Origin of the sequence: Actinomycetospora succinea, from assembly GCF_004363095.1 — a bacterium.
GTDB lineage: Bacteria > Actinomycetota > Actinomycetes > Mycobacteriales > Pseudonocardiaceae > Actinomycetospora > Actinomycetospora succinea.
This window is the reverse complement of sequence record NZ_SNYO01000012.1, coordinates 57,672-172,682: the sequence shown is the minus strand read 5'-3', so window position 1 is coordinate 172,682 and position 115,011 is coordinate 57,672. Positions and strand designations below refer to the sequence as shown.

The window sequence follows — 115,011 nt, the reverse complement described above, 5'->3', positions numbered from 1 at the left end:
GCAGGCCAACCTGCACCTGATCATCGGCAAGGCCAGCTTCGACACCGAGAAGCTCGTCGAGAACTACGGTGCCGCGCTGGACGAGATCCTCCGGGCGAAGCCGGCCGCCGCCAAGGGCCGCTACGTCAAGAAGATCACCGTCACCACGACGATGGGCCCGGGCATCCCGGTCGACCCGAACCGCACGCGGAACCTGCTCTCCACCGAGGCCTAGTCGCCGGAACCCCCTGGGTACGGCCCCGGGGGGCACCGCGTAGACTGGTCCCAGATCGAACCCCGATCCACCCGAGACCGCTGGTCGCCGTCCAGGCCCGCCTGGAGGGACGAAGGCTCCGACGAGGGGCGCCCGCGCAGGAGGACGAGGGTCGTGACGCCCCGCCGGGCCCTCGTGCCCCGCGCCGTCCGACGCCCCGTGCACCTGTGCACGGGGCGTTTCGTCGTTCCGGGCCCGTGACGGCCGGCGCGGTCTCCCGAGTACGAGAGAGGAGGCGCGCATGGCTGCAGATGAGACGAGAGCTCCGGCTGCCGACAAGGTGGCCGCGGTCGCCGAGATCGCCGCGGAGTTCCGCGACGCCTCGGCGATGGTCGTCACCGAGTACCGCGGCCTGTCGATGAAGCAGATCACGCAGCTGCGTCGATCGCTGGGCTCGGACGTGAACTACACGGTCGCCAAGAACACCCTGGTCAAGCGGGCTGCCGCGGACGCCGGGGTCGAGGGACTGGACGACCTGCTCGTCGGCCCGACGGCCATCGCCTTCGTCAGCGGGGAGCCCGTGGACGCCGCCAAGGCGCTCCGCGACTTCCAGCGCGACAACAAGGCCCTGGTCGTCAAGGGCGGCTACATGGAGGGCCGCGCGCTCTCCGCCCTCGAGGTCACGCAGCTCGCGGACCTCGAGTCCCGCGAGGTGCTGCTGGGCAAGCTGGCCGGCGCCATGAAGGGCAACCTGGCCAAGGCCGCCGGGCTGTTCAACGCCCCGGCCTCGCAGGTCGCCCGCCTCGTCGCGGCCCTGCAGGACAAGCGTGCGGCCGAGGGCAGCGCGAGCACCGAGGACGCCGTCGCCGCCGTCGAGTCCGCGGACGCCGAGGCGAGCACCGAGGCCGGCACCGAGGCCACCACCGAGGCCTGACCGGGCCCACCCACACCCCCATCACCGTTATCCGATAGGAGCGCCACCATGGCGAAGCTGTCCACCGACGAGCTGCTCGACGCCTTCAAGGACATGACCCTCATCGAGCTCTCGGAGTTCGTGAAGAAGTTCGAGGACACCTTCGAGGTCACCGCCGCCGCCCCGGTCGCCGCCGCGGCCGCCCCGGCCGCCGGCGGTGCCGCCGCCCCGGCCGAGGAGGAGAAGGACGAGTTCAACGTCGTCCTCGAGGGCGCCGGCGACAAGAAGATCCAGGTCATCAAGGTCGTCCGCGAGGTCGTCTCGGGCCTGGGCCTCAAGGAGGCCAAGGAGCTCGTCGAGAGCGCCCCGAAGCCGATCCTCGAGGGCGTCAACAAGGAGGCCGCCGACGCGGCCAAGGCGAAGCTCGAGGAGGCCGGCGCGAAGATCAGCCTGACCTGATCTCGCGCGCGAGCGCAGCTCTTCACGGACGGGGCGGGGACCTTCGGGTCCCCGCCCCGTCGTCGTCTCCGGGTCCCTGCGACATCGTGGAGTGACGGCGGCCACACCGCGCGCCCCGCAGAAGGGTGTCCCCCGGGGGAGCGGTGAGACGCCGATCCCGTGGACGAGTGGTCCCCGATGCTCCACCGAACGCGTGGCGACAGCCGCTCGGCGCCACCCGCTCGGCTCAGTGCGGCGCCGTGACCGGCGGAGAGGGACCCGGCGGCTGCGCTGGTTTCCGGGTCAGTAACCTCCGCTGGCAGTCGTCGTTGAGGATGTGACGCCCCCGACTGGGGGGTGCCGGCCTATGACGTCGGCAACAGGCGTCTGGTGACGCGTCGACACCACGGACCGGAGGAACTGGATGGCCGGCGTCGAGGTCGGGATCAAGAACCTGTCGAAGTCGTTCGGCAGTTCCAACATCTGGTCCGACGTCACGCTGACCCTCCCGGCCGGCGAGGTCAGCGTCCTCCTGGGCCCGTCGGGCACGGGGAAGTCCGTGCTCCTGAAGTCGATCATCGGCCTGCTCAAGCCCGAGAAGGGCTCGATCTTCATCCACGACACCGACCTCGTGCGGTGCTCGGAGTCGAAGCTCTACGAGATCCGCAAGCTGTTCGGCGTGCTGTTCCAGGACGGCGCGCTGTTCGGGTCGATGAACCTGTTCGACAACATCGCGTTCCCGCTGCGCGAGCACACCCGCAAGGGCGAGTCCGAGATCAAGGACATCGTCATGGAGAAGCTCGACCTGGTCGGGCTCGGCGGCGCGGAGGACAAGCTCCCCGGCGAGATCTCCGGAGGCATGAAGAAGCGCGCCGGGCTGGCCCGCGCGCTGGTGCTCGACCCCGAGATCATCCTGGTCGACGAGCCCGACTCGGGCCTGGACCCGGTGCGCACGGCGTACCTGAACCAGCTGATCGTCGACCTGAACGCCCAGCTCGACGCGACGATCCTCATCGTCACCCACCACCTCGGTACCGCGCGCTCGCTCCCGGACAACATCGGGATGCTGTTCCGCAAGAACCTGGTGATGTTCGGCCCGCGCGAGGTCCTGCTGACCTCCGAGGAGCCCGTCGTCCAGCAGTTCCTCCAGGGCCGGCGCATCGGCCCGATCGGCATGTCCGAGGAGAAGGACTCGGCCCAGATGGAGGCCGAGATGGAGGAGCTGAAGAAGAAGGGCGGCTCGGCGGAGTCCGAGGAGTCGTTCATCGACCCGCAGCTCGAGGTCAGCGAGGGCGTCCCCGAGCGCAAGGCGGTCCAGCGGCGCAAGGACCGCGTCATGCAGGTCCTGCACACCCTGCCGCCGAAGGCGCAGACGGCGATCCTCGAGCAGCTCACCGAGGCCGACCAGGAGCGCTACGGCATCTCCCGGGACCAGGACCGCACCGAGCTCATCGAGGTCACCCGCAACAACCCGCCCGAGGACGCCGACCCGTTCGGCTACCAGGCGATGGCCGAGGCAGAGGACAACTCGCTGGTCGAGGGCGGCTCCCGCGAGGGCGAGGGCGAGGGGGACCAGGCCGGCAGCGGCGACCCCGACGCCGACGCCGAGGCGCGCAAGGCCCCGCCCGCGCCGCCGGAGTCCGACGAGCCGCTCGTCGGTGTCCCGGCCGACGAGGACGCCGGCGGCACGGTGGTGCTCCCGCAGGCCGGCGAGCACACCAAGGAGGGCGACGAGGACTCCGACGAGGCGGGCTCGTCCGCGGACCAGCAGGGCCAGGACCAGCAGGACCAGGACGACCCGCCGACCGAGCAGTTCCAGGCGGTCGACGAGTCGGGCCAGCAGCAGGGCCAGGACCAGCAGGGCCAGCAGGGCCAGGACCAGACCACCCAGCAGGTCGCCACCGCGGGTGCCGCGGGCGCGGCCGGTGCCGCCGCCGGACGTCACCGGTGGCGCGAGGACCCGCCCCAGCAGCCGGAACAGACCGGCGAGCAGGGTGTCGCGGGGCTCGTGCCGATGGCCGCACGCCCCGCTCGGGACGATGAGCAGCCGACCAGCCAGCAGCCGACGGTTCAGCAGCAGGGTGCTCAGCAGCAGGCCGGCCAGCAGCAGGCGACCCAGGGGCAGGGCGGTCAGCAGGCCGCGCCGCCGAACCCCGGCCAGGACGCCGCACCGGACCCCGCCGGTGAGGCCGCCGCCGACCCGCCCGCCGAGGGTGGCCCGGGCTCCCGGGAGCAGGCGCCGCCGGCCGGTGACGGCACGGGTCGCGGCCCCTCCGACCAGCAGCAGGGTGTGCCCCGCGGGCGCGAGGACTCCGACGAGGGCGTCCTCGGCGGCCTGCGGCGCATGTTCCGGCGGGGCGACTCGTGAGCTCTCGCATCGCGGCCGGCAACTTCCCCGGATCGGGGGCGCTGACGGCGACGGGCAAGCTCTTCGCGCTCGGCCTCGACGTCATCGTCGGGATCTTCCAGCGGCCGTTCCAGACGCGCGAGTTCATCGACCAGTGCTGGTTCATCTCGCGGGTCTGCATCCTCCCCGCGGCGCTGGTGTCGATCTCGTTCGGCTCGGTCATCTCGCTGCAGCTCGGGTCGCTGATCCGCCAGTTCGGCGCGCAGTCGTTCTCCGGCGCGGCGAGCACGCTGGCCGTCATCCAGCAGGCGGCGCCCGTCATCTGCGCGCTCCTCGTGGCCGGGGCCGGCGGTTCGGCGATCTGCGCCGACCTCGGCGCCCGCACCATCCGCGAGGAGATCGACGCGATGGAGGTGCTCGGCATCAACCCGATCCAGCGCCTCGTGGTGCCCCGGGTGCTCGCGTCGATCCTCGTGTCGGCGCTGCTGTTCGGCCTCGTCTCGATCGTCGGCGTCGCCGGCGGCTACTACTTCAACGTCGTGCTGCAGGGCGTCACCCCGGGCGCCTACGTGCAGGGCTTCTCCGCCCTGTCCAAGCCGACCGACCTGCTCGTCGGCTTCATCAAGGCCGCACTGTTCGGGCTCGCCGCCGGGATCGTCGCCGCGTACCGCGGCCTCAACCCCGCCGGCGGCCCGAAGGGCGTGGGCGACGCGGTCAACCAGGCCGTCGTCATCACGTTCATCCTGCTGTTCGCGATCAACGTCATCGTGACGGCCGTCTATCTCAACCTCGTGCCCCCGACCAAGTTCTGAGCCCGTCCTGACGTTCTGACCGCCGCTCCCCAGGCCAGGATTCGATGACCATCACTTCACGCGCACGCCGTGCGGCCGAGGCACCCCTGGGTGTCCTCGACACGCTCGGCGACCAGGCGTCGTTCTACACGCGGACGCTGGGCTGGATCCCGAAGTCGGTGACGCGCTACCGGCGCGAGGTCCTCCGCCTGCTCACCGAGGTGGCGTTCGGCTCCGGCGCGCTCGCCCTGATCGGCGGCACGGTCGTCATCGTCGCGACGCTGACGTTCTTCACGGGCTCGGTCGTCGGTCTGCAGAGCTACTCGGCGCTGAACCAGATCGGCACCTCGGCGTTCTCCGGCTTCGTCACCGCGTACTTCAACACCCGCGAGGTCGCGCCGCTGGTGTCGGCGCTGGCGCTGTCCGCGACGGTCGGCGCCGGCTTCACCGCCCAGCTCGGCGCCCAGCGGGTCTCGGAGGAGATCGACGCCCTCGAGGTCATGGCGGTGCCGTCGCTGCCGTTCCTCGTCACGACGCGCGTGGTCGCCGGGTTCATCGCGGTCATCCCGCTCTACGTCATCGGCCTGGTGGCGTCGTACCTGGCCGCGCGGCTGCTGGTCACGAACTTCTACACGCAGTCGCCGGGCACCTACGACCACTACTTCAACCTGTTCCTGCCCCCGCAGGACGTCCTGTACTCGTTCGGCAAGGTGCTGATCTTCGCCCTGGCGATCATCCTCATCCACTGCTTCTACGGCTACAACGCCAGCGGCGGGCCGGCCGGCGTGGGCGTCGCCGTCGGCAACGCGGTGCGGAACTCGATCGTCATCTTCACCGTCCTGGACAACCTGCTGACGCTGGCGATCTGGGGCACGACGACCTCGATCAGGATCGCCGGATGAGCGCCCCGACGATGGAGCGCGAGGAGTACGCGCCGCCGACCAAGGACAAGCGCCCGCCGTTGAGCCCGCTGCGCCGCCGCCTCATGGGCGTCGCGATGCTGCTGGTGATCGCGCTGATCGTGGCGCTCTGCCTGGCCAACTTCAACAAGGCGTTCAAGTCGACCGAGACCGTCTACCTGCGCACGGCGACGGTGGGCAACCAGCTCTCCAAGCAGGGCGACGTGAAGGTCCGCGGCGTCATCGTCGGCGAGATCACCTCGGTCGACAGCGACGGATCCGGCGCCGTCATCGAGATGGCGATGGACCCCGACTTCCTGCCGACCATCCCCAGCAACACCACCGCGACGCTCATCCCGAAGACGCTCTTCGGCGAGCGCTACGTGGCGCTGGGCATCCCGCCGAACGCGAGCCCGCGGCCGCTGCAGGAGGGCGACACGATCGCCCAGGACCGCTCGGAGAACGCCACCGAGACCGAGCAGGTGCTCAACAACCTGCTCCCGGTGCTCACCGCGGTCCAGCCCGAGAAGCTCTCCGACACCCTCGGCGCGATCTCGCAGTCGCTGTCGGGCCGCGGCGAGCAGCTCGGCGACACGCTGGTGCTGCTCAACCGGTACGTCGAGGGCCTCCAGCCGGCGCTGCCCGACCTGCAGGCGAACCTGTGGGCGCTGGCGCCGACGGCCGACATCTACAACCAGGCGGCGCCGGACCTGATCCTCGCGCTCGACAACCTGGTGACCACGAGCCGCACGCTCGTCGAGCAGCGCGCGGCGTTCGAGTCGACGTTCCGGTCGGTCACCTCGGCGTCCAACGTGACGACCGACTTCCTGCGCGCGAACCGCGACAACATCATCGCGCTCGCGGCCTCGGCGCGGCCGACGCTGGAACTGCTCGCGCGGTACAGCTCGGAGTTCCCGTGCCTGTTCCGGCAGCTGACCGACGTGACGCCGCAGATCAACAACGTGCTCAAGCCCGACACCGGTGTGCAGATCGAAGCCGAGATCACGATCGACAACGGCAAGTACGTGCCGGGCGAGGAACCGCAGTACCTCGACGACCGCGGCCCGCGCTGCTACCAGATCGAGGGGCAGGCGCCGCAGTTCCCGCCGGGCGGCCCGATCCGTGACGGATCGATCCCGCCCGACCCGACCCTGGCCACCGAGGACGCCTACGCGGGCGGCCAGGCCGGCGAGATCGACGAGGACTCCCAGACTGGCAACGACTCCCCGGCCTCCGCGCGGCAGTCCTCGGGCGGCGGCCGGACCACCGGGCAGTCCGCGCCGGGCCGTGTCGACGGCGCCAACATCGGCCTGCCGAACATGCCGAACTCTCCCGAGGAGCGCCAGCTGGTGACCGAGGTGACGGCCATGCAGATGGGCGTCCGCCCGGTGCAGGTGCCTTCCTTCGCCCCGTACCTGAACGCGGCGACGCTGCGCGGCGCGCAGGCGGTGGTCCGATGAGGGGGCTCGCCGCGCCGCTGATCAAGCTCGCGATCTTCACCCTCGTGACGGTGCTGTCCGTCGCGCTGCTGCTGACCGCGATCCAGAACACCTACTTCGGCAGCACCCAGGACTACAAGGCACGCTTCACCGACGCGTCCGGCCTGATCGCCGGCAGCGACGTGCGCATCGCCGGCGTCCGGGTCGGTCAGGTCTCCGAGGTGCAGCTGGTCGACCGCAACGTCGCGGAGGTGACGTTCTCGGTCGACCAGAGCCGGAAGCTGCCCGTCGGCTCGATCTTCTCGATCAAGTACCAGAACCTCGTGGGCCAGCGGTACCTCGAGGTCGCCCGCGGCAACGGGCCGATGAACGCGATGCTGCAGCCGGGCGCGACGATCCCGGTCAACCAGACGCGTCCGCCGCTCAACCTGACGGTCGTGTTCAACGGCTTCAAGCCGCTGTTCCAGGCCCTGAGCCCGAACGACATCAACCAGCTGTCGTTCGAGATCATCCAGGTGCTGCAGGGCGAGGGCGGCACCGTGAACTCGCTGCTCGCCCGGACCGCGTCGCTGACGTCGACCATCGCCGACCGCGACGCCGTGATCGGGTCACTGATCAACAACCTGAACTCGGTGCTCGACACGGTCAACGCCCGTGACGAGCGCCTGTCGGGTCTCATCGTCTCGCTGCAGCAGCTCGTCAGCGGTCTCGCCGCCGACCGGGTGCGGATCGGCGAGACGCTCCAGCCCATCGCGGACCTGACGACGACCACGGCCGGGCTCCTCGAGGAGGCCCGCCCGCCGCTGCGGGACGACATCGTCCAGCTGGGCCGACTGTCGGACAACCTCAACGACAACCGGGACCTCGTCGAGAACTTCCTGCGCCTGACGCCGCAGAAGGCGAACAACTTCGGGCGCGCCGGCAGCTACGGCTCCTGGTTCAACTTCTACCTCTGCGCGGTCGGCGGGAACGTCAGCTTCGACCCGCTGCCCCTGCCGCCCATCGACCTGGGGTCCATCATCCAACTCCCCGATACGGCGCAGCGATGCCAAGGATGAAGCCGTTCCGTAAACGGAACCCCCTCCCCATCGGCGCCGCCAGCCTGGTGATCCTGCTGCTGCTCACCGCCGCGTCCCTGAACATCAGGGACCTGCCCCTCATCGGGCAGGGCGCGACGTACACGGCCCGGTTCAGCGAGTCGGCAGGCGTCCAGCCCGACGACGACGTCCGCATCGCGGGCATCCGGGTCGGGACGGTCACGGACCTCACGCTCGAGGGCAGTGACGTCGTCGTGTCGTTCAAGGCCCCGGACGCCTGGATCGGCGACCGGACCTCGGCCTCGATCGAGATCAAGACGGTGCTCGGGCAGAAGTACATCGCGCTCGAGCCGGCCGGCGACCGGGCACTGGACCCCGACCAGGGCATCCCGCGGTCGCGGACCCGGGCGCCGTTCGACGTCATCCAGGCGTTCTCGCAGCTCTCGACCACGGTCGAGGACCTGGACACGAACCAGCTCGCCCAGAGCCTCGGGGTCCTCTCCGACACGCTCGACGGCGCGGCCGGTCCGGTGCGCGGCGCGCTGACCGGGCTCAGCAGGCTCTCGCGGACGATCTCGTCGCGCGACCAGGAGCTCGCGCGGCTCCTGGCCAACACCCGGACGACGACGCAGGTGCTCGCCGACCGCGACGCCGAGGTCGAGCGGCTGATCAACGACGGCAACCTGCTGCTCTCGGAGCTGCGCGCCCGCAAGGCCGCGATCGACAACCTCCTCAACGGCACGATCGCCCTCGCCGAGCAGCTGCGGGGTCTCGTCGCCGACAACGAGGCGACGCTGCGGCCCACGCTCGAGTCGCTCGACGGCGTGCTCCGCACGCTGGAGGAGAACTCGGCCAACCTCGAGAACGGGCTGCGGCTGCTGGCGCCGTTCGTGCGGGTGTTCGCCAACGTGGTCGGCAACGGCCGCTGGTTCGACGCCTACATCTGCAACCTCGACCCGCCGCTCGACCAGAACTGCGACCCGGGCTCGAGCCTCGACCCGGGCAGCCTGGCCGGGCTGTTCAACCCGCAGCTGCTCCAGCAGATCCTCCAGAACGCGCTGGCCGTGCTCGGCTTGCCCGCGATCCCCACGCTGGAGGACCTGCCGCAGGTCATCGCAGGACTGAACCCGGCACAGATGACCCAGCTGCAGCAGCTGCTCGGCAGCCAGGACACCCCGGGCACCCTGACACCGCAGCAGCTCCAGATCCTCTTCCCGAACGGGGTGCCCAACGTGGCTGCGCTCACCGAGGCGCTGGCGCAGGGAGCGGGCGGCGGCCTCCTGCCCGGCGCGGGCGCGGCCCCGGCCGGCGGCGCGCCGGCCGGTCCTGCACCCGCCGGTCGCGGCGAAGGCGGTGGCAACTGATGTCGACCCGTCTCGTCACGTTCTTCGAGAGCGCGGCCCGGACGCTGTCCGTGGCGCTGGTCCTGGCGCTGCTCGCGACCGCCGGCCTCTGGTACGCGCTGCAGCGCGGGAGCCAGCGCACCGTCACCGCGTACTTCGACAACACGGTCGGCCTCTACGTCGACAACGAGGTCACGATCCAGGGCATCCCCGTCGGCTCGGTCGACGCGATCGTCCCGCAGGGCGACATCGTCCGGGTCGTGCTCAAGGTCGACAACGAAGCGCCCGTCCGGGCCGACGCCCAGGCCGTCATCGTGGCGCCGACCCTGGTCAGCGACCGCTACGTCCAGCTCGGCCCGACGTACCAGAGCGGGCCGCAGCTCGCCGACGGCGCCGTCATCCCCGTCGAGCGCACGAGCACGCCGGTCGAGCTCGACCGCGTCTACCAGAGCCTCGACCAGATCGCCCGCTCCCTCGGACCCAACGGGGCCAACCGGGCCGGCGCGCTCAACCAGCTGCTGCGCTCCTCCGCCGGCGCCCTGGGCGGCAACGGTGAGCTGCTCAAGAGCACGATCACCGAGCTCGGCGGCGCGGTCGGCACGCTGGCCGACAACCGCGACAACCTGTTCGCGACCGTCGACAACCTCGGCCAGTTCACGAACATGCTGGCCCGCAACGACGGCGCGGTCCGCGACCTCAACAACCAGCTGGCGGACATCTCCGGCTTCCTGGCGTCGGAGCGCGGCAACCTGTCGACGGTGCTGCGCACCCTCCCGCCGGCGCTCGACGACGTCGCCCGGTTCATCCGGGACAACCGCGACATCCTGCGGACCGACGTCGGGCGCCTGCGGAACATCACCGACATCCTCGTGCGCCAGCGGCGGGCGATCACCGAGTTCACGAACGTGGCGCCGCTCGCCCTGGGCAACCTGACGAACTCCTACAACGCCCGCTCCGGGACGCTCGACGTGCGCCCGGTGCTCGCACCCGAGCTGCTGGGCGCCGGTCTCGACCCGCGGGCCCTGCTCTGCAGCCTGCTGGCGAACCAGCCGGGTCTGCCGGACGTGCTGGCCGGGCCGATCGACCCGCTCCTCACCAACGTCGCCCGCGCGTCGGTGGTCTGCGGCGCGCTCCTCGGCGGGACGAACGCGCAGGGCCAGGTCGTCAACCAGTCCCCCCTGGGCCTCTCCCTCGCGCCGATCCAGGACCTCCTCGGACTGCTCAACCAGCAGCCGTCGCTCAACGCGCTCGTGCCGCTGACCGCCCTGGCGGGCGGTGCACCGGCGGGCGCCGGCGGGCAGGCGGCCGGGGCCGACGGAGCCGCGACCAACGGTGACGGCGGCGCCACCGGCGCGCCGGACGCGACCCCGACCGAGCCCGGCAGCGGCATCCTCGGCTTCGAGACGGTCGGAGGTGACCGATGACCGCCACCGCCACCGACCTGCGACCGCTGCGGCGCAGCACCCGGCTCGCGACCCTGCTCGCGGTCGCGACGTTCCTCCTGACGGGCTGCGGGCTCCAGGCGATCCAGGACGTCCCGCTGCCCGGCGGCGCGGCCCTCGGACCGAACCCGTACACCGTGACGGCACAGTTCACGAACGTCGTCGACCTCGTGCCCAACAACAGCGTGCGCGTCAACGACGTGCCGGTGGGTGTCGTCCGCGAGGTCTCGCTGGCCCCCGACGGCTGGACGGCGCAGGTCGTCGTCGACGTCAACGGCGCGGTCAACCTGCCGGCGAACGCCACGGCGCGCCTGCGCCAGACCAGCCTCCTCGGCGAGAAGTTCGTCGAGCTGCTGCCGTCCCCGATGGCGCCGCCGCAGGGTCGCCTCGCGAACGGGGCGACGATCCCCGTCGACCAGACCGACGTCGGCGCCCAGGTCGAAGAGGTCCTCGGAGCCCTGTCGCTGCTGCTCAACGGCGGTGGCGTCGAGAAGATCCAGACCATCGCCCGCGAGGTCAACGCCGCGACCTCGGGCAACGAGGAGCAGCTGCGCTCCCTGCTGCAGAACCTCGACACGCTGGTCGGGACGCTCGACCGGCAGAAGGCCGACATCGTGCGGGCGATCGACTCGCTCGAGCGCCTGACCCGCACGCTCGTCGACCAGCGCGCCCGGATCGCCAACGTCATCGACAACCTCGGGCCCGGCCTCGACGTGCTCAACCAGCAGCGCGGCCTGCTCGTCGAGACCCTGCAGTCGCTGAACCGGCTCTCCGACGTCGGCGTGGACGTGATCCGACGCAGCCAGGCCAACACGGTCGCCGACCTCCGGGCCCTCCAGCCGATCCTCGGGAACCTCGTCGAGGCCGGGGACGCGCTGCCGGGATCGCTGCAGATCCTGCTGACGATCCCGTTCGCGGACAACTCGCTCAACGTCATCAAGGGCGACTTCGCGAACATCGACGTGAGCGTGCAGATCAATCTCCAGAGCCTGCTGACCACGCTGCTGAACAGCAACCAGGTCCCGGGCGTAGATGCGATCTTCAAGCTGCTCCAGCAGCCCGGCACGACCCCGCAGGCGGGCGACGCGGCCGCCGGTGGCGCCGCCGGTCAGCGCGGCTCCCAGAACACCCCCGGGCTGGTCCCCCAGCTGCCTGGCCTCGGCGGAGGGAACGGCCGATGATCGGCACGAAGACGCTGCGTCTCGTGGCGCTGTTCGCGGTCATCTCGATCGTGGGCATCGTCTACGTCGGGCTGCGCTACGTCGGCGCCGACTCGCTGATCGGCCTCGGCCCGTACACCGTGAAGGTGCAGCTCGCCGACTCCGGCGGCATCTTCCCGGACGCGTCGGTGAGCTACCGCGGCGTCGAGATCGGCAAGGTCGGGGACATGCGGGTCACCCCGCAGGGACTCGAGGTCGAGCTCGAGATCGAGAAGGACTCGCCGTCGGTGCCGGCGTCGACCGAAGCCGTGATCGCCAACCGGTCCGCGGTGGGCGAGCAGTACGTCGACCTGCGGCCGCCGAACAACGACGGGCCCTACCTCGAGGACGGGTCGATCATCCCGGTCGAGCAGACGCGCACCCCGGTGCCGGTCGACCAGCTGCTCGCCGACGTCAACGCGCTCGCGACCTCGGTGCCGCTGCCCGAGCTCCGGACGACCGTCGACGAGCTCTACAACGCGTTCGACCGCGCCGGCCCGGACCTCCAGCGTCTGCTCGACGGCACGAACGCCCTGGTGCCCGCCGCCATCGCGAACCTGCCGACGTTCCGCCAGCTGCTGCGGGACGGCCGCATCGTGCTCAACACCCAGGCCTCGCTGGGCCCGCAGATCATCTCGTTCAGCCGCGACCTGCAGCTGTTCACGGCCCAGCTCAAGGCCGACGACCCGAACCTCCGGCGTCTCGTGCAGTCGGCGCCACCGGCGGCCCAGCAGCTCGAGGGACTGATCCGCGACGTCGGCCCCGACCTGAGCCGGGTCATCGCCAACCTGCTGACCGTGACCCGGATCCTCGAGCCGCGGCAGTCGGCGATCGAACAGGTCCTCGTCACCTACCCGGCGCTGTCGGCGGCGGCGCCGTCGGTGCTCAAGGACGCCGAGGACCCGGGCCCCGACGGTCGCGTGCACTTCGGCCTCGTCCTCAACGTCGCCGACCCGCCCTACTGCCGGGAGGGCTACCTCCAGCCCGACGCGGGGTGGCGGCCGGCGACGGCGAAGGACTTCCTCCCCATGGACACCAGCGTCCGGTGCAACGAGGCGTCGCCGGTGAACGTCCGCGGTGCCCAGAACCTGCCCGCGCCGTACGACTCGGAGAACTCCCGAGGACCCGCCGAAGCCGGTGGAACCGGCCTCTCGCAGAATGAGCAGCAGGACACAGCCGCGCTGGCCGCGCTGCCGGCCGACGGTGTCCTCGCGGGCAGCACGCGCGGCGCGCCCCCGGTGATCATTCCGGGGCTCGGCACCGACTGACCCGAGCACGACCCCGCCGGCGCTCCCCCTGTCCGGCGGACGACCTGAGGAGCTGAGCGCCACGTCCCCGACGACGGCCCAGAAGGCCCCCGAGAACGACGAGGCCACGACGAAGAAGGCGGCGACCCCCGAGCAGCGCCGCCGGCGTCTGGTGACCGTGCTCGCCGTCCTGACGGTCCTGGCCCTCGCGGCCGCCGTCGCGAGCGGCGTGTACTGGTGGATCGGGACGCAGAGCGACGACGCGAGCGCCGCGGCCATGCGTGACGAGGCGACCGACGCCGCCGAGCAGATCGTCGTCAACATCAACACGGTTCGGCCGTCGACGCTGGACGCGGACCTCGAGGCCGCCCAGTCGTCGCTGACGGAGCCGATGCTCGGTGAGTACCAGCGGGTCCGGCAGCAGTTCGCCGAGAACCTGCGCCAGTCGCAGGCCGAGGTCATCGCCACGCCGGTGTCCTCGTCGCTGACGGCCTTCGATCCCGCACACCAGCCGCCGACGGCCTCGGCGATCGTGGCGATCGACGTCAACGCCCGCAGCGCCACCGCGCAGCCCCAGTCCAAGCAGCAGCTGTTCCTCGTCGAGATGATCCGCACGCCGGACGGCTGGAAGGCCGCCAAGGCGACGCCCTCGACCGGACAGCAGTAGCCGCGGCCCACAAGAAAGGGGGAGTGACTGTGCCACCCCGCTCCCGCACCAAGCCCGGCGCCACGAACCGCCGCCCGAAGGTCGCCGGACTCCGCCAGCACGCTCACGCGGGCGCCGGCGCGCCGCCGGTCGACGACGTCGAGTCGCCCGAGGTCGAGGACCGCCTCGACGCCCCGGTCGAGACGCAGGCCGCAGCGCCCGTCGAGGCGCCCGTCGAGACGCCGACCGAGACGGCCCCCGTCGCCACGACGACGGAGGCCCCGGAGACGCGCGACGCCGAGCCCGACGCGACGCCGGAGACCACCGCGCTGTCGACCCCTGCCGCCACGGAGGCGGACACGCCTGCCGCGTCCCCGGACGTCGCCGCGGACCGCGGAGACGATGCCGAGGCCGACGACGACGCCACCGACGCGAAGCCCACCGTCGCCACGACCGTGACGGCCCCGCGGACCAACCGCGCCCGCCGCGGCACGCGGATGACACCGCGCGCCGTGCCCGCGGAGGACGTCGAGACCGCCGCGCCGACCCGCACGAGGAAGCCGGCGCGGACTGCCACCCAGGCTGCCCCGCAGCGCTTCGTGCGCCAGCGGGAGGCGCTGGGCCGGTTCGCCGGCTCGCGCGCCCTGCCGATCACGCTGGTCGTCGCGATCGTCGTCTGCCTCGTCCTCGGCGGTCTGGCGTTCTGGAAGGGCCGCGAGGCCTGGACGACCGGGCCGGTGAGCAACCAGGCCGTCATCGACGTCGGTGGCACCGCCGAGCTCGTCGGGCAGAGCCGCGAGGCGATCGAGAAGATCTTCTCGTACGACTTCTCCCGCCTCGACGACTCGGCCGACGCGGCGCGGACCATGTCGACCGGCCAGTTCGCCGACCGGTACATGTCCGTGTTCGACCAGACCATCCGGCAGCCGGCCCAGCAGCAGCAGCTGCGGCAGACGGCGACGGTCGTGAACATCGGCGTGACGTCGCTGACCGGCGACCGGGCGACGCTCATGGCGCTCACCCAGTTCTCCGCTCAGCGCACCACGACCGGCCAGTCGACGAATGCCCCGGGGCTGCTGCGCCTCGACATGGAGCGCGTCGACGGGCGCTGGAAGCTCGCCGAACTGACCCCCCTGACGGCCAACCGATAGATCCGTTCCACGACGCGCCGGGCGGGCCACGACCTGATCGTGGCCCGCCCGGCGCGTTCTCGTGTGCCCTGACCTGCACGGGGTCCGCTGTGCTGGCCGGGCGACACCCAGCGCGTCCCACTTGACTCCGGGGGCACGGGCGGTCACTCTGTTCGCAGCGCGGCGCCCCTGCGTCAGACCCCGGAGGTCGATCCCGCCTCGTGCGGACGCTCCTCCTCCGGCGCGTCACGAGGGGGGCCGTTCGACAGGTGCCGCCACGTGTGGCTAGACTGTCGGATCGCGCTGCCCTACGTCTGTTTCGCTCACCCGTGTGCCGACGCCCGGGCCGCGTCCACGCCGACCGGGGCGCTGCGCTGCCCTCCGGACGGTGAAGCTACTGACAGCGTTCAGACAGCGTTGTTCCGGAAGGACGCATCTTGGCAGTTACCCGCGCCACCAAGGTCTCGAACCACCACGCGTCGTTCCCCGGGGCACCCACCCGGGTCTCTTTCGCCAAGCTGGACCAGCCTCTCGAGGTTCCCGACCTGCTCTCCCTGCAGACCCAGTCCTTCGAGTGGCTGGTCGGCAGCGAGGAGTGGTTCGAGCGTCGCGTGGAGGCGGGTGAGGAGCTCCCCGCCGGTGGCCTGGAGGAGGTCCTCTCCGAGATCTCCCCGATCGAGGACTTCTCCGGCTCGATGAGCCTGTCCTTCTCCGACCCGCGCTTCGACGAGGTCAAGGCCTCCGTCGAGGAGTGCAAGGACAAGGACATGACGTACTCGGCCCCGCTGTTCGTCACGGCCGAGTTCACCAACAACACCACTGGTGAGATCAAGAGCCAGACGGTCTTCATGGGCGACTTTCCCGTGATGACCGACAAGGGCACGTTCATCATCAATGGCACCGAGCGCGTCGTGGTCTCGCAGCTCGTCCGTTCCCCCGGTGTCTACTTCGACCGTTCGGTCGACAAGACCACCGACAAGGACGTCTACAGCGTCAAGATCATCCCCAGTCGCGGCGCGTGGCTCGAGTTCGACGTCGACAAGCGCGACACCGTCGGTGTGCGCATCGACCGCAAGCGCCGGCAGCCGGTCACCGTGCTGCTGAAGGCCCTCGGCTGGACCACCGAGCAGATCCAGGAGAAGTTCCACTTCTCCGAGACGCTGCTGGCCACCCTGGAGAAGGACTCCACCGCCGGGCAGGACGAGGCCCTGCTCGACATCTACCGCAAGCTGCGTCCGGGCGAGCCGCCCACGCGCGAGAGCGCCCAGACGCTCCTGGAGAACCTCTTCTTCAAGGACAAGCGCTACGACCTGGCGAAGGTCGGCCGCTACAAGGTCAACAAGAAGCTCGGGTCGGACGTCGACCCGTCCACGGGCACGCTGACCGAGGACGACATCATCAACACGATCTCCTACCTCGTGCGCCTGCACGCGGGGGAGACCGAGGTCGCGGCGCCCGACGGCTCCGGCGAGATCCCCGTCGAGACCGACGACATCGACCACTTCGGCAACCGCCGCCTGCGCACCGTCGGCGAGCTCATCCAGAACCAGATCCGGGTGGGCCTCTCCCGCATGGAGCGCGTCGTGCGCGAGCGCATGACGACGCAGGACGTCGAGGCCATCACGCCGCAGACCCTGATCAACATCCGGCCCGTCGTGGCCGCGATCAAGGAGTTCTTCGGCACCTCGCAGCTCTCGCAGTTCATGGACCAGACCAACCCGCTCGCGGGCCTGACCCACAAGCGCCGGCTCTCGGCGCTGGGTCCGGGCGGTCTGTCGCGTGAGCGGGCCGGCATGGAGGTCCGCGACGTCCACCCGTCGCACTACGGCCGCATGTGCCCGATCGAGACGCCGGAGGGCCCGAACATCGGCCTGATCGGCTCGCTGTCGAGCTTCGCGCGGGTGAACCCGTTCGGCTTCATCGAGACGCCGTACCGCAAGGTCGTCGAGGGTGTCGTCACCGACCAGATCGACTACCTGACGGCCGACGAGGAGGACCGCTTCGTCGTCGCGCAGGCCAACGCGCCGCTCGACGAGGACGGCCACTACACCGAGGACCGCGTGCTGGTCCGGCGCAAGGGCGGCGACGTCGACCTCATCGCGCCGACCCGCGTCGACTACATGGACGTCTCGCCGCGCCAGATGGTGTCGGTCGCGACGGCCATGATCCCGTTCCTCGAGCACGACGACGCCAACCGCGCGCTCATGGGCGCCAACATGCAGCGCCAGTCGGTGCCGCTGCTGCGCTCCGAGTCGCCGCTGGTCGGCACGGGCATGGAGCTGCGGGCCGCCGTCGACGCCGGCGACGTCATCGCGACCGACCGCGGCGGAGTGGTCGAGGAGCTCTGCGCGGACTACATCACGATCATGGACGACGAGGGTCAGCGCACGACCCACCGTCTCCACAAGTTCACGCGGTCCAACCAGGGCACCTGCATCAACCAGAAGCCGATCGTCTCCGAGGGCGACCGCGTCGAGGCCCGCCAGGTCCTCGCCGACGGGCCGTGCACCGAGGACGGCGAGATGGCCCTCGGGAAGAACCTCCTGGTGGCGATCATGCCGTGGGAGGGCCACAACTACGAGGACGCGATCATCCTGTCGCAGCGCCTCGTGCAGGACGACGTCCTGACCTCGATCCACATCGAGGAGCACGAGATCGACGCCCGCGACACCAAGCTGGGCGCCGAGGAGATCACCCGGGACATCCCGAACGTCTCCGAGGAGGTCCTGGCCGACCTCGACGAGCGCGGCATCATCCGCATCGGTGCCGAGGTCGCGGACGGCGACATCCTCGTCGGCAAGGTGACGCCGAAGGGCGAGACCGAGCTGACGCCGGAGGAGCGCCTGCTGCGCGCGATCTTCGGTGAGAAGGCGCGCGAGGTGCGCGACACCTCGCTCAAGGTCCCGCACGGCGAGACCGGCAAGGTCATCGGCATCCGGGTGTTCTCCCGCGACGACGACGACGAGCTGCCGCCCGGGGTCAACGAGCTGGTCCGCGTCTACGTGGCCCAGAAGCGCAAGATCTCCGAGGGCGACAAGCTCGCCGGCCGCCACGGCAACAAGGGCGTCATCGGCAAGATCCTGCCGGTCGAGGACATGCCGTTCCTCGCCGACGGGACGCCGGTCGACATCGTCCTCAACACCCACGGTGTGCCGCGACGGATGAACATCGGCCAGGTGCTCGAGACCCACCTCGGGTGGATCGCGAAGAGCGGCTGGGAGGTCGACCCGGACAACACCGCCGAGTGGGCGGTGACCATGCCCGACGACATGCGGCGGGTGGAGCCCGACACGAACACGGCGACGCCGGTGTTCGACGGTGCCCGCCAGGCCGAGATCTCGGGCCTGCTCGGGTCGACGCTGCCCAACCGCGACGGCGTGCGACTGGTCGGCGAGGACGGCAAGGCGCAGATCTTCGACGGACGTACCGGCGAGCCCTACCCGCACCAGATCGCGGTGGGCTACATGTACATCCTCAAGCTGCTGCACCTGGTGGACGACAAGATCCACGCCCGGTCGACGGGCCCGTACTCGATGATCACCCAGCAGCCGCTGGGCGGGAAGGCGCAGTTCGGCGGTCAGCGCTTCGGCGAGATGGAGTGCTGGGCCATGCAGGCCTACGGCGCGGCCTACACGCTGCAGGAGCTGCTGACCATCAAGTCCGACGACGTGCTCGGCCGCGTGAAGGTCTACGAGGCCATCGTCAAGGGCGAGAACATCCCCGAGCCGGGCATCCCCGAGTCGTTCAAGGTGCTGCTCAAGGAGCTCCAGTCGCTGTGCCTCAACGTGGAGGTGCTGTCGTCCGACGGTGCCGCCATCGAGATGCGCGACGGCGACGACGAGGACCTCGAGCGTGCGGCCGCGAACCTCGGCATCAACCTGTCCCGCAACGAGTCGCCGTCGGTCGACGACGTCGTCAACTAGCACCTCGCAGCCCCGGGCCGGGAGCCACCGCTCCCGGCCCGGGGCCCGCGGACCCTCTCGATAAACAGCTCACCCATCCAGGGGAGAACCTTTGCTCGACGTCAACTTCTTCGACGAGCTGCGGATCGGTCTGGCCACCGCCGACGACATCCGCCAGTGGTCCTTCGGCGAGGTCAAGAAGCCCGAGACCATCAACTACCGCACGCTCAAGCCCGAGAAGGACGGCCTCTTCTGCGAGAAGATCTTCGGCCCCACTCGGGACTGGGAGTGCTACTGCGGCAAGTACAAGCGCGTCCGCTTCAAGGGCATCATCTGTGAGCGCTGCGGCGTCGAGGTGACCCGGGCCAAGGTGCGCCGCGAGCGCATGGGCCACATCGAGCTGGCCGCGCCGGTCACGCACATCTGGTACTTCAAGGGCGTCCCCTCGCGCCTGGGCTACCTGCTGGACCTGGCGCCCAAGGACCTCGAGAAGATCATCTACTTCGCTGCCTACGTGATCACCGAGGTGAACACCGAGCAGCGGCACAACGACCAGTCGACGCTGGAGAACGAGATCTCGGGGGAGCGCAAGCGCCTCGAGACCCAGCGCGACAACGACCTCGAGGCCCGCGCGCAGAAGCTCGAGAGCGACATCGCCGAGCTCGAGGCCGAGGGCGCGAAGTCCGACGTCCGCCGCAAGGTCAAGGAGGGCGGCGAGCGCGAGATGCGCCAGCTGCGCGACCGTGCGCAGCGCGAGATCGACCGCCTGGACGAGGTCTGGACCACGTTCACCAAGCTCGACCGTGGCCAGCTGATCTCGGACGAGACGCTCTACCGCGAGCTCTACGACCGCTACGCGGACTACTTCACCGGCGCCATGGGTGCCGAGGCGATCCAGAAGCTCCTGGAGACCTTCGACATCGACGCCGAGGCCGACAACCTCCGCGAGACCATCCGCAGCGGCAAGGGGCAGCGCAAGCTGCGCGCACTCAAGCGGCTCAAGGTCGTCGCGGCGTTCCAGGCCACGGGCAACCGTCCCACCGGCATGGTGCTCGACTGCGTCCCGGTCATCCCGCCGGACCTGCGCCCGATGGTGCAGCTCGACGGTGGCCGCTTCGCGACGTCGGACCTCAACGACCTGTACCGCCGGGTCATCAACCGCAACAACCGCCTCAAGCGACTGATCGACCTCGGCGCGCCCGAGATCATCGTCAACAACGAGAAGCGGATGCTGCAGGAGGCCGTCGACGCGCTGTTCGACAACGGCCGCCGCGGCCGGCCGGTCACCGGCCCGGGCAACCGCCCGCTGAAGTCGCTGTCCGACCTGCTCAAGGGCAAGCAGGGCCGGTTCCGCCAGAACCTGCTCGGCAAGCGCGTCGACTACTCCGGCCGTTCGGTCATCGTCGTCGGCCCGCAGCTCAAGCTGCACCAGTGCGGCCTGCCCAAGCAGATGGCGCTCGAGCTGTTCAAGCCGTTCGTCATGAAGCGGCTGGTCGACCTCAACCACGCCCAGAACATCAAGTCCGCGAAGCGGATGGTCGAGCGTCAGCGCGGCCAGGTCTGGGACGTGCTCGAGGAGGTCATCAACGAGCACCCGGTGATGCTGAACCGGGCGCCCACGCTGCACCGCCTCGGCATCCAGGCCTTCGAGCCGCAGCTGGTCGAGGGCAAGGCGATCCAGCTGCACCCGCTGGTCTGCGAGGCGTTCAACGCCGACTTCGACGGTGACCAGATGGCGGTCCACCTGCCGCTGTCCGCCGAGGCGCAGGCCGAGGCCCGCATCCTCATGCTCTCGGCGAACAACATCCTGTCGCCGGCGTCGGGCAAGCCGCTGGCCATGCCCCGCCTCGACATGGTGACGGGTCTGTACTACCTGACCCAGCGCCGCGAGGGCACCACGGGCGAGGGCCAGGCGTTCTCGTCGCCCGCCGAGGCGATCATGGCCTACGACCTGGGGTCGCTCGACCTGCAGGCGCCGTGCCGGATCCGCGTCGACGGCACGGTCGTGCCCGGCCCGGGGATGACCAACGGGGAGTACGAGCCCGGCAAGCCGTGGCTCGCCAACACCACCCTGGGTCGCGTGCTCTTCAACGAGCTGCTGCCGGAGGACTACCCCTTCGTCAACGACCAGCTCCCGAAGAAGCGCCAGGCCGCGATCATCAACGACCTGGCCGAGCGCTACTCGATGACCGAGGTCGCGATGACCCTGGACCGGCTCAAGGACGCCGGCTTCCACTGGGCCACGCGCTCCGGGGTCACGATCGCGATCGACGACGTCGTCGTGCCCCCGCGCAAGCAGGAGATCCTCGACGAGTACGAGGGCCGCGCGGAGCAGGTCAACAAGCGCTACCAGCGTGGTGCGCTCTCCTACCAGGAGCGCAACGACGAGATGGTGCGCATCTGGGGCCAGGCCACCGAGGAGGTGGCCAAGGCGATGGAGGACAACTTCCCCGCGGACAACTCGATCTCGCGGATCGTCGCCTCCGGCGCGGCCGGCAACATGACCCAGGTGCGCCAGCTCGCGGGCATGAAGGGCCTGGTCGCGAACCCCAAGGGTGAGTTCATCCCGCGGCCGATCAAGTCCAACTTCCGCGAGGGCTTCTCGGTGGTCGAGTACTTCATCTCGACCCACGGCACGCGCAAGGGTCTCGCCGACACCGCGCTGCGCACCGCCGACTCGGGCTACCTGACCCGGCGTCTCGTCGACGTGTCGCAGGACGTCATCGTCCGCGAGATCGACTGCGGCACCGAGCGCGGCATCCCGATGCCGATCGGCGAGGAGGGCCCGAACGGGACTCTGGTGCGCGACATCCACGTCGACACCAGCGTCTACACCCGGACGGCGGCCTCGGCGGTCACCGACGACGCCGGCACCGTCCTGCTCGACCGCGGCGCCGACATCGGCCAGCAGGCGATCGACGCCCTCCTGGGCGCCGGCGTCGGCAAGGTCCGTGTCCGCAGCGTCCTGACCTGCGACTCGGCGCAGGGCGTCTGCGCGATGTGCTACGGCCGTTCGCTGGCGACCGGCAAGCTCGTCGACGTCGGCGAGGCGGTCGGCATCGTCGCCGCGCAGTCGATCGGTGAGCCCGGCACGCAGCTCACGATGCGCACCTTCCACACCGGTGGCGTCGCGGGTGAGGACATCACCACGGGTCTGCCGCGTGTGCAGGAGCTCTTCGAGGCCCGCGTCCCGAAGGGCAAGGCGCCCATCGCGGACGTCGACGGCCGCATCCAGCTCGAGGACGGCGACAAGTTCTGGAAGATCACCCTCATCCCGGACGACGGGAGCGAGGAGGTCGTCTACGACAAGCTGTCCAAGCGCCAGCGGCTCGCGACCCTCACGGTCGACGGGTCCGAGCGCCCGCTGCAGGACGGCGACCACGTCGGCGTCGGGCAGCAGCTGCTCGAGGGCACGGCCGACCCGCACGAGGTCCTGCGCGTGATGGGCCCCCGCGAGGTGCAGCTGCACCTCGTCGACCAGGTGCAGAAGGTGTACCGGTCGCAGGGTGTGTCCATCCACGACAAGCACATCGAGGTCATCGTCCGGCAGATGCTCCGCCGGGTGACGATCATCGACTCGGGCGCCACCGAGTTCCTGCCCGGTGGTGTCGTCGACCGCGCCGAGTTCGAGGCGTCCAACCGCAAGGTGGTCTCCGAGGGCGGCGACCCGGCGGCGGCCCGCCCGGTGCTCATGGGCATCACGAAGGCCTCGCTGGCCACCGAGTCGTGGCTGTCCGCCGCCTCCTTCCAGGAGACGACGCGCATCCTGACCAACGCGGCGATCGAGGGGAAGTCCGACAGCCTCGTGGGGCTGAAGGAGAACGTGATCATCGGCAAGCTGATCCCGGCCGGCACCGGCATCAACCGGTACCGGAACATCCAGGTCCAGCCGACCGAGGAGGCCCGCGCGGCGGCCTACGCCCTGCCGAGCTACGACGACGGGTACTACGCCCCGGACGTCTTCGGCTCCGGCACGGGTGCGGCCGTGCCGCTCGACGACTACGACTTCGGGCAGTTCCGCTGACCTCGTAGTTCCACGCGACACCGGAGGGCGTCCCCGCGACCGCGGGGGCGCCCTCTGTCGTGTGTGCGGGGCCGGACGGCACCGGGAATGGCCGGCCACGGGGCGGCGTTGCACCGGTCACGGGGACACGGCGCGGGCGCGGGTTGCGGGTCGCGTGCGCGCAGGTATCCTCGCCTCCAGTCCGGTCGGCGCGGTGCAGTTCCCCGCGTCGGTATGGCCGAGCAGTCGGCGGTCGAGGACGTCCGAGGGGCCGCGGCGCAGGACACCGACGGCGTCGCCGGGCCGCTGAACGCGGCGTCCGGCACCCTGATCCGACCCGCTGCGACGTGCCCTCAGGCACACGCGTACTCTGGTGTCCAGTGCCCGACGTGGTCGGGTCGCTCCGCGTGCCCCGGATGTGTGGTGCGCCGGTCCGAGGACGACGAGGACCCTGGCGCCCCCGACGACGGGACGGCCCGCCGCAGGCGTGCCGTGTCGCGGGGCAGCGAGCCCGAACAGAGCGCAGCAGAGGAACGGATACAGCCGGTCGATGCCCACCATCCAGCAGTTGGTCCGCAGGGGCCGCGAGGACAAGGTCGAGAAGACCAAGACCGCGGCCCTCAAGGGGAGCCCGCAGCGCCGCGGCGTCTGCACGCGCGTCTACACCACCACGCCCAAGAAGCCGAACTCCGCGCTGCGGAAGGTCGCGCGCGTCCGGCTCTCGAACGGCATCGAGGTCACGGCCTACATCCCCGGTGAGGGCCACAACCTGCAGGAGCACTCGATCGTGCTCGTGCGCGGCGGTCGCGTGAAGGACCTGCCGGGCGTTCGCTACAAGATCATTCGCGGCGCGCTGGACACGCAGGCGGTCAAGAACCGCAAGCAGGCCCGCAGCCGCTACGGGACGAAGAAGGACAAGAGCTGACATGCCGCGCAAGGGACCCGCTCCGAAGCGTCCGCTCGTCGCCGACCCGGTCTACGGGTCGCCGCTCGTGACGCAGCTCGTGAACAAGGTGCTCGTCGACGGCAAGCGCTCCCTGGCCGAGCGCATCGTCTACGGGGCGATGGAGGGCTGCCGCGAGCGCAACGGCGCCGACCCCGTCGTCACGCTCAAGCGGGCGCTGGACAACGTCAAGCCGGCCCTCGAGGTCCGCAGCCGCCGCGTCGGTGGCGCGACCTACCAGGTGCCGATCGAGGTCCGCGCCGGCCGCTCGACCACGCTCGGCCTGCGCTGGCTCATCACGTACTCCCGCGCCCGCCGCGAGAAGACGATGATCGAGCGGCTGACGAACGAGCTCCTCGACGCCTCGAACGGCCTCGGTGCCGCCGTGAAGCGTCGCGAGGACACGCACAAGATGGCGGAGTCGAACAAGGCGTTCGCGCACTACCGCTGGTGATCCGGGGGAGCGCCCGGGTGCGAACCACCCGGGCCCTCCACGGGTCGAGACCCATCCGCCGCGGGACCCGCGGCGACGAACCGACGGGAAGAGGAATCTCGTGGCACGCGACGTGCTGACCGACCTGGGCAAGGTCCGCAACATCGGGATCATGGCCCACATCGACGCGGGCAAGACGACCACGACCGAACGCGTCCTGTTCTACACCGGCATCAACTACAAGATCGGTGAGGTCCACGACGGCGCGGCCACGATGGACTGGATGGAGGAGGAGCAGAAGCGCGGCATCACGATCACGTCCGCCGCGACGACCTGCTTCTGGAAAGACCACCAGATCAACATCATCGACACGCCGGGCCACGTCGACTTCACGGTCGAGGTGGAGCGCTCGCTGCGCGTCCTGGACGGCGCCGTCGCCGTCTTCGACGGCAAGGAGGGCGTCGAGCCGCAGTCCGAGACGGTGTGGCGGCAGGCCGACACGTACAACGTGCCGCGCATCTGCTTCGTCAACAAGATGGACAAGCTCGGTGCGGACTTCTACTTCACCGTGCAGACCATCAAGGACCGCCTCGGCGCGAAGCCGCTGGTCCTGCAGCTGCCGATGGGGTCCGAATCGGAGTTCTACGGCGTCATCGACCTGGTCCGCATGCGTGCGCTGACCTGGCGCGGCGAGGTCTCCAAGGGCGAGGACTACGCGGTCGAGGAGATCCCGGCCGACCGTCTCGAGGAGGTCGAGGAGTACCGCACGGCGCTCCTCGAGGCCATCGCCGAGAACGACGAGGCGCTCATGGAGCGCTACTTCGCCGGCGAGGAGCTCACGGTCGAGGAGATCGAGCACGGCATCCGCGCCGTGACGGTCACCGGCGACTACTACCCGGTCATCTGCGGCTCGGCGTTCAAGAACAAGGGCGTGCAGCCCATGCTCGACGCCGTCATCGCGTACCTGCCGGCCCCGACCGACGTCCCGGCCGTGAACGGCACGCTGCTCGACGGCGAGACCGAGGTGCAGCGCCACGCGAGCACCGACGAGCCGTTCTCCGCGCTCGCGTTCAAGATCGCCGCGCACCCGTTCTACGGGAAGCTGACCTACGTCCGCGTGTACTCGGGCAAGCTCGCCCAGGGCACGCAGATCATCAACTCGACCAAGGACCGGAAGGAGCGCATCGGCAAGTTGCTGCAGATGCACTCCAACAAGGAGAACCCGGTCGACGAGGCCCGCGCCGGCCACATCTACGCGGTGGTGGGCCTGAAGGACACGACCACGGGCGACACCCTCTGCGACCCGCAGAACCCGGTGATCCTCGAGTCGATGACCTTCCCGGAGCCGGTCATCTCCGTCGCGGTCGAGCCGAAGTCGAAGGCCGACCAGGAGAAGCTCTCGACGGCCATCCAGCGTCTCGCCGACGAGGACCCGACCTTCCGGGTCAACCTCGACGACGAGACCGGCCAGACGATCATCTCGGGCATGGGCGAGCTCCACCTCGAGGTGCTGGTCAACCGGATGAAGTCGGACTTCAAGGTCGAGGCCAACATCGGCAAGCCGCAGGTGGCCTACCGCGAGACCATCCGGCAGACGGTCGAGAAGTACGAGTACACGCACAAGAAGCAGACCGGCGGCTCGGGGCAGTTCGCCCGCGTCATCATCAAGCTCGAGCCGCTCGAGAAGACGGCCGACGGCCCGCTCTACGAGTTCTCCAACAAGGTGACCGGCGGCCGCGTGCCGCGGGAGTACATCCCGTCGGTCGACGAGGGCGCCCAGGACGCGATGCAGTACGGCATCGTGGCCGGCTACCCGATGGTCGGGCTCAAGCTGACGCTGCTCGACGGGCAGTACCACGAGGTCGACTCGTCGGAGATGGCGTTCAAGGTGGCCGGCTCGATGGCGCTCAAGGAGGCGGCCCGCAAGGCCGACCCCGCGCTGCTCGAGCCGGTGATGGCGGTCGAGGTGAACACGCCCGAGGAGTACATGGGCGACGTCATCGGCGACCTCAACTCCCGCCGTGGCCAGATCCAGGCCATGGAGGAGCGGGCCGGCGGCCGCGTCGTGCGCGCGATCGTCCCGCTCTCGGAGATGTTCGGCTACGTCGGCGACCTGCGGTCGCGGACCCAGGGCCGGGCGAACTACTCCATGCAGTTCGAGCGCTACGCGGAGGTCCCGGCCAACGTGGCCAAGGAGATCATCGCGAAGGCGACCGGCGAGTGAGGCCGGTCCGTGACCCCGGTCGCGGACCAGGTCGCGGGCCGTCGCGGGGCTTTCGCTAGCCTCGTGTCGGCCCTCTCGGTCCTCCGAGACACGGCAGGACCCACCGACGAGCACCATCCGTTCCGTCCCACCACCAGGGACGGGCGGGAGAACAAAGTCCAGGAGGACGAGAGCAGTGGCGAAGGCCAAGTTCGAGCGGACCAAGCCGCACGTCAACATCGGCACCATCGGTCACATCGACCACGGGAAGACGACGCTCACCGCGGCGATCACCAAGGTGCTGCACGACAAGTTCCCGCAGCTGAACCAGGCGTCGGCGTTCGACATGATCGACAAGGCGCCCGAGGAGCGGCAGCGCGGCATCACGATCTCGATCGCGCACGTCGAGTACCAGACCGAGAAGCGCCACTACGCGCACGTCGACTGCCCCGGGCACGCCGACTACGTCAAGAACATGATCACCGGCGCGGCCCAGATGGACGGCGCCATCCTCGTGGTGGCCGCCACCGACGGCCCCATGCCGCAGACCCGCGAGCACGTGCTGCTCGCCCGCCAGGTCGGCGTCCCCTACATCGTGGTGGCGCTGAACAAGGCGGACATGGTCGACGACGAGGAGATCATGGAGCTCGTCGAGATGGAGGTCCGCGAGCTCCTGTCCTCGCAGGACTTCCCCGGCGACGACCTCCCCGTCGTCCGCGTCTCGGCGCTCAAGGCGCTCGAGGGCGACGCCGAGTGGGGCGACGCGATCATGTCGCTGATGGACGCCGTCGACGACAGCATCCCGTCGCCGGAGCGTGACACCGACAAGCCGTTCCTCATGCCCGTCGAGGACGTCTTCACCATCACCGGCCGCGGCACCGTCGTGACCGGCCGCGTCGAGCGCGGCATCGTCAAGGTGAACGAGGAGGTGGAGATCATCGGCATCCGCGCGAAGTCGACGAAGACCACCACCACGGGCATCGAGATGTTCCGCAAGCTCCTCGACGAGGGGCGCGCCGGCGACAACGTCGGTCTGCTCCTGCGCGGCATCAAGCGCGAGGACGTCGAGCGCGGCATGGTCATCGGCAAGCCGGGCTCGATCACCCCGCACACCGAGTTCGAGGGCCAGGTCTACATCCTGGGCAAGGACGAGGGCGGACGGCACACGCCGTTCTTCAACAACTACCGCCCGCAGTTCTACTTCCGGACGACCGACGTCACCGGCGTCGTGACGCTCCCGGAGGGCACCGAGATGGTCATGCCCGGTGACAACACCGAGATGTCCGTCCAGCTGATCCAGCCGATCGCCATGGAGGAGGGCCTCCAGTTCGCCATCCGTGAGGGTGGCCGGACGGTCGGCGCCGGTCAGGTCACGAAGATCAGCAAGTAGCACGAGGGGCCCCGGTGGTCGGGCGCGCGAGCGCCCGTGAGACACTGGTTCCCTAGCTCGCACAGGGCGGTCGGCTCATGCGGTATCGAGTCGGCCGCCCTGCTGTGAGCGGGGGTCCGAGAGCCACACCGTGGGCCCGGACCGCCGGCGACGAGCCGGGGGTCCACCGTGCCGCCGCCCCGTGAGGGGTGCGGGACGGACACACGTTGAACAGCGCGGGGTCCGCGGGGCCGCCGACGTGCGTGAGCACACGGCGGAGCCTGCCGACGGATTCGACACGCCCGACCGCGTGGACCGGAGACGGTCCTGCTCGGGTGGGAGTCCGACCGGCACGAGCACCGGGGCGTCTCGAGAACCTGGCCAGCCGCCGGGGGTGCACACCCCCGACGGGACGAGAAGAGGAACGGCAAAGCCACCATGGCGGGACAGAAGATCCGCATCCGGCTCAAGGCCTACGACCACGAAGCGATCGACGCGTCGGCTCGCAAGATCGTCGAGACCGTGACGCGCACCGGCGCCTCCGTGGTCGGGCCCGTGCCGCTGCCGACCGAGAAGAACATCTACTGCGTCATCCGGTCGCCGCACAAGTACAAGGACTCGCGCGAGCACTTCGAGATGCGCACGCACAAGCGACTGATCGACATCGTCGACCCCACGCCGAAGACGGTGGACGCGCTCATGCGCATCGACCTGCCGGCGAGCGTCGACGTGAACATCCAGTGAGGTCGGAGATGACTGCAGCACACTCCCCGGCCAAGCCGGAGCGGAAGATGAGCGGCGTCCTCGGCACCAAGGTCGGCATGACCCAGGTCTTCGACGAGGCGAACCGCATCGTCCCGGTGACCGTCGTGAAGGCCGGCCCCTGCGTCGTCACGCAGGTGCGGACGCCCTCGGTCGACGGCTACAACGCCGTGCAGATCGCCTACGGCGCCATCGACCCGCGCAAGGTGAACAAGCCCGAGACGGGCCACTTCTCCAAGGCCGGTGTCACCCCGCGGCGCCACCTCGCCGAGCTCCGCACGAGCGACGCGAGCGACTACGAGGTCGGCCAGGAGGTCACCGCGGAGGCGTTCGCCGCCGGTGCCGTCGTCGACGTCTCGGGCACGAGCAAGGGCAAGGGCACCGCCGGTGTCATGAAGCGCCACGGCTTCGGCGGCCTCGGGGCCAGCCACGGCACGCAGCGCAAGCACCGCTCGCCCGGCTCCATCGGTGGCTGCGCCACCCCGGCGCGCGTCTTCAAGGGCACGCGCATGGCCGGCCGCATGGGCAACGTCAAGACCACCACCCAGAACCTGACCGTGCACGGCGTCGACGCCGAGGCGGGTCTGCTGCTCATCCGCGGCGCCGTTCCCGGCCCGCGCGGCGGCCTCGTCCTCGTCACCTCGGCCGCCAAGGTCGACCCCGCGAAGGGCGGTGACCAGTGACCTCCCCCGACTCCTCCAAGGCCGCCGACGGACACACCCCCGGCGTGACCGACACCGAGGGCCACGACGGCGGCGAGCAGGTCTCGTCCCCGGCGACCTCGGCGACGGCCGCCGCGACCGCGACGCTGCGGGCATCGTCCTCGCAGACCGCGCGCCGCAGCGGCTTCTCGGCGGGCGAGGCCCGCCGTCAGGCGCGCCGCGACGCCCACGCCACGGCCGGCACCGGCGAGACCCGCACGGTCTCGGTGCACACGCCCGCGGGCGGCACCGACGGCACCGCCGAGCTCCCGGGCCAGCTGTTCGACGCCCCGGCGAGCACGGCGCTCATGCACCAGGTCGTCACCGCGCAGCTCGCGGCGGCCCGCCAGGGCACGCACGACACCAAGACGCGCGGCGAGGTCCGCGGCGGCGGCAAGAAGCCGTACCGCCAGAAGGGCACCGGCCGCGCCCGCCAGGGCTCGGTCCGCGCGCCGCAGTTCGCCGGCGGTGGCACCGTCCACGGGCCCACGCCGCGGGACTACGACCAGCGGACCCCGAAGAAGATGAAGGCGGCGGCCCTGCGCGGCGCGCTGTCGGACCGCGCCCGCCACGAGCGCATCCACGTCTTCTCCGCGCTGGTCGACGGCGACGCCCCCTCGACCAAGGGTGCGCGCACCGCGCTCGAGGGCGTCGTGACGCCGAGCCGTGACCACCGCCTGGTCCTCGCGGTCATCACCCGCGACGACGAGGCCGGCCGCCGCAGCGTGGCCAACCTGCCGGCGGTGCACCAGATCACGCCGGACCAGCTGAACACCTACGACGTCCTGCGCGCCGATGACGTGGTCTTCACGACCGCGGCGCTCGAGGCGTTCGTGGCCGCCCGCACCGCGGGTGGACAGGAGGCCGAGAAGTGATCGCCGACCCGCGAGACGTGATCATCGCGCCGGTCATCTCCGAGAAGAGCTACGGGCTCCTCGAGGAGCGCCAGTACACGTTCCTGGTGCGCCCGGACGCGAACAAGACGCAGATCAAGATCGCCGTCCAGCAGATCTTCGACGTGCAGGTCGCCAGCGTGAACACGCTGAACCGCGAGGGCAAGCGCAAGCGCTCCCGCCGCGGCTTCGGCAAGCGCAAGGACACCAAGCGCGCTGTCGTGACGGTGACGCCCGAGAGCCGGACCATCGACGTGTTCGGCGCGCCCGGGGCAGGGAGCTGACCAATGGGAATCCGTAGGTACAAGCCGACGACCTCCGGGCGGCGCGGCGCGAGCGTCTCGGACTTCGCCGAGATCACGCGCGACCACCCCGAGAAGTCGCTGATCCGCCCGCTGCACAACAAGGGCGGCCGCAACGTCACCGGGCGCATCACCACCCGGCACCAGGGCGGCGGCCACAAGCGGGCGTACCGGCTCATCGACTTCCGCCGTCACGACAAGGACGGCGTGCCGGCCAAGGTCGCGCACATCGAGTACGACCCGAACCGCAGCGCCCGCATCGCCCTGCTGCACTACGCCGACGGCGAGAAGCGCTACATCATCGCGCCGGAGCGCCTGAACCAGGGCGACACGATCGAGGCCGGTCCCAAGGCCGACATCAAGCCGGGCAACAACCTGCCGATGCGCAACATCCCCACCGGCACGGTGATCCACGCGATCGAGCTCCGCCCCGGCGGCGGCGCGAAGATCGCCCGCTCGGCCGGCGCCCGCGTCCAGCTGGTCGCGAAGGACGGGCCGTACGCCCAGCTGCGGATGCCTTCGGGCGAGATCCGCAACGTCGACGTCCGCTGCCGCGCCAGCATCGGCGAGGTCGGCAACGCCGAGCACTCGAACATCAACTGGGGCAAGGCGGGCCGCAACCGCTGGCGGGGCAAGCGCCCCACCGTCCGCGGTGTCGTCATGAACCCGGTCGACCACCCGCACGGCGGTGGCGAGGGCAAGACCTCGGGTGGTCGCCACCCGGTCAACCCCGCCGGCACGCCGGAGGGCCGTACCCGAGGCCGGAAGGAGAGCGACCGCATGATCGTGCGTCGCCGCCGCACCGGCAAGGGCAAGAAGAAGCGCTGACGGAGCAGGAGGGAGCGAAGCGATGCCACGCAGTCTCAAGAAGGGCCCGTTCGTCGACGACCACCTGCTCAAGAAGGTGGACGCGCTCAACGAGGCCAACCGCAAGACCGTCATCAGGACCTGGTCCCGTCGGTCGACGATCATCCCGGACATGATCGGCCACACGCTGGCCGTCCACGACGGGCGCAAGCACGTCCCGGTGTTCGTCTCGGAGTCCATGGTCGGGCACAAGCTCGGCGAGTTCGCCCCGACCCGCACGTTCCGCGGGCACATCAAGGAGGACCGCCGCTCCCGTCGTCGCTAGGACGACGCGGAGCGCGGGATCCCTCATGGCCCGAGACAAGGAAGGTACGTCCCAGATGGCTGCACCAGCCGACGCCGCAGACGCGGCCACGGCCCCTCGCGGTGCCGTGGCGCGGGCGCGCTACGTGCGCATGTCGCCGATGAAGGTCCGCCGCGTGGTGGACCTCGTCCGCGGCATGCCGGTCGGCCAGGCCGCCTCCGTGCTGCAGTTCGCGCAGCAGAAGGCGGCCGGCCCGGTGGCCAAGGTCGTCGCCAGTGCGGTGGCCAACGCCGAGAACAACGTCGACCTGGACCCGACGAACCTGGTGATCTCGACGATCACCGTGGACGAGGGTCCGACCATGAAGCGGTTCCAGCCCCGCGCGCAGGGCCGGGCGTACCGCATCCGGAAGCGGACCAGCCACATCTACGTCGAGGTGACCGAGGTGGCCCAGGCGCAGGGCGGCCGTTCGCGCGCTAAGAGGAGTGGCCGCTGATGGGCCAGAAGATCAACCCGCACGGCTTCCGCCTCGGTATCACCACCGACTGGAAGTCGCGCTGGTACGCCGACAAGCAGTACGCGGACTACGTCGCGGAGGACGTCAAGATCCGCCGCATGCTCTCCAAGGGCATGGAGCGGGCCGGGATCTCCAAGGTCGAGATCGAGCGCACCCGCGACCGCGTCCGCGTCGACATCCACACCGCGCGTCCCGGCATCGTCATCGGCCGCCGCGGCGCCGAGGCCGACCGCCTGCGCGGCAACCTCGAGAAGCTGACCGGCAAGCAGGTCCAGCTGAACATCCTCGAGGTCAAGGGCGCCGAGGCGGACGCGCAGCTCGTCGCGCAGGGCGTGGCCGAGCAGCTGTCCAACCGCGTGTCGTTCCGCCGCGCGATGCGCAAGGCCATGCAGTCGGCCATGCGCTCGCCGGGCGTCAAGGGCATCCGGGTGCAGTGCTCCGGCCGGCTCGGTGGCGCCGAGATGTCGCGCTCGGAGTTCTACCGCGAGGGCCGCGTGCCCCTGCACACGCTCCGCGCCGAGATCGACTACGGCCTGTTCGAGGCCCGGACCAACTTCGGCCGCATCGGCGTGAAGGTCTGGATCTACAAGGGCGACGTCGTCGGCGGGAAGCGCGAGTCGGAGCGCCAGGCCGCGCTCGACGCCGCGACCCGCGACCCCCGTGGCGGCCGTGGCCGCGGCGGCGGGAACGACCGCCCGCGTGGCCGCCGCTCGGGCTCGTCCGGCACGACCGGGACGAGCACCGAGGCCGGGCGCGCCGCCGCGGAGCAGGCCGCCGCCGGTGCCAGCACGGGTGGGGCGCCGGCCGGTGCCGCCCCCGAGGCCACCACGCAGACGGAGTCCTGAGCCATGCTGATCCCCCGCAAGGTCAAGTACCGCAAGCAGCACCGTCCGGACCGGACGGGCGCCGCCAAGGGTGGCACCCAGATGTCCTTCGGTGACTACGGCATCCAGGCCCTGGAGCACGCCTACGTCACCAACCGGCAGATCGAGTCCGCCCGTATCGCCATCACGCGGCACATCCGTCGTGGCGGCAAGGTGTGGATCAACATCTTCCCGGACCGGCCGCTGACCAAGAAGCCGGCCGAGACCCGCATGGGTTCCGGCAAGGGCTCGCCCGAGAAGTGGGTGGCGAACGTGAAGCCGGGCCGCGTCATGTTCGAGATGAGCTACCCGAACGAGGCCACGGCCCGCGAGGCCCTGCGCCGCGCGCAGCACAAGCTGCCGATGCGCTGCCGCATCGTGAGCCGTGAGGAGACCTTCTGATGGCCGCCGGAACCCCCGCCAGCGAGCTGCGCGAGCTCACGAGCGAGGAGCTCGTGGCCCGCGCCCGCGAGGCCAAGGCCGAGCTGTTCAACCTTCGCTTCCAGATGGCGACCGGACAGCTGGACAACAACCGCCGGCTGCGGACCGTCCGGCACGACATCGCGCGGATCTACACCGTGATGCGCGAGCGCGAGCTGGGCCTGTCCGTGGCCCCGGATGAGGAGGGAGCGGCATGACCAGCGCCGCCGACAGCGAGCAGGTGGCGTCCGAGGTCAAGGCCGACGCCCCCGCCGAGCAGAAGCCGGGCGACCGGAACGACGACCGCGGCCTCCGCAAGACCCGCGAGGGCCTGGTCGTCTCGGACAAGATGGCCAAGACCATCGTCGTCAGCCTCGAGGACCGGGTGAAGCACCCGCGCTACTCGAAGGTCATCCGGCGCACGAAGAAGGTCAAGGCGCACGACGAGAACAACACCGCAGGCCCCGGCGACCGCGTCCTCCTCATGGAGACCCGGCCGCTCTCGGCCACGAAGCGCTGGCGTCTCGTCGAGATCCTCGAGAAGGCCAAGTGAGCCCTAGAAACCGTCCGCTCGTGCGGGCAGGTCAGGAGAAGAAGCAGTGATCCAGCAGGAGTCGCGGCTGCGGGTCGCCGACAACACCGGTGCCAGGGAGATCCTGTGCATCCGTGTTCTCGGGGGCTCGTCGCGCCGCTACGCGGGCATCGGCGACGTCATCGTGGCGACGGTGAAGGAAGCCATCCCGGCCGCCGGCGTCAAGCGCGGCGAGGTGGTCAAGGCCGTCATCGTGCGCACCCGCAAGGAGAAGCGCCGCCCGGACGGCTCGTACATCAAGTTCGACGAGAACGCCGCCGTGCTCATCAAGAACGACCGTGAGCCCCGTGGGACCCGCATCTTCGGCCCCGTGGGCCGCGAGCTGCGCGACAAGAGGTTCATGCGGATCATCTCGCTCGCGCCGGAGGTGCTGTAGCAGATGAAGGTCAAGAAGGGCGACACGGTCGTCGTCATCGCCGGCAAGGACAAGGGCGCGAAGGGCAAGGTCATCCAGGCCTACCCGGACCGCGACAAGGTCCTCGTCGAGGGCGTCGGCCGGGTCAAGAAGCACACGGCCCAGTCCGCCAACCAGCGCGGTGCCCAGAGCGGCGGGATCGTCACGCAGGAGGCCCCGATCCACGTCTCGAACGTGATGGTCGTGGACGCCGACGGCAAGCCGACCCGCGTCGGGACCCGTGAGGGCGGCGAGAGCGAGCAGAAGCGCGTGCGCATCTCGCGGCGCAGCGGGAAGGACCTCTCGTGACCACCACCGAAGCTCCCGAGACGACCCGTCCCCGGCTGCAGCAGCGCTACCACGACGAGATCAAGTCGGCCCTGTCGGAGCAGTTCGGGTACGCGAACCCGATGTTGATCCCCGGCGTCGTCAAGGTCGTCGTGAACATGGGCGTCGGCGAGGCCGCGCGTGACTCGAAGCTGATGGAGGGCGCGGTCCGCGACCTCACCCTCATCGCCGGCCAGAAGCCGGAGATCCGCAAGGCCCGCAAGTCGATCGCGCAGTTCAAGCTGCGCGAGGGCATGCCGATCGGTGCCCGCGCGACCCTGCGGGGCGCGCGCATGTGGGAGTTCCTCGACCGGCTGCTGACCATCGGCCTGCCGCGCATCCGCGACTTCCGCGGGCTGTCGCCGAAGCAGTTCGACGGGTCCGGCAACTACACGTTCGGTCTCTCGGACCAGACGATGTTCCACGAGATCGACCAGGACTCGATCGACCGGCCGCGGGGGATGGACATCACCGTGGTCACCTCCGCGACGACCGACGAGGAGGGCCGGGCGCTGCTCCGTCAGCTCGGCTTCCCGTTCAGGGAGAACTGAGATGGCGAAGAAGGCACTGGTCAACAAGGCCGCGAAGACGCCGAAGTTCAAGGTGCGCGGCTACACGCGCTGCAACCGCTGCGGGCGCGCCCGCGCGGTCCTGCGGAAGTTCGGGCTCTGCCGGGTCTGCCTGCGCGAGATGGCGCACCGGGGCGAGCTCCCGGGCGTGAGCAAGGCGTCCTGGTGAGCCCCGCGAAGACCTCCGCGCACACCTCCGAGGCTCCCGAGGCCCCGGGCGAAGGGGCCATCGACCCCGAGCTCCTGCGTCTCATCCAGCGCGTCGCCCACCGCGAGCACCTGCTCGACGGCACGGTTGCGCCGCGCGTCCGTACCACCGCTGATAGCAGCTCCACACGCCGCAGGCCCGCCATCGGGAGCGTGCGCACGCGCGCCACCCGGGGAACCACGGCGAGGAAGGTGACCTGGTCATGACGATGACCGACCCGATCGCGGACATGCTGACGCGCATCCGGAACGCCAACTCGGCGTTCCACGAGAGCGCGATCATGCCGCACAGCAAGCTCAAGGCCCACGTGGCGCAGGTCCTGCTCGACCAGGGCTACATCGCCGGGTACCGCACCGAGGACGCCACCGTGGGCAAGTCCCTCGTGGTCGACCTCAAGTACGGGCCGAACCGTGAGCGCAGCATCGCCGGCATCAAGCGGGTCTCGAAGCCCGGCCTGCGGATCTACGCGAAGTCGAACGAGCTCCCCCGGGTGCTCGGCGGCCTCGGCGTCGCGATCATCTCGACGTCGTCCGGGCTCCTGACCGACCGGCAGGCCCACCAGCGACGGATGGGCGGGGAAGTCCTCGCCTTCGTCTGGTAGCGGAGAGGGGAACCGAACCATGTCACGCATCGGCAAGGCCCCGATCACCGTGCCGTCGGGCGTCGACGTCACCGTCGACGGGCAGAACGTCACGGTCAAGGGCCCCAAGGGGACCCTGAGCCACCAGGTCGACGAGCCGATCACGGTCTCGCTCGACGAGGGCGTGCTCTCGGTCCAGCGCCCGGACGACGAGCGGGAGAGCCGCGCGCTGCACGGCCTGTCGCGCTCGCTGCTGAACAACCTGGTGCAGGGCGTCTCGCAGGGCTACGAGCGCAAGCTCGAGATCCACGGCGTCGGCTACCGCGTGCAGCTGCGGGGATCGGACCTCGAGTTCGCGCTCGGCTTCAGCCACCCGGTGAAGATCACCCCGCCGGACGGCATCACGTTCGCGGTCGAGAGCCCGACCCGGTTCTCGGTCCAGGGCATCGACAAGCAGCTGGTCGGCCAGGTGGCCGCCAACATCCGGTGGCTGCGCCGCCCCGACCCCTACAAGGGCAAGGGCGTCCGCTACGCCGGCGAGCAGATCCGCCGCAAGGTCGGGAAGACGGGCAAGTGATGGCTGAGAACAACGGCACCACGACCAAGGCCCGGGGCCACCTGGGCACCAACGTGTCGGAGACCCGTCGCACGGGTCGCACGCGCCGCCACGCCCGGCTGCGCAAGAAGATCGCCGGCACCCCGTCGCGCCCCCGCCTCGTCGTCACCCGCTCGACGCGGCACATCACGGCGCAGGTGGTCGACGACATCGCCGGCCACACGCTCGCCCACGCCTCGACCCTCGAGGCCGACGTGCGCGGGATGGAGGGCGACAAGAAGGCCCAGGCCGCCAAGGTCGGGGAGCTCGTCGCCTCCCGCGCGAAGGACCAGGGCATCGACGCGGTCGTCTTCGACCGCGGCGGTCGCCGGTACCACGGCCGCATCGCGCAGCTCGCGGATGCGGCCCGCGAGGGGGGTCTGCAGTTCTGATGACCGCGACCCCCACGAACAGCAACGGAAGGAACTCCTGATGCCGGGACGTGCACGGCGCGACGGCCAGCAGGGCCCGGCCGGCTCCGGGCAGCAGGGCGGCGAGCGTCAGGGCGGCAGCGCCGGCCGGGACCGCCAGCAGGGCGGCCGCGACCGCCAGCAGGACCGCACCCCGCACCTCGAGCGCGTCGTCGCCATCAACCGCGTGGCCAAGGTCGTCAAGGGCGGCCGCCGCTTCAGCTTCACCGCCCTGGTCGTCGTCGGTGACGGCGACGGCATGGTCGGTGTCGGCTACGGCAAGGCCAAGGAGGTGCCGGCCGCGATCGCCAAGGGCGTGGAGGAGGCGAAGAAGAACTTCTTCCGCGTCCCCCGGGTCGGCGGCACCATCACCCACCCCGTGCAGGGCGAGGAGGCGGCGGGCGTGGTCCTGCTGCGTCCGGCCAGCCCCGGTACCGGCGTCATCGCCGGTGGCCCGGTGCGCGCGGTGCTGGAGTGCGCGGGGATCGCCGACGTGCTGTCCAAGTCGCTGGGCAGCCAGAACGCGATCAACATCGTACACGCCACGGTGGCGGCGCTGAAGGGCCTGCAGGTCCCCGAGGCCGTCGCGGCCCGCCGCGGTCTGCCCATCGAGGACGTGGCGCCGGCCCGCATGCTGCGTGCCCGCGCCGGGCAGGGGGCCTGACAGTGGCTGACAAGAAGGCCGACCTCAAGGTCACGCAGACCCGCTCCGAGATCGGCGGCAAGCGCAACCAGCGCGAGTCCCTGCGCACGCTGGGGCTCCGCCGGATCGGCGCGACCGTCACCCGCCCCGACACGCCCCAGAACCGGGGCCTGATCCACACCGTCCGTCACCTCGTGACGGTCGAGGAGGTGTGACCGATGGGTGAGTCCCCCATCAAGCTGCACCACCTGCGGCCGGCGCCCGGGGCCAGGACCGCCAAGACCCGCGTGGGTCGCGGTGAGGCCTCCAAGGGCAAGACCGCCGGTCGCGGCACCAAGGGCACCGGCGCCCGCAAGAACGTCCCCGCGACGTTCGAGGGTGGCCAGATGCCGCTGCAGATGCGCCTGCCGAAGCTCAAGGGCTTCCGCAACCGCAACAAGGTGGTCTCGCAGGTCGTCAACGTCGGCGACCTGGCCCGCCTGTTCCCCGACGGCGGCGAGGTCGGCCCGGCCGAGCTCGTGGCCGCCGGCGCCGTGCGCCCGGGGCACCCGATCAAGGTGCTCGGGACCGGCGAGGTCGGCTCGGTGACGCTGCGCGTCACCGCGCACGCCTTCTCGGGCTCGGCGAGCGAGAAGCTGTCCGCCGCGGGCGGCAGCGCGACCGTCGCCGAGTAGGAACATCGACGTGACGTCCTCACCGGCCCCGGGCCGCCCCCTCCAGGGAGCGGCCCGGGGCCGGTGGCGTCTCCCCGTGTAGTCTCGCCCCGGGCCGGCTCGACCGGTCCGGCCCGGCCACGTCGCACCCCCGCGGTGCGCGGCCGGTGACCACAGGCCCGCGCGGCTCCGGACCCCGACGAGTCCGCGGTGCGGCCGAACGACATCTGGAGGTCCGAGTGTTCGGCGCCGTGCGGTCAGCCCTGGCCACACCGGACCTGCGCAAGAAGATCCTGTTCACGCTCGGCATCGTCGCCGTCTACCGCCTCGGGGCGACGCTCCCGGCGCCCGGCGTCTCCTACTCGAACGTGCAGGAGTGCCTGCGTCAGGTCCAGGGCAGTGACGCCGCGAGCGTCTACTCGCTGATCAACCTGTTCTCCGGCGGGGCGCTGCTCCAGCTGTCGATCTTCGCGCTGGGCATCATGCCGTACATCACGGCGAGCATCATCGTCCAGCTGCTGACGGTCGTGATCCCCCGCTTCGAGCAGCTGAAGAAGGAGGGGCAGAGCGGTCAGAGCAAGCTGACGCAGTACACGCGCTACCTGACCATCGCCCTCGCGATCCTGCAGTCGACCGGCATCGTCGCCCTGGCCGACCGCAACCAGCTCTTCCAGGACTGCGACCCGTCGCAGTTCCCGATCCTGCCGAACGCCGACATCTTCGACCTCGCGGTCATCGTCATCGTCATGACGGCGGGCACCGCGGTCATCATGTGGTTCGGCGAGCTCGTCACCGAGCGCGGTGTCGGCAACGGCATGTCGCTGCTCATCTTCACCTCGATCGCCGCCCGCATCCCGGCCGAGGGCAACACGATCCTGCAGAACGCCGGCCCGCTGGCGTTCACGGTGGTCTGCGCGTTCGGCCTGGTCATCATCGCGAGCGTCGTGTTCGTCGAGCAGGGCCAACGGCGCATCCCCGTGCAGTACGCGAAACGCATGGTCGGGCGCCGGATGTACGGGGGGACGTCGACCTACCTGCCCCTGAAGGTGAACCAGGCCGGTGTCATCCCGGTCATCTTCGGGTCGTCGCTGCTGTACCTGCCCGACCTGCTCTCGCGCATCACGGGCAACCAGAACTCGGGCTTCTCGCGGTTCGTCTCGACCTACCTCGCGAACCAGTCCAACTGGCTGCACATCCTGCTGTACTTCGCACTGATCATCTTCTTCACGTACTTCTACGTCTCGATCACGTTCAACACCGAGGAACGTGCCGACGAGATGAAGAAGTTCGGTGGGTTCATCCCCGGGATCCGTCCCGGACGTCCCACGGCCGAGTACCTCAGCTACGTGCTGTCCCGGATCACATTGCCGGGATCCATCTACCTCGGCATCATCGCCGTCCTACCGAACTTCTTCCTGGGCCTGACCGGTCAAGGGCAGAACCAGAACTTCCCCTTCGGCGGGACCGCTGTTCTGATCATGGTGGGCGTCGGGCTGGACACGGTCAAACAGATCGAGAGCCAGCTGATGCAGCGCAACTACGAGGGTTTCCTGCGCTGACCGGGAGCGGTCGGCAGCGGTCGGTGCACACAGGGATGTCAAGCGCAGAGATGTCAGGCGAAGGAGTGTTGTCGTGAGGATCGTGCTGGTGGGCCCGCCGGGCGCGGGCAAGGGAACGCAGGCTGCGCGGCTGGCCGAGCGTCTCGACGCGCCGCACATCTCCACCGGCGACATCTTCCGCGAGAACATGAAGAACGAGACGGAGCTGGGCAAGGAAGCCCAGCGCTACGTCGACGCCGGCGACCTCGTGCCCGACGAGGTGACGGTCAAGATGGTCAAGGACCGTCTCGCGCAGCCCGACGCGCAGGAGGGCTTCCTGCTCGACGGGTTCCCGCGCAACACGGCCCAGGCCGACGAGCTGCAGAAGGTCCTCGGCGACCTCGGCCAGCGCCTCGACGCCGTCCTCGTGTTCGAGGTCGAGGACGAGGAGCTCATCAAGCGGCTCATGGCCCGCGGGCGCTCCGACGACACCGAGGAGACCATCCGGCACCGCCAGGAGGTCTACCGCTCGGAGACCGAGCCGCTGATCGCGCACTACCAGGACATCGCGGTGCGGGTGGACGCCGTCGGGACGATCGACGAGATCACCGACCGCGCGATGGACGCCCTCGCCGACGAGCCCGACGACTGAGTGGGCAACCCGAGCCGCCGTCTGACCGGCCTCACCGAGGCGGTCTCCGCCGGGGTCGGCGGGCTCGCCGACCGTGTGCGGGGGCGCCTCGTGGAGATGAAGACACCGGGCCAGATCGAGGCGATGCGCGCCGCCGGCCTCGTCGTGGCGGACGCGCTCGCCGCGGTCACCGAGGCCGCACGCCCCGGGGCCAGCACCGCCGACCTGGACGAGGTCGCCGCGACGACGATCCGCGAGGCCGGGGCCGTGCCCTCGTTCCTCGGGTACCAGGGCTTCCCGGCGTCGATCTGCGCCTCGGTGAACGAGCAGATCGTGCACGGCATCCCGTCGCGGGAGCAGGTGCTCGGCGACGGCGACCTGGTCTCCATCGACTGCGGGGCGATCCTCGAGGGCTGGCACGGTGACGCGGCGGTCACGCTGCTGATCGGCACGCCGCGGCCCGAGGACGTGACCCTGTCGGCGGCGTGCCGGGCGGCGATGGAGGCGGGCATCGCCCGGCTCGTCCCCGGCGGGCGGCTCGGCGACGTGGGGCACGCCGTCGAGACCGAGGCCCGGAAGCGGGGCACGTCGGACGACCGCGAGTACGGGATCGTCGCCGACTACGGCGGGCACGGCATCGGGACCTCGATGCACATGGAGCCGTTCGTCCCGAACCTCGGCCGCGAGGGCACCGGGATGCGGCTGCGCAGCGGGATGGTGCTCGCGATCGAGCCCATGCTCACCGGTGGCTCCGACGAGACCGAGGAGCTCGAGGACGGCTGGACCGTCGTCACCGCCGACGGCAGCCGCGCCGCGCACTGGGAGCACTCGGTGGCGATCACCGACGACGGGCCCCGGGTCCTCACCGCACCCGCCTCCTGACACCGGTGTAACTCGCCCGGGCGGGCCCGGTTCGGCCCGATCCCGGCGTTCCGGGCACGCGGGGCTGCCAGCCTGGGTGACGTGATCACTCGATCGGGTGTCCTCGGGGCCGTCCTGCTGGTCCTCACGCTGGTCGCCACCCCCGGGCTCGCGAGCGCGGACGAGACGCGCGACATCTACGCGCGCCCGTTCTCCTGGGACTCGATCTGGAACCTCCCGCTCGCCACCACCGCGGTGTACGGGGACTTCGACGCGCAGGTCGGCCACCTCTACCCCGACGTCGAGAACATCACCCTCGACCCCACCGCGCCCGTCCGCGAGCTCGGCGGCGCCGGCTCCGGCGAGGTGCACGTCGACCCCGAGCTCCAGGCCGACGGGTCGTGGAACAACTGCTCGACGCTGCTCGTCGCGAGCCCGGACCAGCAGACGATCATCCAGGGCCAGCCGATGGTCCTCGAGCCCGGCGGCGACCCGAGCTGGCGCGTCGGGTGGGACCCGCAGCCGCTCACCGGGCGGGGCATCGAGGGCTGCCACGGCGGATCCGGGCTCTCCGGCCTCGGCGGCACGATCCGGGAGGGCGAGCTGTCCGGCGACGCGCCGCTGCGCCACGCCCTCAAGGTCAGCCTCCCGTGCACCACCAGCTGTTCGCCGGAGAACGGCGGGTTCCGCTGGCCCGCGGTCGCGGCCGACTCCGGCTACGAGGGCAAGTACGGCGGCGAGAACCCGCAGGTGAACATGGGCGCCCTGCTCGCGCTGCCCGCGGACGCCGACCTCTCGGGCATCACCGCCCCCGACGTCCGCAAGGTGGCCGAGGCGCTGCAGACCTACGGCGCCTACGTCGTCGACGAGACCGGCGGCGCGCCGTCCGGGTCGTTCCAGGTGCAGAGCACGGCCGTGCGCGAGTTCCCGAACATCGACTCGCCGCAGATGCGCGCGGTGTTCAACCAGCTCTCGGTGATCGAGAACAGCGCGGAGGACACCCCGGGCGGCGGCGCGCTCGACGCCCCGCGCCGGGCCGCGTGCGCGCCGCCCTTCGCCGACGGCACCGGGGGAGCGCCGGCCTCCTGCGGGGCAGCGCACGTCGGATAGCGGAACTATCCGCTCGCTGCTATCGTCGGCCCCCTACCGAGGGGAACGGGGTGGTGGTCGTGGCCGGACAGGTGCCGGATCAGGGGTCGGACCAGGTGCGCGTGGCGGACGCCGATCGCGAGCGCGTGGCGGCGGTGCTGGCGCAGGCCCACGGCGAGGGGCGTCTGACGCTCGCCGAGTACGACGAGCGGGTGCGGGCGGCGCACGGCGCCGTGGTGCGGGCGGACCTGGCGCCGCTGACGGCGGACCTCCCGGTCGCGGACCTCCCGGCGCCCGCTCCGGCGCCGGACCGTGCTCCCCGCCGCCGCCCGTCGCCGCTGCGCCTCGCCGTCGCGGTGTGGGCGGCGGTGTCGGTGCTGAACCTGGTGATCTGGGTGGCCGTGTCGGTCGGGACGGGCGAGCCGGTGGCACCCTGGTGGATCTGGGTCGCCGGCCCCTGGGGCGTGGTGCTCGCCCTGCAGGCGCTCGCGGCCCGCGCGGGGTTCGCGCCGCCGATGCCGTGCGCGCCGGGGCTCCCGTCGCGAGGTCGCCCCGACCCCCGGTGACGAGGCTCTCGACACGCCGCGCGTACACTCGACTGCTGGTGCGCGTGTCGTGCCGGTGTCCGTGTGCGCTCGCGTCGCGGCCGCCGAGACGCCGCGTGCCGTGTCCCCCGGACCCCCTCGCCCAGCCGGGCGCGGGACCGCACGGGACGACAGCGTACGTCGAGAAGAATGCGGAGGACATGGCGAAGAAGGACGGCGCCATCGAGGTCGAGGGGCGGGTCATCGAGCCGCTGCCCAATGCGATGTTCCGGGTGGAGCTCGAGAACGGGCACAAGGTCCTGGCGCACATCAGCGGCAAGATGCGGCAGCACTACATCCGGATCCTCCCCGAGGACAAGGTCGTCGTGGAGCTCTCGCCCTACGATCTCTCGCGCGGCCGGATCGTCTACCGCTACAAGTGATCGAGACAGCCTCGGATTCAGTGAGGAAGAGGACGTGAAGGTCCAGCCGAGCGTCAAGCGCATCTGCGCCAAGTGCCAGGTGGTCCGCCGTCACGGGCGGGTCATGGTCATCTGCGACAACCTGCGCCACAAGCAGCGCCAGGGCTGACGCGCCCCGACCGGGCACACCGGGCCGACGCGCCCGCCGCGGCCACCAGGCCGCACACCAGATACCTCCCCGCACCTACGTCGGCTCGAGAGATCGTGCCCCGGCGGAGCACCCCCGGCACGGGAGGCCGGGGCCCGGAGCCCAGCGCTCCGGGACGGGCAGGGAGCCAGACCTCCCGGACGACACGAGGAGCACGTCGCCACATGGCACGACTTGCCGGCGTCGATCTCCCCCGCGAGAAGCGGATGGAGATCGCGCTGACCTACATCTTCGGGATCGGCCGCAGCCGTTCCCGTGAGATCCTCACCGAGACCGGCATCGACTTCGACCTGCGGTCGAAGGACCTGTCGGACGCGGACGCGGCCACGCTGCGCGCGTACATCGAGAACCACTTCCGGGTCGAGGGCGACCTGCGCCGCGAGGTCCAGGCGGACATCCGGCGCAAGGTCGAGATCGGCAGCTACCAGGGGCTGCGGCACCGCCGCAATCTCCCGGTGCACGGGCAGCGGACGAAGACCAACGCCCGATCGCGCAAGGGCCCCAAGAAGACGGTTGCCGGCAAGAAGAAGGCCGCGCGCAAGTAGCGCGCCCACCCCCCGAACGGAAGAAGAGAGATGCCACCCAGGACTCGCCAGGGCGCGGCCGGGGCCAAGAAGGTCCGCCGCCGGGAGAAGAAGAACATCTCCCACGGCCACGCGCACATCAAGAGCACGTTCAACAACACGATCGTCTCGATCACCGACCCGACCGGCAACGTCATCAGCTGGGCGTCGGCCGGCCACGTGGGCTTCAAGGGCTCGCGCAAGTCGACGCCGTTCGCCGCGCAGATGGCTGCGGAGAACTGCGCCCGCAAGGCCGCCGAGCACGGGATGAAGAAGGTCGACGTCTTCGTGAAGGGCCCGGGCTCGGGCCGCGAGACCGCCATCCGTTCGCTGCAGGCCGCGGGCCTCGAGGTCGGCACCATCGCCGACGTCACGCCGCAGCCGCACAACGGCTGCCGTCCGCCGAAGCGTCGCCGGGTCTAGGCGGAGAGGAGACAACGAGATGGCTCGCTACACAGGTCCCGCCACCCGCAAGTCCCGCCGCCTGAAGGTCGACCTGATCGGCGGCGACAAGTCGTTCGAGCGTCGCCCGTACCCGCCGGGGCAGCACGGCCGGATCCGCATCAAGGAGTCCGAGTACCTGCTGCAGCTGCAGGAGAAGCAGAAGGCCCGCTTCACCTACGGCCTGCTCGAGAAGCAGATGCGCGCCTACTACGAGGAGGCGAACCGTCGCGAGGGCAAGACCGGCGACGAGTTCCTCAAGCTCCTCGAGTCGCGGCTCGACTCGGTGATCTACCGGGCCGGCCTCGCGCAGACCCGTCGTCAGGCCCGCCAGCTCGTCGGGCACGGCCACTTCCTGGTCAACGGCCAGAAGGTCGACGTCCCCAGCTACCGGGTGACGCAGTACGACATCATCGACGTCCGGGAGAAGTCCCGGAACATGCTGCCCCTCGTGGTGGCGAAGGAGAACTTCGGCGAGCGCCCCGTCCCGGGGTGGCTGCAGGTCGTCCCGGACTCGCTCCGGGTGTTCGTCCACCAGCTCCCGGAGCGGTCGCAGATCGACACGCCCGTCTCCGAGCAGCTGATCGTCGAGTTCTACTCGAAGTAATGAGCGGTACCCCGGCCCGGGCAGCCTGCTCGGGCCGGGTCGGGTTCGGCGTCAAATAGCGGACGCCGCATCGGAAGGAATCGTACGTGCTGATCTCTCAGCGTCCCGCCCTGTCCGAGGACGCCATCGACGACACCCGGTCCCGGTTCGTCATCGAGCCGCTGGAGCCGGGCTTCGGCTACACCCTCGGCAACTCGCTGCGTCGCACCCTGCTGTCGTCCATCCCGGGCGCGGCCGTGACCAGCATCCGTGTCGACGGGGTCCTCCACGAGTTCACCACCGTCCCGGGGGTGAAGGAGGACGTCACCGACATCATCCTGAACCTCAAGGAGCTCGTCGTGAGCTCCGAGGAGGACGAGCCGGCGACCATGTACCTGCGCAAGCAGGGGCCGGGCACGGTGACCGCGGGCGACATCGTCCCGCCGGCCGGCGTGACCGTGCACAACCCCGACCTGCACATCGCGACCCTGAACGACCAGGGCCGCCTGGAGGTCGAGCTGGTCGTCGAGCGTGGCCGCGGGTACGTCCCGGCCGCGCAGAACAAGGCCTCCGGCGCCGAGATCGGCCGCATCCCGGTCGACTCGATCTACTCGCCGGTGCTCAAGGTCAGCTACAAGGTCGAGGCGACCCGCGTCGAGCAGCGCACCGACTTCGACAAGCTGATCCTCGACGTCGAGACCAAGCCGTCGATGACCCCGCGCGACGCGATCGCGTCCGCCGGTCGGACGCTGGTCGAGCTCTTCGGCCTGGCCCGCGAGCTCAACATCGACGCCGAGGGCATCGAGATCGGGCCCTCGCCCGCCGAGGCCGACTCGATCGCCGCGTTCGCGATGCCCATCGAGGACCTCGACCTCACGGTCCGGTCCTACAACTGCCTCAAGCGGGAGGGCATCCACACGGTCGGCGAGCTCGTCGGCCGCTCGGAGGCCGACCTGCTGGACATCCGGAACTTCGGTGCGAAGTCCATCGACGAGGTCAAGATGAAGCTCGCCGGCCTCGGCCTGGCCCTCAAGGACAGCCCCCCCGGGTTCGACCCGTCCGCCGCGGCGGCCGACTACCCGTCCGAGGGCTTCGAGTCGTACGGCTCCGACGGCGGCTTCGGCGGCTACGGGGTGTCGGACGACGACGGCCAGGACTACGCCGAGACCGAGCAGCTGTAAGCACCCGTACTCAGCAACTCTGACGTGCTGCCCCCGCCCGGCCCCTCCGCGGGCCGGGCGGAAAGGCGTCACGAGACAGGAGCAGTGACATGCCCCAGCCCACCAAGGGCCCGCGGCTCGGGGGTTCCCCCGACCACCAGAAGCTGATGCTGGCCAACCTGGCCACGTCGCTGTTCACCCACGGCCGCATCCACACGACGCGGGCCAAGGCCGAGCGCCTGCGCCCGTACGCGGAGCGGCTGATCACCAAGGCCAAGAAGGGCGGCCTGCACAACCGTCGTCTCATCGCGGAGCAGATCCGCGACAAGGACGTCGTGCACCGCCTGACGGCCGAGATCGGCCCGTTCTTCGCGGACCGTCCCGGCGGCTACACGCGCATCGTCAAGACGCTGCCGCGCAAGGGTGACAACGCGCCGATGGCGATCATCGAGCTGGTGAACGAGCGGACCGCGTCCGCGGAGGCCTCGCAGGCCACCCGCACCGCGGCCCCGCAGACGCCGTCGGGCCCGGGCGCCGAGGTCGGTGGCGCCGCCACCGGTGCCGCGGCCACCGCGGCGACGATCGCGGCCGCCGAGAGCGACGCCTCGCCGGAGCCGGCGGAGCCGACCGACGCGACCGACACGGTCACCGACGACACCGAGGACACCGCCACGGAGGACGCCGACTCGTCGGCCACCACCTCCTCGGACGACGACTCCGTCCCCGAGGAGATGGCCGACAACGCGGCGGCCGCCGCCGGTCTCGACACGTCGGACGACGACGCGGACGAGAAGAAGTCCTGACCGACCAGTCACTCCGCGAGCCCGCTCCCGACCGCGGGGGCGGGCTCGCGGTGTCTTCCCTGCGGTATCGGCTCGACCTGGCCTACGACGGCACCGACTTCTCGGGGTGGGCGCGCCAGCCCGGGCTGCGCACGGTGCAGGGGGTCCTCGAGGACGCGCTCGCCACGATCTGGCGCACGCCCGTGGCGCTCACCGTCGCCGGGCGCACCGACGCCGGGGTGCACGCCGACGCGCAGGTCTGCCACGTCGACCTGCCGGCGTCCGTCGACCTCCACCCGGGTCTCGTCGGCCGCCTGGCGCGGATGCTGCCACCGGATGTCCGGGTGCGTGCGGTCGCTCCGGCGCCCGCGGGCTTCGACGCGCGCTTCTCGGCGTTCCGCCGCCACTACCTCTACCGCGTCAGCACCGCCCCGTGGGGCCCGGAGCCGCTGCGCGCCCGCGACACCCTGCGCTGGCCGCGCCCGCTCGACGTCGACGCGATGAACGACGCCGGGCGGGGCCTGCTCGGCGAGCACGACTTCGCCGCCTACTGCCGCCCGCGGCCGGGGGCGACGACCGTCCGCGAGCTCCAGCGTCTCGAGTGGACCCGCGAGCCCGGCGAGACCGACGTCCTGGCCGCCCGCCTGTCGGCCGACGCGTTCTGCCACTCGATGGTCCGCTCGGTGGTCGGCGCGCTGCTGGCCGTGGGGGAGGGCCGGCGGCCGGTGTCCTGGCCGGCGGATCTCCTGGCGGCGCGCGAGCGCTCGAGCGAGGTCACCGTGGTCGCGGCCCGGGGCCTGCGGCTCACCGGCGTCGACTACCCCGACGACGCGGACCTCGCCGCGCGCGCGGCCGTCACGCGCCGCCGGCGCGACGAGGAGGATCAGACGCCGCTGCCGTAGGGGCGGGTGAGGATCTCGAGGTTGTGACCCTCGGGGGAGTCGAAGTAGGCGCCCTGGCCGCCGTCGTTCGTGTTGTGCCCGGGCCGGCGGTGGCCGGGGTCGGCGAACGTCGGCACGCCGCGCTCGCGCAGCCGCTCCGCGATCACCGCGAACTCGTCGTCCGGGACGAGGAACGCGTAGTGCTGGGAGTGGGGGTCGGCGACGGTCATGTAGTCGAGGCTCGTGCCGTGGGCGACCTCGACGACCGTGAAGGGCCCGAAGTGGTACGGCGCCGGCAGACCCAGGACCTCGGTGAGGAAGGCCGCGCCGGCGTCGGGGTCCGGGGACTCGACGATGGTGTGGTTCAGCTCGATGCTCATGCCCCGAGGGTCCGACCTCGAGCAAGGTCGAGGTCAAGGGCTCAGGGGACGGCGACGGCGATCGTCCCGCCCTCGACGCGGCAGGGGTAGGGCACGAGGTGGCAGTCGCCGGGGTCGAGGCCGCGGCCGGTGGCGACGTCGAACGTGTAGCGGTGGTTGGCGCAGGTGAGCACGCCGCCGGCCAGGGTGCCGCGCTCGAGGGGCCAGGCGCGGTGCGGGCAGCGGTTGTCGTAGGCGCGGACCTCGTCGCCGACGCGGACGAGCAGCACCCGGCGCCCGCCCGCCATCACCGCGCGCATGCTCTGCAGGTCCTCGAGGGCGAGGACGGCGACGAACTCCGTCACACCGCCCAGCCTGGACCGCTAGTCGCCGCGGCGCACCGGTCCGAGGATCGCCGTCTCGCGCGGGCCGGTGACGAGGTCGACGCGGCGCCACAGGTTGCGCCCGAGGAGCACGACGCCGCGGTCGGGCAGCGTGCGCAGGGTCTCGGTCATCGCGGGGGTGAGGCGCCAGAGCCGGCCGGCGAGCTCGGCCTCGTGGGGCGGGAGGCGCTGGATGAGGACGAGGTCGGCGTCGTCGGCGAGGTCGGAGACCGCCGGGACCAGCGACGGGAGCACGACGAGCGTCGTCTGCCGCGGGCGTCGCGCCGGCGCCGGGCCGCGGGCGGTGGCGCCGCGGTCGTGGACGACGAGCAGCGGGTCGCCCTCGGGCGCGGCGAGGTCGGGCGGGGGCTCCCCGACGACGCGGACGAGGGTGTCGCCGGCCTCCTGCACCGTATCCCAGACGGGCGGGCGCCCGGTGACGACCACCGCGCGGGTCCCGGTGCCGACCGCGCGCAGCGTGACCTGCCGGGCGAGGTAGAGCCCGCCGAGCAGCACGACGCGCGTCGGGGTGGGACGCACGAGGCTCACGGCGACCGGCTCGCCGTCCGGGTCGGCGCCGAGCACCACGCCCGCCGGGCGCACCGGGGGCCCGAGGGCGTCGACGAGGGCCGGCGGCACCGAGAACGTCGGGGCGAGCTCGGGGTCGGCGCGGGTGGGCGCGGTGCGGCCCATCGGTCCTGGCGAGCCGCCGGGCGTGGTCACGGGCGGGCCCCGAGCGGGAGCGTGGCCGCGAGCCCGGCGGCGTGCTGGCCGTCGAGGGCGTCGAGCGCGACACCGAGGGCGTGCCCGCGGGCGACGAGCTCGCGGCCGGTCTCCTCGAGCGCCTCGGGGGTGTCGGCGGTGAGGCGCACGGTGCCGCGCAGGCCGACGGAGTCCCCCGACCGGGGATCGGGCTCGAGGGTCAGCGCGAGCGTGCAGGTGCGCCCGGTGGTGGCGGTCAGACCGGTGAGGCGGTCCGGGGTCCCGTCGGTGGGCCAGCCCGTGACGGCGTACGCGGCGTGCCCGACGTCGCCGACGACGACGGCCTTCCAGTACTCGACGAGCCGGTCGGTGGCGGCGGTGCCGGTGTCGGCGGCCTCCGTCGCGGCGTCGAGCACCTCGTCGGCGGCGAGCGGCCGGACGGGCGTGCCGTGGTCGGCGAGCACCCGCCCGATCCGCGCGAGCGCCCCCACCACGGCCCGGTGGGCGCCGAGGACGCCGCCGCCGCGCTCGGCGACCGCGTCGGGGCACCGCGCCGGGTCGAGCCGCACGACGAGCCAGGCCTCGCGCCGCGACAGCGCGGGCAGGGAGCCCAGCACCTCGCGGTAGGCCGCGGCGGCCGGGGTGTCGTCGTCGACGGGGCGGCAGTGCCAGAGCGCGCTGACCGCGTCGAGCACCACGCCCCGGTCGGCCAGGCACCCGGCGAGCGCCGCGAGGGGGAAGGACGCGGCGTCGCCGGGGACCAGGGCGCCGCCGTCCCCGTCCGTGGCGTCGAGCGCGAGGACCGCGCTCCACCCGCCGCCGTGCCCGAGCAGACCGACCTCGCGGCCGTCGTGGTCGCGGGTGCGCGCGACGGTGAGGTCGCCGGTGAGCAGCCGCAGCGTGCGCAGGCGCGGGTCGACGTCGTCGGTGAGCTGCTCGGACTCGCGCTCGCGGACCCGCACCCGGAAGCGCAGCGCGAGGCCGATCCACTGCACGAGCCAGCGCCGGCGCACCCGCAGCAGGCCGACGAGCAGGCCCGCGGACAGGACGACGCCGGCGAGCGGCAGGAGCCGGCGGTCGACGGCCACCAGCGCCACCGCGACGGCGAGGCCGACCTCCACGACGACGATCGCGACGAGCGGGATGCGGCCCAGCGACGGTCCGGAGGGGCGGCGGAGCGCGGTCAGGGTCATCGCCGGGTCCTCCGGCGCAGCACCACGACGCCCGCCGCCATGGCCGCGACGAGAGCCCCGCCGACGATCCACCCCACCGGCGCCTCCTCCGACGGCGGCGCCCCCGCGGCAGCCGCGGGGTGCACCTCGGGGCCGGTGCGCGGCGGGCCCCCGCGCACGGCGGCGGCCGCGTCGAGCACCCCGTAGCCGACGGCGTCGTCGCGGGTGCCGGGGGCGAGGCCGGGCGTGGGCGCGGCGGAGCGGACGAGGGCGGCGGCGATCTCGCGGGCCGGCGTTCCGGGATCGCGGGCGCGCAGCAGGGCCGCGGCGCCGGCGACCCGGGCGGCCGCGAAGCTCGTGCCGACGAGGGGAGCGTTCGCGCCGTCGGGGGCGGTGAGCGCGGTGGTGAGCCCGTCGCCGCGCGCGGCGAGCGAGGACGGGGCGCGCCCGGGGGCGGCGAGGTCGACCCAGGGGCCGGCGAGCGAGGACCGGTCGGGCGCGCCGGCGTCGTCGACCGCGCCGACCACGAGCACGTCGTCGCCGAACCACGCCGGCACCGGGACGCTGCGGACCTCGCCGCCGGCGTTGGGCGCGCACCCGGGCCCCGTGTTGCCCGCGGCGGCGACGACGACCACGCCCCGGTCGACGGCGTCGCGCACCGCGGCACGCAGGGCGCCGAGGGCCGGCGCGTCGGCGGGGTCGGCGACCTCGGCGGGCGTGCGGCAGGCGGCGAGGGCGAGCGAGAGCACGCCCACGCCGGGGGTCTCGGCGGCGTGCCGGACGGCGCGGGCGAGGGTGGCGACGTCGCCGACCCCGGTCTGTCCGTCGACGCCGTAGAAGGCGCTGGTCTGGCGCACGGCGAGCACGCGGGCGCCGGGGGCGACGCCGACGAGGAGGTCGCCGGGCGCGGGCGCGGCGGCGAGGAGCCCGGCGACCGCGGTGCCGTGGCCGTCGCAGTCGTCGGTGCCGGCAGCACCCGCCACGAAGTCGCCGCCGTCGACGACCCGGCCGCCGAGGCGCGGGTGCTCCGCGACGCCGGTGTCGATGACGGCGACGGTCTGGCCCTCGCCGCGGCCGTCGGTCCACGCGGCGGCCGGGTCGGGGCCGGGCGGGAGGTCGCCGATCCCGAGCCCGGACGGGGCGGGCGGGGTGGCGGCGGGACAGGGCGCGAGGCGGCGCGCGCCCGGCACGCCGTCGGGGGCGGGGTCGAGCGCGGCGAGGGCGGCGGGGTCGGGCGCGGGCGGGATCGGGGCCGTCGCGGCGCCGGCCGGCGGGGCCCCGAGCAGCGCGGCGCTCAGCACGGCCGCTCCGACGCGAGCGATCACAGCAGCCGCATCGCCGTGTAGAGGTCCATGACCGCGAGCGCGATCGGCAGCACCGCCGCGATCCCGATGGCCTCCGCGATGTCGACCGCACGGCGCGCGACCGGCGAGAACCGTCGCCGCGGGACGACGACGCCCAGGACGAGCGCGCCGGCCCCGGCCGCGAGCGACACCGCGGGGACGGCGAGCAGCGCCACGAGCGGCGGCGCGACGAACAGCCAGCCGACGACCAGGCCGGCGCCGGCGAGCAGCGCGCACACGAGCAGCGCGACCGCCTGCACGCCGTTGGCGTAGGTGCGCGAGCGCAGCGCGAGCAGGGCGGTGAGCAGCACGGCGAGGACCCAGCCGGCCACGCCGCGCCACCCGCCGACCGGGGCCAGCGCGAGCACCGCGACCGCGCCGGCGGTGACCACCCCGCACCCCATGACCAGCCCCGACAGCGCGGCGTGGGCGCGGTCGGCGCGGCGTTCGATGTCGGCGTGCTCGGCGACACCGGGGTCGTCGGCGAGCTCCTCGGCCGAGCCCGGCACGCGGGGCAGCGGGAGGCGGGCGAGCGCGATGCCCGTGCGGGGCAGCAGCGCCGAGGCGACGAGCGCCAGCGCGCCCGCCCCGGCCGCGACACCGGCCGCGTCGCCCGCGTCCACGACCGTCGCGACGCCCGCGGACACGACGAGCAGCACGGCGGCGGTGAGCGCCCCGAGCAGCGCGGCGACCCCGGTGCGCCCGGCCCGGCCCAGCGCGAGGAGGCAGGCGGCGGCCACGGCGCCGGCCAGCGCGGCGCCGAGCAGCAGCTGGGGCGCGCCGGAGGTGGCGGTCAGCGGGCCCGGGACGCTCCACGGCACCGCCGCGACGCCCGCCACCGCGGCGAGCGCCACCGCCCCGGCCGCGAGCACCGACCCGGCGCCCGTCTCGTCGAGCACCCGCGTGCACACGGCCGCGAGCGCGAGCGCGCCGAGCGCGGCGACGCCGGCGACGGCCGCGGTGCCCAGCCCGCCCGCGGTGCCCGGCGCGCGCCCCACGACGACGAGGGCGAGGACCGCGCCCGCGAGCCCGAGCGCGAGCCCGCACAGCCCGAGCACGCGCGCGATCCCCGGACCCCAGGCCCGGTAGCTCGCGGGCGTCGCCTCGGCCACGGCGTCGACGACGTCGTCGAACAGCGGCGGCGGGGCGGCGTCGGCGCGGCGGCGCAGCACCAGCTGGTCGCCGTCGAGGACGCCGAGGGAGGCGAGGGTGCGCGAGGCGTCGACGGGGCCCTGGCCCAGGGGCGCGAGCGTCCACCCGGCCCCCGACTCGCCGGTCATGTCGAGGAGGACGGGCAGCAGGTCGGCCAGCGGCACGTCCGGCGGGAGCGCCACGTCGACGCGGGTGCGCGGCGCGAGGACCGACACCCGGCTCGCGGTGGTGACGGCCGCGGGACCCGCGGGCAGCGACAGCCGGTCCTCGGTACCGACGGAGCGGAGGGCCGCGTCACGGCCGGTCCGGGCGGTGCCTGTCACTGCGCTCCTCCCGCTCGGGAGATCTCCTGGTGCGGTTCCTCGAGACGGACCCGGCGTGGCCCGCGGCTCCCTAGTATGGCCGGACCAACCGGGCGGAGTGGTGCGATCGGGGGAACGGAGGACGGGCTGGTGGGCACTCGGGTCTTCCGGCGCACCGCGCGCCCGGCGCCGCCCGAGGTGCCCTCCGGCGAGGTCCACCTCGAGGCGCCCCCGGAGATCCCCCGCGCGACGCCCAGCTCACCGCTGCTGCGGCTGTTGCCGCTGCTCATGGTCGTCGGGTCGCTCGGGTTCATCGTCGTCATCGGCGTCGACAACCCGACCTCGTGGCTCTTCGGCGGCATGTTCGCGCTCTCGACGCTGGGCATGGTCGCCGGCGGCGTGACGCGGGGCGGCGCGCAGCGGCGGGCGGAGTCCGACGAGGACCGCAAGGACTACCTGCGCTACCTCGCGCAGATGCGCCGCCGGGCCCGGGAGACGGCGGTCGACCAGCGCCGCGCCCTCGAGTGGACGCACCCCGACCCCTCCGCGCTCATCGGTCTCGCCCGGGGCGAGCGGATGTGGGAGCGCCGGCCGTCGGACCCCGACTTCGCGCACGTGCGGGTCGGGCGCGGCTCGCAGCGCCTCGCCACCGCGCTCGTGCCGCCGCAGACCGGCCCCGTCGACGACCTCGAGCCGGTCGCGACGGTGGCGCTGCGCCGGTTCGTGCGCACCCACTCGATCGTCCCGGACCTGCCGACCGCGGTGTCGCTGCGCGCCTTCGCGTCGGTGACCGTCACGGGGGGCGACCACGAGGCACGGCGGGGCCTGGTGCGCGCGATCGTCGCGCAGCTCGTCACGTTCCACAGCCCCGACGACCTCGTCGTCGCCGTCGCGGCGACGGGTCCGGCGCGCGCGGCGTGGGAGTGGGTCAAGTGGCTGCCCCACGTCGCGCACCCGCGGCTCGTCGACGGCGCGGGGCCGGTGCGGATGGTGACGTCCTCGCTCGCCGGCGTGGAGTCCTGGCTCGCCCCGGAGCTGGCCGGGCGCGGCCGGTTCACGCGCGGCGCGGCGCCGGCGGCGGACGCGCGGCACGTCGTCGTGGTGCTCGACGACGCCGAGGTCCTCGGGTCCGAGCAGATCCTGCTCGAGGAGGGCCTCTCCGCCGTCACGCTGATCGACCTCTCCGACACCCTCGGCACGCTCACCGCGCGCCGGGGCCTCGGGCTGGTGCTGGAGCCGGACGGTGACGGGCGCATCGGCGCGGTCGGGCGCCAGGGTGTGGAGTGGTTCGGGCGTCCCGACGCGCTCGGCGCCGCGGAGGCCGAGGCCCTCGCCCGGCGTCTCGCGCCGTGCCGGACCCCGGTGGTCGGCGGCGGCGAGGAGGAGCCGCTGCTCACCAGCCCCGGGATCCTCGAGCTGCTCGGCGTGGACGGCGAGCCCGACACCTTCGACGTCGCCGGGGCCTGGCGCCCCCGTCCGCTGCGCGACCGCCTGCGCGTGCCGTTCGGGGTGTCCGCCGACGGCGACCCGGTCGACCTCGACATCAAGGAGGCCGCGCAGGAGGGGATGGGGCCGCACGGGCTCTGCGTCGGCGCGACGGGCAGCGGGAAGTCGGAACTGCTCAGGACGCTCGTGCTGGGCCTGATCACCACGCACTCGTCCGAGGCGCTCAACCTCGTGCTCGTCGACTTCAAGGGCGGCGCCACGTTCGCGGGGCTGGCGCCGGCGCCGCACGTCGCGGCGGTGATCACCAACCTCGCCGACGACCTGAGCCTCGTCGACCGCATGCAGGACGCGCTGGCCGGTGAGATGCAGCGCCGCCAGGAGCTGCTGCGGTCGGCGGGCAACCTCGCCAACGTCACCGAGTACGAGCGCGCGCGGGAGAACGGCGCCGCGCTCGAGCCGCTGCCGACGCTGTTCGTCGTCGTCGACGAGTTCTCCGAGCTGCTGAGCCAGAAGCCCGACTTCGCCGAGCTGTTCGTCGCGATCGGGCGGCTGGGGCGCTCGCTGCAGATGCACCTGCTGCTCGCCTCGCAGCGCCTCGAGGAGGGCCGGCTGCGGGGGCTGGACTCGCACCTGTCCTACCGGATCGGGCTCAAGACGTTCTCGGCGTCGGACTCCCGCGCCGCGCTCGGGGTCGCGGACGCGGCGGAGCTGCCTGCGGTGCCCGGCTCGGGCTACCTCAAGGTCGAGTCGTCGACGATGATCCGGTTCAAGGCGGGCTACGTGTCCGCGCCGTACCGCGCCGCCGAGCGTGTGGTGCCCGACGCGTCGCCGCTGCCCCGCGAGATGCGGCCGCGGCCGTTCTCGGCGCAGTGGGTCGAGCCGGCCGCGCCGACGGTGCTGGACGATCCCGGCAACGTCGACGGCAACGGTCACGTGCCGGCGGTGATCGGGCCGCACGCATCTCGGGGCAGCGGGACCCCGTCGGTGCTCGACGTCGTCGTCGAACGCCTGCGCGGGCAGGGCCCGCCCGCGCACGAGGTGTGGTTGCCGCCCCTGGCCGACCCGGCCACCCTCGACGCGCTGCTGCCGCCCCTGACCACGACGCCCGACCGCGGGCTCACCGCGCCCGGCTTCCCCGCCAACGGGGCGCTCGCGGTGCCCGTCGGGATCGTCGACCGGCCCTACGACCAGCGCCGCGACGTGCTGTGGGCCGAGCTCGCGGGCGCCGCCGGGCACGTCGTGGTGGCGGGCGGGCCGCAGTCGGGCAAGTCGACGCTGCTGCGCACGCTCGTCGCCGCGGCCGCGCTCACCCACACCCCGGCCGAGGTGCAGTTCTACGCGGTCGACCTCGGCGGCGGCACGCTCGCGGGGCTCGCCGGGCTGCCCCACGTCGGCACGGTCGCCGGGCGTGGCGAGCCCGATCTCGTGCGCCGCACCGTCGCCGAGGTCGCCGCGCTGCTCGCCGGCCGCGAGCGCTGGTTCCGCGAGGCCGGGCTCGAGTCGATGGCCGACCTGCGGGCGCGCAGGCGCCGCGGCGAGCTGCTGCCCGGCACCGGTGGCAGCGACATGCTCGGCGACGTCTTCCTCGTCGTCGACGGCTGGCACGCGTTCCGCAGCGAGCACGAGGCGCTCGAGCAGACGGTGATCTCGCTGGCCACCGCCGGGCTCTCGTACGGGGTGCACGTCGTCATCACGGCCAGCCGGTGGGCGGAGCTGCGGCCCGCGCTCAAGGACCTGCTCGGGACGCGATTCGAGCTGCGGCTCGGCGACCCGGCGGAGTCCGAGGTCGACCGCCGGGCCGCCGCCGTGGTGCCGGCCGGGCGCCCGGGCCGGGGGCTGTCGCGGGAGAAGCTGCACGTGCTCACCGCCCTGCCGCGCCTCGACGGCGTCGCCGACACCGAGGACCTCGGGCGCGCCACCGGCGAGCTCGTCGCCCGCGTCGCCGCCGCCTGGGGCGGCACCGGGGCGCCGCGGGTGCGGATGCTGCCCGAGCGCGTCGGCGTCGAGACGCTGCCCGGCCCGGACGAGGGCCGCCCGCACCTGCTCCCGCTCGGGCTGTCGGAGGAGCGCCTCGCGCCGGTACTGCTCGACGTGGCCGCCGACCCGCACTTCGTCTGCTTCGCCGACGCGGAGTCGGGCAAGACGGCGCTGCTGCGCGGGTTCGCCCACCAGATCGTCACGCGGTTCCGGCCGGACCAGGCGCGGCTGATGATCGTCGACTACCGCCGCTCGCTGCTCGGGGCCGTCGCGAGCGAGCACCTCATCTCCTACACGTCCTCGGCGCAGGCCCTCACCGAGGCGATGACCGAGCTCCTCGGCTCCCTGCAGCGCCGCCTGCCCGGGCCCGACGTCACCCCGGAGCAGTTGCGCGCGCGGTCGTGGTGGACCGGGCCGGACGTGTTCGTGCTGGTCGACGACTACGACCTCGTCTCCGGCGCCGCGACCAACCCGCTCGCCGTCCTGCTCGACCTGCTGCCCCAGGCCCGCGACGTCGGGCTGCACCTCGTGATCGCGCGGCGCACCGGCGGGGCGTCGCGGGCGGTGTTCGAGCCCGTGCTCGCGCGGCTCCGCGAGCTCAGCTCGCCCGGGATCGTCATGAGCGGCAGCCGCGACGAGGGCGTGCTGCTCGGCACCGTGCGGCCCGGGCCACAGGCGCCGGGACGCGGCTGGCTGGTCTCGCGCCGGCACGGGGAGCGCCTCGTGCAGGTCGGCTGGCGGGAGCCGGATCCGCCGATCACGGCCCTCCCGGAGGACGCGTGAGCGACGGCCCGGTCGTCGCGATCGACCTCGGCGTGACGACGGTGGCGGCGGCGCTCGACACCGGGCCGGTCGACGACGCCGTGGAGTCCCTCGACCCCACGGACCTGCCCGCCGACCTCGCCGCCGTGTTCGCGCCCGCCGACGGCACCGCGCTCGTCGTCGGCGCCGCGGCCCGCCGCCTCGCGCCCACCGACCCGTCGCGCTACGAGCCCACCCCGCGCCTGCGCGTCGACGAGCCGGACCTGCTGCTCGGCACCCGCGTCGTCGGGGTGTCCGAGGCGTGGGGCGCGGTGCTCGCCGGCGTCCTCGACCGCGCCGGCCCCCTGCTGCGCGGCGGGCGCCCGCGCCGGCTCGTCCTCACCCACCCCGCGGGCTGGGACGCCGGGCGCCGCGAGGTGCTGCGCCGGGCCGGGTCGGGGCTCGCCGAGGACCTGACGCTGGTCTGCGAACCGGTCGCCGCGGCCGCGCACGCGGGGTGGATGCGCCCGCGGGGCTCGGCGCGCCCGCGGCCGCTCGCCGTGCTCGACCTCGGGGCGCGCGGGGCGTCGGCGGCCGTGCTGGCCCCGGTCGCCGGGCGCTGCGGGGGCGCGCGGCTGCTCGCCCGCCGCGAGGACGCGCGGTTCGGCGGTGACGACGCCGACGAGCTGCTGCTCGGCCACCTGCTCACCGCGCTGCACGACGACCCGGACGACCCGGGGGACGCCGACCGCGTGCTGGAGGTCGTCGCCGGCACGACGCTCGCCGACCGGCGCCACCGCCAGGTGCTGCTCGACGACGTGCGGGCGGCGAAGGAGGCGCTCTCGGACGCCGAGCAGGCGGCGGTCCCGCTGCCCGGGCGCGTGACCGCGGCGTGGCTCTCGCGCGGCGAGCTCACCGAGGTCCTGCGCCCGGCGCTGCGCGGCGTCGTCGACCTGCTCGCCGACACCCTCGCCGACGCCGGCACCGGGCCCGAGCACCTCGACGGCGTGTGGCTCACCGGGGGCGGCGCGCGGATCCCGCTGCTCGCCGCCCTCGTGCACCGCGAGCTCGGGGTGCCGGCCACGGTCGCGACCGAGCCGCGGTCGGTCGTCGCGCACGGGGCGCTGGTGGTGGCGCGGGAGGAGGCGGGGCCGCGATCCCGCGAGGTGCGGGTCCCGGCCGCCGCGCTCGCGTCCGCCGGGCTGCGGCCCGGACCGCTGCTCGACCCGCCGACCGCCCCGCTCCCGCCGGCGGTGGGGGAGCGCACCGAGGACCTCGGCGCGCCGGCCGACGACCCGGTGTGGTTGACCCCGACCTCGCCGGAGCGCCCCGACGTGCAGGTCCCGGTCCGGAGGGTGGGCCCGGACGACGACCTGACCGCGCCCGCGGACCCCGTCGACGACACCGACCTCGTGGAGCCGGTCGAGGAGGTCGACGAGCCCCGCCACCTGCCCGCGCGCCGCCCGCTGCCCGCCCGCCGGCCCGTCCCCCCGCGCGGCCGGGTGGGCGTGGGCGCGGTGATCGTCGCCCTGCTGGCCGTCGTCGCGCTCGTCACCGGCGCCGTGCTCGGGGTCCGCACCCTGCAGGGGCCGTCGGGGACCGCGGCCGTCGTCGGCGGGCAGACGTTCGTCGCCCCGATCGGCTGGGTGCAGGCGGGCGGCGACGCCGGCGCCCGGCGCCTGCTGCTGCGCCCGGCGGGTGCCCCGCGCGGTACCGACCTCCTCGCGGTCCAGGAGAACCCGCTCGACCCGGCGAGCGCGGCGGACCCCGAGCGCGCCCGCGCGCAGCTCGCCGGGCAGTACGAGGCCGCGCGGGCCGGCGGCGACCCGGTGTCGGGCTACGAGGCGAGCACGGAGTTCGGCGGCCGCGAGGTCGCCCGCTACCGCCAGGACCCCGCGCCCGGCATCCGCGTCGACTGGTTCGTCGTGGTGTCCGCGCCGTCGATGGTCAGCGTCGGCTGCCGCCACGGCACCGAGGCCGCCGACGAGCGGCGCGTGCTCGCCGCCTGCGAGCAGGTCGTCGAGACCCTCGCGCCCACGGGCTGAGCCGACTTCCCACGACTTCTCCCGAACGGCCACCACGCCCCCGGCGCGGTCGTCATGCTCGATCCGTCACGAGCACACGGGGCCCGCGGGCTCCGCGAGGAGAGGAGGTGTGGCGTGGCGGGAGGATTCGGCACCCAGACCGACGTCATGGTCGGCGTGGCCACCCGGCTGGAGTCCATCAACGGCGAGCTCCAGGGCCAGCTCCGGTCGCTCCAGGGGCGCCTCGAGCCCCTCGTCGCCGACTGGCAGGGCCAGGGGGCGACCGCGTTCCAGGGGACGATGGCCCGCTGGCAGACCGACGCGAAGCGCATCAACGACGCGCTGCTCGGCATCGCCGAGCGGGTCCGCGCGGGTGCCGGCCGCTACGGCGCGAACGAGGCCGACGCGGCCCGGATGCTCAACGTCCTCGGCGACGCGGGCGGGTCCGGCGGCGGCGCCGTGGGCGGCACCGGCGGCGGCACGATCACGAACGCCCTCGGCTGACCGGCCGGATCACCGACAGACACGACGGAGACGAGGACACCATGACCAGCCCCGACAACATCAAGGTCCGCTTCGGCGCGCTGCAGCAGGCCAGCCAGGACATCAACAGCACGCACGCGGGCATCGAGGCGCAGCTCCAGGACGTCCGCACCGCGGTGGGGCAGCTCGCCGTGTGGGACGGCGCGTCGTCCGACTTCTACCGCCAGCAGCAGCAGCAGATCGACGCGGCGTGGAACGATCTGAAGGAGCTGCTCGCGCAGATCCGCGGACGCACCGACCAGGCCACCCAGCAGTACATGGAGACCGAGTCCGGCGTCAGCGCGATGTTCCGGGCCTGACGACCGCCCGCGGTAGGGGGTGGTCGGTGCCGCCGGAGAGGCGACGCGTACTCTGGAGGATCGTTGCGCGGTGTACGTCCCGCGCCTGCTCGACCACACACTCGGCCCCCGCCGACCCGCCCAGCCGTCCGTGACGAGGTAGCTTCCGTGCGCACGTTCAGTCCGAAGCCCGGCGACATCGACCGCGCCTGGCACGTCATCGACGCGTCCGACATCGTGCTCGGCCGTCTGGCCAGCCAGAGCGCGACGCTGCTGCGTGGCAAGCACAAGCCCACGTACGCGCCGCACGTCGACACCGGTGACTTCGTGATCATCGTGAACGCGGAGAAGATCGCCCTCACGGGCAGCAAGCGCGACGACCGCTTCGTCTACCACCACAGTGGCTACCCGGGCGGGCTCAAGGCCCGCACGGTGGGCGAGGAGCTCGAGCGCTTCCCGGCGCGTCTGGTCGAGAAGGCCATCAAGGGCATGCTCCCGAAGAACCGGCTCGGCCGGGCGATGGGCAGCAAGCTCAAGGTCTACGCGGGCCCGGAGCACCCCCACGCCGCGCAGAAGCCGGTGCCGTACGAGATTCGACAGGTGAGCCAGTGACCACCCCTGACGACCCGAGCGACCTCCCCGAGGTCGCCGACAACGACGCGGCGCAGACGCTCGCCGAGGCGGCGGACCTGCCCGAGGGCGCCGTCGGCGGCACGCCCGTCGACGCGACCGACGAGCCCGGTGACGACCCCGCCGACGACCAGGTCGTCGCCGACGTCGTCAGCTCGGACGCCGACGAGGTCGACGACGCCGACGTCTTCGGTGAGACCGCCGCGCCGGTGTTCGCCGGGATCGACCGCCCCGTCCAGACGGTCGGCCGCCGCAAGGAGGCCATCGTCCGCGTGCGCCTCGTCTCCGGCACCGGGCGCATCGTCTGCAACGGCAAGGCGTTCGAGGACTACTTCCCGAACAAGGTCCACCAGCAGCTCATCCGCGAGCCGCTGGTGGTCACCGAGCGCACCGAGCAGTTCGACGTCTACGCCACCCTCACCGGTGGCGGCACGTCGGGCCAGGCCGGCGCGCTGCGCCTGGGCCTCGCGCGGGCGCTCGTCGAGGTCGACCCCGACGACCGTCCGGGTCTCAAGAAGGCCGGCTTCCTCACCCGCGACGCGCGGGCCACGGAGCGCAAGAAGTACGGCCTGAAGAAGGCCCGGAAGGCTCCTCAGTACTCGAAGCGCTGATGGCGGGAGACGCAGCGGAGCGGAGCTCGACCCCGGTCCGTCGCAGACTCTTCGGCACCGATGGTGTCCGGGGCCTGGCCAACGCCGACCTCTCGCCCGAGCTGGCGACCGCGGTCTCCACGGCGTCGGTGGGCGTGCTCGCCGAGCACGCCCGGGCCGAGGGGCGGCGTGACGCGGCCGATCGACCCGTCGCGGTCGTCGGCCGCGACCCGCGGGCCAGCGGCGAGATGCTCGAGGCCGCGGTCACCGCGGGCCTCGCCGCCGCCGGGGCGGACGTGCTGCGCGTCGGCGTGCTGCCGACGCCGGCGGTCGCGTTCCTGACCGACGCGCTCGACGCCGACCTCGGCGTGATGATCTCCGCGTCGCACAACCCGATGCCCGACAACGGCATCAAGCTCTTCGCCGCCGGCGGGCACAAGCTGCCCGACGCCGTCGAGGACGCGATCGAGGCCCGGGTCGCCGAGGGCTCGTCCGGCGCCCGCCCCACCGGCCGCGAGATCGGCCGCGTGCGCGACCTCCCGAACGCCCTCGACCGCTACGTCGAGCACCTCGCCGCCGCGACGCCGACGCCGCTGGCCGGCCTGCACGTCGTCGTCGACTGCGCGCACGGCGCCGCGTCGACCGCCGCGCCCGGCGCGTACGCCGCCGCGGGCGCCCGGGTCACGGCCCTGCACGCCGACCCCGACGGTTGGAACATCAACGACGGCGTCGGCTCCACCCACATCGAGGCGCTCGCCCGGACCGTGGTCGCCGAGGGTGCCGACCTGGGCATCGCCCACGACGGCGACGCCGACCGCTGCCTGGCGGTCGCCGCCGACGGCGCCGTCGTCGACGGCGACCAGATCCTCGCGATCCTCGCCCTCGACCTGCTCGAGCGCGGGGAGCTCACCGACGCGACGCTCGTCGTCACCGTGATGAGCAACCTCGGCCTGCACCTCGCGATGGCCGACGCCGGGGTCGCCCTGCGCACCACCGCGGTCGGCGACCGCTACGTGCTCGAGGAGCTGCGGGCCGGCGGGTTCTCGCTCGGTGGCGAGCAGTCGGGGCACGTGGTGCTCCCGTCGCACGCCACCACCGGCGACGGCCTGCTCACCGCGCTGCGGCTCATGGCGCGCATGGCCCAGAGCGGGCGCACCCTCGCCGACCTCGGCGCGGTGATGACCCGGCTGCCCCAGGTGCTGGTCAACGTGCCGGTCGCCGACAAGGCCGCGGTGGGCTCGTCGCCCGAGGTCGCCGACGCCGTCGCGGCCGCCGAGGCCGAGCTCGGCGGCCGGGGCCGGGTGCTGCTGCGCCCGTCGGGCACCGAGCAGCTCGTGCGCGTCATGGTCGAGGCGCCGACGCAGGTGGTCGCGGGCGAGGTCGCCGACCGGCTCGCGGGGCTCGTCTCCACCGTCCGCTGACGCAGCGCCACCGCACGCTCGCAGGCCGTGAGCGTCGCCGGTGTCCGGGCGTGCCGGTACCGGGTTCCCGCCCCCCGTCGCGCCGGCAGGCGTTAACCTGACGGCGATCCCGCGGGCCACTGGGGAGTGCGGGACGTCGACGTCGGCACAGCCCCGCGCGGGGCCGGATGCGGAGGACGCGGATGGACTCGGTCCCGCCCGTTCACGGTCCGGCCCGCGATCTCGACGACGTGCTCGCCGATCTGGGCGCGGACGACGACGGGCCCGACGACGACGCCGCGCCCCCGCCCGACCTGCCCGAGGTGGTCGAGGCCGTCACCGGCCGCGCGCGCGACCTTCACCGGCTCGCCGACCGGCTGAGCGCCGAACAGGGCTCGGAGGACTCGCTGTCCGCGGTCGCCCTGCTGCGCGCCCACGCGGGCGCGGTCGGCGACCTCGCCGAGCACCTCCAGGCCGCCGGCGACGAGCAGGACGCCGGGCAGACCTCCCAGCAGACCGCCGCCGATCCCGGGACTGCCACGCCGCTCCCGGCCACCACCGGCGCGGACGCCCCCGGACCCGACGACGACCCCGCGCCCGCCGGCGCCGACGGGTCGGGCGCCGAGGATCCGCAGGGCGTGCCGCGCCACGTCGGGTGAGCAGCGGGGTGCGCCCCGAGCGCCCGCTGCGGCTCGCGCCCGCGCCCGGACCGGTCGACCTCGCCGGCCCGGACCGCGCGACGCTGCTGACCACCGTGGACGCCGCGGTCGGCGTGCTGGCCACGCACCTCGCGCGGTGGTCGGCGCTGCCCCCGCGCTGGCGCGGCGTCCCGGCGGGCCCCGACACCGACCCCGCCACGGTCCGGCGCGCCGGCGCCGAGGCGCGCGAGCTGCCCCACCCGGCCGCGCTGGCCGCGCAGGCCGAGGCCCTGCGGGAGGCCGCGACGCTCGTGCGCCGCCAGCACGTGGACACGGCCGAGGACCTGGGCCCGCTGTGGGACACCTGGGCGGGCCCGTCGGCGGACGCCGTGCAGAAGCGGGTGTCGGCGCTCGCGCGCTCGGCGCACGGGCTGGTGGGCGAGCTCGGCGACACCGCCGACGTCTTCGAGGTCGCCGCGGCGCACACGGCGGCCGCGGTGCGCGACCTCGCGGGCGGCGCGGCCGCGGTCCGTCCCGCGGACCCGGTCGGCGGGCTGCTCCCCGCGCAGGTGGACGCGCTGCTCGCGCGCGTGCGCACCGACCCGACGGTGGAGGCGCCGCTCCGCGCGTGGGCGGCCGACCTCGAGGAGCGCACGCGGCTCTTCCTCGCGGCGGCGTCGCGCAGTCGCGCCGTCGGCCTGGAGGCCGGGGCGCGGATCCGCGAGCGGCTCGCGGCGGGCGGGGGCGACCCGCTCAGCCGGAGCCTTCCTCCGTCCCCTTGACCACGCCGTCGAAGGCTCCGGCGTAGCGGCCGTCGCCGCCGAGGCGGTGCAGCAGGAAGCCGGTCAGCAGGGCCCGGACCAGCGTGCGCGTCGCGGGCTCGCCCTTGCCGTCGAGCAGGATGTCGCTCCAGTGCCGGCCCTCGAGCAGCCCGAGGTGGGTGGCCTTCTTCACGGTGCGCAGCGACGACTCGCCGGCCCAGGCCTTGTCGAGCAGCTCCGCGCCCGCGGCCGGCGGGGAGACGAGGTCCCGGCCGAACCCGAGGTGCATGCCGGGCAGGTGGACCGCGCGCGCGGCCTCGACGGCCGAGGGCTGCGTGTCGGTGAGCGCGATGGTGGCCACGGCCTGGATCGCGACGCCGTGCCCGACCTCCCAGTAGGGCTCGCCGACCTCCTGCACGCGCGTGTCCGCGGCCGGCACGGCGGCGGCGAGGACGGCCGAGCCGGCGCCCATCCCGTGCCCGGCGACACCGAGCTTGTGGGGGTCGACGCTGACCGCGGCCCCACGGGCCGTGCCGCCGAGGCGGACGCCGGACACGACGCCGAGCGCCGTGCGCAGGTCCTGGGCGAGCCCGCGGTGCGAGCCGACGGGGCCGCGCTGGGTGTCCGGCGCCGCGGCGACGATCCCCCAGGACGCGAGGTGGCGCAGCAGGCCGAGGTAGCGCCCGGCGGGCTGGAGCCAGTCGTGCCCGAAGGCGACGGCGGGCAGCGCGGTGCCCGAGGCCGGGGTGAACACGACCCCCGGCAGTCCGACGAGCGCCAGTTCGCCGCGCAGGACGGGGTACGGGCCGGGCCTCGACAGCTCGGCGACCACCGCCTTCGGCGCCAGGGCCTTCCCGGGGATCACGCTCGCCATGGCCCGGGAACCTATCGGAGGCGCCGGGTCCCAGCTCGTCGTGACCCGCCCGGGCCGGAGGACCCGGTCCGGCGCGTCGTTACCCTGAGGCCCGTGTGCGGGATCGTGGGATACGTCGGCAAGCGCGGTGCCCAGGAGGTCCTCGTCAACGGCCTGCGGCGCCTGGAGTACCGCGGGTACGACTCCGCGGGGGTCGCGATCGCCGACGGCGCGGGCGGGCTCGAGGTGCACCGGGCGGCCGGTCCGCTCGACAACCTCGTCGCGGTGCTCCCCGAGGGCGCCACCTCCGGGACCACCGGGATGGGGCACACGCGCTGGGCGACGCACGGCCCGCCGACCGACCGCAACGCCCACCCGCACCGCGACGGTTCCGGGCGGGTCGCGGTCGTGCACAACGGCATCATCGAGAACTTCGCCGCGCTGCGCGCCGAGCTCGAGGCCGAGGGCGTGGAGCTGACCAGCGACACCGACAGCGAGGTCGCGGCGCACCTCGTCGCGCGGGCGTTCGACACCGACCCGGACGCGGGGCTGACCGCCGCCGTGCGCGCGGTCGTCGCGCGGCTCGAGGGCGCGTTCACGCTGGTCTTCACCCACGCCGACCGGCCCGACGAGATCGTCGCCGCGCGCCGCTCGTCGCCGCTGGTGGTGGGCGTCGGGCAGGGCGAGATGTTCGTGGCCTCGGACGTCGCGGCGTTCATCGACTTCACGCGCGACGCCGTGGAGCTCGGCCAGGACCAGATCGTCACCCTGACGGCCGAGGGCGCCGTCGTCACCGACTTCCTCGGCGAGACCGCGAAGACGCGCCCGTTCCACGTCGACTGGGACATCGAGGCCGCCGAGAAGGGCGGCCACGACTTCTTCATGCTCAAGGAGATCGAGGAGCAGCCGACCGCGCTGGCGGACACGCTGCGCGGGCACCTCGTCGACGGCCGGGTGGTGCTCGACGAGCAGCGCCTGTCCGACCAGGAGCTGCGCGACATCGACAAGGTGTTCGTCGTGGCCTGCGGTACGGCCTACCACGCGGGCCTGCTGGCGAAGTACGCGATCGAGCACTGGTGCCGCATCCCGGTGGAGGTCGAGGTCGCGAGCGAGTTCCGCTACCGCGACCCGGTGCTCGACCGCTCCACGCTCGTCGTCGCGATCTCCCAGTCTGGCGAGACCGCGGACACGCTCGAGGCCGTCCGCCACGCCCGCGACCAGAAGGCCCGCGTGCTGGCGATCTGCAACACCAACGGCGCGCAGATCCCCCGCGAGTCCGACGCAGTGCTCTACACCCATGCCGGTCCCGAGGTCGGGGTGGCGGCGACGAAGACGTTCACCGCGCAGGTCATCGCCTGCTACCTCGTGGGGCTGGCGCTCGCGCAGACCTTCGGCACGAAGTACGCCGACGAGGTCGCCCGCGAGTACGCGGAGCTCGAGTCGAGCACGGTCGCGGTGCAGCGCGTGCTCGACGCGGTCGTGGAGCCGACCCGCGAGCTGGCCCGCGACCTCGCCGGGTCGAAGGCGGTGCTCTTCCTGGGCCGGCACGTCGGGTTCCCGGTGGCGCTGGAGGGCGCGCTCAAGCTCAAGGAGCTCGCCTACATGCACGCCGAGGGCTTCGCGGCGGGCGAGCTCAAGCACGGGCCGATCGCGCTGATCGAGCAGGACCTGCCCGTCGTGGTGGTCATGCCCTCGCCGAAGGGCCGCGCGATCCTGCACCAGAAGCTGCTCTCCAACATCCGCGAGATCCAGGCGCGCGGCGCGCGGACGATCGTGGTGGCCGAGGAGGGCGACGAGACCGTGCGCCCGTTCGCCGAGCACCTCATCGAGGTGCCCGCGGTGTCGACGCTGCTCCAGCCGCTGGTCTCGAGCGTCCCGCTGCAGGTCTTCGCCGCCGAGGTCGCCCGCTCCCGCGGCTACGACGTCGACAAGCCCCGCAACCTGGCGAAGTCGGTCACGGTCGAGTAGCTCCTACGTGCGTGATCTTCTGAGCTATAGCTCAGAAGATCACGCACGTGGCGGAGGAGGCAGCTGGGTGTACGGCGTCTGGACTCCCGATCAGGTGCGAGCGGCCGAGGAGCCGGTGCTCGCGCGCACCCCGGAGGGCGCGCTCATGCGCCGCGCCGCCCGCGGCGTCGCCCAGGTCGCGCTGGCCGAGCTCGAGCGCCGCACCGGGGGCGTCAGCGGCCGGCGCGTGGTCGTCCTCGCCGGCGCCGGCAACAACGGCGGCGACGGGCTCTGGGCGGGCTACGAGCTGCGCCGGCGCGGCGTCGCCGTCACCGCGGTGCTGCTGAGCCCGGACCGCGCGCACCCCGAGGGCCTCGCCGCGCTGCGCAAGCAGAAGGGCCGGGTCCTCACGCGCGTCGAGTCCGGCGTGATCGCCGTCGAGCGCGCCGACCTCGTGCTGGACGCGATCGTCGGGACCGGTGCCCGCGGGGGCCTGCGCCCGGAGGCGGCCACGCTGGCGGACGCCGCCGCCGTCGCGGGCATCCCGATCCTCGCCGTCGACACCCCGAGCGGTGTCGACCCGCTCACCGGCGTGCCGGGCGAGGACGCGGTGCAGGCGGCGGCCACCGTCACGTTCGGCGCCCGCAAGCCCGTCCACGTCCTCGCCGCGCCCCGCTGCGGCCCGGTGACGCTGATCGACATCGGGATCGGCCCCGAGCTGCCGCCCGCCCCGGTGGACGTGCTCGAGGCGGCCGACGTCGGCGCGCGCTGGCCGGTGCCCGGACCCGGCGACGACAAGTACTCCCAGGGCGTGGTCGGCGTGGCCGCCGGGAGCGCCACCTACCCCGGTGCCGCGGTCCTCGCGTCCGGCGCCGCGGCCCTCGCGACCAGCGGGATGGTCCGCTATGCGGGCAGCGCCGCCGACGAGGTCCGCGCCGCCTGGCCCGAGATCGTCGCCACCGACACCGTCGGCGAGGCCGGGCGCGTGCAGGCCTGGGTGGTCGGCCCCGGGCTCGGCACCGACGACGCCGGCGCGCGCACGCTCGCCGACGTCCTCGACGCGGGCGTGCCCGTGCTCGCCGACGCCGACGCGGTGACGCTGCTGGGGCAGCACGCCGAGCTGCGGGATCGTGCGAGAGGCGCCCCCGTCCTCATCACCCCCCACGCCGGCGAGTTCGCCCGCGTCGCGGAGCTCACCGACGACCGCGTGGAGTCCGCGCGGCGGGCCGCCGCCGACCTCGGCGTCACCGTGCTGCTCAAGGGCAACGCGACGATCGTCGCCGCGCCCGACGGCCGGGTCCTCGTGCACCCGGCCAGCAGCGCCTGGCTCGCCACCGCCGGCTCGGGCGACGTGCTCTCCGGCGTCGCGGGCGCCCTGCTCGCCGCCGGGCTCGACCCGTGGTGGGCGGGCGGCTGCGCGGCGTTCGTCCACGCGCGGGCCGCCGACATCGGGGCCGGTGCGGCGGACGGGCCCGGGTCGCCGGTGCCGGCGTCGTACGTCCAGCAGGCCCTGCCACGGGCGATCCGGGAGGTCAGACAGTGACGAGACCCCGCGTCGAAGCCCTCGTCGACCACGACGCCCTCGCCCACAACGTCGGCCTGCTCGCCGGGCTCGCCCGCGCCTCGGGCGCCGCGACGATGGCCGTGGTCAAGGCCGACGGCTACGGGCACGGCGCGGTCGAGGCCGGGCGCACCGCGCTCGCGTCCGGCGCGACGTGGCTCGGCGTCTGCACCCTCGAGGAGGCCGCGCAGCTGCGCGGCGCCGGGATCACCGCGCCGGTGCTGTCCTGGCTGCACCTGCCCGACGAGGACTTCGCGCCCGCCGTCGCCGACGCGGTCGACCTCGGGGTCTCGTCCCGCGCGGAGCTCGACGGGGTCGTCGCCGGCGCCGGGCGCGCCGGGCGGCCGGCCCGCATCCACCTCAAGATCGACACGGGCCTGAGCCGCAACGGCTGCCCGCCCGAGGCCTGGGGCGAGCTGCTCGACGCCGTCGAGGCGGCCCGTGCGGCGGGCGACGTCGAGGTGGCCGCCGTCTGGTCGCACCTCGCGCACGCCGACGCCCCCGACCACCCCACGATCGACGTCCAGGCCAAGCGGTTCGACGACGCGTGGCGGGCCGCGGGCGAGCGCCTCGGCGGCCCGCGCCCGTGGCGGCACCTCGCGAACTCCGCCGCCACCCTCACCCGTCCGGACCTGCACCTCGACCTCGTCCGGCCCGGGATCGCGGTCTACGGGCTCGACCCGCTCGAGGCCCCGGACCATCACGGACTGCGTCCGGTCATGACGTTCCGCACCCGCGTGGCGCTGGTCAAACGCGTGGCCGCCGGGGAAGGTGTGTCCTACGGTCACGAGTGGGTGGCCCCCGACGACCGGGTGCTGGCACTGGTGCCGACGGGGTACGCCGACGGGGTGCCGCGACGGCTCGGAGGGACGATGACGGTGCAGCTCGCCGGTCGGCGGCGACCGGTCGTGGGCCGCGTGTGCATGGACCAGGTCGTGGTCGACCTCGGTCCCGCCGACGACGCCCCCACCACCGTCGCCCCCGGCGACGAGGTGCTGCTCTTCGGCCCCGGCGACGCCGGCGAGCCGACCGCGCTCGAGTGGGCGCGCTGGCTCGACACGATCCACTACGAGGTCGTCACGGGCGTCGGCTGCCGGCCGCGGGTGACGCGGACGAGGGGGACACCCTCGTGAGCGGCGAGGACCGCCACCACCACCTCTCGCCGGGCGCCGTCGCCGGCGCCGTAGCCGGCACCGTGCTAGGCGGCGCGGCTGCGGCGGGCGCCGTCGGGGCGGGCCGCGCCCGGTCGCGCATCCTGCGCCAGCGCGAACGCCTCTCCGAGGAGGAGAAGGCGCACCCCTCGATGCTCGGGCTGGTCCCGGCCGGGCGCGAGTCGTCGGTCGCCGCCGACGACGGGGTGCGGCTCTCGGTGGAGGAGGTCGACCCGGTCGACGGCGGGAAGCCCGAGCTCACCGTGGTGCTCGTCCACGGCTTCGCCCTCGACCGCAAGTGCTGGCACTTCCAGCGCCGCATGCTCTCGGAGCTCACCGAGCCGACCGTGCGCACGGTCCTCTACGACCAGCGCCGCCACGGCCGCTCCGCGCAGGCGAGCGCGCGGTCGTGCACCATCGCCCAGCTCGGCGCCGACCTCGACGCGATCCTGCGCGCCGTCGTGCCCGAGGGGCCGGTCGTGCTCGTCGGCCACTCCATGGGCGGTATGACGATCATGGCGCTGGCCGAGCGGAACCCAAAGCTCTTCCAGGAGCGCATCGTCGGGGTCTCGCTGCTGTGCACGTCGGCGGGCGACGTCATGGCCGGCGGCCTCAAGCAGGCCGTCCTGTCGCACCGCAACCCGACGGTCAACGTCCTCGGCCGCATCGCGCACTGGCAGCCGGCCTTCGCCGACCGGGTGCGCCGGGCCGCCGGCAACGTCATCTGGGCCTTCGTGCAGGGGCTGTCGTTCGGCGACCGCTCCACCGATCCCGCGCTGGTCGACCTCGTCGACAGCACCATCGCCGCCACGCCGCTCGACGCGCTGACGTCGTTCGCCAACACCCTGTCGACCCACAACCGGCGCGCGGCGCTGGCGGGGCTCTCGCAGTGCGAGGTGCTGGTCGCCGGCGGCACGCGCGACCGGATGATCCCCTACGAGCACTCCGAGCTGATCGCCGCCGAGATGCCGCACGCCGAGCTCCTGCCGCTCGAGGGCGCCGGGCACATGGCGATGCTGGAGCAGCCCGGCGAGTACGACGCCGCGCTGCTCGAGCTGCTGCGCCGGTGCACCCACCGCAGCCAGGTCCTGCGCCGCCTGCGCCCCGGCGGCCCCACGCCCTCCGACCGCCCGCGCCGCGGCCTGCGCCGCCCCCGCCGCCGTGCCTGAGGTGGACGCGCCCGACGTGATGGCGGACCGCCGCGTGGAGCTGCCCACCGCGGCCGACACGACGGCGCTCGGGCGCGCGATCGGCGCACGCCTCGCGCCGGGCGACCTCGTCGTCCTCGCGGGACCCCTCGGCGCCGGCAAGACCTGCCTGGCCGCGGGGATCGGCGAGGGCCTGGGCGTCGAGGGCCCGGTCACGTCGCCGACGTTCGTCATCGCGCGCGAGCACCCGCCGCTGCCCGCGGCCCTCGGCGGGCGCGGCGTCGTCCTCGTGCACGTCGACGCCTACCGGCTCGGGGTCGGCACGGCCGTCACCCCGGACCCGCGCGAGGTCGCCGCCCAGCTCGACGACCTCGACCTCGACACCGACCTCACCCGCGCCGCCGTCGTCATCGAGTGGGGCGAGGGCGTCGCCGAGCACCTGGCCACCGAGCACCTGCTCGTCCGGTTGGACCGGTCAGGGAGACGGAGCGGAGCGGGAGTCGACCCTGAGATCGAGTCCGACGAGCGCCGTGTGGCCCACCTGCACGGCCCGGACCGGCTGGTCGGCGAGGGTCCGTAAGGTTCCGGGCGTGCTCGTCCTGGCCCTCGACACCGCCACCGCCCGCATCACGGCGGGCGTGGTGGAACTCGGTCCCGAGGGACCGACGATCCTCGCCGCCCGCGACGCCGAGGGCGCCCGGGCCCACGCCGAGCTGCTCGCGCCCGCGATCGCCGAGGCCCTCGACGAGGCGGGCCGCACCCGCGCCGACCTCGACGCCGTCGTCGCCGGTCTGGGCCCCGGCCCCTTCACCGGCCTGCGGGTCGGGCTGGTCACCGCCGCGGCGATGGGCGACGGCCTCGGCATCCCGGTCCACGGCGTGCCGACCCACGACGCGCTCGCCGTCGGCGTGCCCGGGCGCCTGCTGGTGGTCACCGACGCCCGCCGCCGCGAGGTCTACTGGAGCCGCTACGCCGACGGCGTGCGCACCCACGGCCCCGAGGTCGTCGCGCCCGCCGAGCTCGCGGCGCGGCTGGGGGGCGACCTCGGCCCCGTCGACCGCGTGGTGGGCGACGCCGCGGACAAGGTCGGCGCCCCGCCCGACACCCCCGGCCCCCGCCCCGACGGGCTCGTCGCCGTCGCCGCGCCGGCCCTGCGGGCGGGCACGGAGCCCGGGCCGCTCGTCCCGCTCTACCTGCGCCGCCCCGACGCCGTGCCGCCCGGGGCGCCGAAGACGGTGACGCGCGCGTGACACCGGTCGTCCTCGACGCGCTCACCGAGGCCGACGCCGACCGGTGCGCCGAGCTCGAGGCGATCCTCTTCCCCGGCGACGACCCGTGGAGCGCGCGGGCCTTCCGCGACGAGCTGCGCGCCGGCCACCGCTACCTCGCGGCCCGGGACGGGGACCGGCTGATCGGCTACGGCGGCGTGGCCCTGCTGCCCGGGCGCCTCGGGCAGCAGGCCGAGGCCGAGATCCACACGATCGGGGTCGACCCCGCGCACCAGGGACGGGGCATCGGGCGGGCGCTGCTCGACGGCCTGCTCGCCGCCGCCGACGCGATCGGCGCGACCACCTACCTCGAGGTCCGCGTCGACAACGAGCCCGCGCTGGGGCTCTACCGCGCCGTCGGTTTCGAGGTCCTCGGCACCCGCCGGCGCTACTACGCTTCGGGGGCGGACGCCCACACGATGCGACGGCTCCCGGGCGGCGACCCGCCCGCGGACGCCCCTCGTTGATGGCTTGGCACTCTCGGGGCTAGAGTGCCAATCAGCACGGCGTCGGAGCCGTCCCGGCACCCGCGACGACGGGGCGGACCACCGGCGCCGTGAAGACAACAGGACGCATCGCTCCGACTCCAGACAGGTGGAGGTCACCGACGTGGCCAGCGTGAACATCAAGCCGCTCGAGGACAAGCTCGTGGTCCAGGCCAGCGAGGCCGAGACCACGACCGCTTCCGGCATCGTCATCCCGGACACGGCCAAGGAGAAGCCCCAGGAGGGCAAGGTCCTCGCCGTGGGCCCGGGCCGCGTGGACGACAAGGGGAACCGCATCCCCCTCGACGTCGCCGTGGGTGACGTCGTCATCTTCTCGAAGTACGGCGGCACCGAGATCAAGTACAACGGCGAGGACTACCTGGTCCTCTCCTCGCGCGACGTGCTCGCGGTCGTCAACTAGGACCCGCGCACCACGCAGGACACGAACGCCGCCCCGGTGGCCCCCACGGGGCGCCGGGGCGGCGTCGTTTCCCCTGTGTGGCCTGTCCAGGGCCCGTGAGGAAGACTCAGCCGGAAAGGTTGGCTAGTGCCGAAACAGATCACCTTCGACGAGACCGCCCGGCGCGCGCTCGAGCGCGGTGTCGACCAGCTCGCGCACGCGGTCACGGTGACCCTCGGTCCCCGGGGGCGTCACGTCGTGCTGGAGAAGAAGTTCGGTGGTCCGACGATCACCAACGACGGCGTCACCATCGCCCGTGAGATCGAGCTCGACGACCCGTTCGAGAACCTCGGTGCGCAGCTGGCGAAGAACGTCGCCACGAAGACCAACGACGTCGCGGGCGACGGCACGACGACGGCCACCGTCCTCGCGCAGGCGCTCGTGTCCGAGGGCCTGCGCAACCTGGCGGCGGGTGCCAACCCGACGTCGCTCGGCGCCGGCATGGTCGCCGCCACCGAGAAGGTCACCGAGATCCTGCGGTCGAAGGCCACCCCGGTCGACGGCCGCCAGGGCATCGCCGCCGTCGGCGCGGTCGCGTCCCGCGACCAGACGATCGGCGACCTCATCGGCGAGGCCATGGAGAAGGTCGGCGAGGACGGCGTCATCACGGTCGAGGAGGCCTCGACCCTGGCGACCGAGCTGGAGATCACCGAGGGTCTCCAGTTCGACAAGGGCTACATCTCGCCCTACTTCGTCACCGACAACGACTCGATGGAGGCCGTGCTCGAGGACGCCCAGATCCTCCTGCACCGCGAGAAGATCAGCTCCATCCAGGACCTGCTCCCGCTGCTGGAGAAGGCCGTCGAGTCCGGCAAGCCGCTGCTGATCATCGCGGAGGACGTCGAGGCCGAGGCCCTGTCGACCCTCGTGGTGAACTCGATCCGCAAGACCGTCAAGGTCGCCGCGGTCAAGGCGCCGTTCTTCGGCGACCGCCGCAAGGCGTTCCTGGACGACCTCGCGGCCGCGACCGGTGCCACGGTCGTCAACCCCGAGGTCGGCATCAAGCTCGCCGAGTCCGGCCCCGAGGTGCTCGGCAGCGCGCGCCGCGCCGTGGTCACCAAGGACGCCACCACCCTCGTCGAGGGCGGCGGGGCCCGGGCCGACGTGGACGCCCGCGTCACCCAGATCCGGCGTGAGATCGAGGAGACCGACTCCGACTGGGACCGTGAGAAGCTCCAGGAGCGGCTGGCGAAGCTCTCCGGCGGCGTCGCGGTCATCAAGGTCGGCGCGGCCACCGAGACCGAGATGAAGGAGCGCAAGCACCGCATCGAGGACGCCATCGCCGCCACCCGCGCCGCGGTGGAGGAGGGCATCGTCCCCGGCGGCGGCAGCGCGCTGCTGCACGCGGCGGCCGAGCTCGCCGACGGCCTCGGCCGCACCGGCGACGAGGCCACCGGTGTGGCCCTCGTGCGCCGGGCGCTCTCGGCGCCGCTCAAGGCCATCGCGCGCAACGCGGGGCTCGAGGGCGCGGTCGTCACCGCCCGGGTCGCCGAGGCGGGCTGGGGCAGCGGGTACGACGCCGCGACCGAGAAGTACGGCGACCTCATGGCCGCCGGCATCATCGACCCGGTGAAGGTGACGCGCTCCGCCCTGGAGAACGCCACCTCCATCGCCCGCATGGTGCTCACCACGGAGAGCGCCATCGTGGACAAGCCCGAGGAGGAGGAGCCGGCGGCCGCCGCCGGTGGCCACGGGCACGGCCACGGTCACGGGCACTAGGAGTCGCTCCAAGCCGGTCACGACCCCTCACGCTCCTTCGTCGCGTGACGTGTCGGCTGCGGCATCGCGCTCCGGTGGTCGCCAGAGCGCGTGAGTACACGACGACGGGCCCCCAGCCGAGCGGCTGGGGGCCCGTTCTCGTGCGTGCTCAGCCCAGGCGGCGGGGGCGGCCCGTGGCCGCCGCGACGCGCTCGGACTCCGACATGCCGCCCCAGATGCCGTAGGGCTCGCCGGCGGCGATCGCGTGCCGGCGGCAGGGCTCGATGACCGGGCACCCCTGGCAGACGGCCTTGGCGCGCCGCTCGCGGTGGGCCCGGGCGGGGCCGCGCTCGCCGTCCGGGTGGAAGAAGAACGTGCTGTCCATGCCACGGCAGGCACCGAGTCGCTGCCAGTCCCACACGTCTGCGTTGGGTCCCGGCAGCCGGCGGACGTCAGCCATGCGCCACCTCCACGTCGCGAGGACCCCACGGGTCCGACCTGCGCACGTCCCGTGCGGGGCCGCGACCGGCTCCGCCTCGCGCCGTGCTCCTGTCGGTGTCACGCTGTGTACGCGCACCGGCGCGGACCGCGATCACCGTGATGGACCCTATGGCGGTTGTGCACGACCCGACAAGGGCATGCGACGTGCGCCATTCCCCGATGTATTCATCGCCGAGCGGTCCCCTACATGCAGGGGTGCTTGCCGAACCGGCTCCGATCCGTGATCATTCCCCGCACGCGGAGTGCACAGGAGTGTCGCCGGACGGTCGAATCCGGTGGATCTCCGGTCGTCACCGTAGGGTCGCCCGCACGTTGAACAGGGGGAGGGTCGCCACACCGGCCGGTCGGTTTCACCGATCGGCGCCGATCGGCCGTGGAGGCCCTCGGCCCCATCGAGGCGTGGCACGTCCTGCGCCCGTCGTACAAGGAGAGCGCATGGACCGGCACGTCGAGCGGCCGGCCGACCGCGGACGCGAACCGGCCGGACGCCGTACCGAATTCGCTCCGGGCGGCGGGTCAAGCTCGTCGGCCGGCGCGCCGATGGGGGAGAGTGCTCGCTCATCGGCTGCAGGGTCGCTGCAGAAAGGAGCTCCCGTGACCACGGTGCTGATCTGCGACGACCGTCGCAGCGTCCGTGAAGGCCTCACCAGGGTGATGTCCGCTGTCCCGGGGGTCCACCGCATCGACTGCGTCGCCCACGGCGACGAACTGCTCACGCGTTTCTCGCGGCAGACGGTCGACGTCGTCCTCGTCGGCACCCAGCGCGCGGTGCCCACCGGGGTGGAGGCCACGCGGCGTCTCGTCGCGGCCCACCCGACGGCCAACGTCATCGTCTTCGGCGCCCCCGACGACTCCGGCAGCATCGCGGCGGCCATCGCCGGCGGCGCGCGCGGCTACCTGCGCTGGGACGCCTCCCGGCCCGAGCTGGTCGCCGCGCTCGCGCACACGCTGGCCAGCACGTCGGTGCCGGCGCCGCGCACCCCCGCCGACTCGGGCGTCCAGCTCACCGAGCGTGAGCTGCAGGTGCTGCGCGGAATGGCCCAGGGCAAGAGCAACGGCCAGATCGGCCGCGAGCTCTACCTGTCCGAGGACACGGTGAAGACCCACGCCCGCCGCCTGTTCCGCAAGCTCGGTGTCCGCGACCGTGCGCAGGCCGTCGCGCACGGCTTCCGACGGGGCCTGGTCTCCTGACCGCGTATCGGAACGACGGTCGTTCGGGAGGTCCGGTCGGCCCACCCCACGGGGGCCACGCCGACGACGTCCCGACGCCGGTGATCGGCATCCCGCGGGCGGTCCACCGTGCCGCGGACCGGTGGCGGGGCCCGGATCGGGCGAACGCCGCGCCTCCTTCGTCCTGGGCCGCGCCGGGTCGGGAGACTGCCCGCTACGCTGACCGGACCATGTCGGCGCCCGGCCCGCTCACCTCGGCCGGTGTGCCGGACCGTCCGGCGGTGGCCCCGACCCCGATGCACACGGCGGCGCCACCGCCCCGCGTAACACCGGGGCCACGTGGAGCGATGACTGACGCAGGGAACGATCTCGAGGGCCTGGTGGCCGCCGCCAACGACGGCGACCGCTCGGCGCTCAACCGCGTTCTCGCGATCATCCGGCCGCTGGTCGTGCGGTACTGCCGCGCGCGCATCGGCCGGCAGGAACGGTCATCGGTCTCCGCCGACGACGTGGCCCAGGAGGTGTGTCTGGCTGTGCTCACCGCGCTGCCCGGATACCGCGACCAGGGCCGTCCGTTCCTCGCCTTCGTCTACGGCATCGCGGCCCACAAGGTCGTCGACGCCCACCGTTCGGTCGCCCGCAGCAAGTCCGAGCCCGTGGAGGAGCTCCCGGAGGAGCTCGATCCCCGGGACGGACCCGAGCAGCGAGCACTCAACGGAGCGTTGTCCGTCCAGATGGGTCAACTGCTCGACACGCTTCCGCCCAAACAGAGGGAAATCCTCGTGCTGCGTGTCGTCGTTGGACTGTCGGCGGAGGAAACCGCGGAAGCGGTCGAGTCCACCCCCGGAGCGGTGCGGGTGGCCCAGCACCGGGCGTTGTCAAAGTTGCGGACCGCGGTGTCCGCGATCTCGGAAGAGGTGAGTTGAGTGGGCGGCCACCGGGCGTCGGGCGGGTCCGAGGGAGACCTCGTCGACGGCCCCGTCGACCTCGCGGCGGTCCGGGCGGACGACGCCCTGATCGACGCGCTCGCTGGCGGTGCCGGCGCTGCTGGTGACACCGGCGCGTACGGCTTCGGCGGCACCGACGACGATCGCCTCGCGGCGATCCTCGCGGCGTGGCGGGCCGACATCGAGGCCGATCCCATGCCCGAGCTCGTGACCCTCGACGAGGCGGCCGAGGCCGTCACCGCGGGCCACGAGAGTCGCGACCGTCTGCGCTCCCGCGGCCGGCGGCGGATGCCGTTCGCCATCGCCGCGGTCGCCGCCGCGGTCGCCTGCGCGGGCCTCACGGTCGCGGTGCACGGCGCCATGCCCGGCGACACGCTCTGGGGCGTCTCCAAGGTCTTCTTCTCGGAGCGGGCGCAGGGCGTCGAGCGCGTCGAGGAGGTCCGCAACCGCATCGAGGCGGCCAACGGCGCCCTCGCCCGCGGCGACACCCAGACCGCGCGCAACGAGCTGGCCCAGGCCAACGTCGCCATCCCGCAGGTCGCCCCGGAGCAGCGGGCCCCGCTGGTGGCCGAGCGCGACCGGGTGCAGACGTCGATCGAGAGCGACCCGTCGCCCTCGACCCGCGAGCCCTCGTCCGGCTCCTCGCCGCGGTCGTCCGAGCCCTCGTCGGGTGCGGCGCAGCAGCCCGAGGACGCCACGACGCCGAGTCCCGCGGAGCCGGCGGCCCCGCCGGCCGAGGATCCGGCCAGCCCGGAGCCGCAGACGGTCGACCCGTCGACCCGCGGCACCGAGGACCCGCCCGGCTCGACGCCGACCCCGAGCGGGATGTCCTCGAGCCCCGGCTCGACGTCGTCCACCACGGGCTGACACCCACCCGAACGACGAACGGCCCGGTCCCCGAGGGGACCGGGCCGTTTCGTGTGTCTCGGGCGTGAGTTGCCTTACTCCGCGAGCGTGGCGTCCGCGAAGCCCCGGCAGTACTCCCACGTGACGTAGGCGGCCGGGTCCGGGTCGAACGGGGGCTCGTGCGGGCGCATGTGGCCCTCGTCGAGCAGCTGCTGCAGGCTCGCCCGCAGCAGGTCCCAGTCGTGGTAGTGCTGCTCGGAGCAGTCCTCGCAGTCGACCACCACGCCGCGGATGCCCCGGGGCGCGAGCAGGGCCTCGAACACCGCGAGGTCGCCGAGGTCGGCGACGACCTCGTCGCGCTCGGCGTCGTCGAGCGGCGCGTCGTCGGGGGCGTCGGCGTCCGGGCCCCCCAGCGCGCGGGCAGGGTCCGCGGGGTCTCCCGCGAACGGATCCGGCGGCAACGCTTCGTAGGCCACGACCAGCAATTTACCCGTGTGGCGACGCGTGACACCCAGCGGCGGTGTGCGCGCCCGGGGGACCCCGTCGGAGGGCGGACTACGATCGGGGGCATGGTGCTGACGGAGCCCGGTCTGCCCGAGAAGTTCGCGTTGCTCGGACTCACCTTCGACGACGTCATGCTCCTGCCGGGCGAGTCGGACGTGGTGCCCTCCGAGGCGGACACGTCGGCGCGCCTGACGCGCCGGGTCACGCTGCGGGTCCCGCTCGTCAGCTCCGCGATGGACACGGTCACCGAGTCCCGCATGGCGATCGCGATGGCGCGCCAGGGCGGCATGGGCGTGCTGCACCGCAACCTCCCGGCCGAGGAGCAGGCGGCGCAGGTCGAGGTGGTCAAGCGGTCCGAGGCGGGGATGGTGACCGACCCGGTCACGTGCTCGCCGGACGACACGCTCGCCGAGGTCGACGCGCTGTGCGCCAAGTTCCGCATCTCGGGGCTGCCCGTCGTCGACGAGGGCGGCCACCTGGTCGGCATCATCACCAACCGCGACATGCGCTTCGAGGTCGACCACTCGCGCCGGGTGCGCGACGTCATGACCGCCGAGGACCTCGTCACCGCGCAGGTCGGCGTCACCGCCGAGGCCGCGCTCGGGCTGCTGCGCCGCCGCAAGATCGAAAAGCTGCCGCTGGTCGACGGCGCGGGCGTGCTGCGCGGCCTCATCACGGTCAAGGACTTCGTCAAGACCGAGCAGTACCCCCTCGCCACCAAGGACCCCGACGGCCGGCTGCTCTGCGGCGCCGCGGTGGGCGTCGGCGACGACGCCTGGTCGCGCGCCATGGCGCTGGTCGACGCCGGGGTCGACGTCCTCGTGGTCGACACCGCCCACGGCCACTCGCGGGCGGTCACGGCGATGGTGGCCAAGCTCAAGCAGGAGCTCGGCGAGCGGGTCGAGGTCGTCGGCGGGAACGTCGCCACGCGGGCGGGCGCCCAGGCGCTGGTCGACGCGGGTGCGGACGCGGTGAAGGTCGGCGTCGGACCCGGCTCGATCTGCACCACGCGCGTCATCGCGGGTGTCGGCGTCCCCCAGATCACCGCGATCCACGAGGCCGCGGCCGCCGCGCACCCGCACGGCGTCCCGATCATCGGCGACGGCGGCCTGCAGTCCTCCGGCGACATCGCCAAGGCGCTGGCCACGGGCGCGGGCACCGTCATGCTGGGCTCGCTGCTCGCCGGCACGGCCGAGACGCCCGGCGACCTGGTGCTGCTCGACGGCAAGCAGTTCAAGACCTACCGCGGCATGGGCTCGCTCGGCGCCATGCGCAGCCGCGGGCAGCAGGGCTCCTACTCCAAGGACCGCTACTTCCAGGACGACGTGCTCTCCGACGACAAGCTGGTGCCCGAGGGCGTCGAGGGCCGCGTACCCTTCCGGGGGCCCCTCGCCCAGGTGGCCCACCAGCTCGTCGGCGGACTGCGGGCGGCGATGGGCTACACGGGGTCGCGGACCATCGACGAGCTGCAGAAGGCGCACCTCGTCCGGATCACCGCGGCGGGGCTCGCCGAGTCGCACCCGCACCACGTCACGATGACCGCCGAGGCGCCGAACTACGGCGCGCGCTAGCCAGCCACAGAGGGGAACTGCCGCGTGCGCGAGCAGGTCGAGATCGGGCGGAACCGCAGCGCCCAGCGCAGCTACGTCTTCGACGACCTCGACATCGTCCCGTCGCGGCGGACCCGGTCGTCGTCGGCGGTGTCGACGGCGTGGCAGCTCGACGCCTACCGCTTCGAGCTCCCGCTGCTGACCCACCCGACCGACGCGGTCGTCAGCCCGGCCACCGCGGCGCGGGTCGGCGAGCTCGGCGGGCTGGGCGTGCTCAACGCCGAGGGGCTGTGGGCCCGGCACCCCGAGACGGAGAAGGTGCTGGGCGAGGTCGTCACCCGCGCCGCCACCGACCCGGCCGAGGCCGTCGCGGAGCTGCAGCGCCTGCACGCCGCGCCCGTGCAGCCGGCGCTGCTCACCGAGGCGCTCGACCGCATCCGCGCCGCCGGGGCCACGGTCGCCGCCCGCGTCAGCCCCCAGCACGCCCGCGAGCTCACGCCCACGTTGCTGGCGGCGGGCGTCGAGGTGCTGGTCGTGCAGGGCACGATCATCTCCGCGGAGCACGTGGGGCCGGACGAGGGCGGCGAGCCGCCGCTCGACCTCGAGGACTTCATCGAGGGCCTCGACATCCCCGTCGTGGCCGGCGGCGTGGGCGACTACCGCACCGCGATGCACGTCATGCGCACCGGTGCCGCCGGCGTCATCGTCGGCTACGGGCAGTCGGCGGCGACGTCGACCGACGCCGTGCTCGGCATCGGCGTTCCGATGGCCACCGCGCTGGTCGACGCGGCCGCCGCGCGCCGCGACTACCTCGACGAGACCGGCGGGCGCTACGTCCACGTGATCGCCGACGGCGCGATGAGCACGTCCGGCGACATCGCCAAGGCGATCGCGTGCGGCGCCGACGCGGTGATGCTCGGCGAGCAGCTCGCCGCGGCCGAAGAGGCCCCGGGCGACGGCTGGTACTGGACGCCGTCGGCGGCCCACCCCTCGCTGCCCCGCAGCGGCATCACGCGCGTGCCGACCGTCGCACCCGACCTCGCGACCGTGCTCACCGGCCCGGCCCGCTCCGGCGCCGGGACGATGAACCTCTTCGGCGCCCTGCGCCGCGCGATGGCGAAGACCGGCTACTCCGACCTCAAGGAGTTCCAGCGCGTGGGGCTCTCCGTGCGTCGCTGACCGGCCCGACCACGGTCGGCAACCGGGTGATCCCACTCGGAAGTGTTCCTGGACAGAACACGAAGCGTGCGATGTCGTCGGGACCATGACGTCGCGCCCGGATCCCGCGTGGTCGCGGCGCGCCGTCACGACGCCGGTGTTCGTGGGTCGTCGGGGTCCGCTCGCCGTGGTCGACCAGGCGTGGGAGGACGCGGGGGCGGGGCGCCCGGCCGTGGTGTGGGTCGAGGGCGAGGCCGGGGCGGGCAAGACGGCGTTCCTCGCGCGCGCCGTCGCCGGGCGCCGCGCGTCCGCCGTGCTCACCGCCACCGGCGACGCCGCGGAGACCGCGCTCGCGCACGGTCTGCTCGACCAGCTCGTCGCGGGCCTGCCGCCCGGGCTCCTCGACCGCTTCCCGCTGCTGCGCCCCGACCGTGCGCCGCGGGCCGACCCGCTCGCCGTCGGCGCGGACCTGCTCGGGGCGCTCGGCGCGGTGCCGGACGACGACCCGGTGCTCGTGGTGCTCGACGACCTGCAGTGGGCCGACCCCGCGTCGGTGCGGGCGCTGGTGTTCGCGCTGCGCCGCCTGCGCCACGACCGCGTGCTCGTCCTCGCCGGGCTCCGGCACCCGGGGGCGGGACCGGGGGACGCGGCCGAGTCGGGCCACGCGCAGGACGCCTGGTGGGAGCGGCTGCCCGCGACCGGGGAGACGATCCGCCGGGTCCGCCTCGAGGGGCTCGACCCCGGCGAGCTCTCGGAGCTGGCGGCGGCGCTCGGGCGGCCGCTGGGCTCCACGGGGGCCGCCGAGCGGCTGTGGCGCCACACCCGTGGCCACCCGCTGCACGCCCGCACGCTGCTCGAGGAGCTGCCGGCCGAGGTGCTCGCGGGCACCGCCGACGTCCTGCCCGCCCCGCGCAGCCTGCCCTCGGTGCTGCTCGTGCGCCTGGCGCGCGCGGCGCCGGCGACCGAGGCGCTCGTGGTCGCCGCGGCCGTGCTCGGCGAGAGCGCCCCGCTCGCGCTCGCCGGCGCCGTCGCGGGCCTCGACGACCCCGCCGACGCGCTCGACGAGGCCGTCGGGCTCGGACTCGTCGAGGAGCTCCCCGGCGGGCCGCCGGTGCGGATCGGCTTCGTGCACCCCCTCGTGCGCGCGGCCGTCCGCGGCGACCTCCCGCCCACGCGGCGCCGCGCCCTGCACGCCGCCGCGGCCGCCCGCATGGCGGGACGGGCCGCCCTCGACCACCGGATCGCCGCGGCCGCCGGGCCCGACCCGGCGCTCGCCACCGAGATCGAGGAGCTGGTCGCCGCACCGGGCGCCGCCCTCGCGGGCGCGGAGGCCGCCGACCTGCTGCGCGCCGCGGCGGACCTCAGCACCGACCCCGACGAGCGCGAGCGCCGGCTCCTGGCGGCGACGTCACGGCTCATCGGCGACGGCGAGATCGCGCGGGCCGTGGCGCTGACCGGCGCGGTGGAGGGCTGCCGGCCGGGGCCCTGGCGCTCGGCGGTGCTGGGCCAGCTCGCGCTGTTCACCGGGCGCTTCGGGGTGGCGCGGGAGTGGTTCGAGGCGGCGCTCGCGACCGCACCGGACGAGTCCGGCGAGGAACGCCCGGGCGACCGCGCCCGGGCGGGCGCCGCCGCGCACCTCGCGATCCTGCACCTCCTGCACGGCGACCCCGAGCGCGCCGTGGCCACCGCCGGCGTCGCCCTGTCCCAGGGCGCCCGCGGCGACGACGTGCGCCTCCCGGGCGGGCTCGCGCTCGTGCTCGGGCTCGCCGCCCTGGGGCGGGGCGCCGACGCGCGCGCCGTCCTCGACCGCGCCACCGGGACCGACGGCCGCCCGCCCCTGGTCGACGCGCTCATCGTGCGCGGCATGCTGGCGGCGCTCGCCGGCGACGACCCCGCGGCCGCCGTGGACCTCGACGAGGCCGTGCAGCGGGCGCGGGCCGGCGAGCCGGTCCGGGGCCTGGCGCTGGCGCTCGCGTTCCGGCCCGCGGTCGCCGACCGGACCGGCGCGCCCGACGGCGTGATCGAGGGCTTCGAGCTGGCCGTCACCCTCGCCCGCGACGGCGGTACCGCGCTGCCCGGGGCGCTCGCCCACGCCTTCGCCGCCGAGGCCCTGGCGGTCCGCGGACGCGCCGCCGACGCCCGCGCGCACCTGGCGGCGGCCGCGGCGGCCGGGCCGCGCTGGTGGGGGGTCGACGTGTGCGCGGCGATCGCGGCGGCGCGCCTGGCCGAGGTCTCCGACGACCCGGCCGGCGTCCTCGAGGCCCTCGCGCCGACGCGGGACGAGGGGGTGCGCGCGCTGGCCGACGGGCTCGGGATGCTCGCGCCGCGGGTGCTCGAGACCGAGGCGCTCCTGGCCCTGGGGCGCCGCGGGGAGGCGGCCGCGTCGCTCGCGGCCCTGGAGGAGCGGGCGGCCGGGCGACACCGGATCGACGTCGCCCGCCTGCGGCTGGCGCTCGAGGGCGGGCGGCCGCGCTCGGTGGCGGAGACCGGCGTCGGCGACGTGGCGGCGCCCCACGCGATCGCCCGGCTCGAGACCGAGATCGGGCGCCGCCTGCTCGCGGCCGGCGAGCGGCGTGCCGGCGTCGACCTGCTGCGCGGCGCCCGCGACACGCTCGCCCGGCTCGGCGCCGCGCCGTGGCGGGCGCGGTGCGACGAGCTGCTGCACACCGCCGGGCTGACACCGGCCCGCGCGGACAGTGACGACGGCGCGCTCGGCCTCACCCCGCACGAGGAGGCCGTCGTCGCCCTCGTCGCCCGCGGCCTGACCAACCGCGAGATCGGGCGCGACCTCTACATCACCCCGCGCACCGTCGCCTACCACCTGTCCAACGTCTACGCGAAGCTCGGCGTCGCCTCCCGGCGCGAGCTCATGCGGCTGCACGCCACCTGACCGGCAGCACCGACTGGAAGGCGGACTGGAAGGTCCGGACGGGGTGCCGGACCCCTCCCGCGGCGCACGCTCGACGCGTCGAGGAGGAGGTCCCCATGCACCTGTCGGTCGATCTCCTCCGCACGTCCGACGGGCGTCTGGAGGGCACCGTGATCACCGAGTCCGGCCGTGAACAGGCCTTCTCGGGCACGCTCGATCTGCTGCGGATCCTCGAGGACCTGCAGGCCGAGCGGCCCGCCGGACCGTCCGGCGAGCGGTGGTCGTCGTGAAGCCCGCGTCGCCGCGCTTCGCCGCGGTCATGGGCATCGTGTTCGCCGCCCTGTTCGTGGCGGCGATGCTGACCGTGAACAACGTCCCGCACCTGAGTGCGCCGGACACGGACTACGGCGCGTTCTACGGCGGCGCCGGGAACACGGTGGTCACGGCCGTCGCGATCTATCTCGTGCCGCTGGCGGGGATCGCCTTCCTCTGGTTCGCGGTCGCGCTGCGCTCGGTGCTCGACGCCCTGGGGGCGCACCCGCCGGCGATCGCCCACGGCCTCAACCTGCTGTCGGCGGTCCTGTTCGTCGCGCTGCTCTTCGCGGGCACCGCCGCCGTCGCGACGCCCGTGCTGCTCACGACGATCGGCGGCGGCGCGCCGCTCGACCCGGACATCGCGCGCGGGCTGTCGGCCCTCGGCTACGGCCTGGTCTTCCTGTTCTCGGTCCGCGGCGCCGGCATGTTCGCGCTGACGACGACGACGATGCTGCGCGGCGCGGGCGTCATGCCCCGTGGCGCCGCGGTCCTCTCGTACCTCATGGCGTCCTGGCTCCTGCTGACCGCGACCGACCACCCCGCGAGCCTGCTCGTCCTGCCGGCGTGGGTGCTGCTCGTCGCCGTCGTCCTGCTGCGCCACGACCGGCGGCAGCGGCGCGCGGCCGTCCCGTCCACCGAGGCCCCGACACCCGTCCCCACCGCCGTCCCGACCCCGAGGAGCGAGCCATGACCACCACTCCGGACGCCCCCGCCCGGTCCCTCGCCGACATCCCGGGGCCGAAGCCGCTGCCGATCATCGGCAACGCCCGCGACATCGACCCGCACCGGCTGATCCAGAGCGTCATGGAGCTCGCGGACGAGTACGGCCCGATCTTCCAGATGCACACGCCCGGTGGGACCACGTACGTCGTCTCCGGCCTCGAGATGGTCCAGGACCTCTGCGACGACGCCCGCTTCGACAAGCTCGTCGGCACCGGCCAGCGCGAGATCCGCAAGACCCACACCAGCGCCGGGCTGTTCACCGCCGACACCGCCGACCCGCTGTGGAAGTCCGCGCACGACATCCTGCTGCCGAGCTTCTCGACCTGGGCGATGAAGGGCTACGTCGACCCGATGGTCGACATCGCGCAGCAGCTGATGCTCAAGTGGGAGCGGCTCAACCCCGACGAGCCGATCGACGTCGCGGGCGACATGACCCGGCTGACGCTCGACACCATCGCGCTGTGCGGCTTCGGCTACCGGTTCAACTCGTTCTACCGCGACACCCAGCACCCCTTCGTCGAGGCGATGATGGAGTCGCTCTCGGAGAGCCTCAAGCGCCAGCAGATGCTCCCGATCCAGGTCAAGGTCCGCCGGGGCGCCCAGCAGCGCTTCCTCGCGAACGCGAAGTACATGGACGACACGATCGACAAGATCGTGAAGGAGCGGCGGGCGTCCGGGGACCCCGGCACCGACCTGCTCGGGCACATGCTGGTCGGCACCGACAAGCAGGGGAACACGCTGCCCGACCACAACATCGTGGCCCAGTGCGGCACCTTCCTCATCGCCGGCCACGAGACCACGAGCGGGCTGCTGTCGTTCGCGATCGCCTACCTGCTCAAGAACCCCGACGTCGTCGCGCGCGCCCAGGAGGAGGTCGACCGCGTGCTCGGCACCGACCCGGGCGCGGCGCCGACCGTGGCCCAGATCGGGCGTCTCGGCTACGTCCGCCAGATCCTCGACGAGACGCTGCGGCTCTGGCCCACCGCGCCCGCGTTCACCCGCCAGGCCCGCACCCCGGGGGAGACCGTCGGCGGGTACGGCCCGTTCGACCCCGGGACGGGGATCGTCGCGCTGACCCCGATGCTGCACCGGCTCACGGAGGTGTGGGGCCCCGACGCGCGGGAGTTCAACCCCGACCACATGGCCCCCGAGCGCATCGACGCCCTGCCGCCGAACGCCTACCGGCCCTTCGGCTCCGGGCAGCGGGCGTGCATCGGCCGGCAGTTCGCGCTCCAGGAGGCGGTCCTGGTGCTCGGGATGGTCCTGCAGCGCTTCGACCTCGTCGACCACGCGAACTACCAGCTGAAGATCAAGGAGTCGCTGACGATCAAGCCCGAAGGGCTCACGATCACCGTGCGGCCCCGGGAGGGGCGGACCTGGGGATCGGCCGCGCGCCCCGCGGCCGTGGCCGCGGCGGAACCCCGTCCGGCGACGCTGCCCGTTACGCCCACCGACCGGCACGGCACCCCGTTGCTCGTGCTGTTCGGCTCCAACCTGGGGGCGGCCGAGGACCTCGCGACCCGCATCGCCCGCGACGGCACCGACCGGGGCTACACCGCCCGCACCGCCGCGCTCGACGAGGCCGTCGGCGAGCTGCCGGCCGAGGGCGCCGTGGTCGTCGTGACCTCGTCGTACAACGGCGAGCCGCCGGACAACGCCGCGAAGTTCTGCGCCTGGCTGGACTCCGACGCCGCCTCGGCGGCGGGGGTGCGGTACACGGTCTTCGGGTGCGGCAACCGCGACTGGGCCGCGACGTACCAGGCGGTGCCGACCCGCGTCGACGCCGGACTCGAGGCCAAGGGCGGGTCGCGCGTCTACCCGCGCGGCGAGGGCGACGCGCGCGGCGACTTCGACGCGCAGTTCGAGGACTGGTACTCCGGCCTGTGGGACGGCCTCGGCGCGGCGCTCGGGCTGGCGGCGTCGGCGACCGCGACGGCCGGGGGCGGCCCGCGCCTGGCGGTGTCGCTCGAGCAGCGCCGGACCGCGAGCCCGGTGCTGCAGTCCTACCGGGGGCAGGCGGCGACGGTGCGGGTCAACCGCGAGCTCACCGCCCGCGCGGGGACGCCGGGTGGGCGCTCGGTGCGCCACCTCGAGATCGCGATGCCCGCCGGCGCCACGTACGCCGCCGGCGACCACCTCGGGGTGCTGCCCCGCAACCCGATGGGGCTGGTCAACCGCACCATCGCGCGCTTCCGCCTCGACGGCGGCCAGTTCGCGACGCTGACGGCGAGCGGCGCCGCGCCGACCCACCTGCCGGTGGGCGAGCCCTACCCGCTGCTCGCGATCCTCGCCGGCTGCGTCGAGCTGCAGGACGTGGCGAGCCGCGCCGGGCTCGCGGCGATGGCGGCGGCGATGCCCGAGGGCGCCGCGCGCGACGAGCTGGCGATGCTCGCGGGTGCCGACGACGAGAGCAAGGCGGCGTACCGGGAGAAGATCGCCAAGCCGCGGCGCACGCTGCTCGAGCTGCTCGAGGAGCACCCGGACTGCGAGCTCACGTTCGCGGACTTCCTCGACCTGCTGCCGCCGCTGCGGCCCCGGTTCTACTCGATCTCCTCGTCGCCACAGGCGTCGTCGGACGTCGCGCTGACCGTCGGGGTGCTCGAGGGCCCGGCGCGCGCGGGCGACGGGTCGACCTACCGCGGCGTGTGCTCGGGGCACCTCGACGACGTCCCCGAGGGCGGCACGGTGTTCACGTTCGTGCGGAGCCCCAGCATCGCGTTCCGCCCGCCGGAGAACCCGCACGTCCCGATGATCATGATCGGCGCGGGGACGGGCATGGCGCCGTTCCGCGGGTTCCTGCAGGAGCGCGAGTCGCTGCGGGCCAAGGGCGTGCCGATCGCGCGGTCGCTGCTGTTCCTCGGCTGCCGCGACCCCGAGGACGACCTGCTCTACGCCGACGAGCTCGCCGCGTTCGAGAAGGCCGGCGTGGCGACGCTCTTCCCGGCGTACTCGCGGGTGTCGGGCTATCCGTACCGCTACGTCCAGCACGCGCTCGAGGGCGCCGCGGACGAGGTGTGGGCGGCGATGCAGAACGACGCCGTGATCTTCGTGTGCGGCAACGCCTCGACCATGGCGCCCGGTGTGCGCGCGGCCCTGGTGGCGGTGTTCCGCGCGAAGACCGGGGCGGGCGAGGCCGACGGCGACGCCTGGCTCGCGGGCCTGCGGGCCTCGAACCGCTACCTCGAGGACATCTGGGGCGAGACCGCGGTGGTGTAGGCGCGGAGCACCACCGCGATCCCTGTTCCGAGCGAAGGGCACCGTCGATCGCAGAGACGGGCGAGGGGCGCCCTTCGCCGGAACGGGGCGCGGCGAGTCGGTACTGAGCGAAGGGCACCTTCGGGCGCCTAGATCGAGCGAAGGTGCCCTTCGCTCAGAACCGGTCGGCGGGTGGCGGCACGCGGCGCTCGGCGACGGGGCCGCCGAGGCCCAGCTCGTCGAGCAGGGCCGCCAGGACCCGGCGGGCCGCGGCGACGTCGTCGGCGCCGACGCGGTCGGTGAGGCGGTCCTCGAGGTCGGCGCGGGCCGCGCGGGCGGTCGCGACGGCGCGGTGGCCCGCGTCGGTGAGGGCGAGGGGGTGGCGGCGCCGGTCGCCGTCCGGGTCGTCGGTGCGGGCGACGTAGCCGCGGGTCACGAGCTCGCCGACCGTCTTCGACGCCGCCTGCTGGGTGACGCCGAGCCGGCGCGCGATCTCGCCGACCGTGTGGGGCGCGGCGAGCAGGAGCTGCACCACGTAGCCGTGCCCGACGCGCAGGCCCGTGAGGCCGGCGGCCTGCTCGGCGGCGAGGACGTGGGCGTCGACCGCGCCGCCCGCGAGGGACACGGCCGCGGTCACCGGGAGATCCTCCACGGCGGCGACACTACACAACCCCTGGCGACCAACAACTATGGTTGTCTATATTGCCGTGCATGACCCAGGACGTCGCGGCGACCGTGCGCCGCTTCTACGCGCTCACCACGGACCCGGACGCGACGGAGGACGACCTCGCCGCGCTGCTCGACGCCGACGTGCGCATCGTCGAGCACCCGAACCTCGTCACGCCCCTCGGCGCGGAGCGCGACCGGTCGCAGACGCTCGCCGGGCGCCGCGCGGGGCGGGAGGTCATGGCCCGCCAGGCGTTCGAGGTGCACGACGTCCTCGTCGACGGCGAGCACGCCGCCGTCCGCGCGACGTGGCGCGGCACCGTCGGCGTCGCGCGCGGGCCGCTCGCGGCCGGGACCGAGCTGACCGCACAGGTCGCCGCGCACGTCACTGTCCGCGACGGGCGCATCCGGTCGCTCGAGACCTTCGACTGCTACGCGCCCGTCGGCTGAGCACCGGGGGACGCCGCCGACCCAGGGGCGTCCCCCGGCCCCCGGCCGGGCTCGTCGGTATTCCTAGGTGCCCTTCACGTTCACGATCTGCCGCAGGGTGTGCCGGACCTCGACGAGGTCGGCGGCGTCGGCCATGACCACGTCGACGTCCTTGTAGGCCGCCGGGATCTCGTCCAGGAACGCGTCGGTGTCCCGGAACTCGATGCCCGCCATGGCCGCCCGCAGCTGCTCGTGGGTGAAGGTCCTGCGGGCGTTCGTCCGCGAGTACGCCCGGCCCGCCCCGTGGGGCGAGCTGTGCAGCGACTCGGGCTCGCCCTTGCCGGTCACCACGTACGACGCCGTGCCCATCGATCCCGGGATGAGGCCGGCCCGGCCCTCCGCGGCGTCGATGGCGCCCTTCCGCGAGACCCACACCTGCTCGCCGAAGTGGGTCTCCTGCGTCGTGTAGTTGTGGTGGCAGGAGATCCGCTCCTCCTCGACCACGTCGGTGCCGACGAACTCCGCGGTCTGCCGCACGACCCGGTCCATCATCTCCTCGCGGTTGAGCAGCGCGTAGTGCTGCGCCCACCGCAGCTCGCGGATGTAGGTCCAGAACTCCTCGGTGTCCTCGGTGAGGTACGCGAGGTCCTGGTCGGGCAGGTCGACGCCCGCGCACGCCTCGCGGGCCACGGCGGTGTGTCGCTGGGCGATCTTGTTGCCGACGCCCCGGGACCCGGAGTGCAGGAACAGCCACACCCGGTCGGCCTCGTCGACGGTGACCTCGATGAAGTGGTTGCCGCTGCCCAGCGTGCCGAGCTGCGCCTCCCACCCCTTCTTGTCCCGCGACGGGTCGAACCCGGCCTCCTCGGCGAGCGCCGTCAGCTCCTCGACCCGTGGCACGGAGGTCGCGACGACCTTGCGGTTGTGGTGCCCGGCGCCCAACGGGATCGCGCGCTCGATCGCCTCCCGCAGCGGGGCCAGCGACCCCCTGGCCGGTCGTCCGCCTTCGGCGCGGCAGCTCCGCTTCGCTCCGTGCCGCAGGAGGTCGTCCACGGAGAACTGCGTCCGCACCGCCGCCATCCCGCAGCCGATGTCCACGCCGACCGCGGCCGGCATGATCGCCCGCAGCGTCGGGATCACCGAGCCGACGGTCGCGCCCCGGCCCAGGTGGGCGTCGGGCATCAGCGCGAGGTGCGGGTGGATGAACGGCATCGTCGCCGTCCGCTCGGCCTGCTCGCGGGTGCCGTCGTCGAGGATCGAGGCCCAGTTGAGCAAGCGGTCGTTGATCTTCTCCATGGCTGGTCGTCTCCCCTCCGCGGCTCGGGTGCCGGCGGTCGGGAGCTGACGCTAGCCATGCAGCGGGCCGTCCACCCCCGAATTACGCGACGCCGAGCTCCGCGGACATCGCCGCCGTCGCCTCGAGGAGGGCCGCGGTGACGTCCTCGAGGACCTCCGGCGACGCGGCCCGCTCGGGCAGGGCGAGGGCGACGACGAGGGGCAGCGAGTCGCCGGTGGTGAACACCGGCGCGGCGACCGACGCGATGCCGGGGATGACGCCGCCCGAGGTCGGTGCGAAGCCCCGCCGGCGGACCTCCTCGGTGATGCGGTCGATCTCGGCGGGCGCCGGCTCCGCCCCCTGCGCCGCCAGGACGGGCTCGGTCAGCGCGCGGGGGAGGTGGGCGAGGTAGACCCGCCCGACCGACGACGTCAGCAGCGGCATCGTCGCGCCGACCCGCACGGTGATCGGGAGCGCGTAGGCGCCGTAGTCCCAGCGGACGATCACGGGCCCGTGGTCGCCCCACACCGCGAGGTTCACCGCGTGCCCGGTCCGGTCGCGCAGTCCGGGGATGTACTCGGAGACGAGCCCGACCTCGTCCATGCGCCGCAGCGACTCGGCGCCGAGGCGCCGCAGCGCCGGGCCCATGTCGTAGAGCCCGGAGCTGGGCGACTGCGCGACCATCCCGGCGCGGCCGAGGCTCACGAGGTAGCGGTGGGCCTTGCTCGCCCCCATGCCGCTCGCGTTCGCGATCTGGGTGAGGCTCATCGGCCCGCCGCCGCGCTCGAGGGCGCCGAGGACGGTCATGGCGATCTCCACCGACTGGATGCCCTGACGGGCGCCGCCGGACGGGCCGGGAGCGTCGGTGTCGTCGTCCGTGCCGGCGGGGGCCACGACGTCGACCCTAGTCATCGCGTGGCCCCCGACCCGTCAGGCGCTGACGCGCGGGGCGTCCGGGTCCGAGGTGTCGGCGGCCCGGGCGCGGATCGCGGGGACGGCGGCGGCGAGCAGCGCGCCGAGGATCCCGGGGATCGCGAACAGGTAGAAGTTCCACTCCACGCCGAGCCCGGAGGACAGGATCGCCGCCCCCAGCAGCGGCCCGGCGATCGCGCCGAGGCGGCCGATCGAGAGCGCCCAGCCGATCGCGCGGCCGCGCAGCTCCGGCGGGTGGTGGCCGACGATGTAGGCGTTGGTGAGCACCTGCGAGCCGATGAGCCCGAGGCCGCTGACGAACATCAGCAGGAAGAGGAAGCCCAGCGCCGGGCGGGCGCTCATCACCAGCAGGCTCGCGGCGCCGGCCAGGAACGCGACGGCGACGACGGGCTTGATCCCGACACGGTCGGCGATCCGCCCGCCGAGCACCATGCCGACCCCGGCGCCGACCCACATGGCCGCGGTCTGCAGCAGCGACGAGCCGAGCGAGTAGCCGGCGGTCTGCATGATCGTCGGGAGCCAGGTGCTGATGCCGAACACGAGCAGCAGGCCGCAGAACGACATCGCCCAGAACAGCAGCGTCGCACCGCGGACGCCGCGGGCGAGCAGGGGGCGCAGGCCGAGCAGGTCGCCGCGGGCCGACGCGCCGCCGGACTCCTCGTGCACCGGGCTCTCCGGCAGCATCCGCACCGCGAGCGGGAGCAGCAGCAGGGCCGGGGCCGCGCCGATGACGTAGATCCAGCGCCAGCTCCCGCCGGTCAGCAGGGCCGCCCCGAGCAGCGGGGCGAGCAGGGCGCCCGCGGCGTAGCCGGACATCATGATGCCGACGTTGCGGGCCCGGCGCTCCGGCGCGGAGAGGTCGGCGACGTAGGCGGTCACCGTCGGGAGCACGATGCCGAGCCCGATGCCGACGGCGAACCGGGCGGCGCCGAACAGTGCGAAGCCCGGGGCGATCGCGCAGACGAGCATGCCGACCGAGAACAGCGCCGCCCCGCCGATCAGCAGCCGGCGGCTGCCGGCGCGCCGGATCGTCGCCGCGCAGATCGCGGCGCCGACCAGCATGCCGATCGCCACCAGCGAGCCGACGGTGCCGGCGGAGCCCTTGTCCGCGCCGATGGCGGTGTCCTGGAGCAGGGAGGGGACGGTGACGCCGTAGCAGGCGAGGTCGTAGCCCTCGAGGGCGGCGAAGCCCGCGGAGAGGGTCAGGACGACGCGCTCGGTGGCGCGGGTGGGTGGTGCTGGCGGACGAGTCATCGGGGCTCCTGGCGGCGCTGGCGGGAGGGTCGGCGGACTAGCGGGTGACGAGGGCGGGCGCGCCGAGGGCGGCGGCCAGCTCGCGGGCGAGCGCATCGGTGGCGGCGGGATCGGCCGCGGTGCCGAAGACGTAGAAGTCGGGCCGGACCGCGGCGGCGGCGACGCCGCGCGCCGCGAGCCACGCGAGGTGCGTGCCGTCGGCGTCGACGACGTGGCCAGGATCGAGTTCAGCGGCGCCGGCCGCGCCCGAGTCGTGCAGCGGCACGACGCGGACGCCGGCGTCGGCGAGCAGGGCGACGAGGTCGTCGTCGAGCGTCACCCGGCTCGCGTCGAGCAGCAGGTGTGCCCCGGGGCCGACGACCTGGTCGAGGCGGTCGCGCCGGGTGCCGTCGTCGACCCAGCCCTGCGCCATCAGCGCCCCGCGGCCGTCACCGGACGCCGCGGCGAGCAGGCCGTCGACCAGGCCCGGGAACGCGATCTTCTCGGGGTGCTGGTCCGCCGCGCGGCGCGCCAGCAGCACGCGGTCGCGCTCGGCGGCGCGCTCGGGGTCGCGCACCGTCTGCTGGCGGCCCAGCTCGATGCCCTTCTCGATCACGGCGCGGACGTGGGGCTCGCGTTCCTGCTGGTAGGTGTCGAGCACCTCGTCGCCGAGGCGCCCGCGCAGGACGGCGTCGAGCTTGAAGGCGATGTTCTGGGCGTCGCGGACCCCGGAGCACATGCCCTGGCCCAGGAACGGCGGCATCTGGTGGGCGGCGTCGCCGGCGAGCAGGGTGCGCCCGACCCGCCAGCGGTCGGTGACCAGCGAGCGGAACGTGTAGGTGGCGACGCGGATGAGCTCGGCGTCGTCGGGGGAGAGCCAGCGCCGCGTGCGCGCCCAGACCTTCCCGGGGTCGCGCTCGACCTCGAAGTCCTCGACCGAGTCGAGCATGTAGCTGAACCGGTGGTGCGCGGGCCCGAGCGAGATGATCGAGGTCGGGCCGGCCGGGTCGCCGACCTGGCGCGCGGTGGGCACCGCCGGCGGGTGGGCCGGGTCGCGGAAGCGGAAGTCGCAGACCATCCACGGCTCGGAGAACCCGTAGTCGTCCATCGTCCGCCCGAGCGCGGAGCGGACGAAGCTGTTGCCGCCGTCGCAGGCGACGACCCAGCGGGCCCGCACGCTGCCGGGGCGGCGGCCGCCGGTGAGCAGCTCGACGTGGTCCGCGTGCTCGGTCAGCGCCGTCACGGGGCTCTCGAACCGGACGTCGACCCCGGCCGCACGGACGCGCTCGTCCAGCGCCGACTCGAGCTCGGGCTGGTACATCATGTACCACTCGGCCCAGCCGCTGCGGCCGCTCGCGGCGAAGTCGTGCTCGATCAGCAGCTCGCCCGCCGCGTTGCGCCACTCGTAGTTGCGCTGGACGTGGATCTTCGGGAGCAGCTCCTCGGCGATGCCGACGCGCGCGAACGTCCGCATCGTCTCGTCGTCGAAGATCGCCGCCCGCGGCAGGTTGTAGAGCCCGGCGTAGCGCTCCAGCACGACGACGCGGTGCCCGGCGGCGCCGAGCAGCGCGGCCGTGACCATCCCGACCGGTCCGTAGCCCACGACCGCGACGTCGACCGAGTCCATGCGCGCTCCCCCTGTGAGGTTTGACACCGCCGAACCGTAGGATTCATCATTAGGCAAGTCAATGCACGATGGTGAAACGAGATCGAGGGCAGGATGCGGACGATCGGCCTGGAAGAGCACTTCGTGACCCCGGAGCTCGCGCCCTACGGCGCCGGGACGGCGACGATCGCGGAGCCCCACGTCTGGGAGGAGATGTCGCGCCGGCTGCACGACCTCACCGGCGCGCGGCTCGAGCGCATGGACGCCGCCGGCCTCGACGTGCAGGTCCTCTCGCTGAACTCGCCGGGCCTGCAGGCCGAGCCGGACGCCGCGCTCGCCGTCTCGCGCGCCACCGCCGTCAACGACCTGCTCGCGTCCACCATCGAGGCGCACCCCACCCGCTTCGCCGGGTTCGCCGCGCTGCCGCTGCAGGACCCGCAGGCCGCGGCGAAGGAGCTCGAGCGCTCGGTGACCCAGCTGGGGCTGCGCGGCGCGCTCGTCAACGCCCACACCCACGGGCGCTACCTCGACGACCCCGAGCTGCGGGTGGTCTGGGAGTACGCGCAGGGCCTCGACGTGCCGCTCTACCTGCACCCCGCCAACGGCGTCGACGCCGCGCACGTGCTCTCCGGGCACCCCGAGCTCATCGGGCCGATGTGGAGCTGGGGCACCGACACGGCGTCCCACGCCCTGCGCCTGATCTTCTCCGGCGTCTTCGACGACTTCCCCGAGGCGAAGCTGCTGCTCGGGCACATGGGCGAGGCGCTGCCGTTCACGCTGTGGCGTCTCGACTCGCGCTGGGACTTCCACGCCCACCACGGCATCGAGCTCGCCCGCGGCCGCCCGTCGGAGTACCTGCGGCACAACCTCTACATCACGACCAGCGGCGTCTGCTCCGCCGCGCCGCTGCTGTGCTCGTTGCTCGCGCTGGGGTCCGACCACATCCTCTTCGGCACCGACTACCCCTTCGAGGAGATGGACGTCGCCACCGAGTTCCTGCGCACCGCCCCGATCAGCGAGGCCGACCGGGTCAAGATCGCCCACGGGAACGCCGAGCGGCTGCTGCGGCTCTGAGCGGTCGTACCGTGACCGGCGTGAGCCACTCCTTCGTCCACGACGCGCTGCCCATGCGCGTGGTCTTCGGCCCCGGCCGTCTCGCCGAGCTGGGGCAGGAGGTGGAGCGCCTCGGGCTGCGGCGGGTGCTCGTGCTCGGGACGCCCGAGCAGGAGGCGACGCTGCGGGCGACCGCGGACGGGCTCGACGGGCGCGCCGCGGGCGTGTTCCCGGAGGCGCGCCAGCACGTGCCCGCGGCGATCGCCGCCGCGGCGGCCGACCGGGCCCGCGAGCTGGGCGCCGACGGGTGCGTCGCGGTCGGCGGCGGGTCGTCGGTCGGGCTGGGCAAGGCCGTCGCGCTGCGCCACGGGCTGCCCGTGGTGGCGGTGCCGACGACCTACGCCGGCTCGGAGATGACCCCGATCTGGGGGCTGACCGAGGACGGCGAGAAGCGCACGGGTCGCGACCGCGCGGTGCTGCCGCGCACCGTCGTCTACGACCCGGAGCTGACGCGCTCGCTGCCCGTCGGCCTGTCGGTGACGAGCGGGCTCAACGCCGTCGCGCACGCCGTCGAGGGGCTCTGGGCCCCGGACGGCACGCCGATCACCGCCGTGATGGCCGAGGAGGGTGCGCGGTCGCTGCTGGCCGCGCTGCCGGCGGTCGTCGAGCGCCCCGACGACCTCGACGCGCGCTCCGGGGCGCTGCAGGGCGCGTGGCTCTGCGGCGCGGTGCTCGGGGCCACGACGATGTCGCTGCACCACAAGCTCTGCCACGTCCTCGGCGGCTCGTTCGACCTGCCGCACGCCGAGACCCACGCGGTCGTGCTCCCGCACGTCGTCGCGCACAACGGGCCGTCGGCGCCGGCCGCGGTGGCGGCGCTGGGGCGGGCGCTCGGCGTCGACCCGGGCGCCGCGGCCGGGGCGCTCGCCGACCGGGCCCGCGAGCTCGGCGCGCCCACCTCGCTGGCGGCGATCGGGATGCCCCGTGACGGGCTGCCGCGTGTCGTCGAGGCCGTGCTCGCCCAGCCCTACGCGAACCCCGCGCCGGTCACGCGCGAGAGCCTGACCGCGCTGCTGGAGGCGGCGTACTGACCGGCGTCCCGAACGCCAGGTCGAGGTGGGCGTCGAGCGTCGCGAGCGCGTCGTCGGGCGCGAGGTGGCCGCCCAGGACGTGCACGGCGAGGCCCTCGACGAGCGCGAGCAGGCCGGTGGCCGCGACGTCGGGGTCGAGCGGGCCGGGATGCCCGGCGGCGCGGATGCGCTCGGCGACCGCGGCACGCATGCCGATCGTGTCCTGTCGCAGCCGGGCGGCGACGTCGGGGCGGGTCGCCGCGTAGGCGTGGTACGCGACGGCGACCCGGCCCTCGAGCTCGCGGTCGGCGTCGAGCGGCAGGAGCTGGACGAGCAGCGAGCGCACGAGGCGGCGCGGGTCCGGGTCGTCTTCCAACCTGGCCTGCACGCGCGCCGCGACGACGTCCAGCGCGAAGATCATCATCTCGTCCTTGGTGCGGAAGTAGTGCTGCACCATCCCCGCGGTCACCCCGGCCTCGGCGGCGACGTGGCGCAGGCTCACGTCCATCAGCCCGCGCTCGGCGGCCACGCGCAGCAGTGCGTCCGCGAGCAGCGTCCGGCGCTCGTGGGGGTCGACCAGCTTCGGCACGGGCCCACCCTGTCACATTGCACGTGCAACGCCACCTCCGTTACGTTGCACCTGCAACGTGAAGGAGGCTCCCGTGGAGACGACGCTGCCGCTCGAGCGACTCGACCCGACGACCCCGCCGGCGGCGTACCGGTGGCTGCAGGAGCACGAGCCGGTGGCGCGCGTCGCCGGCGCGGACGGGACGCCGGCGTGGCTCGTCACGTCCCACGAGCTGGTCGCGGCCGGGCTCGCGGACCCGCACCTCGGCCTCACCCCGCCCGGCGTCCCCGTCGACGAGCGCGCGTCGCTGTTCCAGGACGGACCGGCGCACACCCGCCTGCGCCGCCTCGTGGCGCGCGCGTTCACGCCGCGGCGGGTCGCGGAGCTCGCGCCGCGCATCGAGGAGCTCGCCGACGAGCACGTCACCGCGTTCGTGGCGGCGGCCGAGGACGGGCCGGCGGACCTCGTGGACCTGGTCGCCGCGCCGCTCGCGGTCGGGTCGCTCGGGCTGCTGCTCGGCGTCGCGCTGGAGGACCACCCGCACTTCCGGGTCCTCGTCGACGACGCCCTGCGCGCCGACCCCGGCGACCCCGCGCTGCTCGCCGAGGCCGAGCGGGCGTGGGGCGCGCTGATGGGGTTCACGTCGGAGCTGGTCGCGGCGGCCCGCGAGCGGCCGGGCGACGACCTGCTCTCGGCGCTCGTCGGGATCCGCGACGCCGACGACGGGCGCCTCGACGACGGCGAGCTGATCGCGCTGGTCACGGCCCTGCTCGCGGCCGGCGTGATCACGATCCGGGGCGGCCTGGCCGTCGCGGTGGTGCGGCTGCTGCAGGACGACCTGCTCCCCGGGCTGGCGGAGCGTCCGGACGTCCCGGACCTCGTCGACGAGCTCGTGCGGCGGACGGGCGTCGAGGTGTTCCCGCGGTGGGCGCAGTCCGACCTCGCCCTGGGGGACGTGACGATCGTGGCGGGGGAGAAGGTGCTGCTGCGCCTCGAGGCCGCCAACCACGACCCGGCGCGCTTCCCCGACCCCGAGGCGCTGTGCCCGGGGCGCCCGGGGCCGCACCTCGGCTTCGGGCGCGGGCCGCACCACTGCCTCGGCGCGGCGCTCGCCCGCGTCGAGCTCACCGCGGCGCTGACCGCGCTGTCCCGCCGGGCCCCGCACCTGCGCCTGGCCGTCCCGGTCGCCGAGATCCCGTGGCACCGCGGCGAGGTCGACTCCGGCCCGACGGTGCTCATGCTCCGCACGTGAGTGGAATGGGTCGCCAGGGCGACCCATTCCACTCACGTGGGCTCCGCCCCTCACACCAGCTCGGAGTCGCGCACCTTCTGCATCCCGCGGGCCATGCGGCGCTTGGCCGGCGGGATGCGGTCGATCACGCGCATGCCCGTGCGCTGCGCCATCACCGACAGCGGCCCGATCACCGGTCGGCGCGCGGTGCCGTTGTCGTTCATGAACTCCAGCGACTCGCGCACCGCGAGCGAGGAGTAGCGGCGCATGAGGTCCTCGTACTCGCCGACCGCCTCGACCAGCCCGAGCTCGCCGTCACGGACCCGGACGAGGCGGTCGCGCAGCTCGCGGGCGTCGCGCAGCGCGGTGTTGGCGCCGGCCCCGCGGCCCGGGGTCATGGTGTGGATCGCGTCGCCGACCATCGTCACCGTGCTCGGCGCCCACGCCGGGACGGGGTCGGCGGTGCGGATGCCCAGGGCCACCGTCGAGCCCGGGTCGGCCGTGGCGATCAGGTCGAGCCAGCGGGGGTCCCAGCCGGCGCTGAGCTCCCGGGCGAGCGCGAGGGCGTCGGCGCCGGTGCGCTCGAGGAGGTCGGCGGGCGCGATCGAGCGCGACGTCGTGATCGCCCAGGAGACGTAGTCGGTGGTGTTGTCGAAGCGCAGGCCGGGCCAGCGCTCGAGGAGCTCGCGGTCGTTGCCACCGACACTCCCGTCGGGGCCCCACGGCATCCGCACCATGTGCGTGATCCCGAACTGGCCGCGGCGGTCGAAGTACATGCCGAAGCCGTGGCGCACGGCCTCGGGCACGAGCTGCTCGGACCGCTCGGTGAGCAGCGTCTTGCCGCCGATCGCCACGAGCCCGGTCTCGGTGTGCGTGGCGTGCGGGAGGTGCTGGCGCCGCACCCGCGAGCCCGCGCCGTCCGCGCCGACGAGCAGGTCGCCGGTGTCGGAGCTGCCGTCGTCGAAGTGCGCGGTGACCCGCCCGTCGGCGTGCTGCTCGTAGTGCGTGAACCGGCGGTCGAACGTGATCACGTCCTCCATGCCCGTGAACAGCACCTGGCGCAGCGTCATGCGGCTGACGTTGTGCTCGCTGTCCTCGGGCCCGTCGCTGGTGTGCGAGAGGTCGGCGAAGTCGATGCTGATCAGCGTGCGGTACCGCTCGGTGAGCATCGCGAGCGTCGTGTACGGCGCCGCGGTGGTGGCCACGAACGTCGCGAACAGCTCCGGGTCGAGGCAGGCCTTGAGCGCGCGGGCGCCGTTGGGCGAGATGCCCACGCGGTAGCCGTGCAGCCCGCTCGTGCGGGTCCGGTCGCGCTCGTGGACGGCGACCTCGATCCCCGCGCGACGCAGACCGTGCGCGAGGCACATCCCGCCGGTGCCGGCGCCGATGATGATGACCTTCATGGTGCTTCCTCCCCGCCGCCGTCGACCCGGCGTGCGATGTCCAGGAGCTCGGCGCGGTCCCACTGCAGGGCGCCGGAGCGCAGGTCGTCGAGGAGGCCGGCGACGTAGGTGACGTCGGCCTCGAGGTGGGCGAGCGCGTACTCGTTGTCGAGGAGCACGACGCGCGGCAGCACGTCGCGGACGTGGTCGAGCTCGCGCCGCATCCGGTCGAGCTCGCTGCGCCGGTCGGACAGGCGCAGGGCCAGCGCGTCGGCGGCGACCTCGTGGTCGAGCAGCGGCAGGTAGGACAGCGCCGCGGTGAACTCCGCGAACTCGTGGCGCGGCGCGGTGAGCATGTCGAGGGTCCACGTGACGGCGAGCTCGCGGCCCGCCTCGGTGACCGCGTAGACGGTGCGCTCCGGGCGCGCGGACTCCCGCTCGGTGGCCTGCGCGACGAGCAGCTCGTCGCGCACGAGGCGGTCGATCGTCTTGTAGAGCTGCGAGCGCTGGCCGAGGTTGACGACCTGGTCCTTGCCGCGCTCCCGCAGGAGCCGCTGCATCCGGTACGGGTGCATGGGCTCCTCGGCGGCGAGGGCGAGGACGGCGAGGGCGAGTCCGGAGCGCTGTGTCATGGTGACGGCGACACTAGTGTCGTCGACACTAAAGGGCAAGGTGCATCCGGGGAGCGGCGAGCGCGACAATGGACGGCGTGACCGCCAGTGGGGAGCGCCCCGTCCTCGTCGTCGACTACGGCGCCCAGTACGCGCAGCTCATCGCCCGCCGGGTGCGCGAGGCGCAGGTCTACTCGGAGGTCGTGCCGCACACGACGCCGGTGGACGACATGCTCGCCAAGGATCCGGCGGCGATCGTGCTCTCGGGCGGGCCGGCGAGCGTGTACGCCGAGGGCGCGCCGAGCATCGACCCCGCCCTGTTCGACGCCGGGGTCCCGGTGTTCGGCATCTGCTACGGCTTCCAGCTCATGGCCGGCGCGCTGGGCGGGACGGTCGCGCACACCGGCGACCGCGAGTACGGGCGCACCGAGCTCTCGGTCGCGGGCGACGCGGGGCGGCTACACACGGAGCTGCCCGACGCGCACCCGGTGTGGATGAGCCACGGCGACGGCGTGACGAAGGCGCCCGAGGGCTTCACGGTCACCGCCTCCTCGCCCGGCGCGCCGGTGGCCGCGTTCGAGGACGTCGACCGGCGCTTCGCCGGCGTCCAGTACCACCCGGAGGTCGGGCACTCGCCGCACGGCCAGGAGGTGCTGCGCCGCTTCCTGCGCGACGTCGCGGGCGTCCCCGCCGACTGGAACACCGCCAACATCATCGACGAGACGGTCGCGGCGATCCGGACGCAGGTCGGCGACGGACGGGCGATCTGCGGGCTGTCGGGCGGCGTCGACTCCGCCGTCGCCGCGGCACTGGTCCAGCGCGCGATCGGCGACCGCCTGACCTGCGTCTTCGTCGACCACGGCCTGCTGCGCGAGGGCGAGCGGGCCCAGGTCGAGCGCGACTTCGTCGCCGCCACCGGGGTCGACCTCGTCACCGTCGACGCCGCCGAGACCTTCCTGCGCGAGCTCGACGGCGTCGTCGACCCGGAGGAGAAGCGCAAGATCATCGGGCGCGAGTTCATCCGGGCGTTCGAGGGGGCGGCGCGGGACGTCGCGCAGGGCAAGGGCGCGGACTTCCTCGTCCAGGGCACGCTCTACCCCGACGTCGTCGAGTCCGGCGGCGGGTCCGGCGCCGCGACGATCAAGTCGCACCACAACGTCGGCGGCCTGCCCGACGACCTGCAGTTCTCGCTGGTCGAGCCGCTGCGCGCGCTGTTCAAGGACGAGGTGCGCCGCGTCGGCGCGGAGCTCGGGCTGCCGGAGACGATCGTGCGCCGCCAGCCGTTCCCGGGGCCGGGGCTCGCGATCCGGATCATCGGCTCCGTCGATGCCGAACGGCTCGCCACGTTGCGACGTGCGGACGCAATCGCCCGCGAGGAGCTCACCTCGGCGCAGCTGGACGAGGTGATCTGGCAGTGCCCGGTGGTGCTGCTCGCCGACGTGCGGTCGGTGGGGGTGCAGGGCGACGGCCGGACCTACGGGCACCCGGTGGTGCTGCGCCCGGTCTCCAGCGAGGACGCGATGACCGCGGACTGGACGCGCCTGCCCTACGACGTGCTCGAACGCATCTCCACACGAATCACCAACGAGTGCGCCGAGATCAACAGGGTCGTGCTGGACGTGACGAGCAAGCCGCCGGGGACGATCGAGTGGGAGTAGGGGCGCTGCGCGCACGTGAGCACTTTCTGGTGCTATGGCACCGGAAAGTGCTCACGAGACCGGAGGTCACCTCCTGATGGCCGAGACGATCTTCAGCGAGATGTCCCGGCTGGCGGCCGAGAACGACGCGATCAACCTCGGTCAGGGGTTCCCGGACACGCCGGGTCCGCGCGAGGTCGTCGACGCCGCCGTCGCCGCGATGCACAAGGGCTGGAACCAGTACCCGCCCGCGGTCGGCATCCCGTCGCTGCGGCACGCGATCGCCGACCACCAGCGTCGCTGGTACGGGCTCGACGTCGCGGCCGACGGCGGGGTCGTCGTGTGCTCCGGCGCGTCCGAGGCGCTGTCCTCGGCGATGACCGGGCTGCTCTCGCCGGGCGACGAGGTGATCGCGCTCGAGCCGTACTATGACCTCTACGGCGCGACGGCCGCGCTGCTCGGCGCGACGCTGGTGCCCGTGCGGATCCACGCGCCGGACTACGCGCTGGATGCCGACGCGCTGCGGGCGGCGGTGACCGAGCGGACGAAGATGATCGTGCTCAACACCCCGCACAACCCGACCGGCGCCGTGCTCTCGCGCGCCGAGCTGCAGTCGATCGCCGACGTCGCCGTCGAGCACGACCTGGTCGTGCTGTCGGACGAGGTCTACGAGCACCTCGTGTTCGACGACAACGTGCACGTCCCCATCGCGACGCTGCCCGGCATGTTCGAGCGCACGATCACCGTGGGCTCGGGTGGCAAGACGTTCTCGGTCACCGGCTGGAAGATCGGCTGGGCGACGGGACCCGCGGACCTCGTGGCGAAGGTGCTGGGCGTCAAGCAGTGGTTCTCGTTCGCCGCCGGCACGCCGCTGCAGCACGGCATCGCGACGGGTCTCGAGCTCCCCGACGACCGTCTCGCGCACCTCGCCGACGACCTCGCCCGCAAGCGCGACCTGCTCACCGACGGCCTGCGCGAGCTGGGCCTCGAGGTCTTCCACTCCAAGGCGACCTACTTCGTCACCGCCGACGTGGCGCCGCTGGGCGTCACCGACTCCCTGGAGTTCTGCCGCTCGCTCCCCGAGCGCGTGGGTGTCGCCGCGGTGCCGAACCAGGTCTTCCACGCCTCCCCGGTGGGCGTGGAGACCCAGGTCCGCTTCGCCTGCTGCAAGCGCGACGAGATCCTCGCCGACGCGCTCCTGCGTCTGCGCAAGCTCTAAGTCCTCGTGTCAGCCTGGCGGCCACGCTCACGTTGGGTGTCAGGAAAGCCGCCACGATCATTGGTGTCGAGGGCTCGCTGGACCTCGGCGCGCAGGCGCCGGAGTCGCTCGATGACGGCGGCCAGCTCCGCGTCGAGGGTGTTCATGGGTGTCCTCCTGCCACGGTCCCGAGGGGTGCGGAGCCATTGCGCACCGTGCCGTCGGGGCATGGTCAAGAGATCGACCGAATCTCTCCATCATCGAGAGGTATGGTGGTGGAGTGAGTGACGTGGTGGTGGTCGGCGGTGGTCCGGGCGGGGTGCTCCTGACCTATCTGCTCGCGCGGGGCGGCGCGTCGGTGACGCTGCTGGAGTCGCGCCACGACTTCGCCCGCCGCTTCCGGGGCGACACGCTCGCGCCGGGTGTCCTCGAGTACCTCGACACGCTCGGGCTCGCGGGTCCGCTGCTCGACGAGGTGCCCCACACCCGGTCCGACGCCTTCCGCTGGCACACCGCCGAGCGCACCTGGACCCTCGTCGACTACCGCGGCGCCAGCAGCCGCTTCCCCTTCTACGCGCTGATCCCGCAGGCGGCGTTCCTGCCCTGGCTCGCCGACCGCGCGACAGCACACGGCGCCCGCGTGCTGATGGGCGCGCGCTTCTCGGGCCTGCGCCACGACGACGCCGGCCGCGTGAGCGGCGTCGACTACACCGTCGAGGCCGAGAAGCACCAGCTCGACGCCGCGCTCGTCGTCGGCGCCGACGGCCGGAACTCCAAGGTCCGCGCCGCGTCCGGCCTCGTCGCCACCGAGCTCGGCGCGAGCCTCGACATCCTCTGGCACGCGTTCCCACGCCGCGCCGACGACCCGTCGTACTCCGGTCTCGACCTCTTCGGCACCCCGACCGGCAGCGTCGCGCTGCTCGACCAGCGCGGCGACTGGCAGCTCGGCTGGACGATCCGCGCCGGCTCGCTCGCCCAGGTCAGGGCCCGCGGCATCGACGCGCTGCGCGACGCCGCGGTGGGGGCGCTGCCGTGGCTCGCGGGACGGCTCGACGACCTGCGCGACGTCGCCGACCTGACGCTGCTGCCCGTGCGGATCACGACCGTCGAACGCTGGACGCGCCCCGGGCTGGTGCTGCTGGGCGACGCGGCGCACGTCGTCTCGCCGGTGGGCGGCAACGGGATCAACCTGGCGCTCGCCGACGCCGCCGACCTCGCGAACCGGCTCGTCGGCCCCCTGCGCCGCACGCCGCCCGACCCGGCGCAGCTCGACGACGCCGCCGCCGGCCTCGAGGCCGCCCGCCGCCCGGGTGTCGAGCGCGAGCAGCGGGCGCAGGTCCGCACCGAACGCCTCGCGGCGGAGCGGATCGACGCGGGGGACGCCGGGCCGCCGACGGCGCTGCGGACGCTCGCCCGGGTCCCGGGGTTCCCGCGCTACGCGGGGCGGCGCAACCGCGTCGACGTGCCGGCGCCGGTGCCGGTCATCGCCGCCGGTGCGCCGTGATCGTGGGGGCTTTCCTGACGTTGAGTGAGAGCGTGGCCGCCACGCTGACTCACCTCGCCACGCCCTCGGTGGTCAGTTCGGTGTCCGGGACGTAGAGGCGCGGCGCCGCGAGGCCGCTGACCACGGTGATCAGCGCGATCCCGACCAGCAGCAGGCCCGGGGCCCACGATGCCCCGCCGGCCGCGGCGAGCACCGCCGTCGCGGCGAGGGGCACGAACCCGGACGCGATCCCGGCGAGGTTGGCGGCGAGCGCGATGCCGCTGTAGCGCACGCGCGCCGGGAAGAGCCGGGCGAGCAGGTCGCCCGAGACCGCGTACGGGATCGACAGCGCCGCGACGCCGAGGGTCACCCCGAAGATCACGGCGGCGGCGTTGCGGGTGTCGAGCAGCCAGAACATCGGCAGCGCGACCACGGCGGACGCGAGCCCGCCGACCACCGTCACCCGCGCGGACCCGAAGCGTTCCGCGAGCCGGCCGCCCAGGACGAGCACGCCGATCTCGACGACGGCGGCGACGAGCGTCGCGCCCAGGGCCAGCGGGCGCGGCAGGTCGAGGTCGCCGGTCGCGTAGCTGATGACGAACGTGGTGGCGAGGTAGAAGCCGCCGACCCCGAGGAACGCCGAGCCCGCGCCCACGAGCAGCGCCGGCCATGCGCGGGCGACGACGTCGCGGACCGGGGCGGACGCGCGCGCGTCCTCGGCGAGCAGGCGGTCGAACAGCGGCGACTCCTCGACCCGCCGGCGCAGCCACAGGGCCACGCCGAGCAGCGGGAACGCCGCGAGGAACGGCAGCCGCCAGCCCCACGTGTCGAAGTCCTCGGGCGGCAGCAGCGCGACCAGCAGGAACGCCCCGGACGACAGCAGGGTGCCCACCGGCGAGCCGATCTGCGGCATCGCCGCGTAGCGCCCGCGCTTGCCCGGCGGGGCGTGCTCGACGGCGAGGGTGATCGCGCCGCCCCACTCGCCGCCGACCGCGACGCCCTGCAGCAGCCGCAGCAGGGTGAGCAGCACCGGCGCCGCGACGCCGATGTCGGCGAACCCGGGCAGCAGGCCGATGATCCCGGTGACCGCGCCGATCATCACCACGGTGATCAGCAGGCAGGCGCGCCGCCCGATGCGGTCGCCGAGGTGGCCGAACACGATGCCGCCGAGCGGGCGGGCGGCGAACCCGACCGCGAACGACGCGAACGCGGCGAGGGTCGCGACGACGGGGTCGCCGGTGGTGAAGAACAGGCGGTTGAACACCAGGGACGCGGCGGTGCCGTAGAGGAAGAAGTCGTACCACTCGAGCGCGGTGCCGACGAACGCCCCGACGGCCACGCGGCGGGCGTCGGCCTCGGTCGGTTGCGGTGCAGTGTTCATGGTGTGTCTCCGTCGGGCGGCAGGCCCAGGACGCCCGCGCCGTGGGTGGCGCGCCCGTCCCGGAGGGTGGCGACGACCTCGATGTCGCCGAGGCGGTCGGGGTCGACGCGGAGGGGGTCGTCGCCGAGGACGACGAGGTCGGCGGCGAAGCCGGGGGACAGGTGCCCGCGGACGTCCTCGTCACCGGCGACCCAGGCGGCGTCGACGGTGTAGGAGCGCAGGGCGGTCTCGGCGTCGACGGCCTCCTCGGGGCCGAGCACCCGGCCCGCCGCCGTGCGCCGCTGCACCATCGACCGGATCCCGCGCAGGGGGTGACCGTCGGCGACGCACGGCCGGTCGGAGCTCGCGGGCACCCGCAGCCCGGCGCGCAGGAACGACGCGTGCCGGTAGAGCAGGTCGGCGCGGTCGTCGCCGACCGCCGCGGCCATCGAGTCCCCGATCTCGTGCAGGAACCGGGCCTGGGGGACCGGGGTGACGCCGAGGGCGGCCATGCGCGCGAGCGCGGCGTCGTCGACGACCCCGGCGTGCTCCAGGCGGTGCCGGGGCGGGCGGACGCCGGGCCACGGTCGCCGGCCCGCCTCCTCGAACGCGTCGAGCGCGACGTCCACCGCGCGGTCGCCGATGGCGTGCGCGGCGACCGACCACCCGCCGGCCACGGCCTCGACGAGGGCGCGGCGCAGGACGTCCGGGTCGTCGCCGAGGTAGCCCGCGTGGTCGCGATCCGCGTACGGCTCCCGCATCGCGGCCGTCCGCGAGCTCAGGGCGCCGTCGAAGAAGATCTTCATGGGTCCGATGCGCAGGTCGAGGTCACCGAGGCCCGGGCGCAGGCCGAGGTCGAGGCCCCGGCCCGGCCCGCCGTCGGTGTCGCGCAGGACCGAGGTCTCCGGCATGAGGTCGACGCGCACCGCGAGGTCGCCGCGCTCCCGGGCGAGCTGGTAGGCGGCGAGCTCGCGCGGGGAGCGGCCGATCCACCCGCCGGCGATGCCGGCCTCGGTGACGTGGGTGATGCCCTCGCGGGCGAACACCGCGGTGGCCGCAGCGATGGCGTCGGCCAGGTCCTCGACGGAGTACGGCCGCAGCAGGTCGCCGGCCAGCGCCTGCGCGGCCTCGAGGAGGACGCCGGTCGGCTCGCCGTCCTCGTCGCGCACCACGACGCCGCCGGCGGGGATCGCGGCACTGCCGTCGAGGACCCCCGCGCGCTCCAGGACCGAGGTCGACACGGCGCACACGTGCGCGGACCGGTGCTTGAGCCACACCGGGCGGCCGCCGCCGGCACGGTCGAGCGCGCGCCGGTCCGGCGAGCCACCGAGGGCGACGTCGTCGTAGCCGCTGCCGACCACGAACGCGTCGGGCGGCAGCTCGGCCGCCCGCGCCGCGACGGCGTCGTACACGGCGTCGAGATCGCGCAGCGCACCGAGCGCGATCTCGCCGAGCGACTGCCCGAACCAGGCGGTGTGCTGGTGCGCGTCGTCGAACCCGGGCACCACGGTGGCCCCGCCGGCGTCGACGACGTGGCGGGCGTGCACCCCGGCGGGCAGCTCGTCGTCGTCGAGCACGGCCAGGACGCGGCCGCCGTGCACGGCCAGCGCCCGTGCGCGCGGGTGCGCGTCGTCGAGGGTGTGGACGTCGGCGTCCCGGAGCAGCAGGTCGATGTGCACGTCTCACCCCAGGTGGTGCAGGCGGGTCAGGGGCAGCCGGTCGGCGTGATGCACCGGCACCTCGCGGCCGTCGACGCGCACCGGGGACGGCTCGCCGGGGATCTCGACGTCCGGCGTGGCGGTGTTGAACAGCATGTCCGCCGACCCGAGGCCGCGGCTCCCGGCGATGGGCGTGTAGCGCGGCCCCGTCGGGAGGGCGGCGCGGGCGGTGGCGTCGTCGAGGCAGGCGGCGGCGACGAACTGGTGCGCGAGGCGGGCCGGCGCGTCACCGCGCGCTCCGTGGAAGCCGCGCATCCGTCGGGGCTGGGTGAGCCGCGTCGACCCCGACCCCGAGCCGGCCGCACCCCACGCGACGAACCCGGACTTGATCACCAGCTCGGGCGCCGCGCCGAACCACGCGGGCGACCACAGCACGATGTCGGCGACCCGCCCGGTCCGCAGCGAGCCCACGTGGCCGGCGAGCCCGTGCGCCACGGCCGGGTTGTGGGTGAGCTTCGCCAGGTAGCGCAGCACCCGGGCGTTGTTCGCGACGTCCGGGCCGATCTCACCGGCGAGGTGGGCCTGCACGTGGGCGAGCTGCCAGGTGCGGCGCACGGTCTCGCCGATGCGGCCCATGCCGAGCGCGTCGGAGTTGACGATCGCGATGGCGCCGTCGTCGTGCAGCCGGTTCTCCGCGGCGATGGCGTGCTCGCGGATGCGGCTCGCGGCGATGCTGCGGTCGCTGGGCAGGTCGGGGTGCCCGCGGTGCACGGTCATCGTCATCGGCCCCAGCTCGCGCACGGTCGCCGCCGTGAGCGGGAGGGTGGGCGTGGTGGACGACGTCAGCACCGACGCGCGACCGACGATGCGCAGCAGGTCGGGATGCCCGCCGCCGCCCTCGACGTGGTACGCGTGCACCGTTCGCCCGCCGATCGCGTCGAGGGTGTCGTCGAGGTAGCCGGACTCGTTCAGGGTGTCGGTGTGCAGGGCGACGGGCAGGTCGGCCTGCTCGGCGACGCCCAGGCACGTGTCGATGGCGTCCGGGCCGGCGCCCCAGTCCTCGTGGACCTTGAACCCGCCCGCCCCGGCGAGCACCGCGCGCTCCAGCAGGTCCGCCGACCCGGACGACCCGCGGGCGAGGAACGCGGCGTTCACCGGCGCGCCGGTCCACGAGGCCATCAGCGTGTGCAGGTTGGGTGCGGGGTTGGCGCCGACGTCCCAGACCCCGCCGATGCCCATGCCGACCAGCGTCGTCACGCCGGTGGACAGGGCGACCGGGGCCAGGTCGGCGTTGGAGAGGTGCACGTGGGAGTCCACGGCGCCCGGCGTCGCGATCAGCCCCTCGCCCGGCACCATCGCGGTGTGGGCGTCGACGACGAGCTCGACGCCGTCCTGCACGTCGGGGTTGCCGGCGCGGCCCACCCCCACGATCCGCCCGTCCTTGACCCCGATCGACGTCTTCCGGATACCCAGCACGGGGTCGAGCAGCAGGACCCCGAGGACGACGAGGTCGAGCGCGCTGTCCCGGGGCGCCCGGTCGGTGACGAGCGCGCCGTGGCGGGCGGTCTTGCCGCAGCCGCCGAGCATCTCCTCGCCGGGCTCGGTGTCGTCGGCGTCGACCTCCACCCAGAGGTCGGTGTCGCCGAGGCGCACGCGGTCGCCGGTGGTCGGGCCGTAGAGCCGGGCGTACTCGGTGCGGTCCATCGTGGTCATCGGGACCCTCCCCGGAGGCCGACCGCGGTCGCGGTGCGCGTCGTCCCGACCTCCACGCGCAGGGCCGTGCCCGCGGCGATGTCGAGGCGCAGGTGCGCGGGGTCGGCGCCGTCGGCGACGTCGACCCGCAGCCGGCGGTTGAGCCGGTCGAGCGGGACGTGCGAGCTCACCCAGATCGCCTGGTCGCCGTCGTTGCGCAGGACGACGTCGTGCCGGTCCCGTCCGGGCGCGAGCTCGATCGTCCCCGCGGCCGGCCGCACGGTGCCCGGACCGTCGGGGACCGGTGGACCGAACGGGCGGTCCACGTGCACGAGCGTCGTGCCGTGGGGGAAGAGCGCCTCGACCTGCAGCGACGGGACGGCCGCGGTGACGCCGTCGACCAGCTGGTCGGGGCCCACGAGCTCGCGGGCGCGGCGCACCACGTCGTCGAGGTCGTGGCCGTCCCACGCCAGCTCGCAGATCTCGTCGCAGACGAGCGCGACGGCCTCGGCGGCGCCCAGCACGGAACCGCGCGCCAGTCGACGGCGCGCGAGCTCGGCCGCGCTGTGCAGCAGCACTCTCTCCTGCTCGCGCGGGGTGAGGTGCACGGGTCCTCCCGGTGCGGCGACGGTCTGACCAGCCTGCCCGCCGGGATGAGGTCGGCGTAAGGCGTGTTCGTCGCGTCCTTCTCGCTCTAGCTTGGGCAGATGCACAACTGGGAGGACCTCGTGGCGCAGGTCGGCGACGACGTCGACGCGCTGCGCGCCGCGTTCCTCCTACGGCTGCGGCTCGTCCCCGCCTACGCCCGCGGTCTCGTGCCCGCCGAGCGCCTCGAGACCGACGCCGACGACACGTTCGCCTACCTGCTCGGGCGCCTCGCCGGGCGTCCCGTGCCGGACCGGCTGGTCGCGGTGGGCCCGGCGATCGGCCGGGACCGGGCCCGGCGCGGTGTGCCGCTCGACGACCTGCTCACCGCGGTCCGCCAGGACTTCCAGGTGCTCTGGGAGGCCTTCCGCGCCCGTGCGGCCCCGGAGGAGGCGGCGCTGCTGGTGGAGCACGTCCAGACGGTGTGGTCGGTGGTCGAGGAGTACTCGACGCGCATCCGCGTCGCCTACGAGGAGGAACAGGCGATCCTGGCCCACGAGCGCCAGGGCGAGCGCACGGCGCTCGTCGCCGCCCTGCTCGCGGCCGACGACCCCGCGCCCGAGGACGTGACCCGCGCGGCGATCGCGCTGCAGATGGCCGAGGACGACGACGTGCTCGTCGTCGCGGCCGCCGGCGAGGACGGCGCGGCGCTGCGGCGGGCGGCGGACCGCTTCGGCGGCGACGGCCGCCCCGTCCACGTGCAGCCGACCGGCCGCCACAGCGTGCTGCTCGCCCGGTGGGCGGGGCCGGAGGGCGCGCCGGTGCGGGCGGCGCTCGACGGGGTGCGGTGCGGCGTGGGCCCGACGGCGCACGGGCTCGCCGACGTCCCGCGCAGCGCGCGGCTGGCCGCGGAGCTCGCCGACGTCACCGCGGGCGGGCCGGCCGAGCCGCGGACCCTCGCGTCGGTCTGGCTCCCCCTGGCCGCCGCCCGCCTCGGGGACGTGCGCGGGGACCTGGTGACCGCGGAGCTCGGGGGCCTCGGGGACGCGGCGCCCGCGGAGCGGGAGCGCCTCGTGGAGACCGTGCGGCGGTACGCCGTCGACGGGTCGGTGCGGGGGACCGCGGCGGCGCTGTTCTGCCACCGCAACACGGTGCTGAACCGCCTGCGGCGCGTCGCCGAGCTGACCGGACGCGACGTCACCGTGCCGGCCGACGCCGCGGTCCTGCTGCTGGCGCTCGCGAGTGATCGTGGGGGCTTTCCTGATACCTGACGTCAGCGTGGCCGCCAGGCTGGAACACCCCGGGCGACGTCCAGCTCGGCGTGTCGCGCGAGCGAGGATGTGGCGAGCCTGGCTTCACACGCCAGCGATGCCGCATCGCTCGCACCGGGACCGGCTACGCCAGGAGCGGGGCGAGTTCGGCGGCGTGGTCGCGCAGGAGGTCGATCAGTTCGGCGTTCGGGGCGGCGACGCGGTCGGCGGGGCCGGTGAGCGCGAGGCCCGCGACGAGGCGACCGTCGCCGGGCGCGCGGATGGCGACGGCGAGGCAGCCCAGGGCGGCGTGGAACTCCCCGCACTGGCGCGCGAACCCGCTCTCCCGCACCTCGGCGAGCACCGCGCGCAGCGTGTCGCGGTCGACGGTCGTGTGCGGGGTCAGGCGGGTCAGGGGGCCGTCGGGGAGGTCGTGCTCGGCGAGCAGGAGGCGCCCGAGACCGCTCGCGTGCGGGTGGCGGGAGAGCTCGTCGGCGTCGGTCGGGGGGTGGTCGGGGTCCGGGTCGAGGAACTGCATCCGGTGGCGGTCGAACGCGACGAGGTGCGCGCCCCACCGCACGCGCTCGCGCAGGCGGCGCATCACGGTGCGCGCGGCGGTCGGCGTCGCCAGGGGCAGCGGGGCGAGGTTCGCGGAGCGCCGCCCGAGGGCGAAGCCGCCGAGGTCGGGCAGGCGCACGAGGTACTCCTCGGCGACGAGCAGGTTGAGCAGTCGGTAGGTCGTCGCCGGCGGGATGCGCAGCGCCGCCGAGATCTCCTTCGCGGTGATCCCGACCCCGGCGGCCGCCACCTCCTCGAGGATCAGCAGCGCGCTGCGCACCGCCTGGGGCTGGCGCCCGCTGATCGGCGAGGTCACCGCTGGCCAGCGGCGAGGACGTCGGCGGTCGTGGTCTCGTCGTAGACGCCCATGGCCCGCAGGGCGGCGCCGCGGCGCCGGCGCAGCACGAACCACCCGCCGAGCCCGAGGGCGGCGAGGGCGGCGACGGTGATCAGCAGCCCGGTCCCGGCGTTCACCAGGACCACGACGAGGATCGCGACGAGCGCCGCCGACGCCAGGACCGAGGCCACCACGATCCCGCGGGTCAGCTCGCCGATCCGGGCGAGGAAGCGGGGCGCGGCGACGCAGACCAGCAGGTAGGCGGCGAGGAAGCCCAGGGTCGCCACCGACACCAGCGCGCCGAACACCGTCGCGGGCGGCACCCCGGCGAGCGTGCCCACGACGACCACCGCGGCGATCACCGGCACCGTCACCGTGACGGCCACCGCCGGCGTGAGGTGGCGACGGTGGGTGCGCCCGAGCACCGCGGGCGCCACGCCTTCGCGGGCCAGGGAGAACAGCACGCGGACCAGCGTGTTCAGCGCCGCCAGCGCGCAGGCGCCGAACGACGCGACGATGCCGAGGTCCATGAGCACCGAGGCCCACCCGATGTCGCCGCCGGACACGCCGGTCGGCGGGCTCGTCGCCCCCTCGGTGGCCCCGGGCGCGGCGAGGACCACCACGGTCGCGACGAGGTAGAGCACCGCGGCGACGGTGGCGGTCGCGATGATCGCCCGAGGCACCGACGCGTAGGGCCGCCGGGCCTCCACGCCCAGCGACGCGGCGCTGTCGAACCCGATGAACGCGGCCAGCGCGGGGAGCACGCCGACCGCCACCCCGCCGAGACCGCCCCCGACGCCGAGCGGCGGCGGGGCGCCCGGCGTCGTCGTGAGGGCGAGCGCGACGAGCACCAGCAGGATGAGCCCGATCGACACGGCCTCGATCACCAGCATCACCCGCCCGGCGAGGCGGACGCCGCGGATCGCGCAGACCGCGACCGTCACCGCGAGGAGGACGACGAGGGCGACCCCGGCGCCGACGGCGACCGCCCCGGACCCCGACGCCAGGCGCGCCACCAGGGCCCCGCCGTACCAGGAGGCCCCGGCGAGGGCGACGGCCACGAGCACCCCGTAGCCCACGATCATCGCCACCGCGCAGGCGTACGCGCCGCCGGGACCGAGGCCCTTGGCGGTGAAGCTGTACAGGCCGCCGGCGGCCGCCATCCGCCGCGCGAACGCCGTGATGCACGCGGCGACGAGGCCGACGACCACCGCCGCGATCGCGAACGACCAGAGCGCCCCGCGGCCCGCGACGGCGATGACGAGCAGCGGCGTCGAGGCCATCGCGCCGGCCGGGGCGGTGGTCGCCACGGACTGCGCGAACACCCCGAGCGGGCGCAGCGCACGGCGGTCCAGCCCCGCCACGGGGGAGCGCGAGCGCAGCCCCGGGATCCGTGTCACGCCGACACCGTAGAGCCCGGAGGCCGCCGAGCGAAGGACCGAGAAATGCCGAACGAGAATCGGACACCGTGTTTTCTCGTTCGACCGCCGGAACGGTCGTCCCGTTCTCCGTTCGGAGAATTCCCCGGGTCGGTGCCGCGGCGGACTGAGAGTCCGGATCTCATTCTGCCCCGCCCAGCTCAACGAGGGGTTGACCGGGGCGGAACGGCTCCGCAAACGTGACCCGCGACATTCTTCGAGTCCCCCTCCGTTCCTTTCCGGGAGTCGCCATGGCTGCACCCGCCGAATCCACCGCGCCGGCATCGCGTCTCACCGGCACCCTCGGCGTGGGTTCGATCGTCTTCATGGTCATCGCCGCCGCAGCGCCGCTGACCGTCATCGCCGGCACCATCCCGCTGGGCGTCGGCGCCGGGAACGGCGCCGCGTTCCCGATGACCTTCGTGCTGTGCGCCGTCGTGCTCCTGCTGTTCGCGGTGGGGTTCTGCGCGATGAGCCCGCACGTCCCCGACGCCGGCGCCTTCTTCACCTACATCCGCCACGGCCTGGGCCGTCCCTTCGGGCTCGGCGCCGCGTTCCTGGCCCTCGCCACGTACACCGCGGTGCAGGCCGCGGTCTACGGCTACATCGGCGCGGCGATCGACGAGCTCGTCGCGAGCCTCGGCGGCCCGAGCGTGCCATGGTGGGTGTGGACGCTCGCGGTGGTCGCGATCGTCGGCGTCCTCGGCTACCGCCACATCGAGCTCTCGAGCCGCGTGCTCGGCGTGCTGCTGCTCGCCGAGATCGCGATCGTGCTGGTCCTCGACGTCGTCGTCTTCGCCAGCGGCGGTGGCCCGGAGGGTCTCTCGACGGCCCTGTTCGACCC

Annotated in this window: 112 protein-coding genes and 2 pseudogenes (2 of these 114 running past the window's edge); 90 read left to right on the top strand and 24 right to left on the bottom strand. The window is 73.7% G+C overall.

The window, feature by feature from the left end:
- The 54 genes and pseudogenes from rplA to truA all read left to right on the top strand — a co-directional run.
- A protein-coding gene (gene rplA, locus EV188_RS28125) for a 50S ribosomal protein L1 (protein ID WP_133829637.1) crosses the window boundary here: on the top strand, positions 1-214 show its 3' end. The gene continues 497 nt to the left of window position 1, outside the view; the window shows 214 of its 711 coding nt (coding positions 498-711); its start codon lies beyond the left edge, outside the window; its stop codon occupies positions 212-214.
- Positions 215-494: 280 nt separating this feature from the next.
- Positions 495-1,127 carry a 50S ribosomal protein L10 gene (gene rplJ, locus EV188_RS28120; RefSeq protein WP_133829636.1) on the top strand — a complete coding sequence of 211 codons (633 nt, stop codon included), beginning with the start codon at positions 495-497 and terminating at the stop codon, positions 1,125-1,127.
- 48 nt (positions 1,128-1,175) lie between these two features.
- Complete coding sequence (gene rplL, locus EV188_RS28115) at positions 1,176-1,565, top strand: 50S ribosomal protein L7/L12 (RefSeq protein ID WP_133829635.1); 390 nt, start codon at positions 1,176-1,178, stop codon at positions 1,563-1,565.
- 403 nt (positions 1,566-1,968) lie between these two features.
- Positions 1,969-2,967 (top strand): annotated as a pseudogene (locus EV188_RS32835) (ABC transporter ATP-binding protein); the annotation flags it as partial.
- Positions 2,968-3,908: 941 nt separating this feature from the next.
- Positions 3,909-4,703, top strand: a complete 795-nt coding sequence (locus EV188_RS28105; RefSeq protein WP_133829634.1) for an MlaE family ABC transporter permease — start codon at positions 3,909-3,911, stop codon at positions 4,701-4,703.
- A 44-nt stretch (positions 4,704-4,747) separates the two neighbouring features.
- On the top strand, positions 4,748-5,584 hold the full coding sequence (locus EV188_RS28100; RefSeq protein ID WP_133829633.1) for an MlaE family ABC transporter permease: 837 nt from the start codon (positions 4,748-4,750) through the stop codon (positions 5,582-5,584).
- The gene (locus EV188_RS28095; RefSeq protein ID WP_133829632.1) at positions 5,581-7,041 is read left to right on the top strand and encodes an MCE family protein; all 1,461 of its coding nucleotides are present in this window, start codon (positions 5,581-5,583) and stop codon (positions 7,039-7,041) included. Before EV188_RS28100 ends, EV188_RS28095 begins: the two co-directional genes overlap by 4 nt.
- Positions 7,038-8,078, top strand: a complete 1,041-nt coding sequence (locus EV188_RS28090) for an MCE family protein (RefSeq protein ID WP_133829631.1) — start codon at positions 7,038-7,040, stop codon at positions 8,076-8,078. Before EV188_RS28095 ends, EV188_RS28090 begins: the two co-directional genes overlap by 4 nt.
- Positions 8,075-9,010: pseudogene (locus tag EV188_RS28085) on the top strand (MCE family protein); the annotation flags it as partial. The gene EV188_RS28090 and the pseudogene EV188_RS28085, both read left to right, overlap by 4 nt.
- Positions 9,011-9,420: 410 nt before the next feature.
- Positions 9,421-10,824 (top strand): MCE family protein, encoded by a 1,404-nt coding sequence (locus EV188_RS28080; protein WP_133829630.1) that lies wholly within the window; start codon positions 9,421-9,423, stop codon positions 10,822-10,824.
- The gene (locus EV188_RS28075; RefSeq protein WP_133829629.1) at positions 10,821-12,023 is read left to right on the top strand and encodes an MCE family protein; all 1,203 of its coding nucleotides are present in this window, start codon (positions 10,821-10,823) and stop codon (positions 12,021-12,023) included. The genes EV188_RS28080 and EV188_RS28075 overlap by 4 nt, the downstream gene beginning before the upstream one ends.
- Positions 12,020-13,309 (top strand): MCE family protein, encoded by a 1,290-nt coding sequence (locus EV188_RS28070; protein ID WP_133829628.1) that lies wholly within the window; start codon positions 12,020-12,022, stop codon positions 13,307-13,309. The genes EV188_RS28075 and EV188_RS28070 overlap by 4 nt, the downstream gene beginning before the upstream one ends.
- A 157-nt stretch (positions 13,310-13,466) precedes the next feature.
- Positions 13,467-13,955, top strand: coding sequence for a hypothetical protein (locus tag EV188_RS28065; protein WP_133829627.1), 489 nt, complete (start codon positions 13,467-13,469; stop codon positions 13,953-13,955).
- Between the two features lie 29 nt (positions 13,956-13,984).
- Entirely contained in the window at positions 13,985-15,085 is a 1,101-nt protein-coding gene (locus tag EV188_RS28060) for a hypothetical protein (protein ID WP_133829626.1), read from the top strand.
- Between the two features lie 416 nt (positions 15,086-15,501).
- Positions 15,502-18,987: a DNA-directed RNA polymerase subunit beta gene (gene rpoB / locus EV188_RS28055; RefSeq protein WP_133829625.1), complete on the top strand. Its 3,486-nt coding sequence runs from the start codon at positions 15,502-15,504 to the stop codon at positions 18,985-18,987.
- 91 nt (positions 18,988-19,078) lie between these two features.
- Positions 19,079-22,990, top strand: coding sequence for a DNA-directed RNA polymerase subunit beta' (locus EV188_RS28050; protein ID WP_133829624.1), 3,912 nt, complete (start codon positions 19,079-19,081; stop codon positions 22,988-22,990).
- A 529-nt stretch (positions 22,991-23,519) separates the two neighbouring features.
- Complete coding sequence (rpsL, locus tag EV188_RS28045; protein ID WP_116708457.1) at positions 23,520-23,894, top strand: 30S ribosomal protein S12; 375 nt, start codon at positions 23,520-23,522, stop codon at positions 23,892-23,894.
- Position 23,895: 1 nt separating this feature from the next.
- Positions 23,896-24,366: a 30S ribosomal protein S7 gene (rpsG, locus tag EV188_RS28040; protein WP_133829623.1), complete on the top strand. Its 471-nt coding sequence runs from the start codon at positions 23,896-23,898 to the stop codon at positions 24,364-24,366.
- A gap of 100 nt (positions 24,367-24,466) precedes the next feature.
- Entirely contained in the window at positions 24,467-26,569 is a 2,103-nt protein-coding gene (fusA, locus tag EV188_RS28035; protein WP_133829622.1) for an elongation factor G, read from the top strand.
- 175 nt (positions 26,570-26,744) lie between these two features.
- A complete protein-coding gene (gene tuf / locus EV188_RS28030) occupies positions 26,745-27,938 on the top strand; it encodes an elongation factor Tu (RefSeq protein ID WP_133829621.1) in 1,194 nt (397 codons plus the stop codon).
- Positions 27,939-28,355: 417 nt separating this feature from the next.
- The gene (rpsJ, locus tag EV188_RS28025) at positions 28,356-28,661 is read left to right on the top strand and encodes a 30S ribosomal protein S10 (protein ID WP_116708461.1); all 306 of its coding nucleotides are present in this window, start codon (positions 28,356-28,358) and stop codon (positions 28,659-28,661) included.
- A gap of 8 nt (positions 28,662-28,669) precedes the next feature.
- Positions 28,670-29,362, top strand: a complete 693-nt coding sequence (gene rplC, locus EV188_RS28020; protein ID WP_133829620.1) for a 50S ribosomal protein L3 — start codon at positions 28,670-28,672, stop codon at positions 29,360-29,362.
- Between the two features lie 245 nt (positions 29,363-29,607).
- Positions 29,608-30,255, top strand: a complete 648-nt coding sequence (gene rplD, locus EV188_RS28015; RefSeq protein WP_133829692.1) for a 50S ribosomal protein L4 — start codon at positions 29,608-29,610, stop codon at positions 30,253-30,255.
- The gene (gene rplW, locus EV188_RS28010; RefSeq protein ID WP_133829619.1) at positions 30,252-30,557 is read left to right on the top strand and encodes a 50S ribosomal protein L23; all 306 of its coding nucleotides are present in this window, start codon (positions 30,252-30,254) and stop codon (positions 30,555-30,557) included. The genes rplD and rplW overlap by 4 nt, the downstream gene beginning before the upstream one ends.
- 3 nt (positions 30,558-30,560) lie before the next feature.
- Positions 30,561-31,403, top strand: a complete 843-nt coding sequence (gene rplB / locus EV188_RS28005) for a 50S ribosomal protein L2 (protein ID WP_133829618.1) — start codon at positions 30,561-30,563, stop codon at positions 31,401-31,403.
- 22 nt (positions 31,404-31,425) lie between these two features.
- Positions 31,426-31,707, top strand: coding sequence for a 30S ribosomal protein S19 (gene rpsS, locus EV188_RS28000; RefSeq protein ID WP_133829617.1), 282 nt, complete (start codon positions 31,426-31,428; stop codon positions 31,705-31,707).
- Between the two features lie 55 nt (positions 31,708-31,762).
- Positions 31,763-32,182 carry a 50S ribosomal protein L22 gene (gene rplV, locus EV188_RS27995; protein WP_133829616.1) on the top strand — a complete coding sequence of 140 codons (420 nt, stop codon included), beginning with the start codon at positions 31,763-31,765 and terminating at the stop codon, positions 32,180-32,182.
- Positions 32,182-33,048 carry a 30S ribosomal protein S3 gene (gene rpsC / locus EV188_RS27990; RefSeq protein ID WP_133829615.1) on the top strand — a complete coding sequence of 289 codons (867 nt, stop codon included), beginning with the start codon at positions 32,182-32,184 and terminating at the stop codon, positions 33,046-33,048. Before rplV ends, rpsC begins: the two co-directional genes overlap by 1 nt.
- A 3-nt stretch (positions 33,049-33,051) precedes the next feature.
- Positions 33,052-33,468 carry a 50S ribosomal protein L16 gene (rplP, locus tag EV188_RS27985; RefSeq protein ID WP_133829614.1) on the top strand — a complete coding sequence of 139 codons (417 nt, stop codon included), beginning with the start codon at positions 33,052-33,054 and terminating at the stop codon, positions 33,466-33,468.
- Complete coding sequence (gene rpmC, locus EV188_RS27980; protein WP_133829613.1) at positions 33,468-33,704, top strand: 50S ribosomal protein L29; 237 nt, start codon at positions 33,468-33,470, stop codon at positions 33,702-33,704. The genes rplP and rpmC overlap by 1 nt, the downstream gene beginning before the upstream one ends.
- Positions 33,701-34,039 (top strand): 30S ribosomal protein S17, encoded by a 339-nt coding sequence (rpsQ, locus tag EV188_RS27975; protein ID WP_279536776.1) that lies wholly within the window; start codon positions 33,701-33,703, stop codon positions 34,037-34,039. Before rpmC ends, rpsQ begins: the two co-directional genes overlap by 4 nt.
- Positions 34,040-34,085: 46 nt before the next feature.
- Positions 34,086-34,454 (top strand): 50S ribosomal protein L14, encoded by a 369-nt coding sequence (rplN, locus tag EV188_RS27970; RefSeq protein WP_133829612.1) that lies wholly within the window; start codon positions 34,086-34,088, stop codon positions 34,452-34,454.
- A gap of 3 nt (positions 34,455-34,457) precedes the next feature.
- On the top strand, positions 34,458-34,781 hold the full coding sequence (gene rplX / locus EV188_RS27965) for a 50S ribosomal protein L24 (protein WP_133829611.1): 324 nt from the start codon (positions 34,458-34,460) through the stop codon (positions 34,779-34,781).
- Positions 34,778-35,350, top strand: a complete 573-nt coding sequence (rplE, locus tag EV188_RS27960; protein WP_133829610.1) for a 50S ribosomal protein L5 — start codon at positions 34,778-34,780, stop codon at positions 35,348-35,350. Before rplX ends, rplE begins: the two co-directional genes overlap by 4 nt.
- Position 35,351: 1 nt before the next feature.
- Positions 35,352-35,537: a type Z 30S ribosomal protein S14 gene (locus EV188_RS27955; protein WP_133829609.1), complete on the top strand. Its 186-nt coding sequence runs from the start codon at positions 35,352-35,354 to the stop codon at positions 35,535-35,537.
- Positions 35,538-35,778: 241 nt separating this feature from the next.
- Positions 35,779-36,177: a 30S ribosomal protein S8 gene (gene rpsH, locus EV188_RS27950; protein ID WP_133829608.1), complete on the top strand. Its 399-nt coding sequence runs from the start codon at positions 35,779-35,781 to the stop codon at positions 36,175-36,177.
- A gap of 19 nt (positions 36,178-36,196) precedes the next feature.
- Positions 36,197-36,733 carry a 50S ribosomal protein L6 gene (rplF, locus tag EV188_RS27945; RefSeq protein ID WP_133829607.1) on the top strand — a complete coding sequence of 179 codons (537 nt, stop codon included), beginning with the start codon at positions 36,197-36,199 and terminating at the stop codon, positions 36,731-36,733.
- Positions 36,733-37,143 (top strand): 50S ribosomal protein L18, encoded by a 411-nt coding sequence (gene rplR, locus EV188_RS27940; protein WP_133829606.1) that lies wholly within the window; start codon positions 36,733-36,735, stop codon positions 37,141-37,143. The genes rplF and rplR overlap by 1 nt, the downstream gene beginning before the upstream one ends.
- A gap of 40 nt (positions 37,144-37,183) precedes the next feature.
- The gene (gene rpsE / locus EV188_RS27935; protein ID WP_133829605.1) at positions 37,184-37,825 is read left to right on the top strand and encodes a 30S ribosomal protein S5; all 642 of its coding nucleotides are present in this window, start codon (positions 37,184-37,186) and stop codon (positions 37,823-37,825) included.
- 2 nt (positions 37,826-37,827) lie between these two features.
- Positions 37,828-38,019 (top strand): 50S ribosomal protein L30, encoded by a 192-nt coding sequence (rpmD, locus tag EV188_RS27930; RefSeq protein ID WP_133829604.1) that lies wholly within the window; start codon positions 37,828-37,830, stop codon positions 38,017-38,019.
- Positions 38,020-38,022: 3 nt separating this feature from the next.
- Positions 38,023-38,478 (top strand): 50S ribosomal protein L15, encoded by a 456-nt coding sequence (gene rplO / locus EV188_RS27925; protein ID WP_133829603.1) that lies wholly within the window; start codon positions 38,023-38,025, stop codon positions 38,476-38,478.
- Between the two features lie 218 nt (positions 38,479-38,696).
- Positions 38,697-40,016: a preprotein translocase subunit SecY gene (secY, locus tag EV188_RS27920; protein ID WP_133829602.1), complete on the top strand. Its 1,320-nt coding sequence runs from the start codon at positions 38,697-38,699 to the stop codon at positions 40,014-40,016.
- 73 nt (positions 40,017-40,089) lie between these two features.
- Positions 40,090-40,647 (top strand): adenylate kinase, encoded by a 558-nt coding sequence (locus EV188_RS27915; protein ID WP_133829601.1) that lies wholly within the window; start codon positions 40,090-40,092, stop codon positions 40,645-40,647.
- A gap of 96 nt (positions 40,648-40,743) precedes the next feature.
- Positions 40,744-41,508 (top strand): type I methionyl aminopeptidase, encoded by a 765-nt coding sequence (map, locus tag EV188_RS27910; RefSeq protein ID WP_133829690.1) that lies wholly within the window; start codon positions 40,744-40,746, stop codon positions 41,506-41,508.
- An 81-nt stretch (positions 41,509-41,589) separates the two neighbouring features.
- Entirely contained in the window at positions 41,590-42,597 is a 1,008-nt protein-coding gene (locus tag EV188_RS27905; RefSeq protein ID WP_133829600.1) for a hypothetical protein, read from the top strand.
- A 101-nt stretch (positions 42,598-42,698) separates the two neighbouring features.
- Positions 42,699-43,142 (top strand): DUF1707 SHOCT-like domain-containing protein, encoded by a 444-nt coding sequence (locus EV188_RS27900; RefSeq protein WP_243742046.1) that lies wholly within the window; start codon positions 42,699-42,701, stop codon positions 43,140-43,142.
- Between the two features lie 179 nt (positions 43,143-43,321).
- On the top strand, positions 43,322-43,543 hold the full coding sequence (gene infA, locus EV188_RS27895) for a translation initiation factor IF-1 (protein WP_030532868.1): 222 nt from the start codon (positions 43,322-43,324) through the stop codon (positions 43,541-43,543).
- A gap of 34 nt (positions 43,544-43,577) precedes the next feature.
- Positions 43,578-43,691, top strand: coding sequence for a 50S ribosomal protein L36 (rpmJ, locus tag EV188_RS27890; RefSeq protein ID WP_018330934.1), 114 nt, complete (start codon positions 43,578-43,580; stop codon positions 43,689-43,691).
- Positions 43,692-43,894: 203 nt separating this feature from the next.
- Positions 43,895-44,275: a 30S ribosomal protein S13 gene (gene rpsM / locus EV188_RS27885; RefSeq protein ID WP_133829599.1), complete on the top strand. Its 381-nt coding sequence runs from the start codon at positions 43,895-43,897 to the stop codon at positions 44,273-44,275.
- A 30-nt stretch (positions 44,276-44,305) separates the two neighbouring features.
- Positions 44,306-44,716: a 30S ribosomal protein S11 gene (gene rpsK / locus EV188_RS27880; RefSeq protein ID WP_133829598.1), complete on the top strand. Its 411-nt coding sequence runs from the start codon at positions 44,306-44,308 to the stop codon at positions 44,714-44,716.
- A gap of 19 nt (positions 44,717-44,735) precedes the next feature.
- Positions 44,736-45,341, top strand: a complete 606-nt coding sequence (gene rpsD, locus EV188_RS27875) for a 30S ribosomal protein S4 (RefSeq protein WP_133829597.1) — start codon at positions 44,736-44,738, stop codon at positions 45,339-45,341.
- Positions 45,342-45,427: 86 nt separating this feature from the next.
- On the top strand, positions 45,428-46,501 hold the full coding sequence (locus EV188_RS27870) for a DNA-directed RNA polymerase subunit alpha (protein WP_133829596.1): 1,074 nt from the start codon (positions 45,428-45,430) through the stop codon (positions 46,499-46,501).
- An 89-nt stretch (positions 46,502-46,590) separates the two neighbouring features.
- Entirely contained in the window at positions 46,591-47,283 is a 693-nt protein-coding gene (gene rplQ, locus EV188_RS27865) for a 50S ribosomal protein L17 (RefSeq protein ID WP_133829595.1), read from the top strand.
- A 59-nt stretch (positions 47,284-47,342) separates the two neighbouring features.
- Complete coding sequence (gene truA, locus EV188_RS27860) at positions 47,343-48,164, top strand: tRNA pseudouridine(38-40) synthase TruA (RefSeq protein WP_133829688.1); 822 nt, start codon at positions 47,343-47,345, stop codon at positions 48,162-48,164.
- Here the strand turns inward: truA and EV188_RS27855 are convergent.
- Genes EV188_RS27855 through eccD form a run of 6 tightly spaced genes read right to left on the bottom strand, consistent with a single transcriptional unit; the run spans position 48,146 to position 53,577 of the window.
- On the bottom strand, positions 48,146-48,523 hold the full coding sequence (locus EV188_RS27855; protein WP_133829594.1) for a VOC family protein: 378 nt from the start codon (positions 48,521-48,523) through the stop codon (positions 48,146-48,148). The genes truA and EV188_RS27855 overlap by 19 nt on opposite strands.
- Positions 48,524-48,564: 41 nt before the next feature.
- Positions 48,565-48,867: a Rieske (2Fe-2S) protein gene (locus tag EV188_RS27850; RefSeq protein ID WP_243742045.1), complete on the bottom strand. Its 303-nt coding sequence runs from the start codon at positions 48,865-48,867 to the stop codon at positions 48,565-48,567.
- 18 nt (positions 48,868-48,885) lie between these two features.
- On the bottom strand, positions 48,886-49,578 hold the full coding sequence (locus tag EV188_RS27845) for a hypothetical protein (RefSeq protein ID WP_133829593.1): 693 nt from the start codon (positions 49,576-49,578) through the stop codon (positions 48,886-48,888).
- 26 nt (positions 49,579-49,604) lie between these two features.
- Positions 49,605-50,780: a type VII secretion protein EccE gene (eccE, locus tag EV188_RS27840; RefSeq protein WP_133829592.1), complete on the bottom strand. Its 1,176-nt coding sequence runs from the start codon at positions 50,778-50,780 to the stop codon at positions 49,605-49,607.
- Positions 50,777-52,060, bottom strand: a complete 1,284-nt coding sequence (locus EV188_RS27835) for a S8 family serine peptidase (RefSeq protein WP_166660132.1) — start codon at positions 52,058-52,060, stop codon at positions 50,777-50,779. The genes eccE and EV188_RS27835 overlap by 4 nt, the downstream gene beginning before the upstream one ends.
- Before the next feature lie 20 nt (positions 52,061-52,080).
- Positions 52,081-53,577 (bottom strand): type VII secretion integral membrane protein EccD, encoded by a 1,497-nt coding sequence (gene eccD, locus EV188_RS27830; protein WP_243742044.1) that lies wholly within the window; start codon positions 53,575-53,577, stop codon positions 52,081-52,083.
- 129 nt (positions 53,578-53,706) lie between these two features.
- Between eccD and eccCa the strand changes: the two genes are divergently transcribed.
- From eccCa to EV188_RS27785, 9 genes are all read left to right on the top strand, one after another.
- Positions 53,707-57,762 carry a type VII secretion protein EccCa gene (gene eccCa / locus EV188_RS27825; RefSeq protein ID WP_166660131.1) on the top strand — a complete coding sequence of 1,352 codons (4,056 nt, stop codon included), beginning with the start codon at positions 53,707-53,709 and terminating at the stop codon, positions 57,760-57,762.
- On the top strand, positions 57,759-59,765 hold the full coding sequence (locus EV188_RS27820; protein WP_166660130.1) for a type VII secretion-associated protein: 2,007 nt from the start codon (positions 57,759-57,761) through the stop codon (positions 59,763-59,765). Before eccCa ends, EV188_RS27820 begins: the two co-directional genes overlap by 4 nt.
- Positions 59,766-59,879: 114 nt before the next feature.
- Positions 59,880-60,248, top strand: coding sequence for a WXG100 family type VII secretion target (locus EV188_RS27815; RefSeq protein WP_166660129.1), 369 nt, complete (start codon positions 59,880-59,882; stop codon positions 60,246-60,248).
- A gap of 41 nt (positions 60,249-60,289) precedes the next feature.
- Complete coding sequence (locus EV188_RS27810) at positions 60,290-60,586, top strand: WXG100 family type VII secretion target (protein WP_133829587.1); 297 nt, start codon at positions 60,290-60,292, stop codon at positions 60,584-60,586.
- Positions 60,587-60,733: 147 nt separating this feature from the next.
- Positions 60,734-61,177 carry a 50S ribosomal protein L13 gene (rplM, locus tag EV188_RS27805; protein WP_133829586.1) on the top strand — a complete coding sequence of 148 codons (444 nt, stop codon included), beginning with the start codon at positions 60,734-60,736 and terminating at the stop codon, positions 61,175-61,177.
- Complete coding sequence (gene rpsI / locus EV188_RS27800) at positions 61,174-61,806, top strand: 30S ribosomal protein S9 (protein WP_243742043.1); 633 nt, start codon at positions 61,174-61,176, stop codon at positions 61,804-61,806. The genes rplM and rpsI overlap by 4 nt, the downstream gene beginning before the upstream one ends.
- Positions 61,806-63,206, top strand: a complete 1,401-nt coding sequence (glmM, locus tag EV188_RS27795; RefSeq protein WP_133829585.1) for a phosphoglucosamine mutase — start codon at positions 61,806-61,808, stop codon at positions 63,204-63,206. The genes rpsI and glmM overlap by 1 nt, the downstream gene beginning before the upstream one ends.
- A gap of 182 nt (positions 63,207-63,388) precedes the next feature.
- Entirely contained in the window at positions 63,389-63,844 is a 456-nt protein-coding gene (locus EV188_RS27790) for a hypothetical protein (RefSeq protein WP_133829584.1), read from the top strand.
- Positions 63,841-64,605: a hypothetical protein gene (locus tag EV188_RS27785; protein ID WP_133829583.1), complete on the top strand. Its 765-nt coding sequence runs from the start codon at positions 63,841-63,843 to the stop codon at positions 64,603-64,605. Before EV188_RS27790 ends, EV188_RS27785 begins: the two co-directional genes overlap by 4 nt.
- Here EV188_RS27785 and EV188_RS27780 read toward each other — a convergent pair.
- Positions 64,577-65,458 (bottom strand): dienelactone hydrolase family protein, encoded by an 882-nt coding sequence (locus EV188_RS27780; protein WP_133829582.1) that lies wholly within the window; start codon positions 65,456-65,458, stop codon positions 64,577-64,579. The genes EV188_RS27785 and EV188_RS27780 overlap by 29 nt on opposite strands.
- Before the next feature lie 93 nt (positions 65,459-65,551).
- Here EV188_RS27780 and glmS point away from each other — a divergent pair, with 93 nt between their 5' ends.
- The 9 genes from glmS to groL all read left to right on the top strand — a co-directional run bounded on the left by glmS (position 65,552) and on the right by groL (position 75,176).
- A complete protein-coding gene (glmS, locus tag EV188_RS27775; protein ID WP_133829581.1) occupies positions 65,552-67,405 on the top strand; it encodes a glutamine--fructose-6-phosphate transaminase (isomerizing) in 1,854 nt (617 codons plus the stop codon).
- Between the two features lie 67 nt (positions 67,406-67,472).
- Positions 67,473-68,927 carry an NAD(P)H-hydrate dehydratase gene (locus EV188_RS27770; RefSeq protein ID WP_133829580.1) on the top strand — a complete coding sequence of 485 codons (1,455 nt, stop codon included), beginning with the start codon at positions 67,473-67,475 and terminating at the stop codon, positions 68,925-68,927.
- Entirely contained in the window at positions 68,924-70,078 is a 1,155-nt protein-coding gene (gene alr, locus EV188_RS27765) for an alanine racemase (RefSeq protein WP_133829579.1), read from the top strand. Before EV188_RS27770 ends, alr begins: the two co-directional genes overlap by 4 nt.
- The gene (locus EV188_RS27760) at positions 70,075-71,265 is read left to right on the top strand and encodes an alpha/beta fold hydrolase (RefSeq protein WP_133829578.1); all 1,191 of its coding nucleotides are present in this window, start codon (positions 70,075-70,077) and stop codon (positions 71,263-71,265) included. Before alr ends, EV188_RS27760 begins: the two co-directional genes overlap by 4 nt.
- Positions 71,266-71,284: 19 nt before the next feature.
- Positions 71,285-71,824 carry a tRNA (adenosine(37)-N6)-threonylcarbamoyltransferase complex ATPase subunit type 1 TsaE gene (tsaE, locus tag EV188_RS27755; RefSeq protein ID WP_133829684.1) on the top strand — a complete coding sequence of 180 codons (540 nt, stop codon included), beginning with the start codon at positions 71,285-71,287 and terminating at the stop codon, positions 71,822-71,824.
- Positions 71,825-71,834: 10 nt separating this feature from the next.
- Complete coding sequence (gene tsaB / locus EV188_RS27750; protein ID WP_133829577.1) at positions 71,835-72,494, top strand: tRNA (adenosine(37)-N6)-threonylcarbamoyltransferase complex dimerization subunit type 1 TsaB; 660 nt, start codon at positions 71,835-71,837, stop codon at positions 72,492-72,494.
- Positions 72,491-72,979, top strand: a complete 489-nt coding sequence (gene rimI, locus EV188_RS27745) for a ribosomal protein S18-alanine N-acetyltransferase (RefSeq protein ID WP_133829576.1) — start codon at positions 72,491-72,493, stop codon at positions 72,977-72,979. The genes tsaB and rimI overlap by 4 nt, the downstream gene beginning before the upstream one ends.
- 127 nt (positions 72,980-73,106) lie before the next feature.
- Positions 73,107-73,418 (top strand): co-chaperone GroES, encoded by a 312-nt coding sequence (gene groES, locus EV188_RS27740; protein WP_133829575.1) that lies wholly within the window; start codon positions 73,107-73,109, stop codon positions 73,416-73,418.
- Between the two features lie 126 nt (positions 73,419-73,544).
- Positions 73,545-75,176 (top strand): chaperonin GroEL, encoded by a 1,632-nt coding sequence (groL, locus tag EV188_RS27735; protein WP_133829574.1) that lies wholly within the window; start codon positions 73,545-73,547, stop codon positions 75,174-75,176.
- A gap of 148 nt (positions 75,177-75,324) precedes the next feature.
- Here groL and EV188_RS27730 read toward each other — a convergent pair whose 3' ends face one another.
- Positions 75,325-75,615 carry a WhiB family transcriptional regulator gene (locus EV188_RS27730; protein WP_133829573.1) on the bottom strand — a complete coding sequence of 97 codons (291 nt, stop codon included), beginning with the start codon at positions 75,613-75,615 and terminating at the stop codon, positions 75,325-75,327.
- Positions 75,616-76,250: 635 nt separating this feature from the next.
- Between EV188_RS27730 and EV188_RS27725 the strand changes: the two genes are divergently transcribed.
- The 3 genes from EV188_RS27725 (at position 76,251) to EV188_RS27715 (ending at position 78,640) form a co-directional block, all read left to right on the top strand.
- A complete protein-coding gene (locus EV188_RS27725; RefSeq protein ID WP_133829572.1) occupies positions 76,251-76,847 on the top strand; it encodes a response regulator transcription factor in 597 nt (198 codons plus the stop codon).
- Positions 76,848-77,173: 326 nt separating this feature from the next.
- On the top strand, positions 77,174-77,752 hold the full coding sequence (locus EV188_RS27720; RefSeq protein WP_133829571.1) for a sigma-70 family RNA polymerase sigma factor: 579 nt from the start codon (positions 77,174-77,176) through the stop codon (positions 77,750-77,752).
- Positions 77,753-78,640: an anti-sigma-D factor RsdA gene (locus EV188_RS27715; RefSeq protein WP_133829570.1), complete on the top strand. Its 888-nt coding sequence runs from the start codon at positions 77,753-77,755 to the stop codon at positions 78,638-78,640.
- Between the two features lie 74 nt (positions 78,641-78,714).
- On the opposite strand, the gene EV188_RS27710 is transcribed toward EV188_RS27715, so the two are convergent.
- Complete coding sequence (locus tag EV188_RS27710; protein ID WP_133829683.1) at positions 78,715-79,101, bottom strand: DUF5319 domain-containing protein; 387 nt, start codon at positions 79,099-79,101, stop codon at positions 78,715-78,717.
- 87 nt (positions 79,102-79,188) lie between these two features.
- Between EV188_RS27710 and guaB the strand changes: the two genes are divergently transcribed.
- The 6 genes from guaB (at position 79,189) to EV188_RS27685 (ending at position 88,954) form a co-directional block, all read left to right on the top strand.
- Complete coding sequence (guaB, locus tag EV188_RS27705) at positions 79,189-80,694, top strand: IMP dehydrogenase (RefSeq protein WP_133829569.1); 1,506 nt, start codon at positions 79,189-79,191, stop codon at positions 80,692-80,694.
- Positions 80,695-80,718: 24 nt separating this feature from the next.
- Entirely contained in the window at positions 80,719-81,852 is a 1,134-nt protein-coding gene (locus EV188_RS27700; protein WP_133829568.1) for a GuaB3 family IMP dehydrogenase-related protein, read from the top strand.
- A gap of 85 nt (positions 81,853-81,937) precedes the next feature.
- Positions 81,938-84,721: an ATP-binding protein gene (locus EV188_RS27695; protein WP_133829567.1), complete on the top strand. Its 2,784-nt coding sequence runs from the start codon at positions 81,938-81,940 to the stop codon at positions 84,719-84,721.
- Between the two features lie 95 nt (positions 84,722-84,816).
- Complete coding sequence (locus EV188_RS32025) at positions 84,817-84,990, top strand: hypothetical protein (RefSeq protein WP_166660127.1); 174 nt, start codon at positions 84,817-84,819, stop codon at positions 84,988-84,990.
- Positions 84,987-85,706, top strand: a complete 720-nt coding sequence (locus tag EV188_RS27690) for a hypothetical protein (protein WP_133829566.1) — start codon at positions 84,987-84,989, stop codon at positions 85,704-85,706. Before EV188_RS32025 ends, EV188_RS27690 begins: the two co-directional genes overlap by 4 nt.
- Entirely contained in the window at positions 85,703-88,954 is a 3,252-nt protein-coding gene (locus tag EV188_RS27685; RefSeq protein ID WP_133829565.1) for a bifunctional cytochrome P450/NADPH--P450 reductase, read from the top strand. The genes EV188_RS27690 and EV188_RS27685 overlap by 4 nt, the downstream gene beginning before the upstream one ends.
- 154 nt (positions 88,955-89,108) lie before the next feature.
- Here EV188_RS27685 and EV188_RS27680 read toward each other — a convergent pair whose 3' ends face one another.
- Entirely contained in the window at positions 89,109-89,585 is a 477-nt protein-coding gene (locus EV188_RS27680) for a MarR family winged helix-turn-helix transcriptional regulator (RefSeq protein ID WP_243742041.1), read from the bottom strand.
- Positions 89,586-89,644: 59 nt separating this feature from the next.
- On the opposite strand from EV188_RS27680, the gene EV188_RS27675 reads away from it, so the two are divergent.
- Entirely contained in the window at positions 89,645-90,049 is a 405-nt protein-coding gene (locus EV188_RS27675) for a nuclear transport factor 2 family protein (protein ID WP_133829563.1), read from the top strand.
- Between the two features lie 63 nt (positions 90,050-90,112).
- Here EV188_RS27675 and EV188_RS27670 read toward each other — a convergent pair whose 3' ends face one another.
- The 4 genes from EV188_RS27670 to EV188_RS27655 form a co-directional block, all read right to left on the bottom strand.
- On the bottom strand, positions 90,113-91,324 hold the full coding sequence (locus tag EV188_RS27670; protein WP_133829562.1) for an RtcB family protein: 1,212 nt from the start codon (positions 91,322-91,324) through the stop codon (positions 90,113-90,115).
- 82 nt (positions 91,325-91,406) lie between these two features.
- The gene (locus EV188_RS27665) at positions 91,407-92,198 is read right to left on the bottom strand and encodes an IclR family transcriptional regulator (protein WP_208114402.1); all 792 of its coding nucleotides are present in this window, start codon (positions 92,196-92,198) and stop codon (positions 91,407-91,409) included.
- A 36-nt stretch (positions 92,199-92,234) separates the two neighbouring features.
- Positions 92,235-93,491, bottom strand: coding sequence for an MFS transporter (locus EV188_RS27660; RefSeq protein ID WP_133829560.1), 1,257 nt, complete (start codon positions 93,489-93,491; stop codon positions 92,235-92,237).
- Between the two features lie 37 nt (positions 93,492-93,528).
- On the bottom strand, positions 93,529-95,097 hold the full coding sequence (locus EV188_RS27655; protein ID WP_133829559.1) for a bifunctional 3-(3-hydroxy-phenyl)propionate/3-hydroxycinnamic acid hydroxylase: 1,569 nt from the start codon (positions 95,095-95,097) through the stop codon (positions 93,529-93,531).
- A gap of 93 nt (positions 95,098-95,190) precedes the next feature.
- On the opposite strand from EV188_RS27655, the gene EV188_RS27650 reads away from it, so the two are divergent.
- Complete coding sequence (locus tag EV188_RS27650) at positions 95,191-96,150, top strand: amidohydrolase family protein (protein WP_133829558.1); 960 nt, start codon at positions 95,191-95,193, stop codon at positions 96,148-96,150.
- Positions 96,151-96,170: 20 nt separating this feature from the next.
- Positions 96,171-97,220: a maleylacetate reductase gene (locus tag EV188_RS27645; protein WP_243742040.1), complete on the top strand. Its 1,050-nt coding sequence runs from the start codon at positions 96,171-96,173 to the stop codon at positions 97,218-97,220.
- On the opposite strand, the gene EV188_RS27640 is transcribed toward EV188_RS27645, so the two are convergent.
- A complete protein-coding gene (locus EV188_RS27640) occupies positions 97,177-97,788 on the bottom strand; it encodes a TetR/AcrR family transcriptional regulator (protein WP_133829557.1) in 612 nt (203 codons plus the stop codon). The genes EV188_RS27645 and EV188_RS27640 overlap by 44 nt on opposite strands.
- Positions 97,789-97,861: 73 nt before the next feature.
- Here EV188_RS27640 and EV188_RS27635 point away from each other — a divergent pair, with 73 nt between their 5' ends.
- Positions 97,862-99,019, top strand: coding sequence for a cytochrome P450 (locus EV188_RS27635; RefSeq protein ID WP_133829556.1), 1,158 nt, complete (start codon positions 97,862-97,864; stop codon positions 99,017-99,019).
- A 50-nt stretch (positions 99,020-99,069) separates the two neighbouring features.
- Here EV188_RS27635 and EV188_RS27630 read toward each other — a convergent pair whose 3' ends face one another.
- Positions 99,070-100,401, bottom strand: coding sequence for an FAD-dependent oxidoreductase (locus EV188_RS27630; protein ID WP_133829555.1), 1,332 nt, complete (start codon positions 100,399-100,401; stop codon positions 99,070-99,072).
- Positions 100,398-101,012, bottom strand: a complete 615-nt coding sequence (locus EV188_RS27625) for a PadR family transcriptional regulator (protein WP_133829554.1) — start codon at positions 101,010-101,012, stop codon at positions 100,398-100,400. The genes EV188_RS27630 and EV188_RS27625 overlap by 4 nt, the downstream gene beginning before the upstream one ends.
- A gap of 77 nt (positions 101,013-101,089) precedes the next feature.
- Here EV188_RS27625 and guaA point away from each other — a divergent pair, with 77 nt between their 5' ends.
- Both guaA and EV188_RS27615 read left to right on the top strand, forming a co-directional pair.
- Positions 101,090-102,649 (top strand): glutamine-hydrolyzing GMP synthase, encoded by a 1,560-nt coding sequence (guaA, locus tag EV188_RS27620; protein ID WP_243742039.1) that lies wholly within the window; start codon positions 101,090-101,092, stop codon positions 102,647-102,649.
- 76 nt (positions 102,650-102,725) lie between these two features.
- The gene (locus EV188_RS27615) at positions 102,726-103,847 is read left to right on the top strand and encodes an aminotransferase class I/II-fold pyridoxal phosphate-dependent enzyme (protein WP_133829552.1); all 1,122 of its coding nucleotides are present in this window, start codon (positions 102,726-102,728) and stop codon (positions 103,845-103,847) included.
- On the opposite strand, the gene EV188_RS32020 is transcribed toward EV188_RS27615, so the two are convergent.
- The gene (locus EV188_RS32020) at positions 103,844-103,993 is read right to left on the bottom strand and encodes a hypothetical protein (protein ID WP_166660125.1); all 150 of its coding nucleotides are present in this window, start codon (positions 103,991-103,993) and stop codon (positions 103,844-103,846) included. The two genes, EV188_RS27615 and EV188_RS32020, sit on opposite strands and share 4 nt — an antisense overlap.
- Before the next feature lie 113 nt (positions 103,994-104,106).
- Here EV188_RS32020 and EV188_RS27610 point away from each other — a divergent pair, with 113 nt between their 5' ends.
- Positions 104,107-105,330 carry an FAD-dependent monooxygenase gene (locus EV188_RS27610; protein ID WP_166660124.1) on the top strand — a complete coding sequence of 408 codons (1,224 nt, stop codon included), beginning with the start codon at positions 104,107-104,109 and terminating at the stop codon, positions 105,328-105,330.
- A 49-nt stretch (positions 105,331-105,379) separates the two neighbouring features.
- Here EV188_RS27610 and EV188_RS27605 read toward each other — a convergent pair whose 3' ends face one another.
- The 4 genes from EV188_RS27605 to ureA are packed head-to-tail and all read right to left on the bottom strand — an operon-like array spanning position 105,380 to position 110,627.
- Entirely contained in the window at positions 105,380-106,690 is a 1,311-nt protein-coding gene (locus EV188_RS27605; protein WP_133829550.1) for an MFS transporter, read from the bottom strand.
- Positions 106,687-108,348 (bottom strand): amidohydrolase, encoded by a 1,662-nt coding sequence (locus EV188_RS27600; protein ID WP_243742038.1) that lies wholly within the window; start codon positions 108,346-108,348, stop codon positions 106,687-106,689. The genes EV188_RS27605 and EV188_RS27600 overlap by 4 nt, the downstream gene beginning before the upstream one ends.
- Positions 108,349-108,351: 3 nt before the next feature.
- Positions 108,352-110,040, bottom strand: coding sequence for an urease subunit alpha (locus tag EV188_RS27595; protein ID WP_133829549.1), 1,689 nt, complete (start codon positions 110,038-110,040; stop codon positions 108,352-108,354).
- Positions 110,037-110,627 (bottom strand): urease subunit gamma, encoded by a 591-nt coding sequence (gene ureA / locus EV188_RS27590; protein ID WP_133829548.1) that lies wholly within the window; start codon positions 110,625-110,627, stop codon positions 110,037-110,039. Before ureA ends, EV188_RS27595 begins: the two co-directional genes overlap by 4 nt.
- A 99-nt stretch (positions 110,628-110,726) precedes the next feature.
- Between ureA and EV188_RS27585 the strand changes: the two genes are divergently transcribed.
- Entirely contained in the window at positions 110,727-111,875 is a 1,149-nt protein-coding gene (locus tag EV188_RS27585) for a PucR family transcriptional regulator (RefSeq protein WP_133829547.1), read from the top strand.
- A gap of 124 nt (positions 111,876-111,999) precedes the next feature.
- Here EV188_RS27585 and EV188_RS27580 read toward each other — a convergent pair whose 3' ends face one another.
- Both EV188_RS27580 and EV188_RS27575 read right to left on the bottom strand, forming a co-directional pair.
- The gene (locus tag EV188_RS27580; protein ID WP_133829546.1) at positions 112,000-112,728 is read right to left on the bottom strand and encodes an IclR family transcriptional regulator; all 729 of its coding nucleotides are present in this window, start codon (positions 112,726-112,728) and stop codon (positions 112,000-112,002) included.
- A complete protein-coding gene (locus EV188_RS27575) occupies positions 112,725-114,149 on the bottom strand; it encodes an APC family permease (protein WP_243742037.1) in 1,425 nt (474 codons plus the stop codon). The genes EV188_RS27580 and EV188_RS27575 overlap by 4 nt, the downstream gene beginning before the upstream one ends.
- 269 nt (positions 114,150-114,418) lie before the next feature.
- On the opposite strand from EV188_RS27575, the gene EV188_RS27570 reads away from it, so the two are divergent.
- A protein-coding gene (locus tag EV188_RS27570; RefSeq protein ID WP_133829544.1) for an APC family permease crosses the window boundary here: on the top strand, positions 114,419-115,011 show its beginning. The gene runs 880 nt beyond the window's last position; the window shows 593 of its 1,473 coding nt (coding positions 1-593); its start codon is at positions 114,419-114,421; its stop codon lies beyond the right edge, outside the window.

What these genes read in the sequence shown, in the direction of transcription:
- rplJ (WP_133829636.1), top strand. Translation starts at nt 495, where the DNA reads ATGGCTGCAGATGAGACGAGAGCTCCGGCTGCCGACAAGGTGGCCGCG.
- rplL (WP_133829635.1), top strand. Translation starts at nt 1,176, where the DNA reads ATGGCGAAGCTGTCCACCGACGAGCTGCTCGACGCCTTCAAGGACATG.
- EV188_RS28100 (WP_133829633.1), top strand. Translation starts at nt 4,748, where the DNA reads ATGACCATCACTTCACGCGCACGCCGTGCGGCCGAGGCACCCCTGGGT.
- EV188_RS28095 (WP_133829632.1), top strand. Translation starts at nt 5,581, where the DNA reads ATGAGCGCCCCGACGATGGAGCGCGAGGAGTACGCGCCGCCGACCAAG.
- EV188_RS28090 (WP_133829631.1), top strand. Translation starts at nt 7,038, where the DNA reads ATGAGGGGGCTCGCCGCGCCGCTGATCAAGCTCGCGATCTTCACCCTC.
- EV188_RS28080 (WP_133829630.1), top strand. Translation starts at nt 9,421, where the DNA reads ATGTCGACCCGTCTCGTCACGTTCTTCGAGAGCGCGGCCCGGACGCTG.
- EV188_RS28075 (WP_133829629.1), top strand. Translation starts at nt 10,821, where the DNA reads ATGACCGCCACCGCCACCGACCTGCGACCGCTGCGGCGCAGCACCCGG.
- EV188_RS28070 (WP_133829628.1), top strand. Translation starts at nt 12,020, where the DNA reads ATGATCGGCACGAAGACGCTGCGTCTCGTGGCGCTGTTCGCGGTCATC.
- rpsL (WP_116708457.1), top strand. Translation starts at nt 23,520, where the DNA reads ATGCCCACCATCCAGCAGTTGGTCCGCAGGGGCCGCGAGGACAAGGTC.
- rpsG (WP_133829623.1), top strand. Translation starts at nt 23,896, where the DNA reads ATGCCGCGCAAGGGACCCGCTCCGAAGCGTCCGCTCGTCGCCGACCCG.
- rpsJ (WP_116708461.1), top strand. Translation starts at nt 28,356, where the DNA reads ATGGCGGGACAGAAGATCCGCATCCGGCTCAAGGCCTACGACCACGAA.
- rplC (WP_133829620.1), top strand. Translation starts at nt 28,670, where the DNA reads ATGACTGCAGCACACTCCCCGGCCAAGCCGGAGCGGAAGATGAGCGGC.
- rplB (WP_133829618.1), top strand. Translation starts at nt 30,561, where the DNA reads ATGGGAATCCGTAGGTACAAGCCGACGACCTCCGGGCGGCGCGGCGCG.
- rpsS (WP_133829617.1), top strand. Translation starts at nt 31,426, where the DNA reads ATGCCACGCAGTCTCAAGAAGGGCCCGTTCGTCGACGACCACCTGCTC.
- rplV (WP_133829616.1), top strand. Translation starts at nt 31,763, where the DNA reads ATGGCTGCACCAGCCGACGCCGCAGACGCGGCCACGGCCCCTCGCGGT.
- rpsC (WP_133829615.1), top strand. Translation starts at nt 32,182, where the DNA reads ATGGGCCAGAAGATCAACCCGCACGGCTTCCGCCTCGGTATCACCACC.
- rplP (WP_133829614.1), top strand. Translation starts at nt 33,052, where the DNA reads ATGCTGATCCCCCGCAAGGTCAAGTACCGCAAGCAGCACCGTCCGGAC.
- rpmC (WP_133829613.1), top strand. Translation starts at nt 33,468, where the DNA reads ATGGCCGCCGGAACCCCCGCCAGCGAGCTGCGCGAGCTCACGAGCGAG.
- rpsQ (WP_279536776.1), top strand. Translation starts at nt 33,701, where the DNA reads ATGACCAGCGCCGCCGACAGCGAGCAGGTGGCGTCCGAGGTCAAGGCC.
- rplX (WP_133829611.1), top strand. Translation starts at nt 34,458, where the DNA reads ATGAAGGTCAAGAAGGGCGACACGGTCGTCGTCATCGCCGGCAAGGAC.
- EV188_RS27955 (WP_133829609.1), top strand. Translation starts at nt 35,352, where the DNA reads ATGGCGAAGAAGGCACTGGTCAACAAGGCCGCGAAGACGCCGAAGTTC.
- rpsH (WP_133829608.1), top strand. Translation starts at nt 35,779, where the DNA reads ATGACGATGACCGACCCGATCGCGGACATGCTGACGCGCATCCGGAAC.
- rplF (WP_133829607.1), top strand. Translation starts at nt 36,197, where the DNA reads ATGTCACGCATCGGCAAGGCCCCGATCACCGTGCCGTCGGGCGTCGAC.
- rplR (WP_133829606.1), top strand. Translation starts at nt 36,733, where the DNA reads ATGGCTGAGAACAACGGCACCACGACCAAGGCCCGGGGCCACCTGGGC.
- rpsE (WP_133829605.1), top strand. Translation starts at nt 37,184, where the DNA reads ATGCCGGGACGTGCACGGCGCGACGGCCAGCAGGGCCCGGCCGGCTCC.
- rplO (WP_133829603.1), top strand. Translation starts at nt 38,023, where the DNA reads ATGGGTGAGTCCCCCATCAAGCTGCACCACCTGCGGCCGGCGCCCGGG.
- map (WP_133829690.1), top strand. Translation starts at nt 40,744, where the DNA reads ATGAAGACACCGGGCCAGATCGAGGCGATGCGCGCCGCCGGCCTCGTC.
- infA (WP_030532868.1), top strand. Translation starts at nt 43,322, where the DNA reads ATGGCGAAGAAGGACGGCGCCATCGAGGTCGAGGGGCGGGTCATCGAG.
- rpsM (WP_133829599.1), top strand. Translation starts at nt 43,895, where the DNA reads ATGGCACGACTTGCCGGCGTCGATCTCCCCCGCGAGAAGCGGATGGAG.
- rpsK (WP_133829598.1), top strand. Translation starts at nt 44,306, where the DNA reads ATGCCACCCAGGACTCGCCAGGGCGCGGCCGGGGCCAAGAAGGTCCGC.
- rpsD (WP_133829597.1), top strand. Translation starts at nt 44,736, where the DNA reads ATGGCTCGCTACACAGGTCCCGCCACCCGCAAGTCCCGCCGCCTGAAG.
- rplQ (WP_133829595.1), top strand. Translation starts at nt 46,591, where the DNA reads ATGCCCCAGCCCACCAAGGGCCCGCGGCTCGGGGGTTCCCCCGACCAC.
- EV188_RS27855 (WP_133829594.1), bottom strand. Translation starts at nt 48,523, where the DNA reads ATGAGCATCGAGCTGAACCACACCATCGTCGAGTCCCCGGACCCCGAC.
- EV188_RS27845 (WP_133829593.1), bottom strand. Translation starts at nt 49,578, where the DNA reads ATGGGCCGCACCGCGCCCACCCGCGCCGACCCCGAGCTCGCCCCGACG.
- eccE (WP_133829592.1), bottom strand. Translation starts at nt 50,780, where the DNA reads ATGACCCTGACCGCGCTCCGCCGCCCCTCCGGACCGTCGCTGGGCCGC.
- EV188_RS27810 (WP_133829587.1), top strand. Translation starts at nt 60,290, where the DNA reads ATGACCAGCCCCGACAACATCAAGGTCCGCTTCGGCGCGCTGCAGCAG.
- glmM (WP_133829585.1), top strand. Translation starts at nt 61,806, where the DNA reads ATGGCGGGAGACGCAGCGGAGCGGAGCTCGACCCCGGTCCGTCGCAGA.
- EV188_RS27790 (WP_133829584.1), top strand. Translation starts at nt 63,389, where the DNA reads ATGGACTCGGTCCCGCCCGTTCACGGTCCGGCCCGCGATCTCGACGAC.
- EV188_RS27780 (WP_133829582.1), bottom strand. Translation starts at nt 65,458, where the DNA reads ATGGCGAGCGTGATCCCCGGGAAGGCCCTGGCGCCGAAGGCGGTGGTC.
- tsaE (WP_133829684.1), top strand. Translation starts at nt 71,285, where the DNA reads ATGGCGGACCGCCGCGTGGAGCTGCCCACCGCGGCCGACACGACGGCG.
- EV188_RS27730 (WP_133829573.1), bottom strand. Translation starts at nt 75,615, where the DNA reads ATGGCTGACGTCCGCCGGCTGCCGGGACCCAACGCAGACGTGTGGGAC.
- EV188_RS27720 (WP_133829571.1), top strand. Translation starts at nt 77,174, where the DNA reads ATGACTGACGCAGGGAACGATCTCGAGGGCCTGGTGGCCGCCGCCAAC.
- guaB (WP_133829569.1), top strand. Translation starts at nt 79,189, where the DNA reads ATGGTGCTGACGGAGCCCGGTCTGCCCGAGAAGTTCGCGTTGCTCGGA.
- EV188_RS27695 (WP_133829567.1), top strand. Translation starts at nt 81,938, where the DNA reads ATGACGTCGCGCCCGGATCCCGCGTGGTCGCGGCGCGCCGTCACGACG.
- EV188_RS32025 (WP_166660127.1), top strand. Translation starts at nt 84,817, where the DNA reads ATGCACCTGTCGGTCGATCTCCTCCGCACGTCCGACGGGCGTCTGGAG.
- EV188_RS27685 (WP_133829565.1), top strand. Translation starts at nt 85,703, where the DNA reads ATGACCACCACTCCGGACGCCCCCGCCCGGTCCCTCGCCGACATCCCG.
- EV188_RS27675 (WP_133829563.1), top strand. Translation starts at nt 89,645, where the DNA reads ATGACCCAGGACGTCGCGGCGACCGTGCGCCGCTTCTACGCGCTCACC.
- EV188_RS27670 (WP_133829562.1), bottom strand. Translation starts at nt 91,324, where the DNA reads ATGGAGAAGATCAACGACCGCTTGCTCAACTGGGCCTCGATCCTCGAC.
- EV188_RS27660 (WP_133829560.1), bottom strand. Translation starts at nt 93,491, where the DNA reads ATGACTCGTCCGCCAGCACCACCCACCCGCGCCACCGAGCGCGTCGTC.
- EV188_RS27655 (WP_133829559.1), bottom strand. Translation starts at nt 95,097, where the DNA reads ATGGACTCGGTCGACGTCGCGGTCGTGGGCTACGGACCGGTCGGGATG.
- EV188_RS27650 (WP_133829558.1), top strand. Translation starts at nt 95,191, where the DNA reads ATGCGGACGATCGGCCTGGAAGAGCACTTCGTGACCCCGGAGCTCGCG.
- EV188_RS27630 (WP_133829555.1), bottom strand. Translation starts at nt 100,401, where the DNA reads ATGAAGGTCATCATCATCGGCGCCGGCACCGGCGGGATGTGCCTCGCG.
- EV188_RS27625 (WP_133829554.1), bottom strand. Translation starts at nt 101,012, where the DNA reads ATGACACAGCGCTCCGGACTCGCCCTCGCCGTCCTCGCCCTCGCCGCC.
- EV188_RS27615 (WP_133829552.1), top strand. Translation starts at nt 102,726, where the DNA reads ATGGCCGAGACGATCTTCAGCGAGATGTCCCGGCTGGCGGCCGAGAAC.
- EV188_RS32020 (WP_166660125.1), bottom strand. Translation starts at nt 103,993, where the DNA reads ATGAACACCCTCGACGCGGAGCTGGCCGCCGTCATCGAGCGACTCCGG.
- EV188_RS27605 (WP_133829550.1), bottom strand. Translation starts at nt 106,690, where the DNA reads ATGAACACTGCACCGCAACCGACCGAGGCCGACGCCCGCCGCGTGGCC.
- EV188_RS27595 (WP_133829549.1), bottom strand. Translation starts at nt 110,040, where the DNA reads ATGACCACGATGGACCGCACCGAGTACGCCCGGCTCTACGGCCCGACC.
- EV188_RS27585 (WP_133829547.1), top strand. Translation starts at nt 110,727, where the DNA reads ATGCACAACTGGGAGGACCTCGTGGCGCAGGTCGGCGACGACGTCGAC.